The organism is Micromonospora sp. NPDC050397, from assembly GCF_044901685.1.
Classification (GTDB): Bacteria; Actinomycetota; Actinomycetes; order Mycobacteriales; family Micromonosporaceae; genus Micromonospora_G.
Map to the genome: position 1 here is coordinate 461,372 of NZ_JBJDPS010000001.1, position 96,465 is coordinate 557,836.

Annotated in this window: 75 protein-coding genes and 1 riboswitch; of the genes, 37 read left to right on the forward strand and 38 right to left on the reverse strand. The window is 71.4% G+C overall.

The features are described from left to right. Nucleotides 1-4: 4 nt before the first annotated feature. The 4 genes from ACI2K4_RS01805 to ACI2K4_RS01820 all read right to left on the reverse strand — a co-directional run bounded on the left by ACI2K4_RS01805 (nt 5) and on the right by ACI2K4_RS01820 (nt 7,309). Nucleotides 5-547, reverse strand: coding sequence for a hypothetical protein (locus tag ACI2K4_RS01805; protein ID WP_404507969.1), 543 nt, complete (start codon nt 545-547; stop codon nt 5-7). Between the two features lie 43 nt (nt 548-590). Next, nucleotides 591-1,967 carry a LysM peptidoglycan-binding domain-containing protein gene (locus tag ACI2K4_RS01810; RefSeq protein WP_404507970.1) on the reverse strand — a complete coding sequence of 459 codons (1,377 nt, stop codon included), beginning with the start codon at nt 1,965-1,967 and terminating at the stop codon, nt 591-593. A 46-nt stretch (nt 1,968-2,013) separates the two neighbouring features. Next, nucleotides 2,014-2,565, reverse strand: coding sequence for a type VII secretion system-associated protein (locus tag ACI2K4_RS01815; RefSeq protein ID WP_404507971.1), 552 nt, complete (start codon nt 2,563-2,565; stop codon nt 2,014-2,016). A 61-nt stretch (nt 2,566-2,626) separates the two neighbouring features. Further along, complete coding sequence (locus tag ACI2K4_RS01820; protein ID WP_404507973.1) at nt 2,627-7,309, reverse strand: DUF6531 domain-containing protein; 4,683 nt, start codon at nt 7,307-7,309, stop codon at nt 2,627-2,629. A gap of 201 nt (nt 7,310-7,510) precedes the next feature. On the opposite strand from ACI2K4_RS01820, the gene ACI2K4_RS01825 reads away from it, so the two are divergent. Both ACI2K4_RS01825 and ACI2K4_RS01830 read left to right on the forward strand, forming a co-directional pair. Next, a complete protein-coding gene (locus ACI2K4_RS01825) occupies nt 7,511-7,819 on the forward strand; it encodes a hypothetical protein (protein ID WP_404507974.1) in 309 nt (102 codons plus the stop codon). A 16-nt stretch (nt 7,820-7,835) separates the two neighbouring features. Next, the gene (locus ACI2K4_RS01830; protein ID WP_404507975.1) at nt 7,836-8,471 is read left to right on the forward strand and encodes a hypothetical protein; all 636 of its coding nucleotides are present in this window, start codon (nt 7,836-7,838) and stop codon (nt 8,469-8,471) included. A gap of 68 nt (nt 8,472-8,539) precedes the next feature. Here the strand turns inward: ACI2K4_RS01830 and ACI2K4_RS01835 are convergent, their stop codons facing one another. Continuing rightward, nucleotides 8,540-12,946 carry an FtsK/SpoIIIE domain-containing protein gene (locus ACI2K4_RS01835; RefSeq protein ID WP_404509149.1) on the reverse strand — a complete coding sequence of 1,469 codons (4,407 nt, stop codon included), beginning with the start codon at nt 12,944-12,946 and terminating at the stop codon, nt 8,540-8,542. Nucleotides 12,947-13,062: 116 nt separating this feature from the next. Next, nucleotides 13,063-13,356, reverse strand: coding sequence for a WXG100 family type VII secretion target (locus ACI2K4_RS01840; protein ID WP_170208458.1), 294 nt, complete (start codon nt 13,354-13,356; stop codon nt 13,063-13,065). 252 nt (nt 13,357-13,608) lie between these two features. Here ACI2K4_RS01840 and ACI2K4_RS01845 point away from each other — a divergent pair, with 252 nt between their 5' ends. Both ACI2K4_RS01845 and ACI2K4_RS01850 read left to right on the forward strand, forming a co-directional pair. Next, complete coding sequence (locus tag ACI2K4_RS01845) at nt 13,609-14,307, forward strand: hypothetical protein (protein WP_404507977.1); 699 nt, start codon at nt 13,609-13,611, stop codon at nt 14,305-14,307. Between the two features lie 27 nt (nt 14,308-14,334). After that, nucleotides 14,335-14,883, forward strand: a complete 549-nt coding sequence (locus tag ACI2K4_RS01850; protein ID WP_404507978.1) for a DUF4333 domain-containing protein — start codon at nt 14,335-14,337, stop codon at nt 14,881-14,883. Nucleotides 14,884-14,971: 88 nt separating this feature from the next. Here ACI2K4_RS01850 and ACI2K4_RS01855 read toward each other — a convergent pair whose 3' ends face one another. Further along, nucleotides 14,972-16,012 carry a DUF1996 domain-containing protein gene (locus tag ACI2K4_RS01855; RefSeq protein WP_404507980.1) on the reverse strand — a complete coding sequence of 347 codons (1,041 nt, stop codon included), beginning with the start codon at nt 16,010-16,012 and terminating at the stop codon, nt 14,972-14,974. Nucleotides 16,013-16,282: 270 nt separating this feature from the next. Here ACI2K4_RS01855 and ACI2K4_RS01860 point away from each other — a divergent pair, with 270 nt between their 5' ends. Continuing rightward, nucleotides 16,283-17,389, forward strand: a complete 1,107-nt coding sequence (locus ACI2K4_RS01860) for an alpha/beta hydrolase (protein WP_404507981.1) — start codon at nt 16,283-16,285, stop codon at nt 17,387-17,389. 55 nt (nt 17,390-17,444) lie between these two features. After that, a complete protein-coding gene (locus ACI2K4_RS01865; protein WP_404507982.1) occupies nt 17,445-19,457 on the forward strand; it encodes an FAD-dependent oxidoreductase in 2,013 nt (670 codons plus the stop codon). Between the two features lie 34 nt (nt 19,458-19,491). On the opposite strand, the gene ACI2K4_RS01870 is transcribed toward ACI2K4_RS01865, so the two are convergent. Together ACI2K4_RS01870 and ACI2K4_RS01875 are read right to left on the reverse strand one after the other, a co-directional pair. Further along, entirely contained in the window at nt 19,492-20,109 is a 618-nt protein-coding gene (locus ACI2K4_RS01870) for a TetR/AcrR family transcriptional regulator (protein ID WP_404507983.1), read from the reverse strand. A 71-nt stretch (nt 20,110-20,180) separates the two neighbouring features. Beyond that, the gene (locus ACI2K4_RS01875) at nt 20,181-20,768 is read right to left on the reverse strand and encodes a TetR/AcrR family transcriptional regulator (RefSeq protein ID WP_404507984.1); all 588 of its coding nucleotides are present in this window, start codon (nt 20,766-20,768) and stop codon (nt 20,181-20,183) included. Between the two features lie 271 nt (nt 20,769-21,039). On the opposite strand from ACI2K4_RS01875, the gene ACI2K4_RS01880 reads away from it, so the two are divergent. Further along, nucleotides 21,040-22,677: an MDR family MFS transporter gene (locus ACI2K4_RS01880; RefSeq protein ID WP_404507985.1), complete on the forward strand. Its 1,638-nt coding sequence runs from the start codon at nt 21,040-21,042 to the stop codon at nt 22,675-22,677. 73 nt (nt 22,678-22,750) lie between these two features. Here the strand turns inward: ACI2K4_RS01880 and ACI2K4_RS01885 are convergent, their stop codons facing one another. Both ACI2K4_RS01885 and ACI2K4_RS01890 read right to left on the reverse strand, forming a co-directional pair. Further along, nucleotides 22,751-23,593: an alpha/beta fold hydrolase gene (locus ACI2K4_RS01885; RefSeq protein WP_404507987.1), complete on the reverse strand. Its 843-nt coding sequence runs from the start codon at nt 23,591-23,593 to the stop codon at nt 22,751-22,753. A gap of 129 nt (nt 23,594-23,722) precedes the next feature. Further along, nucleotides 23,723-24,442, reverse strand: a complete 720-nt coding sequence (locus ACI2K4_RS01890; RefSeq protein WP_404507988.1) for an SDR family oxidoreductase — start codon at nt 24,440-24,442, stop codon at nt 23,723-23,725. A 197-nt stretch (nt 24,443-24,639) separates the two neighbouring features. Here ACI2K4_RS01890 and ACI2K4_RS01895 point away from each other — a divergent pair, with 197 nt between their 5' ends. Further along, nucleotides 24,640-25,569, forward strand: a complete 930-nt coding sequence (locus tag ACI2K4_RS01895) for a LysR family transcriptional regulator (RefSeq protein WP_404507989.1) — start codon at nt 24,640-24,642, stop codon at nt 25,567-25,569. A gap of 31 nt (nt 25,570-25,600) precedes the next feature. Here the strand turns inward: ACI2K4_RS01895 and ACI2K4_RS01900 are convergent, their stop codons facing one another. The 8 genes from ACI2K4_RS01900 to ACI2K4_RS01935 all read right to left on the reverse strand — a co-directional run bounded on the left by ACI2K4_RS01900 (nt 25,601) and on the right by ACI2K4_RS01935 (nt 36,314). Continuing rightward, nucleotides 25,601-26,854: a DUF1501 domain-containing protein gene (locus ACI2K4_RS01900; RefSeq protein WP_404507990.1), complete on the reverse strand. Its 1,254-nt coding sequence runs from the start codon at nt 26,852-26,854 to the stop codon at nt 25,601-25,603. Nucleotides 26,855-26,869: 15 nt separating this feature from the next. Continuing rightward, the gene (locus ACI2K4_RS01905; RefSeq protein ID WP_404507991.1) at nt 26,870-28,234 is read right to left on the reverse strand and encodes a DUF1800 family protein; all 1,365 of its coding nucleotides are present in this window, start codon (nt 28,232-28,234) and stop codon (nt 26,870-26,872) included. Between the two features lie 52 nt (nt 28,235-28,286). Next, entirely contained in the window at nt 28,287-30,425 is a 2,139-nt protein-coding gene (locus ACI2K4_RS01910; protein ID WP_404507992.1) for an MMPL family transporter, read from the reverse strand. Nucleotides 30,426-30,632: 207 nt separating this feature from the next. Beyond that, complete coding sequence (locus ACI2K4_RS01915) at nt 30,633-31,721, reverse strand: Gfo/Idh/MocA family protein (RefSeq protein ID WP_404507993.1); 1,089 nt, start codon at nt 31,719-31,721, stop codon at nt 30,633-30,635. A gap of 62 nt (nt 31,722-31,783) precedes the next feature. Continuing rightward, nucleotides 31,784-32,224 (reverse strand): carboxypeptidase-like regulatory domain-containing protein, encoded by a 441-nt coding sequence (locus tag ACI2K4_RS01920; RefSeq protein ID WP_404507994.1) that lies wholly within the window; start codon nt 32,222-32,224, stop codon nt 31,784-31,786. Nucleotides 32,225-32,443: 219 nt separating this feature from the next. Further along, nucleotides 32,444-34,435 (reverse strand): hypothetical protein, encoded by a 1,992-nt coding sequence (locus ACI2K4_RS01925; protein ID WP_404507996.1) that lies wholly within the window; start codon nt 34,433-34,435, stop codon nt 32,444-32,446. Continuing rightward, nucleotides 34,432-35,589, reverse strand: a complete 1,158-nt coding sequence (locus ACI2K4_RS01930) for a purine phosphorylase (RefSeq protein ID WP_404507997.1) — start codon at nt 35,587-35,589, stop codon at nt 34,432-34,434. Before ACI2K4_RS01930 ends, ACI2K4_RS01925 begins: the two co-directional genes overlap by 4 nt. Then, nucleotides 35,586-36,314, reverse strand: coding sequence for an NrtR DNA-binding winged helix domain-containing protein (locus tag ACI2K4_RS01935; RefSeq protein ID WP_404507998.1), 729 nt, complete (start codon nt 36,312-36,314; stop codon nt 35,586-35,588). The genes ACI2K4_RS01930 and ACI2K4_RS01935 overlap by 4 nt, the downstream gene beginning before the upstream one ends. Nucleotides 36,315-36,487: 173 nt before the next feature. Between ACI2K4_RS01935 and ACI2K4_RS01940 the strand changes: the two genes are divergently transcribed. Continuing rightward, complete coding sequence (locus ACI2K4_RS01940; protein WP_404507999.1) at nt 36,488-37,834, forward strand: hypothetical protein; 1,347 nt, start codon at nt 36,488-36,490, stop codon at nt 37,832-37,834. Between the two features lie 111 nt (nt 37,835-37,945). On the opposite strand, the gene ACI2K4_RS01945 is transcribed toward ACI2K4_RS01940, so the two are convergent. Beyond that, nucleotides 37,946-38,923, reverse strand: coding sequence for a GlxA family transcriptional regulator (locus ACI2K4_RS01945; protein ID WP_404508000.1), 978 nt, complete (start codon nt 38,921-38,923; stop codon nt 37,946-37,948). Nucleotides 38,924-39,060: 137 nt separating this feature from the next. Here ACI2K4_RS01945 and ACI2K4_RS01950 point away from each other — a divergent pair, with 137 nt between their 5' ends. Next, complete coding sequence (locus ACI2K4_RS01950) at nt 39,061-39,699, forward strand: HD domain-containing protein (protein WP_404508001.1); 639 nt, start codon at nt 39,061-39,063, stop codon at nt 39,697-39,699. 35 nt (nt 39,700-39,734) lie between these two features. Here ACI2K4_RS01950 and ACI2K4_RS01955 read toward each other — a convergent pair whose 3' ends face one another. Continuing rightward, nucleotides 39,735-40,940: a low temperature requirement protein A gene (locus ACI2K4_RS01955; protein ID WP_404508002.1), complete on the reverse strand. Its 1,206-nt coding sequence runs from the start codon at nt 40,938-40,940 to the stop codon at nt 39,735-39,737. A gap of 293 nt (nt 40,941-41,233) precedes the next feature. Here ACI2K4_RS01955 and ACI2K4_RS01960 point away from each other — a divergent pair, with 293 nt between their 5' ends. The 6 genes from ACI2K4_RS01960 (at nt 41,234) to ACI2K4_RS01985 (ending at nt 48,120) form a co-directional block, all read left to right on the forward strand. Beyond that, nucleotides 41,234-42,517, forward strand: coding sequence for an ABC transporter substrate-binding protein (locus tag ACI2K4_RS01960; protein WP_404508003.1), 1,284 nt, complete (start codon nt 41,234-41,236; stop codon nt 42,515-42,517). Between the two features lie 80 nt (nt 42,518-42,597). Continuing rightward, a complete protein-coding gene (locus tag ACI2K4_RS01965; protein WP_404509150.1) occupies nt 42,598-43,575 on the forward strand; it encodes a carbohydrate ABC transporter permease in 978 nt (325 codons plus the stop codon). Then, a complete protein-coding gene (locus ACI2K4_RS01970) occupies nt 43,575-44,414 on the forward strand; it encodes a carbohydrate ABC transporter permease (RefSeq protein ID WP_404508004.1) in 840 nt (279 codons plus the stop codon). Before ACI2K4_RS01965 ends, ACI2K4_RS01970 begins: the two co-directional genes overlap by 1 nt. A 6-nt stretch (nt 44,415-44,420) precedes the next feature. Continuing rightward, nucleotides 44,421-45,629 carry an ABC transporter ATP-binding protein gene (locus tag ACI2K4_RS01975; protein ID WP_404508005.1) on the forward strand — a complete coding sequence of 403 codons (1,209 nt, stop codon included), beginning with the start codon at nt 44,421-44,423 and terminating at the stop codon, nt 45,627-45,629. A 163-nt stretch (nt 45,630-45,792) separates the two neighbouring features. Then, nucleotides 45,793-46,677 carry a DMT family transporter gene (locus tag ACI2K4_RS01980; RefSeq protein ID WP_404508006.1) on the forward strand — a complete coding sequence of 295 codons (885 nt, stop codon included), beginning with the start codon at nt 45,793-45,795 and terminating at the stop codon, nt 46,675-46,677. 147 nt (nt 46,678-46,824) lie between these two features. Further along, nucleotides 46,825-48,120, forward strand: coding sequence for a cellulose-binding protein (locus ACI2K4_RS01985; RefSeq protein ID WP_404508007.1), 1,296 nt, complete (start codon nt 46,825-46,827; stop codon nt 48,118-48,120). Between the two features lie 113 nt (nt 48,121-48,233). On the opposite strand, the gene ACI2K4_RS01990 is transcribed toward ACI2K4_RS01985, so the two are convergent. From ACI2K4_RS01990 to ACI2K4_RS02010, 5 genes are all read right to left on the reverse strand, one after another. Next, a complete protein-coding gene (locus tag ACI2K4_RS01990; RefSeq protein WP_404508008.1) occupies nt 48,234-48,695 on the reverse strand; it encodes an Hsp20/alpha crystallin family protein in 462 nt (153 codons plus the stop codon). Between the two features lie 225 nt (nt 48,696-48,920). Next, a complete protein-coding gene (locus ACI2K4_RS01995; RefSeq protein ID WP_404508009.1) occupies nt 48,921-49,184 on the reverse strand; it encodes a hypothetical protein in 264 nt (87 codons plus the stop codon). Nucleotides 49,185-49,245: 61 nt separating this feature from the next. Further along, nucleotides 49,246-50,547, reverse strand: coding sequence for an NAD(P)/FAD-dependent oxidoreductase (locus ACI2K4_RS02000; RefSeq protein ID WP_404508011.1), 1,302 nt, complete (start codon nt 50,545-50,547; stop codon nt 49,246-49,248). Nucleotides 50,548-50,643: 96 nt separating this feature from the next. Further along, nucleotides 50,644-50,940 carry a hypothetical protein gene (locus ACI2K4_RS02005; RefSeq protein ID WP_404508012.1) on the reverse strand — a complete coding sequence of 99 codons (297 nt, stop codon included), beginning with the start codon at nt 50,938-50,940 and terminating at the stop codon, nt 50,644-50,646. Further along, nucleotides 50,925-51,224 (reverse strand): hypothetical protein, encoded by a 300-nt coding sequence (locus ACI2K4_RS02010; RefSeq protein WP_404508013.1) that lies wholly within the window; start codon nt 51,222-51,224, stop codon nt 50,925-50,927. The genes ACI2K4_RS02005 and ACI2K4_RS02010 overlap by 16 nt, the downstream gene beginning before the upstream one ends. A 268-nt stretch (nt 51,225-51,492) precedes the next feature. Between ACI2K4_RS02010 and ACI2K4_RS02015 the strand changes: the two genes are divergently transcribed. The 6 genes from ACI2K4_RS02015 (at nt 51,493) to ACI2K4_RS02040 (ending at nt 60,018) form a co-directional block, all read left to right on the forward strand. Continuing rightward, nucleotides 51,493-52,263, forward strand: a complete 771-nt coding sequence (locus tag ACI2K4_RS02015) for a DUF5753 domain-containing protein (RefSeq protein WP_404508015.1) — start codon at nt 51,493-51,495, stop codon at nt 52,261-52,263. After that, on the forward strand, nt 52,254-52,442 hold the full coding sequence (locus ACI2K4_RS02020; protein ID WP_404508016.1) for a DUF397 domain-containing protein: 189 nt from the start codon (nt 52,254-52,256) through the stop codon (nt 52,440-52,442). Before ACI2K4_RS02015 ends, ACI2K4_RS02020 begins: the two co-directional genes overlap by 10 nt. Nucleotides 52,443-52,796: 354 nt before the next feature. After that, nucleotides 52,797-54,380 (forward strand): glycosyltransferase family 39 protein, encoded by a 1,584-nt coding sequence (locus tag ACI2K4_RS02025; protein ID WP_404508017.1) that lies wholly within the window; start codon nt 52,797-52,799, stop codon nt 54,378-54,380. 137 nt (nt 54,381-54,517) lie between these two features. Further along, nucleotides 54,518-56,488 carry a glycosyltransferase family 2 protein gene (locus ACI2K4_RS02030; protein WP_404508018.1) on the forward strand — a complete coding sequence of 657 codons (1,971 nt, stop codon included), beginning with the start codon at nt 54,518-54,520 and terminating at the stop codon, nt 56,486-56,488. A gap of 13 nt (nt 56,489-56,501) precedes the next feature. Continuing rightward, on the forward strand, nt 56,502-57,644 hold the full coding sequence (locus tag ACI2K4_RS02035; protein WP_404508019.1) for a glycoside hydrolase family 26 protein: 1,143 nt from the start codon (nt 56,502-56,504) through the stop codon (nt 57,642-57,644). A 94-nt stretch (nt 57,645-57,738) separates the two neighbouring features. Continuing rightward, on the forward strand, nt 57,739-60,018 hold the full coding sequence (locus ACI2K4_RS02040) for a hypothetical protein (protein WP_404508021.1): 2,280 nt from the start codon (nt 57,739-57,741) through the stop codon (nt 60,016-60,018). Between the two features lie 15 nt (nt 60,019-60,033). Here the strand turns inward: ACI2K4_RS02040 and ACI2K4_RS02045 are convergent, their stop codons facing one another. Beyond that, nucleotides 60,034-61,137, reverse strand: a complete 1,104-nt coding sequence (locus tag ACI2K4_RS02045) for a cobalamin biosynthesis protein CobQ (protein WP_404508022.1) — start codon at nt 61,135-61,137, stop codon at nt 60,034-60,036. Nucleotides 61,138-61,396: 259 nt separating this feature from the next. Here ACI2K4_RS02045 and ACI2K4_RS02050 point away from each other — a divergent pair, with 259 nt between their 5' ends. From ACI2K4_RS02050 to ACI2K4_RS02070, 5 genes are all read left to right on the forward strand, one after another. Next, nucleotides 61,397-62,548 (forward strand): hypothetical protein, encoded by a 1,152-nt coding sequence (locus ACI2K4_RS02050; RefSeq protein ID WP_404508023.1) that lies wholly within the window; start codon nt 61,397-61,399, stop codon nt 62,546-62,548. Nucleotides 62,549-62,632: 84 nt separating this feature from the next. Continuing rightward, nucleotides 62,633-63,238 carry an alpha-ketoglutarate-dependent dioxygenase AlkB gene (locus tag ACI2K4_RS02055; protein ID WP_404509152.1) on the forward strand — a complete coding sequence of 202 codons (606 nt, stop codon included), beginning with the start codon at nt 62,633-62,635 and terminating at the stop codon, nt 63,236-63,238. A 150-nt stretch (nt 63,239-63,388) separates the two neighbouring features. Then, nucleotides 63,389-65,530: a M14 family zinc carboxypeptidase gene (locus tag ACI2K4_RS02060; protein WP_404508024.1), complete on the forward strand. Its 2,142-nt coding sequence runs from the start codon at nt 63,389-63,391 to the stop codon at nt 65,528-65,530. A gap of 286 nt (nt 65,531-65,816) precedes the next feature. After that, nucleotides 65,817-66,494 (forward strand): fasciclin domain-containing protein, encoded by a 678-nt coding sequence (locus tag ACI2K4_RS02065; protein WP_404508025.1) that lies wholly within the window; start codon nt 65,817-65,819, stop codon nt 66,492-66,494. An 84-nt stretch (nt 66,495-66,578) separates the two neighbouring features. Beyond that, complete coding sequence (locus ACI2K4_RS02070) at nt 66,579-66,884, forward strand: DUF6582 domain-containing protein (protein ID WP_404508026.1); 306 nt, start codon at nt 66,579-66,581, stop codon at nt 66,882-66,884. Between the two features lie 171 nt (nt 66,885-67,055). Here the strand turns inward: ACI2K4_RS02070 and ACI2K4_RS02075 are convergent, their stop codons facing one another. Further along, entirely contained in the window at nt 67,056-67,844 is a 789-nt protein-coding gene (locus tag ACI2K4_RS02075) for a CbtA family protein (protein ID WP_404508027.1), read from the reverse strand. A 19-nt stretch (nt 67,845-67,863) separates the two neighbouring features. Further along, a complete protein-coding gene (locus ACI2K4_RS02080; protein ID WP_404508028.1) occupies nt 67,864-68,091 on the reverse strand; it encodes a CbtB domain-containing protein in 228 nt (75 codons plus the stop codon). A 53-nt stretch (nt 68,092-68,144) separates the two neighbouring features. Continuing rightward, a riboswitch (cobalamin riboswitch) is annotated at nt 68,145-68,220 on the reverse strand. A 165-nt stretch (nt 68,221-68,385) separates the two neighbouring features. Between ACI2K4_RS02080 and ACI2K4_RS02085 the strand changes: the two genes are divergently transcribed. Then, nucleotides 68,386-68,955, forward strand: a complete 570-nt coding sequence (locus tag ACI2K4_RS02085; RefSeq protein ID WP_404508029.1) for a histidine phosphatase family protein — start codon at nt 68,386-68,388, stop codon at nt 68,953-68,955. 3 nt (nt 68,956-68,958) lie between these two features. On the opposite strand, the gene recQ is transcribed toward ACI2K4_RS02085, so the two are convergent. Both recQ and ACI2K4_RS02095 read right to left on the reverse strand, forming a co-directional pair. After that, entirely contained in the window at nt 68,959-70,830 is a 1,872-nt protein-coding gene (recQ, locus tag ACI2K4_RS02090; protein ID WP_404508030.1) for a DNA helicase RecQ, read from the reverse strand. 9 nt (nt 70,831-70,839) lie between these two features. Further along, nucleotides 70,840-72,492 (reverse strand): RecQ family ATP-dependent DNA helicase, encoded by a 1,653-nt coding sequence (locus ACI2K4_RS02095; RefSeq protein WP_404508032.1) that lies wholly within the window; start codon nt 72,490-72,492, stop codon nt 70,840-70,842. A 256-nt stretch (nt 72,493-72,748) separates the two neighbouring features. On the opposite strand from ACI2K4_RS02095, the gene ACI2K4_RS02100 reads away from it, so the two are divergent. Next, a complete protein-coding gene (locus ACI2K4_RS02100) occupies nt 72,749-73,843 on the forward strand; it encodes a DUF2207 family protein (protein WP_404509153.1) in 1,095 nt (364 codons plus the stop codon). Nucleotides 73,844-73,854: 11 nt separating this feature from the next. Here the strand turns inward: ACI2K4_RS02100 and ACI2K4_RS02105 are convergent, their stop codons facing one another. The 3 genes from ACI2K4_RS02105 to ACI2K4_RS02115 all read right to left on the reverse strand — a co-directional run bounded on the left by ACI2K4_RS02105 (nt 73,855) and on the right by ACI2K4_RS02115 (nt 77,258). Beyond that, complete coding sequence (locus ACI2K4_RS02105; RefSeq protein WP_404508034.1) at nt 73,855-74,277, reverse strand: hypothetical protein; 423 nt, start codon at nt 74,275-74,277, stop codon at nt 73,855-73,857. 188 nt (nt 74,278-74,465) lie between these two features. Then, the gene (locus ACI2K4_RS02110; protein WP_404508035.1) at nt 74,466-75,716 is read right to left on the reverse strand and encodes a hypothetical protein; all 1,251 of its coding nucleotides are present in this window, start codon (nt 75,714-75,716) and stop codon (nt 74,466-74,468) included. 15 nt (nt 75,717-75,731) lie between these two features. After that, nucleotides 75,732-77,258, reverse strand: a complete 1,527-nt coding sequence (locus ACI2K4_RS02115) for an alkaline phosphatase D family protein (protein WP_404508036.1) — start codon at nt 77,256-77,258, stop codon at nt 75,732-75,734. Between the two features lie 412 nt (nt 77,259-77,670). Here ACI2K4_RS02115 and helR point away from each other — a divergent pair, with 412 nt between their 5' ends. Beyond that, nucleotides 77,671-79,839, forward strand: coding sequence for an RNA polymerase recycling motor ATPase HelR (gene helR, locus ACI2K4_RS02120; protein WP_404508038.1), 2,169 nt, complete (start codon nt 77,671-77,673; stop codon nt 79,837-79,839). Between the two features lie 85 nt (nt 79,840-79,924). Beyond that, entirely contained in the window at nt 79,925-81,067 is a 1,143-nt protein-coding gene (locus ACI2K4_RS02125) for a hypothetical protein (protein ID WP_404508040.1), read from the forward strand. A gap of 35 nt (nt 81,068-81,102) precedes the next feature. On the opposite strand, the gene ACI2K4_RS02130 is transcribed toward ACI2K4_RS02125, so the two are convergent. Then, complete coding sequence (locus ACI2K4_RS02130) at nt 81,103-82,422, reverse strand: hemolysin family protein (protein ID WP_404508041.1); 1,320 nt, start codon at nt 82,420-82,422, stop codon at nt 81,103-81,105. A gap of 214 nt (nt 82,423-82,636) precedes the next feature. On the opposite strand from ACI2K4_RS02130, the gene ACI2K4_RS02135 reads away from it, so the two are divergent. Further along, a complete protein-coding gene (locus tag ACI2K4_RS02135) occupies nt 82,637-82,906 on the forward strand; it encodes a GlsB/YeaQ/YmgE family stress response membrane protein (RefSeq protein WP_404508042.1) in 270 nt (89 codons plus the stop codon). 34 nt (nt 82,907-82,940) lie between these two features. Here ACI2K4_RS02135 and ACI2K4_RS02140 read toward each other — a convergent pair whose 3' ends face one another. After that, nucleotides 82,941-84,344, reverse strand: a complete 1,404-nt coding sequence (locus ACI2K4_RS02140) for an FAD-dependent oxidoreductase (RefSeq protein ID WP_404508043.1) — start codon at nt 84,342-84,344, stop codon at nt 82,941-82,943. Between the two features lie 371 nt (nt 84,345-84,715). Here ACI2K4_RS02140 and ACI2K4_RS02145 point away from each other — a divergent pair, with 371 nt between their 5' ends. The 3 genes from ACI2K4_RS02145 to ACI2K4_RS02155 all read left to right on the forward strand — a co-directional run bounded on the left by ACI2K4_RS02145 (nt 84,716) and on the right by ACI2K4_RS02155 (nt 87,760). Further along, nucleotides 84,716-86,035, forward strand: a complete 1,320-nt coding sequence (locus ACI2K4_RS02145; RefSeq protein ID WP_404509155.1) for a D-alanyl-D-alanine carboxypeptidase family protein — start codon at nt 84,716-84,718, stop codon at nt 86,033-86,035. Between the two features lie 66 nt (nt 86,036-86,101). Next, nucleotides 86,102-86,587: a GNAT family N-acetyltransferase gene (locus ACI2K4_RS02150; protein ID WP_404509156.1), complete on the forward strand. Its 486-nt coding sequence runs from the start codon at nt 86,102-86,104 to the stop codon at nt 86,585-86,587. A 264-nt stretch (nt 86,588-86,851) separates the two neighbouring features. After that, nucleotides 86,852-87,760 (forward strand): pentapeptide repeat-containing protein, encoded by a 909-nt coding sequence (locus ACI2K4_RS02155; protein ID WP_404508044.1) that lies wholly within the window; start codon nt 86,852-86,854, stop codon nt 87,758-87,760. Between the two features lie 48 nt (nt 87,761-87,808). Here ACI2K4_RS02155 and fmdA read toward each other — a convergent pair whose 3' ends face one another. Both fmdA and ACI2K4_RS02165 read right to left on the reverse strand, forming a co-directional pair. Continuing rightward, nucleotides 87,809-89,062, reverse strand: a complete 1,254-nt coding sequence (gene fmdA, locus ACI2K4_RS02160) for a formamidase (protein WP_404508045.1) — start codon at nt 89,060-89,062, stop codon at nt 87,809-87,811. Nucleotides 89,063-89,149: 87 nt separating this feature from the next. Further along, nucleotides 89,150-89,449 (reverse strand): zinc ribbon domain-containing protein, encoded by a 300-nt coding sequence (locus ACI2K4_RS02165; RefSeq protein ID WP_404508046.1) that lies wholly within the window; start codon nt 89,447-89,449, stop codon nt 89,150-89,152. Nucleotides 89,450-89,676: 227 nt separating this feature from the next. Here ACI2K4_RS02165 and ACI2K4_RS02170 point away from each other — a divergent pair, with 227 nt between their 5' ends. Together ACI2K4_RS02170 and ACI2K4_RS02175 are read left to right on the forward strand one after the other, a co-directional pair. Further along, complete coding sequence (locus ACI2K4_RS02170; protein ID WP_404508047.1) at nt 89,677-90,006, forward strand: hypothetical protein; 330 nt, start codon at nt 89,677-89,679, stop codon at nt 90,004-90,006. A 382-nt stretch (nt 90,007-90,388) separates the two neighbouring features. Then, nucleotides 90,389-96,328: a ThuA domain-containing protein gene (locus tag ACI2K4_RS02175; RefSeq protein WP_404508048.1), complete on the forward strand. Its 5,940-nt coding sequence runs from the start codon at nt 90,389-90,391 to the stop codon at nt 96,326-96,328. Nucleotides 96,329-96,465 lie beyond the last annotated feature (137 nt).

Consider the following 96,465-nt stretch of genomic DNA (forward strand, 5'->3'; position numbering starts at 1 on the left):
CTCCTCACCCTCCTGTCGGAGCGCCCGCCGGCGCTGCCTTGCCACCGTCGGGAGCGACCGCGAACCAGCTCCCCTGCCTCCCCTGACCGAGAATCTGTCCGGGCACCTGGTCGTCGGCGAACCGGTACACCGGCCAGCCACCGACGGTGACCTGCTGGGTACCGTCCTGTCGGGCGATCGCCCCGAGGGTCGACGCGTCCAGGTTCTGAAATGTGATCTTTTCGCTGACCAGCACCGGCGGCCACCGGCTGGAGCAGGCGTCGACGCAGGTGGAGGTCGGCGGTTCCGGGCTGTCGTCGTCGAAGCGGTACAGGGTGAAGCCCTGACCGTCGAGCACCACCGCGCCCAGCTCCGGGTTCTGACCAAGCTGTACCGACTTGGGCCAGTATCCACCTTCGGGACTGCGTTTGCCCAGATCGTTCTGGGCGGCGCCGACCTCCTGCGCGGGGACCGCGACCGGGTCGGTGACCGTGGTCGTACACCCGGTGGCCGACAACGCCACCGCCAGCGCCAGCGGGCCGAGCAGCGTACGCGGGCTGACTGCCATCTTCACCAAGTCCTTTCTCAACCGAATACCGAACAGGGCGGGATCAGCCCCGGCTGCCGTACGTGAGCGCACCCCGGAACCGGGGCACCTGGGGCGGGTCGAGTCGCAGGCCGAGCACCCCGACGTCGAGCGAGCCGTCCGCGCCGGCCTCGAACCGCCAGGCCGCGTTCGGTACGTCGCCCAGCACCAGCACCGCCGCCGTGTCGTCGGAGAGCGTCGCCAGCGCGCCGAGCCGCTCGACCACCGAGGACGCGACCGGCGCGGTGACCACGACCAGGTGTCCGCGCAGCGGACCCGGCACGACCGCTCCGGTGTCGTCCGGCCGGGTGCCGACCGGTCCCGTCGCGAGCAGGTCGACCACTCCCGTCGCGTCCGCCGTGGCACGCACCCGCCCCACCGGCAGCCGGGTGCCCGGCGCCGGGCCGACGACGGTGATCGCCACCGACGCGGCGGCGGGGTCGGCACCGATCTCGTCCAGGAAGGCGCCCACCACCGCCGTCGAGACCGCCCGGTCACCGGTGAGCGCGACCACACCGGGCGCACGTCCGAGGTTCACCACGGTCAACTCGCCACCGATGGTGCCGACCGTGGCGAGCAGTGGCAGCGCGGACGACCCGGACCCGGTCGCGCCGTCGTCGAGTTGCCAGTTCGGCGCCTCCCACACCGCACCCTGCTCGCGCGGCTGCCACGGCGACGGGGCGTCGGGTACCGCCGGTGCCAGCCGCAGCGACACCCGGTCGGGGCCGACGACGGCCGCGTACACCTGGGGTTGGGGGGTCCGGGCGGCGAGTTGCCGCAGGGCGCGGTCCAGCACGGCCCGGGAGCCGGTCGGGACCGGTGACGGCGCGACCGGCCGGCTGCCCCGCCGCCGCACAACCGCCGCCGCGACGACCAGCCCACCGGCGAGCAGCAACACGCCCAGCACGGTCACCGCCGCCACGGCGGGGGAGAGACCGAGGATCCGGGTCTGCCCGGTGCCCGGCCCGGCCGGCAGCGGTGCCGGCGGCGGGCCGCTCGGAGGGTTGGCGCGGGGCGCCGCCGGCTGTTCCACGGCGGGTGGTGGGCCGATCCGGATCTCGCCGGAACTCGCGTTGGCCGGCAGCACCAGCACCCAGCCGGCGCGCAACCGCGCCGGATCGGTCAGGGTCAGCCCGTCCGGCTGCGCCCGCCCCCGGTTCAGCTCGTAGATCTCCGGCCAGCGCTCGCTGTCGCCGAGTAGGCGATCGGCCACCCCGGGCAGGGTCAGGTCGCTGGCCGTACCCGGGTCGCCCGGCACCACCCAGTAGGGCACCGACGGTTCGGCCGCCGCCCGGGCCGGCGTCAGCGGGAGCAGCGCCGACAGCACGGCGGCGAGCGCGAGCAACCAACCGACGAACGTACGGGTCGACCTCCGGTCGACGGCGGGGACCAGGCTGGGCATGACTACCTCACTAGGGTGTTTCGCGAACTCGTCGGGCGGGTGTGTCTCAGGTCAACTCGGGCGTGCCCAGGCGGTGTTCGAGATCGCTGCCCGGATTGAGGAGCAGGTCGGCCCCGCCCACCGCGCCGGCCAGCTCACGCAACGGCATCCGTTCCCAGTGCCGCCACCGGTCGCTGTCGGGCAGGTACCGCTCCGAGGTGTACGCCCGTACCGTCGGCCCGTCCGGTCCCGCCTCCGGCCCGGCCACCCCCGGCCCACCGTTGCGGTGCGGGACGAAGACGGTCGCGCCCGGTACGGCGGCGCGGACGTCGTTCCGCCCACCGTGACCCGTGACGGCCCGTTGCAGCGCCGCCTCCAACTCGTTGGCCGGCGGAGGGAAGCCCAGCGCCAGCGGGGTCGGGCGGTAGTTCGGGTTCCCGGTGAACTCCTCCCCGATCTCGCCGTGCTCGTCCACCCGGTACGCGCCGACCACCGCCCAGGCGGGTACGTCGGCGGCGTCCTCGAACGCCGGATCCACCGCGTAGATCCAGCTTCCCGGTGCCTGTCTGGCCTGCTCCCGCAGTCTCGGTGTGACCGTCGGGGCCGGTACCTCCGCCATCGCTGTCTCCTCTGCTCGTCCTGGTCACGCTGCCGTTGATCTGGGTGTCACCCGGTTGCCGCTACGACGACCGGACGAATTTGTCGTTCTCCACGCCGGTCATCTTGAGCCCGTACCTCGGGTCCGACGGGGTCTCGATGCGCAGCCCGCCCCTGCCGTCCGGGAGCACGTTGTAGTGCCCCTGCACGTGGATTCCCTGCTTGATCAGTCCGGGCGGGACGTTGTCGATGGCCGCCCACTCGTCCTGGTACTTCAGGTGGTCGAGGTTCGGCACGTTCTGGGTCGGCAGGTGGACCATCGGGTTGCGGGGCTCGACCACGTAGATGTAGCCGTCGCGCTGGTCGAAGGTCTTGCCGCCGGACGAGATCTTCGTGCCGTCGGAGCGCACGAACTGCAGGGCCACGTCGAGGTTGCCGGTGGTCGAGACAAAGCCGCTGCCCTTGCCGTTGTGCATGTGCTTGGCGATGTCGTAGTGCGGGACCGTGCCGGCCTGTTCGGCCCGGGACTTGAGGCCGGTGTTGAAGATCACCTCTGGTGGCTCGCTCGACCCGTGGAAGACGATGTCGGGCTTGGTCGGGTTCGGGATCAGGGACTGCTTGATCCCGACCGGGTGCGCGTACAACTCGTAGTCGGCGAGGTTCTGCCGGCCGAGGTCGCCGAGATCGGCGTTCGGTCCGTCCAGGTCGTCCGGGCGGGATCCGGAGCTGCCGGGGCGGTTGAGCCGGGAGGCGTCGAACCCCCCGTCCGGTCGGAGCGGCACGATGCTGTCGGCCCTGATGTTGCAGGGTGCCAGCCCGAGCGGGTCCGCCGAGACAACCGGGTTGTCGACGTACCCGGCCGGGTCGGGCGCCGGTGCCAGCCCGAGCGGGTCCTGGCTGACGTACCGGCCGCTGACCGGGTCGTAGTAGCGGTAGACGTTGTAGTGCAGGCCGGTCTCCGGGTCCAGGTACTGGCCGGGGAAACGCAGCGGGATCGTGGCCGGCTCGTCCCGGGTGACGGTCCCGCCCGCCGTCGCCAGCGGCACCCCCCAGAGGCTGTCGCCGTTGTGCCAGACCAACTCCCCGGACGCGTCGACCAGCTCGGTCGGCGTGCCGACCAGGTCGGTGACAACCGAGTAGAAGCGTTCGTCCACCGGATCGCCGTCGGCCGGGTCGGGCCCGGCGTTCATCCGTACGGACTGGGCGACCGGGTGCCCGTGGTCGGGGTGGTGCTCCCAGGTGATCACCCGGCGGTCTCCCCGCGCGTCGGTGTGCACCTCCTCCACCAGCAGTGGGCCGTCCCAGACGAAGTCGACCCACTCCACCGGCGTGCGTGGATCCGACGCGGTGTAGCGGCGCTTGCCGATCCGCCGTCCGAGCGGGTCGTAGACGTAGTCCCAGCGGTCGTCGTCCGGTGTCGACACCCCGATCAGCCGGTCGTGGCCGTCCCAGACGAAGTACCAGACGAGGTCCCCGGCGTCGGGGTCGGTCACCGTGCGCGAGATCATCCGACCCTCGCGGTCGTACGTGTACCGCACCCCGCCGGCCTCGGTGACCAGGTTCCCTTCGTACCGCAGCTCGCCGACCCGCCCGGCCCCGGCGACCGAGGCGGAGGTGAGGTTGCCCGCCGGGTCGTACCGGTAACGCTCGGCCCGGTTCGGCCCCCACACGCCGGTCACCCGTCCGGCCGGGTCCAGCTCGAAGTCGACCCGCCCGGCGAGCGTGTCGTCGACACCGTGCAGCCGCCCGTCGGCCCGGTACTCGAACCGGCGCTGCCGCCGGCCGGGCAGGCTCTGGGCGGTCAACCGGCGGTCGTCGCCGAAGGTCTGCTCCAGCACCACCCGGCCGTCGACGCTGCGGCGCAGCTCCCGCCCACCCGGGTCGTGGCGGAACCCGACGGTGTGGCCCCGGGTGGAGAGCGACTCCAGGTTGCCGAACGGGTCGTACGCCCAGACGCTCTCCGTACCCGACGGGGTCCGGCGGGCGCGCGTGCCGTCCCGGCCGTAACCGAACGCGAGGGTCCGGCCGTTTGTCGTCTGGCTGAGCACGCGCCCCTGCTCGTCCCGCTCGATCACCAGCGCGGCGTCGGCGTTGGTCGCCGCCACCAGCCGTCCGATCGGGTCGTAGGCGTACGTCGTGGTGCCCGACGCCGTACGCCGTTCCACCACGTTGCCGAGCAGGTCGTGGTCGTACTCGGTGATCTCGCCGAGACCGTTGGTCGACTGGACGAGCTGACCGGCGGCGTCGTACTCGTACCGCCGCACCCGGCCGTTGAAGTCGGACTCCTCGGTCAGGCGCCCGGCGGCGTCGTAGCCGTACCGCCAGACCAGGCCACGGGGATCGGTGACCGTGGTCAGCCGCAGTTCGGTGTCGTACTCGTAGCCGGTCCGCGCGCCGGTGGCGTCGACGGTCGCGACCACCAGGTCGAACGGGCCGTACTCGGTGCGCGTCACCTGACCGGCGGCGTCGATCCGCTCGACCGGGTTGCCCTCGTCGTCGTAGCGCACCCGCTCGGCCCGACCGCCCTCGCCGATCCGGCTGACCTGCCGTCCGGCGAGCGCGGTGTCCCGCCGGGGATCGTCCGCGCGCAGCCGGTCGTAGGCGAACGACTCGGCCACCCCGACCGAGGTCAGGTCCGGTGCACGGTCGTAGCCACGGGCGAAGATCCGGTCTCCGGCCCGGACCGCGATCGTCATCGCCGTACCGCTCGCCGAGACCAGCGCCTCGCTGCCGTCGGGCCGGGTGACCGCCACCAGCCGGCCGGCGTTGTCGTACCGGTAGCGGGTGGTCCGACCCAGCGGATCCACCTGGGACAGGAGCTGGTTGTACCGGCCCCACTCGAACCGCGTCACCGCGCCCAGCGGGTCGGTACGCCGTACCGTGTGGTGCGCCTCGTCCAGCTCGTACAGCGTGGTGTTGCCGAGCGAGTCGGTGTACGCGGTGACCCGTCGCGCCCGGTCGTAGGCGAGCGTCGCGTCGAGGAAACCCCCGTCGCCCTCGGTCCGTACGCACCGACCGTCGGCGTCGTACGCGTACCGGTAGCCGACACCGTTGCGGTCGGTCCAGTCGACGATCCGCCCCGCGTCGTCGTACCCGAAGCGCAGCGGTCGGCCGGAGGCGTTGACGACCTCGACCAGCCGGCGTCGTTCGTCGTAGCCGTAACCGGCCACGGCGGCGGTCCGACCGTCCGGGGTGACCAGGGCGAGCCCGGTGATCCGGCCGTCGTCGGTGGTGACGGTGACGTGCCGGCCGTCGGAGTGGCGCAGGCCGGTCGGCGCCCGGTCGTCGTCCCGCTCGATCTCCAGCCGGTTGCCGTCGCCGTCGGAGACCGACGCGACGAGCCCCACCTCGCCGGACACCTCGAACCGGGTGGTACGGCCGAGCACCGGGTCGGCCAGTTCGGCGTGGCCGTCCGGGAGCAGGGTCAGCGGCCAGCGCGGTCCCTCCACCGGCAGGGCCGAGCCGTCCACCGGCACCGGCGGGTAGACCAGGATCATTCCGTCGGGCGAGAGGTAGCAGACCCCGTCGGGGTCGAACTCGAGTCGCTGGTCGACGGTCGAGGCCCAGGACGGCCCGAACCAGCCCCCGGCCCGGTACGACGACAGGTGGGTCCGCTCGACCAGCAGCGGCAGTGCCCCGGGCAGGTCGAGGTCGATCTGGGCGAGCACCATGTCGCCGGTGGCGATGTCGACCGGGTCGGTGACGCACTCCCGTACGTCCAGCGAGATCGAGGTGTCCTTCGGCACCGGCGGCCGGTTCGGCCCGATCGCGGGAGCGCCCTTACCGAGCGGGCCGCCGATCTGCCGCCCCCCGCCGTCCAGGCTCCTCGTCCCGGCCTTGATGCCGCCGGAGACCGAGCCCGGCAGCAGGTTGCCGCCCTTGGCCGCGAACTTCATCACCCGGCCGACGAGCCGGCCACCGGGCACCAGCCCGAGTGCCAGACCACCGGCCGCCATCGCGATCTCGGCCGCGTTCCCGCCGGCCAACGCGCTGGCGAGGTCGATCGCACCGGAGAGCAGGCCGATCGCCTGGCCCAGCGGCGGGAAGATGAACCCCGCGATCGCGGAGAGTACGTCCAGCACCGTCGTGAGCCACTCGACCACGGTGCTGCGCAGGAAGTCGACAAACGCCTGGAACGCCTCGGCGATCTTCTCCCAGAGCGACCGCTGCGGCGCGTCCTTGGCCAACTGCCGGATCACCTGCGCGGCCGTACGCCCCGCCTGGTCGTGCAGCGCGGTGGCCTGGCCCAACAGCGCCTTCGCCTGGTCCAGCGCCTGGTCGGCCTGGGCCTGGCGGTTGCGGGCGGCGGTGAGGTCGTCGGTGGCGGCGTCCTTCGCGGCCGGGTCGGTCTCCGTGGCACCGCCCAGCGCGATCATCACCGCCTGTGCCGCCGCGAGTGCGACCTGCGACGATCCCTGGTCCTGGCTCGCCTGCCGGGCCTCCTCCAGTGCCCGCAGCGACATCGACTGCGCCTCCTGCAACGACGGCAGGTAGCGCAGGTAGGCGTCGGCGGCCTGGCCGTACGACTGGGCCATCGTGTCGAGCCGACCCGGCAGCTTGCCGATCAGGTCCCGGAACGCCTCCATCGCCCTGCCCTGGCCGACGTCGATCTGGCCGCCCGAGGCGAGCAGGTCGTGCGCCTCCTGCGTGGTCCGGGCCAACTCCTGGTAGGCCCGGGTGATCTCCTCGAAGGACTCGGGATCGCCGGGCACCGGATCGGAGTCGAGCTGTAACACCGACCACTCGGCCGCCCCTGGACGCGTCATGACCGAACTCCCTCGTCACACCGGTTGCTTCTCCCCGTCCCGGGCCGTCTCCCCGGGAAGTGACTCGAACACGTAGCGGACGCCGGATCGGTTCAGTTCCCGCTGGCAGCGGGCGTCGGACCGGTCCGACGCCCGCTGAACCGGTCGCCCCGGAGAACCGTGTACCGCGCAGAGTCACTGCGACGGCCCGAAGGAATTCGCATGAGCGTGATCGATGTTCCCGGTGCGGAGCTGGAGCGGGTGCACGACCTGCTGCAACGTACAAAAGACCTGATGGACAGCTCACCGATCAAGGCGATGGGGCAGCTCGTGGACTCGCTCGGCCAACACGATCTGGAGTCCGCCGCGCATGAGTTCGAGAAACGGTGGGGCGACGGCCGGCATGTCCTGGCCAAGGACCTCGAAGGCGTACGCGACGCGGCGAAGGCGGTCGCGGACGCGTTCCGGGAGACCGACGAGCAGACGGCCGCCGCGCTCACCGAGCCGCCGGCCGATGGATCAGCACAGTAGGCGAAGGAGTAACTCAGTGACCGACTCGACATCCACGGCCGCGCCCACCCCGACCGGTTTCCGACTGCGTACGCCCGAGGACTGGGTCGACTTCTCCCTCGCCGACGAGGCCAGCGAGAACCGGATCGCGCACGACGTGTGGAGCAGGGCCCGGGAGGCCGGGCTCACCGAGAGCCAGGCCGGGGCCTTCACCGAATCCGTACGCCGGTCGGTGCGGCACGCCCGGCGCTCCGGCGCGGCGCACGCCGCCGGCACCTTCCAGCTCTACGAGGACGGTCCGCTCACCGCCACCGTGCTGGTCTCGGTGGTCACCCCGCCGGCCACCGGCGACGTGCTCGGCGCCCTGACCTCGGTGCGGCAGCCGGCGCGGCCGGACGGGACCTGGCGCCGGGTCGGCACGGCCCAGATCAACGGCATCGGTACGGTCGGCCGGGTGCACGGCATCCAGGACGTCACCCTGGACGAGGCGACCATCCGGTCGGCCGTGATGCACACCGTCGTACCCCTGCCGGGCAGCGCCGACGTGCTCGTGGTGACCGGCTCCAGTCCGAACGTCGCCGAAGCCGACGAGTTGTTCGAACTGTTCGACACGATCACCGCGACGCTCGAACTCACCGCGACGCCGGATCGCGCTGCCACAGGGCAGTCGTAGACCACAGGCGGGGTCGACGACAGCGATCGGGGGGACACCACACGGTGTCCCCCCGATCGCTGTCCGGCTCAGGCGGCGTTGGTGGTCGGTTCCGACACCGCCGTCCGGACCGCCTCCGGTGTGGCCCGGGGCACCTGCACCACGCGTACCCGCCCGTCGCCGAAGTGGGCCAGTGCGCGGCCGGGTCGTCCGCCGCCGAGCTGACCCCGGGAGAGCTTCGCGCCCAGCACCTCGCCGTCGCCGAGCCCCTGCGGGCTGAGCAGAGCGCCCTGACGGTTGCGGCGGGCGTCGACGTGCCAGCCGCCGAAGCCGCCGGAGAGCCCGTCGATGGTTCCCGCCATGATCAGCGCGCGGCCGGTCTCCGTACCGGTCCGGGCGATCTCGCCCAGGTCGCTGCCGGCGTCGCACTTGAGCAGCAGCTCGGCGTCGTCCAGCACGACCGCCGCCGGACCGGTGTGGTCGCCGAGCGTGGCGGCCAGCCGGGCCGAGGTGAGATCGTCACCGGCGACCAGGTCGAGCACCCCCGGCAGACCGGCCAACTCCCGCAGCGGTGACCGGCGCGGTGCGGCGATCACCACCGGGGTGCCCCGCTCCAACAGCGACGAGACCATCGTCATCAGCACCGTGCTCCGACCCGACCGGGGCGGACCGGCCACCACGAAGCTGGAGATCGCGGCCAGGTCGGGCCCCACCCCGGCGAGCTGGTCACCACCGACGCCGAGCAGCGCCCAGAGTGGACCGGCCGGCCGGACCAGCGCCCGCGCACGGGCGAGGCCGACCTCGTCGGGCAGGACGTCGATCCGGAACGGGCGGGCCGCCTCGGGCAGGTCGGCGTCGCGGTTCCGTACGGTCTCGGCGATCGCGGCGAGCAACCGGGCCTGGCCCTGCCCCGAACTGTCGGCCACCGCCTCCCGCTCGCCCGTACCGCCGATCGGGGCGAGCAGCGCGATCTGCGCCTCGGCGCCGTCGACCGCCCGTAACGCCCGCCCCGCCTCGATTTCGTCCGGTAGCTGCCGGTAGTTGATGCCGACCATCCCGTAGTCGCCGCGTTCGCTCAACCGGAGCACCAACTTGTCCTCCGTGGTCGCGGAGACGCGGGTGGAGAACATGCTCCGGTCACCGGCCAGGATCAGATGGATGCCCACCCCGGCGCCCTCCCGCAGCAGGGTGAGCACCCCGGACATCAGGGTGCCGTTGTCGAAGTCGGCGAAGGTCTTGTCGAACACTTCCCAGCGGTCCAGCAGCACCAGGATGTGCGGCGGGCGCTCGGACCCGGCCGCGCCGGAGCGGAACTCCACCAGGCTCGCCGAGCCGGTCGAGGCGAGCAACTGCTGTCGGCGTCCCATCTCGGCGGTCAGCCGGGCGAGCAGCCGGCCCAGCCGTTCGGCCTCCGTACGCTGCACCACCGCGCCGCAGTGCGGCAACTCGGCGAGCGCGATCAGCGCCCCGTTGCCGCAGTCGATGCCGTACAGGTGCACGTCGGCCGACGAGTGGGCGTGGGCCACCGTGCCGGCGATCGTACGCAGCGTCTGCGAACGACCGCTGCGTGACGACCCGATCACGTGCAGGTGTCCCAGTGTGGCCAGGTCCAGTTCGAGCGGCACCTGGTCCTGCTGCGCCGGCAGGTCGACCAGGCCGTACGCCACCGGGGGCAGGTGGTAGGCGCTCGCCCGGGGGGCCGGCAGGGTGTCCACGGTCAGCGTCGTCGGCAGTGCGGGCAGCCAGGGGCTGTGCTGGGGCGCGATGGCGAGCTGCTCGCTGGCCGCGCGTACCGCCCGGACCAGCACCGCGAGGTCGGTCAGCTCGGCCGACGGCGCCGCACCGCCGCCGGGCCGGGTCGGCACCGGTCGACCCAGGTCGGTCCAGTCCAGCGGCACCAACCAGGGCGCCGGGCGCTCGGTGCTGACGCTTCCGGGACGGAACCCACCGACCCGACCCGCCTGGAACGGCACCAGCGACGACTGTGCCAGCCGGACGTACGCCCGGCCCGGGGTGGACTTGGAGATCGACGCGGCGTCCGGGGCGTTGAGGACGTCCTGGCTCTCGCTGCTGTCGGTGACCCGCAGCGCGATCCTCAGGTTCGTGTTCGCCCGGATCTCCGGCGAGACGACACCACCGGGACGCTGGGTGGCGAGCACCAGGTGGATTCCGAGTGAGCGGCCCCGCTGGGCGATGTTGACCAGCCCGGTGACAAAGTCCGGCAGGTCCCGGACCATCGAGGCGAACTCGTCGATCACGATCAGCAGGCGCGGCATCGGCACCCGGGTCGGTTCACGGCGCAGCAGGTCGACGTAGTCGTCGATGTCCTTCGCGCCGGCCTCGGCCAGGATGTGCTCCCGGCGGCGCAGTTCGGCGGAGAGCGAGGTCAGGGCCCGCCCGACCAGGTGGGTGTCCAGGTCGGTCACCATGCCCACGGTGTGCGGCAGCAGCACGCAGTCCTTGAACGCGCTGCCGCCCTTGTAGTCGACCAGCACGAACGTCATCGCGTCCGGCCGGTTGGCCACGGCGAGCGACGCGACCAGGGTCTGCAACAGCTCCGACTTGCCCGAGCCGGTGGTGCCGGCCACCAGGGCGTGCGGACCGTCCCGCTTCAGGTCGAGGGCGAACGGACCGTCCAGGGAGACACCGAGCACCGCCTCGGTGGTACGCCCACCGGTGGTCCAGCGCGCCGCGACCGCGTCCGGCTCCGGCGGCTCCATCCCCAGTACGTCCAGCAGCCGACTGGCGTCGGGCAGCGCGCCGCCGTCGTCGGTGCCGCCGGTGTCGCGTACCGGCGCCAGCGCCCTGGCCATGGTCCGCAACCAGCGTCGGGTCACCAGGTCGGGATGCACACCCGGGATCGGGCTGGCCAGGGTCCGGGTGACCAGCAGGGTGCCGTCGGGCTGCTGCGCGACGACCGCCTGGCACTCCTCCGGCAGCAGCTTCTCCTCGGCGTCGAGGCAGATCGCGAACACACCGACCGACGGCCCCTCCCGCAGGATCTGCGTCACCCCGGGCAGGGTGCGCAGCTTGCGTGCCCCGTCGAGCACGACCAGCACGTCCCGGAACGCGCCGTCGGAGCGCGACTCGGCGCTCCGGGCCGAGATCAGCGCGACCAGTTCCGCCACCCGGCGGGCCAGGGTCTGGGTGTCCGCACCGACCGTGGCCAGGGTGTCCTGACCGTCGCGCGGCGAGAGGTGCGGCAGCCAGCGGGTCCAGGCCCAGCCGTCCGGGTCGCCGGCCCCGGCGAGCAGGTAGATCTGTAGCTCCTCGGGGCTGTGCAGCGCCGCGGCCTGGGCCAGCATCCACCACGCGGTGGTCCGGGCCAGCTCACCGCCGGCGACACCGACGACACCGTGCTTGCGTACGGAGACCGTCGCCGGCACGTCCAGCGCGCTCCACCGGATCTCGCGCCGGTGTTCGTCCTGCGCCGGGTCGGTGAGCACCACCTCGGACGGCAGGTCGGCGCTGCCGGCCCGCAGGTCCAGGAAGTCCGGGTCGGAACGGCGCCGCTCCCAGAGCCGCCGCTGCGGTCCTACCGCGATCAGCAGCACCGCAGCCGGGTCGGGACAGCTCTGCCGCCGGGCCATCCGTTCGGCCGCCAGGGCCTCCTGGGCCTCGGCGGTGACCCGGGCCTTCTTCTCCTCGTACTCGGCGAGCCGACCCCGGTAGGAGGCGCGTCCCTGACGCCGGCTGCTCACCTGGTTGGCGATCAGCGCCAGCGGTGAGAGCAGGGCGAAGAGCAGGGTGGCCGGGTTGTGCGTGATGAAGTACGCCGCCCCGGAGACCACCAGCGGGGCGAGGACGGCGATCAGGGCCAGCGGACGCCGCTCCGGTGGGATCGGCGGGCCGGGCAGGGTGAACCGGGTGGTCTTCGCGGCCGGCAGCAGCCGGGGTGGCCGGTTGTAGTCGTACCCGGTCCGGTCCTCGGAGACCTGGAGCGCGGCGTCCGCCCGCTCCGGTCTGCGCAGTTCGAGCAGGGACGAACCGACGGCGAGCTGTGCGCCCGGTGCCCACACCTGCTCGCTCTCCAGCGGCACCCGGTCGAGCAGCAGCCCGGCACCGACCGGCAGCAGGTGGCAGCGGCCGTCGGGGGCGATCCGTACCCGGGCCATGACCGAGGCCAGGGCGGGGTCGGCCAGCCGTACCCGACAGGTGCTGGCCGCGCCGATGGTGTGCTCGCCCAGGTCGAGCTGGTAGACGCCGCCCGCGTCGCTGCCGCCGACCACCCGTACCTCGACCAGGCCCCGGGGTGGCCGGACGGCCTCCTCGACCGGGTGGCCCAGCCCGAGCACCGACCCCTGCCGCAGTGGCGCCTCGGCCAGCGCGAGCCGGTGGTCGAGCGGGGCCCCGGCGACAAAGACCGGGGGCGGGCCGCCGGCCGGCTCCGGCCGGCGGGCGGCCAGGGCCTCGGCGAGTTCGCCGACGGTGGTCTCGGGCGTGACGTCCACCTGGTAGTCGGTCGCCACCGAGGGCGGGTCCACGACGGTGAGCATGAGGCGCACGGCATTCTCCTGATTGGTTGTGCCGGTTCGGAACGGGTCGGTCGGACCGGTGGGAAATGGTCAAGGCCGCGCGGTGACGGAGCACCGCGCGGCCTGGGGACGACATTTCAGCCGAGGCTGTTGCCGGTCTGGGTGTCGGTGTCCTCGAATGCCGTACCGACCTGCTGGAGATACTGACTGATGCCCTCCATGCCCTGCAGTGTCTGGTCCACACTTGACTTGTACTCGTCGAAGTACGGGCCGAACTTCGCCTGCGCCGCCGGGGTGTTGTAACCGCCCTGGATCAGCGTGTCGATCTTGCTCTTGGCCTGGTTCATGCCGTCCAGCAGGGTCTGCATGTTCTGCTGGAGCCAGCTCGCCGACTCCTGCATGTCCTCGGTCTGGATGTGGTAGGTCGCCATGACGATTCTCGCTTTCCTTTGTGCTGTGAGGTGTGCGCGATCGGGGGCTCGGTCGGTCCCGAGCTGACATCCCGCCGCGGTAACACCACCCACACGGATCCCCCTCGGAATCGGTTCAGCGGATTTCTGTGCGACCGGCGGATTCGACGAATTCCGCGCACCGGTGAACCGGATCGTGCCCCGCCCCGTGTGGATGCCGAACCGGGCCGCGACAGGACGGACCCGGACCCGAGAGGTACGAGTGGACCAGTCATGAAGCTGCACAGCAGGATCGCGTACGGCGCGATCGCCCTTGCCAGCCTGGCGGCCCTGGCCGCCTGCGGTGACTCGGAGGCGGCCGCCCCCGTGGCCGCCCCGCCGCCGGCCGCCGTGGCAACGACGGTTTCCGCCGCCCCGACCACCGAGGCGACCCCGGAGGTGATCGGAGACACGCTGCCCACCCCGACGAGCAGGCCGGTGGTGGCCAAGACCCAGCGGCGGGTGCAGATCTACAGCGGCCCCTCCGACGTGCCGCTCTCGCCGGCACCGGACACCGGTCAGGGCAGCAACATCGTCGTGCTCAACAGCACCGCCTCGGCCGAGATCGGCGCGTACGTCGCCGACGGCGAGGGCCGCACGCTCTACCGTTTCGACAAGGACACGGCCAAGCCGTCGAAGTCCAACTGCAACGGCGACTGCGCGAAGACCTGGCCGCCGCTGCTCGTCAAGTCGCCCGGTGCGATCTACCCGAGCGGGATCGACCCGCAGATCATCGGGTACGTCGAGCGCGCCGACGGCACCTGTCAGGTGACCATCAACGGCTGGCCGGTCTACTACTTCGGTAAGGACACCAAGCCCGGAGACATCCTCGGTCAGGGTGTCGGCGGCACCTGGTTCGCGATCAGCCCCTCCGGCGGCAAGACGAAGCCCGCCCCGGACGTCGTCTCGGCGCCCACCCCGGCCGGTTACTGAGCCGGCCGGCGATCCCGGGAGACGACGATGACCAGCCCGTACGGACCGTTCCACGACAACGACCCACAGCGGTGGGGCCAGCCACTCGGCAGCCCGCCGGCAGGTCCCGAAGACGGCCCACGCCCCGCACCACGATGGAGTGCGGCCTCCCCGCTGCACTGGGGTCCCGCCCCGGCACCCCAGTGGGGGCCCGCCTCGACCGAACAGTCCGGGCCGGGACAGCAGGACGGAGAACCGGGCCGACGACGACCGGCGACGGGTAGGCGGGCGAGGCTCGCGCTCACCGTCGGCGGGCCGGTCCTGGCGCTGGCCGCCCTGGTGGTCGTACTCGGCCTCACCTGGCCGGGCTTCCTGAACCAGAAGGTCTTCGACGGTCCCGCGTTACAGGTCGGGGTGGCCGACGTGTTGCGCAACAGCTACCAGGTCGACGTCACCGGGGTCAGTTGTCCAGCCGGCCAGCCGGTGCGGGCCGAGGCGAGATTCCCGTGCGCGGTGCTGGTGGGCGGCGAGCAGAAGACGGTCACCATCGTCGTCAGCTCCGACGACGGCCGGTTCGAGGTCGGTCGGCCACAGTGATCGGCGGGTCGCCGGTCACGTCCCCGGGCCGCTGCCGCCGACTTCTCGACCCGCTCGACGGTCCGGTCGTCGTACGGTCACCGGACCGTCACCCGACCGGAGTGGTCTTGTCGTCGCACGCCTCGCCGCTGTTGAGGCAACGCACCACCCGCGCCATCAGCGGCTCGGGCATCAGATTGACGAAGAAGGCGTGATCGGTGAGCGGGCTGTTGCGCTGCCCGTCGAACGCGTCGATCTGGTAGCGGGTGCCCGGGGCGATGTCGTACGCCGCGACCAGGCGCAGTCGCGGCACCGCGAACGTCGCCGCCGGGCAGCCGCCGCCCGCGCTCGGGAAGACCACGTGCTGCCGGTGGTCGGTGCTGTCCACCCGCCGTCCGTCCCAGCAGCTCGGGAAGTCGAACACCCGCAGCACCCGCTGGCCCGGCGCGCAGACCGGATACCGGGTGGTCCGCCGGTCCGGGGTGTCGGAACAGGTCCAGGTCGCCTGGGCCCGCGCCCCGCCGTTGGTGATCGCCACCGCGTCGCCCATGGTGGCGCGCAGCAGCGACGGCATCGCGACGACCGGGGTCCGGGGGTTGCCGTAGAAGGTGAGCATCAACGACACCGGCACCTGGATCTCACCGAAGTGTTCGGCTCCCGGGCTCGCGCTCGCGCCGTCCGGCCGCGTCCCGGCGCCGTCGTGCCCCGGGTGGGCCGTGGACAGCGTACGCAGCACCGGCCAGTAGTAGGTTGACTCGTCACCGTTGGCGCAGGTGGTCCCGCCGCCGGCCAGGGTGTCGACGGTGGAGCTGACGTCGGTGGAGAGGTTGCCGACGTAGTCGTGCACGTGGTGCGCCGGACCGGGCATGCCCGGCACCACGACCACGTTCGCGGTGTTCCGGTGGCCGTTCGAGTTCCGCCCGCAGTCCCAGGTGTAGGTGCCGGTCGCGGAGCCCGGGTCCGGTTCGGGATCGGCACTGCCGCTCGGCACCGTACGGATGTCGACGTAGTCGGGTCCGAGCAGCTCGGCGGTCGACGGGGCCGGCGAACCGGCGTCCGCCGCCACCCGGACACCGAAGGCCACCCCGGTCACGACCAGCGCCAGTGTCAGGGCGAGTGCGCCCCGGCGAACTGCCCCAGCTTTCCTCATGCCCCCTACCCTAGGTAGCGACGGCCGTCTTCTCCATTCGGCCGATCGCCGGCATTCCCCATCTGAGCTGGGGAGATAGGTCACGGTTCGAGAAGTCGGTGATCCGACTCTGCGTGAGAATGTGACGCTTTTCAACCGCCGTACGGCCCGGTGGCGGTCCGGACATGATCCCGACCACAGCCACGGGCGGGCACGAGACCTCCGAAACTACCGTTCCCGGTACGTACGGTCACGCGGGCGTACGTCAGCTCCGGTGACGGCAGGTGAACCATGGACCACCCCTCGAACGGCCTGGCGGCGATGCGCGACCTCGCGGCGTCGCCGGCCGGCGGTCTCCCACCCTGGCTCCTGGTCACGCTCGGGGTGCTCGTCGTGCTGGCCCTGCCGGTGCTCGTGGTCTACGCCTGGCCGCTGCGGCACGGGCGACTGCGGCACGCGCCGGTCGAGTCGCTCGACTACCACGCGGCCGTGGCCCGGGCCGAGCAGACCGTCGCCGCCGACCGGCACGATCCGCAGGTGCTGCCGGAGGCCGGCACGATGCTGCTCTCCCACGGCACCCGTACCGCCCGTGCCGTGCTGATGTTGCACGGTTACACCGTCTCACCGGCCCAGTTCGCCGGCCTGGCCCGGTTCTACTTCGACCACGGGTACAACGTCTACGTCCCCCGGGCACCCGGCCACGGACTGCGCGACCGGCGGGCCGAGGGGCGGCTCAACGCCGTCGAACTGGTCGGGTACGCGAACGAGTCGGTCACCGTCGCGGCGGGGCTGGGGGAGGAGGTCGGAGTTGTCGGCATCTCCGGCGGTGCCGTACTCGGCACCTGGCTGGCCCGGCACCGCTCCGACGTCGTACGCCGGCTGCTGGTGCTCGCCCCGTTCTACGGCGTGAACCCGGCCAAGGCACCGGCGTACCTGGTCAAGCCGCTGACCGTACTGTTCGGCTTCCGGGTCCTGCCGGACCGCCAGGTGAGCGGGACGGGCTTCTGGCTCTCCGCGCTCTCCCAGTACCTGCGCATCATGATCAACCTGCGGGCCCTGGCCGGCGGCGGCGACCTGCGCAACGTGGCGGTGGTCTTCGCGGCCGGCGACGACTCGATCGACCAGCGGGCGGCCGTGGAGATCCCGCGCCGGCTGGCCGAGGCGAACGACCTGCCGCTGCTCCTGCACCGGCTCGCCCCGGAACTCGGGCTGGGGCACGACATCGTCCGGCCGGACCGGGTCAACGAGCTGGCCGACGATCTGCACCGGCTCTACCTGGATCTCTACGAGGGCCGCGCCGCCTCGATGCCGCCCCGATCGACGACATCGACCGGCGGGGGCACCCAACGGATAGACGACCTTGACATCGTGCGGCGGGCGACGGAGAGTCGTGGGTGATTCGAGGGATGCGGCGGCGCGCTCCTGAGTCCACCGACCGGAGGAGCCGCCCGCCATGCCGTACCCGATCTCCCGCCGCACCCTGCTGCGTGTCGGCGGTGCGACCGTCGTGCTCGCCGGGGTCCCGGCCCTCGCCGCCCCCGCTCTTGCCGCCGCCGTGGTCCAGGCCGACCTGGTGGTCTATGGCGCCACCTCGGCCGGCATCGTCGCCGCGGTGCAGGCCCGGAGGATGGGACGGACCACCGTCGTGCTGGAGCCGGGTGCGCACCTCGGCGGGCTGACCACCGGCGGACTCGGCATGACCGACAGCGGCACCCAGGCCGCGATCAGGGGGATCGCCGGTGAGTTCTACCGCCGGGTGCACGCCAGGTACGCCGGCACGCCGGTGACGCCGACCTCGCCGGCCCGGTTCACCTTCGAGCCGCACGTGGCCCGCGCGGTCTTCGACGACATGTTGGACGAGGCGGGGGTGCCGGTCTACCACGGCGTACGGCTCACCGGCGTGACCATGGCCGGCAACCGGATCACCGAGGTCGTCGCCGACAACGGTCAGGTGTTCCGGGGCCCGATGTTCGTCGACGCGAGCTACGAGGGCGACCTGATGCACCGGGCCGGGGTCACCTGGACGGTCGGCCGGGAGAGCAACGCGACGTACGGCGAGACGATCAACGGGGTGCAGTCGCGCAACGGGCACCAGTTCAACTTCCCGGTCGACCCGTACGTCGTGCCGGGCAACCCGGCCTCTGGCCTGCTGCCCGGCATCAGCGCCGCCCCGGTCGCGCCGAACGGCACCGGGGACGGCCTGATCCAGGCGTACAACTACCGGATGTGCCTGACCCAGGCGGCCAACCGGATCCCGTTCCCCCGCCCGGCCGGCTACGACGCGGCCGACTACGAACTGCTGCTGCGGTACGTCCAGGCGGGCTGGTCCGGGCCGTTCTTCACCACCCACGGCGTCGGCAACGGCAAGACCGACTCCAACAACAACGGCGCGACCTCCACCGACTTCATCGGCGCGAACTACGCCTACCCCACCGCGAGCCACGCCACCCGGGACAGCATCGCCGCCGAGCACACCCGCTACCAGCAGGGGCTGATGTGGTTCCTGGCCAACGACCCCCGGCTGCCGGCGTCGATCCGGTCCCAGAACGCGTCCTGGGGCCTGGCCGCCGACGAGTTCACCGGCACCGGCGGCTGGCCACCGCAGCTCTACGTGCGCGAGGCCCGGCGGATGGTCTCCGCGTACGTGATGACCGAGCGGAACTGCCGTGGCCAGGAGACGGTGACCGACCCGGTCGGCCTGGCCAGTTACACCATGGACTCGCACAACTGTCAACGGGTCGTGGTGGCCGGGCGGGTCCGCAACGAGGGTGACGTGCAGATCGGGGTGCCGGCGCCGTACTCGATCAGCTACCGGTCGATCGTGCCGACCCGTACCGAGTGCGCCAACCTGGCCGTACCGGTCTGCCTGGCGGCGAGCCACATCGCGTACGGGTCGATCCGGATGGAACCGGTCTTCATGATCCTCGGCCAGTCGGCGGCGACGGCGGCGGTGCTGGCCCTCGGCACCGGTACGGCACTCCAGGACGTCGACTACCCGCAACTGCGGACCCGGCTGCTCGCCGACGGTCAACTGCTGGTGTGGCCGCCGCCCGCCAGCGGTGAGGTGATCCTCGACAGCCGGGCCGGCAGCGGCGTTACCCGGGCCGGCACCTGGCTGGGCAGCACCGCGATCGGCGGCTACCACGGAGCCGACTACGAGCACGACGACAACACCGCCAAGGGCGTGAACCGGATGCGCTTCACCCCGGTCCTGCCGACCACCGGCAGCTACACCGTCTACCTGCGCTGGACCGCGCACGAGAACCGGGCCAGCAACGTACCGGTGGAGATCGTGCACAGCGGCGGCATCGCCACCCGTACCGTCGACCAGCGGACCTCCGGTGGCCAGTGGGTCCCGCTCGGCACCTACCCGTTCACCGCCGGTACGGCCGGCAGCGTGCTGATCCGTACCGAGAACACCAACGGCTACGTGGTCGCCGACGCCGCCCGCTTCCTCCCCACCTGACGCGCAAGGAAGGGCCCCTTGTTAACGCATAGCGTTAACAAGGGGCCCTTCCTTGCGCGCAACCGCCGCCGGAGTCGTCGTCGGAGATGAGCTGAAGGGCGACCTCCAGGGTGGCCTCGCGGCGTTCCTGCTCGCTGGCGTCGCACCCGCGCGGCAGCAACCAGCCCGCGTGCACCGCGAAGAGGGCCATCGCCCGCCGGAACTGCCGGGTGAGCGGTTCGCCCGGCTCGGCCAGCAGGTCGAAGACCCGGGTTAGCTGCTCCCGCATCCGCTGGCCCGCCGGCAGGGTGTCGACGATCGTCTGGTTGCGCTGGAAGAACCGCATGATGTCCGCGTGCCGGTCGGCGTCGAGCAGTCCGGTCGCGTACCGCCGGACGAACTCGCGACGCATCAGCTCCCGGTCGGGCTGCCGCCGCGCCCAGCCGATCAGCTCCTCGACCACGGCGATCCGCTCCTCGACCAGGCTGCTGACGATGTCCTCCTTGGTCGGGAAGTGGTAGTAGAGCGCGGCCTTGGTCACCCCGAGTTCCTCGGCGACCTCCCGCAGCGAGGTCTTGTCGTAACCCTTCTCGATGAACAGGGCGAGCGCGGTCCGCTGGATCTGGGCCCGTGCCTGCCCGGCCGCCCCGGCGCCCAGCGAACCGGTACGCACCCACCTGCGCCCACCTGCACCCTGGCCGCCCGGCGTCGTGTCACGCCCACCCGTGGCCTGGCCGCCCGGGTTCACAGATCGCCCCTGGCGTAGCCGAGCCCCTCGTGGACCAGCTCCACCAGCGGCCGGTCCGGATGGTCGATCCAGTGTTGGATGGCCGCGCGCAGCGCGTTGAGGAACGCGGCGGCGAGCACCCGCGACCGCAGCGGGGTGTCCGGTGCGGCGGGCAGCCGCCGGCTGATCTCGGCGGTCAGCTCGCGCTCGGCGGCGCCGTACGTCCCGACGAGCTGGGCGGCGAGGCTCGGGTGCCCACGGATCAGGCGACGCTGGGCCAGCCAGAGCGGGTCCAGATCGTCGCCGTCGCCGACCAGCTCCTCGGCCGCCGCCCGCAGGGCGGTCCACGGGGCTTCGTCGTTCGGCCGGGCCCGCACCAGCTCGAGCAGGCGACGGATCCGGACCAGGTCGGCGTGGAAGAAGACCTCCTCCTTGCTGGAGAAGTAGTTGGAGAACGTACGTCGGGACACGTCGGCGGCGTCCGCGATCGCCTCGACGGTGACCCGTTCCAGCCCCTGTTCGACGGCGAGCCGGAGCGCGGCCTCGTGCAGCGCCTGGCGCGTCGCGGCCTTCTTGCGTTCCCGGCGTCCCGCCGTCGTGTCCATCAGAGGGAGGTTACGCCCCGGTGACTTGTTTCTCAACGAGCAAACTTGCACATCGGGCAAGTATCCACCAAGCTTGTCCTGGCGGCGCTGTCGGCGCCGGGCCGCACAGCTCGACACGTAGGTGCCGGCTGCACAGCTCGGCCGGTGCCCGCCGGATGGACAGCTCGGCGCGTGCACGCCGGCTGCACAGCTCGGCGAGTACCCGCCGGGTGGGCAGTTCGACGCGCAGACGCCGCCCGACCCGCTCCGAACAACCGCTGGAGACGCCCGGATGAGCGCACCCGTTACCACCGCCCCCACCGTGGCCGGCGCCGAGCCGATGAACCACCGCCAGACGCTGGAGGCACTCAGCGGTCTGCTGCTGGTGCTCTTCGTCGCGATGCTCAGCAGCACCGTCGTGTCGACCGCCCTGCCGCAGATCATCGGCGCGCTCGACGGTTCCCAGAACCAGTACACCTGGGTGGTCACCGCGACCCTGCTCACCGCGACCGCGACCACCCCGATCTGGGGCAAGCTCGCCGACCTGTTCAACAAGAAGACGCTCGTCCAGGTCGCCATCGTGATCTTCGTGCTGGGCTCGATCATCAGCGGCCTGGCCCAGAGCGCCGGCCAGCTCATCGCCGCCCGGGCCTTCCAGGGCATCGGGGTCGGCGGCCTCCAGGCCCTGGTCCAGGTCGTGATCGCCGCCATGATCCCGCCCCGTGAGCGGGGCCGCTACAACGGTTACCTCGGCGGCGTCATGGCGCTCGCCACGGTCGGCGGGCCACTGCTCGGCGGCGTCATCGTCGACACGTCCTGGCTGGGCTGGCGGTGGTGCTTCTTCGTCGGCGTACCGGTCGCGGTGATCGCGCTGCTGGTGCTCCAGGCCACCCTGCACCTGACCACGGTGCGGCGGGAGGACGTGAAGATCGACTATCTGGGTGCGGCCCTGATCGCCGCCGGGGTCAGCCTGCTGCTGATCTGGATCTCGTTCGTGGACGGATCGTTCGCCTGGATCTCCTGGCAGAGCGCCGCCATGGTCGGCGGCTCGCTGCTCCTGCTCGCGCTCGCCGTCCTGGTCGAGACCCGCGCCGCCGAACCGGTCGTGCCACTGCGGATCGTACGGGAACACACCACCGCGCTGGCCATCGTCGCCAGCCTCGCGGTCGGCATGGCGATGTTCGGCGGGGCCGTCTTCCTCGGCCAGTACTTCCAGATCGGTCGCGGCTACAGCCCGACCGAGGCCGGACTGCTCACCATCCCGATGATGGTCGGCGTGCTCGGCGCCTCGATCGTCGCCGGCCGCCTCATCACCAGGAGTGGGCGGGTCAAGCCGTACATCATCGTCGGTTCGGTCGTGCTGGTGGTCGGCTTCCTGATGCTCGGCACCATCGACCACCGAACCTCGCTGATCTTTGTCGGCGCCGCGATGCTGCTCGTCGGTGTGGGTGTCGGCATGACCATGCAGAACCTCGTGCTGGCGGTCCAGAACACGGTGGCCCTGCGTGACATCGGCGCGGCGAGCTCGTCGGTCGCGTTCTTCCGCTCCCTCGGCGGCACGATCGGGGTCAGCGTGCTCGGCGCGGTGCTGGCCCGGCGGGTGACCGAGCAGATCACCCACGACCTGGCCGCCGCCGGGGTGCCGGCGTCCGCCTCGGGCAGCGCCGGTGGCAGCCTCAACCTCAACGGTCTGCCCGAGGCCGTCGAGCACATCGTGCGCAACGCGTACGGCGACGCCACCGGGCACATCTTCCTCATCTCCGCCGCCATCGGGGTGGTCGGCGTGATCGCCGCCGTGCTGCTGCGGCCGATCACGCTCCGGACCAGTCTCGACCTGCCGGCCACGACCCCGGCGACCGCCGCGACGGCGCCGGCCACCGCCGACGGCCCGGCCGGCGGGCGCGGCGGGCGCCCGAATCCCCGAACCTGACCCGGGTACGCCGGGAGCGCGGTACCACCCGTTCGGTGGGTGGTGCCGGCGCGCTCGGGTGACCGTCGGCGGCTCAGGCCCGGGTCAGGAAACGGTTGACCTCGCCGGCGAACTCCTGCGGGTACTGGAACAGGAACCCGTGGTTCGCGTCCGGGTAGATGACCAGTTCGGCGTCGGGCAGGTGGCCGGCGAGCAGGTACGAGTTCGGCGTCGGCACCATGACGTCGTGGTCGCCGTTCGCCACCAGGGTCGGTTGCCCGATCGCCGACAGGCGGGAGAACCTGCCGCTGTCCGGGATGCCCCAGTCGGCGATCGCCGCGAGCTGGGCGTCCCGTACGGCGAGCGTGGCGGGCGTGTCGCGGTCCTGCTGCCGGCTGAAGATCCGGCCGATGTACTCCATCCCCTTGGCCCGGCTCTGCTCCGACGGGGAGAAGAAGAGGTAGAGCAGGTCCTCCGCGTCCTGCTGCTCCTTGTGGGCGTGCACGCGGGTCTCGCCGGACCAGGCGTGGAAGCCACGCCCTCCCTGCGGACCGGTGCCGGCCAGGACGAGCCGGCGGACCAGGTACGGGCGCTGGAGCGTCACCTCCTGCGCCACGAAGCCGCCGAGCGAGAAACCGAGCAGGTCGACCATGGTCAGCCCGAGCGCGTCGACGAAGGCGAGGGTGTCGCGGGCGTACTCGCGTACCGTCTCGGGGGTTTGCCCGGTCGAACCGCCCACCCCGCTGGCGTCGAAGAGGATCACCTCACGCTCGGCCGCGATGGCGTCGACCAGTGCCGGGTCCCAGATGTCGATGTTGCCCCGGAAGCACTGGAGGAAGAGCACCGGCGTGCCACCGACCTTGCCGAAGTTGCGGTACGTGTACGTGCTGCCGTTCGGCGCGTCGACGGTCTGGTTCGGGGCGGTGAGCAGCGACATGATCCTCTGTTCCTTGTCCTCGTGCCCGCTGCCGACGGGCGGGACGCACGCCGGGAGGCGGCCCTGCTGACCGGCTCAGATTATCGGCTGAATCGGTTGGTAACTCACAAAACTCACCACGGCGGCGGCTCAGGCGATCAGGGTGCCGCCGTCGACGGTCACCACGGTTCCGGTGACGTAGCTCGCCCGGAGCAGGAAGACAAACGCCTCGGCGACCTCCTCGGGTGTGCCCACCCGGCCGAGCGGCAGCGTGGTCTCGAGGTGGCCGTACATCTGCTCGCGCGCCTCGTCGGGCAGTGAGTCCCAGAGCGGCGAGCGGATCACACCGGCGGAGACGGCGTTGACCCGTACCGGGGCCAGCTCGACCGCGAGGGCGCGGACCAGGGCGTCGATGGCGCCGGTGATGCTCGACGCCACCGACCAGCCCGGACTCGGCCGGTCCTTGGCGGTGCCGGTGATCAGGGTGATCGAGCCGCCCGGCCGCAGGAAGGGGATGGCGGCGTTGATCGTCGACAGGGCGGCGAAGTAACGCAGCTCGAACGCGGTGCGGGCGGCGTCGAGGTCGAGCGTGTCGAGTGACATCAGCGCGAGCGGCTCGCCAGCGGTGTAGACCAGGTGGTCGAACGGGCCGAGATCCGCGAACAGCCGGGCCACGTCGGCGGGTTCGGTGAGGTTCGCGGCGTAGCCGGCGCTGCCGTCGGGCAGGGTCGCCAGGGCCCGGTCCACGCTGCTCTGGCTGCTGGAGGCGACCGCGACCCGGGCACCCTCGCGGGCGACCATGGTGGCGGTGGCCAGCCCGATTCCCGACGTTCCCCCGAGTACGACAACGCGCTGGTCGGTGAGGGTCATGATCTTGTTCCTTCCGGTCGTGCGGTACGTGTCGCGGTGACGGTCTCCACCCTGCGCCGACCGCCCGTCGACCGTCCAAGACCTGTTCGGGCCGCTGTAATGCCCACTGGGTATCAGCTCACTCATACCTGTCGGGTATCACCCGCCGGGTACCATCCGAACGGGAAGCGGACCGACCAGCGGAGCGGAGCCGACCAGTGGACCTCGATCTTCGTAAGCTCCGCTACTTCGTCGCGGTGGCCGAGGAGCTGCACTTCGGCCGTGCCGCGCAACGGCTGCACATCGCCCAGCCGGTCCTCTCCCGGCAGATCCGGGCGTTCGAGCACGAGCTCCGGGTCCAGCTCTTCGCCCGCGACCGGAGGACCACCACACTGACCGAGGCCGGCAGGCAACTGCTGGTCGACGCCCGCCCACTGCTCGCCGCCGCCGAGGCGGCGGGTCGGCGGGCGCGCCGCGCCGCCCACGGCCGCCCGACCTTCACCATCGGCTTCATGCCGGGCCTCATCGTCACCGCCGAGGCCAGGGCGATCGCCCAGCGCCATCCCGACCTGGCCGTCGAGGTCCTGCGCACCTCGTGGCAGGACCAGGTCGAGGTGGTGCACGAGGGGCGGGCCGACGTCAGTTACGTACGGCTCCCGGTCGACCGGCGTGGCCTGCGCCTGCGCCCGCTGCACAGCGAGCCCCGCGTGGTGGTCCTCCCCGTCGACCACCGACTCGCCGGCAAGGAGTCGGTCGCCCTCGCCGAGCTGGTCGAGGAGCGTCTGCTCCAGCACCCCGACGCGGTCCCGGAGTGGCGTGACCTGCTCGCCGTGCGGCCAGCCACCGGCGACGGCGTGCCCGACCGGCCGGTCGACCCGGACCCGTGGCCCCGACCCGGCCTCGGCTCGGTGGAGGAGAAGCTGGAGCACGTCGCGGCCTACCGGGGGGTGGCCGTCCTGCCGCTGTCGACCGCCACCTTCTACACCCGACCCGACGTCACCCACGTCCCGGTCGACGGCCTCCCACCCAACCAGGTCTGCCTGGCCTGGGCCGACGGCAACACCTCGCCGCTGGTGGAGGAGTTCGCCGAGATCGCCGCCGCACGGCACACCTGGACGCCCGAGCCACCACCGACCGGCTCCGCCTGACCGGACCGGCGGCTCGACTCAGTGGCTCGACTCAGACCGGGGCGAACAGTTCGTCGCGTCGACCGGACCAGCCGCCGAGCACCCGCCCCGGGTCGCCGTCGAGCACCCGTTCGAGCAGCGTCGCGTAGACGTCCCGGAAGTCCACGGTGAACCGCAGGTCACCGTCGTCCAGGTCGGTCAGGCTGGGCTGTTCCCCGTACAGGCCACCGTGCACGCCCGCGCCGAGCAGGAAGACGTTCGAGGCGGTGCCGTGGTCGGTGCCGTCGGAGGCGTTGGCGCGTACCCGCCGGCCGAACTCCGAGTAGACCGCGACCACCACCTTGCGGCCCGCCTCGGTACGCGACATCCGCTCGGCAAACCCGGTCAGCGCCCGGTCCACCTGTTCGAGCAGGACCGCCTGCAACTGCTTCTCGTCCGCGTGGCTGTCGAACCCGCCCAGCGAGACGGAGAAGACCCGCGTCGACACGCCTGCCTCCACACACTGCGCCACCAGGTCGAGCTGGGCCTGCAACGACGTACGCGCACCGCCGGTCGCGGTCGCCGCCGGCCGCTCCGGATCCGGGTCGGCGTCGTCGGGCTCCTCGGCCGCGTCCCGTACCTCCGTGATCATCTGGTTGACCGAGCGGAGGTCGGCGAAGCAGGCCGCCGCCCGTGCCCGTGCCGGGGAGTCGTCCGGGCTGCCGGCGGCCAGTGCCGCCAGCGTCTGGTCCGGCAACCCGCCACGCATCGCCCGCCCGGCGACCGGCACCGAGGCACCGGCGCTGCGCTCACCGGCGAGCAGCGGCGGCACGGCCGACTCGAAGGAGACCGCCAGCCGTGGGTCGCCGCCGACGCCGTCCAGCCACCGGCCGATCCACCCGGTCACCCCGGGGCGCTCCGGGTCGGCGGTCTGCCAGATGTCCATCGAACGGAAGTGGCTCCGGTCCGGCTTCGGGTAGCCGACACCGCGTACGACCGCCAGCTTGCCCTGTCCGAAGAGCCGGTGCAGACCCCCCATCGCCGGGTTGAGCCCGAAGGCGTCGTCGAGCCGCTTCACCTCCTCGGCGGTGTACGCGATCCCGGGCCGCGCGTCGTGGTACGCCGGGTCGGCGTACGGCACAACGGTGTTCAGACCGTCGTTGCCCCCGTAGAGCGTGACCAGGACCAGCGTCCGGCTCGCCGGATCCCGCTCGCCCGCCGTCTCGAACAGGTCGGACAGCGCGTACGTGGTGGCGCCGGCGGCCAGTGCTCCGGCACCGACAACTCCGCTGGCGATCAGGAACCTACGTCGGGTCAGGGTGTCCACGTGTGTCGCCTCCGGTCAGCAGACGGTGTATTCGGGGCTCACCAGCGCGGCCGCGACGAGCCGTTCCGGTTTCGCGGCCAGCGGTGTGAGCGCGGCCCGGGTACGTTCGCTCCAGCCGTCGACCACGAGCAGTCGGGCCAGCGCGTCGAGTCGACCCGCCTCCGGCGCGGCGGCGAGCCGCTGGCCCACCGTCGGCCCGGCCGCCGTCGCGAGCAGGTCGGCCAGCCGCATCCGCGCCTGTAGCGCGGAGGTGGTCAGCCAGGCACTGCCGGCGGGCCAGCCGCCGACGCTCGGCGGGCGCAGCGGCACCTGGTCCATGCCGGACAGCCCCGACTGCACCTGCCTACGCTCCTGCTCGGAGAGGGCCGACGGCCGGACGCCGAGCTGGCGCATCGCGCCGACCACCCATTCCACCGGCTGTTTGACCAGGTGACCACGGGTCCCGGCGAAGGCGGGGTCGGTGAAGACCTCCCGCAGCGTCGCGGTGATGTCGGCCGGTCCGGCGCCCGGTCCGGCGCCCGGTCCGGCGCCCGGCCCGGGGCTGGCCGCCGACGCGGTGCCGTCACCGGGCGCGGTCCCGTCACCGGGCGCGGTGCCGGCGAACCGGAACCAGAGCCGGCTTCGGACGAACTGGGTGGCGCGTGGTTGGGCGGCGAGCAGCCGGGCGTACGACTGGGCGTCGAAGTTCTCGGTCCGACCGAGGATCGTCTTCGGGTCGGGGTCGTGCCGCTTGGCGGCGAAACCGGCCGCACCGGTGGCCCGGTCGACCGTCCAGCCGGTCAACGCCCTCGCACCGGCCTTGACGTCGGGCTCGGAGTAGTGCCCGATGCCGAGGGTGAACAGTTCCATCAGCTCGCGGGCCAGGTTCTCGTTCGGCGCCTTGCGGGTGTTCTTCTCGCCGTCCAGCCAGAGGATCATCGCGGGGTCGCGCACCATCGCGGTCACCAGGGCGTCGAACCCGCCGCGACCGTACCGGCGCAGGGTGTCCAACTGGGTGAGCATGAGCTGGGCGGACTTGACCTTCTGCACGCTGGTGGCCCAGTGACCGTGCCAGAAGAAGATCAGCTTCTCGGTGAGCTGGTGCTCGGCGGCGACCATCCGGTCCAGCCACCACTGCTGGACCTGCCGGACCTGCTCCGTACGCTGCTTGTTCGCCTGCTGGCGCTGTTGCCGGTCGACCGGCTTGGCGAGCGCCGCGTAGGGGTCGGGGCCGAGCTTCGGCACCGGTGTGCCGGCGGCACCGGGGTCGGAGCCGACCGGGGCGAGCAGGCGGTCCAGGGTGGCGTCGAGACCGGCGCGTACGGCGGCGTCGACCTCGTCGGCGGTCGGGCCGAACGTCGCACGGCGTAGCAGGTGGGCGATCACGTCCGCGGAGGCCATCTCCGGACCATACGCCGATCAGGTATGGATCGCACAAATGCTACGTACCGGCTCAGGCCCGGTGCCGCCCCTGTGGTTGGTCGCGAATCTGTCCACTCTCGACATCGGTGTGACCGGGCCACCAGGCGGTATGTCCGAGCAACGCGGTGATGGCCGGGGTGAGAAAAAGCGACATGACGAAGGCGACGATCGCGATCCCGGCCGAGATGGCGAAGCCCATCTGGGTGAGCGTGCTGTTACCGGCCAGCATCAGCGAGGCGAACGTACCGGCGAGAATCAGACCGGCGGCGGCGATGGTGGGTCCGGCGTGGCGGATGGCCATGGCGGCGGCGTCGCGGGGGTCGCGTCCCTCGCGGGCCTCCTCCCGGAGCCGGGCCACCATGAGGATGTTGTAGTCGGTGCCGAGCGCCACCACGAAGAGATACATGATCACCGGCAGGATGAAGATCAGACCGGGCTCGCCGAGCCCGTGCTGGAAGATCAGCACGGTGGCGCCGAGGGTGGCGGCGAAGCCGAGCCCGACCGAGAGCATCAGGTACCAGGGCGCCACCACACTTCGTAGCAGCAGTCCGAGAATGATCATGATGAGCACGGCCGCGACCGGGAACACCACCGCGTAGTCCCGGTTCACCGCTGCCTGGATGTCGACGAAGACCGCGGTGATGCCGCCGACGAACGCGGTGGTGCCGTCCGGCGCGGCCGAGTGCGCGGTGTCGCGCAGCGGACCCTTGACCGTACGCAGCGCGGCGGCGGACTGCGGCGCGTTCGCCAGGGTCACCTGGAAGTCCGCGACGGTCCGGTCCGGGGAGAGGGTCGGTTGTCCCACCTGCCCGACGCCGCGCACCCCGACCAGCCGCTCCCGGTACGCGCTGAGCTGGTCGGCCGGCAGCGGTTGGCCGCGATCGGAGCGCAGGAAGACGTTGGACGGCTCGGTCGCACCCGCCGGCAGCCCCTTGAGCAACTCCTTGCTCCAGACGTTCGACTCCGACTCGGTCGACGTCGACCCGCTGCTCAGGTCGAAGTTGGGATGGAAACCGAAGGAGAAGACGGCGAGTACGACCAGCGCCACGCCCGACACGGTGGCGTACACCGCCGGGCGGCGACCCAACGACCTGCCGATCGCGGCGAAGCGGGCGCCGCGCGGCTCGTGCCGCCAGGCGTTCGACGGCCAGAAGACCTTCGTCCCGAGCAGGGACACGATCGCCGGGATCAGGGTGAGTCCGGCGACCAGCGTGGTGGCGACCGCGATGGCCAGCGCCGGTCCGAGCGAGCGGAACAGCCCGAGCGAGGAGAGGGTCAGGGCGAGGAAGGCGATGATGACCGCGCCGGCCGCCGAGGCGATCGCCTCCCCGGCCCGGGCGACCGCGCTCACCATCGAGGTCTTCGGGTCCTCGCCGAGCCGCAGCCGTTCCCGGAAGCGGAACATCAGGAACAGGATGTAGTCGGTACCGACCCCGAAGAGCACCACGATCAGCATCGCGCTCACCGAGCTGTCGGTCTTCAGGTCGAACGCCTGGTTGGCCCAGGCGATCAGCCCGGTGGCGATCTGGGACACCAGACCGATGGCGATCACCGGCATGATCGCGATGATCGGGCTGCGGAAAATGATCAGGAGCAGGATCAGGATCAGGGCGATCGTGGTGATCCCGATGATCGCGTTCGCCCGGTTGCCGGAATCCTGGGCGTCGAGGTTCTGTGCCGCCGTACCGGTCACACCGGCCTTGAGGTCGGAGCCGGCGAGCTGGTCCGGCAGCGCGCCGCGCAGTCGCTTGACCGCGTCCGGCTGCGCCTGGTCCGCCGGGCCACGCTGGGGTGTCATCTCGACCGCGATGATCTGGATCAGCCGGTTCGGCGACGGTGGCGTCGGCGTCAGGGTGATGACGGCGGGAATCCGCTGCCCGGCCAACGCCTGGGCGATCGAGGTCACCTTCGCCGCGTCGGCGTCGGTCAGCGCCCCGCCGTCCTTCCGCTCGAAGACGATGATCGCCGCCGGGGTGGCGGCCCGGGGAAACGCCTGCTGCTGGATCTGCGCGGCGCGGATCGACTCGTAGTGTGAGGGCAGGAAGGACGCCTCGTCGGTGGTGGCGGTCAGGGTCGGGGCGAAGCCGATCACACCCACCGCCGCGGCCACCCAGGCCAGGATCACCCAGACGGGGTGGCGGACCACGAACCGTCCCACAGCAGCGAACACCGGCGGCACCTCTTCGTGATCGACGGATCGCACTCCGTGATCAACCTAAAGGCTCGCCCCACCCCACGTAGAACAAATCCCCCACATCTCCCCAAAACGAGTTCCCCGCGTAAGGAAGGGCCCCTTCCTATCGTTTTTTGTATAGGAAGGGGCCCTTCCTAACCTCCGAGGGCGGGGCGGGGCGGGGCGGGCGCGGGGCGGGCGGGGTCAGGCGGCGGCCCAGGGTTCGCGGGTGGTAGCCACGGGCTGGCCGGTACGGGCCGACTCCTCGATCGCGACGCTGATCAGATGGTCCTGGCACGCCTCCGCCAGCGGGTACGGCGCCGGACCCTCCCCGCGCGCCCACGCGCCGGTACGCGCCACGATGTCGGCCACCGCGATATCGTCGTCGGAGAGCCCGGTGCCGGCGAACGGGTTGCGGTAGACCACCCGGCCGTCGAAGCTGATGTGCTTCAGGTCCAGCCCCTCCAGGTTCAGGTCGATCCCGGTCTGCCGCCGGACCAGCGACGACTCGACCGGGGTGGTCGGGTCGACCAGCCGGACCACCGAGTCGTCGACCAACTCGCCGAGCGAACCGCGTACGGTCAGCCGGCGGGCCCGCAACGGGTTCCACCACTGGTTGTCGGTGAAGTCGTACAGTCCCATCCGGCCGCCGAAGTCGATCGTGGCGAGCGTGGTGGCGAGTTGCTGCGGCGTACCGTCACCGCTCCAACCGGCGGGGGAGAGCGGGTTGGCCAACGGGGCGACAAATGCCTGTGCGCGTACCTCGGCGGGGTCGAAACCGACACCGAGCAGCCCACGGATCAGCGAGACCGCGTGGTAGAGATGGGTCGAGGAGATCTGCACCGAGGTCGGCTCGCCGATCAAGCCGGCGCGGACCAGGTCGAGCCGGGCGGCGTGCCCCGGCATCAGCAGATACTGCTCGGCGACCTGCACCAGGCCGCTGGCGCCCACCTCGGACCAGAGCGACCGCAGCCCGTCCACGTCCGGCGCCGGCGGCGTCTCGGCCAGCACCCGTACCCCCTGGCCGACCAGCTCACGGGTCGCCTCGGGGGTCACCGCCCAGGGCACCGAGACGATGACAAAATCGGGACGTCCGTGGGCCAACAGCTCTTCCGTCGTACGGAAGGTCGGCACGCCCCACTCGGCCCGCACCTCCTCGCCCCGGCTCGCCGTCCGGGTGACCACCCCGGTCACCTCGAACCACTGCGGCAGCAGTCGGGCCAGCCGCAGGAAGAACAGCGATCGCCAGCCGCTGCCGACGATGCCGAAACGGGTTACCGCCGCCGATGCCATCCGGACTCCTCACGTTCGGGGACGCGCGAGGAGACTATCCAGCCGACGCTGGCCTTGGGCGGTCAGGCGAGGGTGAAGTTGACCGTCGCGGTCTGCCCGGCCGTCACCGTGGCCGGTTGAGGTGCGGCCCGACCGGTGATCGAGGTGCCCCCGGTACGGATGTGGAACTCGTACCGCCCCGGCTCAAGCTGCCACTGGAAGACGCCCTTGGCATCGGTGGTGACGGTCAGTTGCGGGACGGGTTTGGCCGGATCGTCCGTCGACTTCACCTCGATCCCCACCCCCGGCACCGGCGCGCCGTCGGGGTGGGTCACCTTACCCGTGACCAGGCCCCGGTTGGGTGCCTGGCTGGGGTCGGCCGGCGGGTGGGTCGCGGAGACCGGCGCGTCGCCACCCGGCCCGCCGGGCAGGCCGGGCGAGGTGGACGAGGGCTGGCTGCAAGCCGAGAAGACGGCAAGGACAAAGAGCGCCGAAACAAGTACGCGAGCACGAAATGTCCGCATTACCGGCCTCCCGTGGCGATCCAGGTGATCCTTCGAACGTGTCCGGTTCCGTCTTCAGTACCGACAGTAAGGCAATGGGCGCGGCCCGATGCGGGAACGGGAGGGTCGAGGACCGCTCGTGCGGAAGGTCTGCCGCCGCTGCCCGCGCAGTTCCTCGACGTACGTTCGTCTCGGTGTCAGCGAGCGACGCTTGTAATCGTTGAGTCGACGTACCGCTGACTAGTCGAGTAGGTCGCGAATGGTGCTCGTCAGATTCGCGAGCTTCTCGTCGGCGCGGTGGCGTCGATGTTTGACCCACTCCTTGCCTTCGGCGGCAACGCCCTCAAGGACGTGCAGCGTGTGATTGAGCCCGGAGGCGTCCAGGGACAGTTCGGCAATCCTGATCGGGTTCTCGTCGTGCTGGAGCGTCTCGTTGTCGGGTTCGCTTACCCGGATGGAGATGGGTTCCCCGTTGAAAAGAGTGAGCTCGAAGGTCTGCTGTTGGGTGGCGATGCCGTCGACCCGAACGGCGGCGACGGCGTCGAAGCGATAGTTGAGTCGTTGGGTGGTGCGGCTCCCGGCGGTTTCGAAGTCGAGATCGATGTTGACCTGCCGAACCCCGTCGTCGCTGAGTAGGAACAGCAGCAGGCGGTAGCGGGAGTACCGCCACGGTCCCTGTGGGTACCGGGCCTTCTTGCACGAGGGTGCGGGCGCCTCGATGAAGGCGTGGGCGATCACGTGGCTGGGCCGGAGTCGGCACTGTCGCATGGCCTGGTCGACCAGGACTTTGCGGTCGCCTTCCAGCCAGGCGGCCATCTGTGTGTCCGATGGCTTGTCGGCCAGCCTGCGGCACCACCGGTGGTACGCCGCCCATCGGGCACTCTCCTTGTCAGCTCGTTCCGTCAGGTCGTCCACCACCCTGCGTCGTTCGGCGACGATCCGGAATGACGAGCGCACTGTCGGCACCGCGCATATCGCCGCGAGCAAGACCCAGAGCGTGCCGGGCAGGGGATCGCTCGCCACGACAGCGGGAACGGCCCAGAGGCTTCCGGTGGCGAGGAGAGCCAGTCCCCCGATGTATAGGGCGGTGGTCCTGATGGGGGTGCGCAGTTGCTGGCGGTACGCCGTCAGCGTGTTTCGTTCCCACTGCGTTCGGACATCGCCCACCAGATGACGGACGAGCCAGGCGATTCGGTCAGCGGGCATCCGCTCTTCCCGGTAGAGCTCGACCACCTCGTCGCGCAGGTGCCGCTGGATTCCCGCTGTCTGGGCGCGCCAGTAGGTCCTGTCGGTTCCCCTGGGGACGTACCGGCTGAAGTAGCGGTCGAAGAGCCGGTCCACCTTTCGGGCGAAGCCCCCCGGCGGCGCCTCTCGTCTCCGTTGCTCGGGTGGGCGGATCTGTGCTTCCTTCGCGCGTAGCCGTGAAACCCGGTAGTGCCGGTCCGCCCCGCCGACGCAGAACGCGGCCAGTCCGGCCAGCCCGGCGGTCAGGGCAAGGAACGAATCAAGCGTGCCCCGTGCTGCCACCAGCACGGTTATCTGCACCACCGCGAGGGTGAAGACAGCCGCGCCGGCGCCGACGGAGAGTCGGTCGCGGAGCGAGACAGCGGCGGGCCGTACCTCTCGAGTCCGGGGCTGTGCGGGTGTGGGATGGAAGAACTTCCAGACCCGGTTGAACCGATCCTCCGCTGTGCGCTGCGAAACCGCCAGGGAGACAGACTTCCGCCACATCTCCTCTTGCATCGCGCCATCGAGCAGCGCCTCGAGATGGCCGTAGATCCCGTCGCGCTGACGGCGGCCCAGCGCGTCGATCTCCTTGACCACAAGATCCGTCTCAGCGGTGCTGACGGGGGCCAGGAGACGAAGAATGACCCTCAGGCCCGCGGTCCACTCGTCATCGTTCTCGAGGTCGGGCACGCTGGCGCAGATGGCGGTGAGCCGGTCCAGCTCCTCGGGAGCGAGTTGGCGCAGGGTGCGCTCGCTCAACAGCGCGATGAGCCGGTAGAACTGGACCTCGGTGGTGATGTACCCCTCGGCGATTGCCTGCTCGATCAGCTTGCGCGCCTGATCACGGACCCGACCGTCAAGGTACTTCAGCGCGAAGGCGAACACCTCCCTCGGACTGGAGCCCGGCGGCAGACGGTAGAAGTTGACATCGCCGTGGACCACGCCCGCCTGTATGTCGACGTGCGCATCTCGTTGAGCGACGTTGGTCGCGGTTGGGATCGTCATGGCATGCTCCGCACCACGGCGATGATCGCCGCAAGCTGCGCCCCGAGCCCAGCCACGTCTGCTACCAGGCCCCGCAACCGTTTGAGCGCCATCATCAGGCCGCTCTTCTTTTCAAGTGTGCTTGCCGAAACGCATTCCGTCGCCACCTCCAGTTCCGACTCGGCCGCGGCGTAGGTCTCCTCGTCCAGTTCTCCGTCGAGGTGGGCCTGCTTGATGTGAGTTCGCAGATCCGCGATGCTCGCCGCCAGGTCGGTCGGTTGTTCGGCACCGGCGCCGACGGTGATGTTGCCGTAGATGTGCCCGGCCTGTACCCCGACGCGGGCGTTTCCGGTGGCGATGTTGCGGTTGGTCATCGGCATTGTTGAGCTCCCGTCCCGGGCCGCGCCGCCTTGGCTGGTCGGTCCGTCGATGATGAGTTCTCGCGCGAGGGCGGTGGCGAACGCGGCGGCGTGAAGTGCGGCCTTCGGTTGCCAGTTCTGTCCGTCGGTGGTGGTCTTGCTGCCGTCGGCGTGGTCGCTGATGCCGCGTACGACCACCACGGGCAGGGCACGGTTGAGGTGGCCGGCTTGGGCCACACCGGCCGCTTCCATCTCGATCGCCACGGCGTCGTTGTAGTGCTGGCGGATCCAGCGGGCCTGTTCGGATAACCCCGAGTCCTGTACGATCTCGCCTGCGGCGATCGGCCCGAAATGGACGGCAGGAGTTGAGCCTGCGGGAAGACCCCGGCGCCACGCGGTGGACCTGGCGACGTGCTGGGCGACCTGGTCGGCCTCGTGAGGGATCTCCCAAGCCTTTGGCCGGGCCTTGAGGCCGTCGTCCTCGCTGGTGCCGCCGTGGTAGGCATAGATCTTGCTCGCGACGACGACGTCGCCGAGCCGGATGTTGGGCCACAGACCACCGGCAACCCCCACGAACAGCACGGCGACCGGGGAGAATTCGGCCATTGCCCGTTCGGCGAGCACCGCGGCAGGATGATTGCCCTTGCCAACCAGCCCCAGCGCGATCCGGCAGTCGCTCTGGTCGAGCCGGCCGACCTCGAAGCGGGTGCCGGCCGGGTGTCGGCGCGTCCGAAGGCCGGTCAACTGGTCGCGGACCGCTTCGTATTCGAGGTTCAGCGCCGTGAGGATCACGACGAGACCGCTGTTTGTGCTCATGCTGTCTCCTTGTCTGCCTGGCCATCGGGTCGAACCATTGGAGGGTGGAGAGTCGCGCGGGGTCCGGGGCGAAACAGTCGAGCGGGACGCCCTCCCTCGGTCCTGCGACTCTGGCCGGCGGGAACGATGAAGCCGTCCACGCTCTGCACTTTTCGGTAGAAGTTCCGTGCGTCGAGCGGCACGCCCCATACCGCTTCGTAGACGTCCTGGAGCTCCGCGATCGTGAAAGTCGGACCGCAGAATGCGGTGGCAAGCGCCGAGCGCTCCAATTTCTCCCGCGCCCGGTCAACGCCGTCGGTCAAGATCTGCTCATGGTCGAAGGCGAGCCGTATGTCACCGGACAGGGCTCGCGCCACCGGAGTCCAGGACGCCTGTGACGCGTCGGTCCCGGCGACCGGCTCGGGCAGCCGGGGGGCGATGGCGAGGTAAGCCGCGGAGATCACCCGCCCCCGCGGGTCACGGTCGGGCGCACCGTAGAGCCCAATCTGTTCGAGGTGCAACTCATCCGGTCCCAAGCCAGCCTCCTCGGCGAGTTCCCGGTGGGCGGCCGCTGGGAGGTCCTCCTGGTCGTGGTTGAGAAATCCGCCGGGCAGGGCCAGAGCGCCGCGGTACGGCTCGATCCCACGCTCGATCAACAACACCTGAAGGCGGGACTCCCGCAGGGTGAGGATGACGAGGTCCACCGCAAGGAGGACGCTCGGCGGCACCCAAGGATCGTCAGACATGGATCGACCATAGACTTACTGTCACTTTGACAGGAAGCCCACTGAGTGTCGGATTTCAGCACCGCGTACGCGGATTGGCTTCGCCCCGAAGCTTGACTACGGTCAAGAGCCCAAACTCGTACGCCATCACCGCCTTGCACCGGTTGATGCCCGATCACCCGCAGGAGCCCCTGATGAGCGAAGAGCGTGTGGCCGAACTGATCCGGCGGACTGATCCGGGCGACGGTCCGGCCCTGCCAGACGGGTACGCCGAGCGGCTGGCCACGGCCGGACGACGGAACGTACGGCGCCGTCGCGCGGTCGGCGCCTCGATCGCGGTCGTGCTGCTGCTCGCCGTCGGCGTGCTCGGGTTCCGGCCGCTGCCGCCCGACCCGCCCCGACCGTCCGGAGCCGGTGACTCGGCCAGCCTGCCCGATCGGCTGGCGCCGTATTCGTTCCGTACCGGCACGATCGGCGACGACCCGTTGGACCGGGCGATCATGATTTTCAAGTACGGCAGCGGCGAGACGGTGAACCTCTGGCAGTCGCTGGCGATCGGCGCGAACGGCAACAGCTACCGGCAGCTCGACGAGGTGGACCCGGGTACGCCCTGGCTGCTCACCGCCGACGGCCGCAACGTCGTCATGGTCGACCCGAGCGGCGTCACCGACACCTTCACGGTGCTGGAACTCGCCACCGGGGTACGGCGGCAGCTCCGGCTGCCGAGAATGGCCGTCGCGCTGCTCGCCACCTCCCCGGACGGCCGCTACGTCGCCTACTCGGCGGTGCCGTTCCAGGGGCGTCCCTCGGTCATAGGCGAGGCCGAACAGACCGCCCGCGAACAGGGCACGCTCACCATCCTCGACCTGGTCGACGGGCGTACCACCGCCCTGGCCGGGGTGGCTCCGGCCTCGGCGGCGTCGTTCTCCCCGGACGGGGCGTCGTTGGCCGTGCAACTGGGCGCGGAGACCTGGATCGTCGGCCGGGACGGGCAGCGGCAGCGACGGGTGGCCGTGCCCCGGGGCCACGTGCTGGTGCCCCGGGTGGCCTGGTCACCGGATGGTCGGCTGCTCGCGATCCGGCGCGACGAGCAGAGCCGCTGGTCCGACACCTCGGGCACCGTCGACCCGTACGAAATCCGCTTCGCCGACGCCACTGCGGGTGCCGATGCCGACGCGGGTGCCTCGACCGGGTCCGTGCTGCCGCCGCCGGTCTCGGCCGAGGAACTGCTCGGCTGGCGTTCGCCCGACCAGCTTGTCGCCCTCGCGCTCGACGGCATAACCGAGCTCTCCCTGACCGGCGCCGCACCGGTCCTGCTGACCCGACGCGACCAGGGACGCAGTTGCGAGTACCGGATGCAGCCGTGCATGACCCTCGAAATCCGGGTCGCCACCGCGCTGCTGCCCGATCTGACCGTACGCCGGGGGGACGATCCCGACCGGGGGCGCTGGCCGGCGCCGGTCCGGCAGGTCGCGGCGGTGGCGACGCTGCTGGGGGTCGGGCTGGTGACCCTGGTGGTCTGGCGGCGACGGTCCAGGTAGCGGAGCCGCCCAGCGTGGACGGTCGATGGTCGGCCAGGACGGTTGCTGGTCTGTGCGGATCGGATGGTGGTCGGCCAGGATGGTTGGTGGTCTGTGCGGATCGGATCGTGGTCAGCGTGGACGGACGGTGGTGCCGAACCGGCGCCGGTAGGTGGCCGGCGGCACGCCCAGGTGGGTGACGAAGGCCCGGCGCAGGTTCTCGTCGCTGCCGAAACCGCTGCGCGCGGCGGCCGAGGTGACGGTGTGGCCGGCGTCCAGCAGGTTCTGCGCGGCTTCGAGGCGGAGACGCTCGATGTGCCGCGCCGGCGTGGTGCCCAGTTCCCGCTGGAACAGCCGGCTCAGGTGGCGCGGGCTGACCCCGGCGACGGCGGCGAGTTCCGGGACCGAGTAGTTGCCGGCCGGGTCGGCGGCGACGGTGTCGAGCAGTTCACGCAGTGGCTCGTGACGTGGCCTGGGGGTCCGTGACGGCGCGGAGAACTGGGACTGTCCGCCGGGCCGTTGCAGGAACACCACCAGGGACCGGGCCACCTCCCGGCTCGGTCCGGGACCGTGGTCGGCCTCGACCAGGGCCAGGGCGAGGTCGATCCCGGCGGTGACGCCGGCCGAGCTGGCGATCGGTCCGTCGGTGACGTAGATGGCGTCCGGCTCGACGGCGACCCGGGGATACCGTCGGGCCAGCGTCGCGGCGTGCCGCCAGTGGGTGGTGGCGCGACGGCCGTCGAGCAACCCGGTCGCGGCGAGCAGGAATGCGCCGGTGCAGACGGAGACGACCCGGGGGGTGGAGCGGGCCAGTTCAGTGGCCGCCGTCACGAGACCGGGATCGAGGCCGGCCACCGCCAGTGCGTCGGCGCCCGGGAGGAGCACGGTGTCGAGACCGGTCGCGTCGGCGACGGCGGCGTCCGCGGTGAGTCGCAGGCCGGTCGACGAGCGTACGGGGCCGCCGTCGGGGGAGTAGAGGGTCACCTCGTACCGGGCGCCGTACCGGTTCGCCTCGACGAAGACCTCGGCCGGACCGGCGACGTCGAGCAGGGTGACGCCGGGGAAGACGAGCACGCCGACTCGGTGGGTCGAAGTTGATCTTTCCGTCATCGTACTGTCACCTTCGGTGATGTCCTGATCCGTGGTCAGTATGGCCCGAAGGACATGGTGGCTGGTCGGCGAGGCGGACGAGAGTGGCGCACGACCCAGGGACGTGAGTCCCGTGCTCCGATCACGAGGAGAAACCGATGGCCGAGCGCATCGCCGGGATCGAGATCCCGGACAGCCGCCTGGTCGGCGAGGCGACCGACCTGGTACGGGAAACCGCGCCCGCACTGCTGTTCCACCATTCCCGCCGGGTCTACCTCTTCGGCATGCTCCAGGGGCGGCGTCGGGGCCTGCACCCGGACCCGGAGCTGCTCTACGTCGGGGCGATGTTCCACGACCTCGGTCTGACCGACCGCTACCGGACCAAGGACCAGCGTTTCGAGGTCGACGGTGCCGACGAGGCCCGCCGTTTCCTTGTCGTGCACGGGGTCGACGCCGACTCCGTACGCAAGGTCTGGACCGGCATCGCCCTGCACACCACCCCGGGCATCCCCGAGTTCATGGAACCCGAGGTCGCCCTGGTCACCGCCGGGGTGGAGACCGACGTGCTAGGCATCGGCCACCAGGATCTCGACCCGGCGGAGATCGCCGCCGTCACCGAGGCCCATCCCCGGCCGGACTTCAAGCGGCAGATCCTGGCCGCGTTCACCGACGGGTTCCGCGACCGCCCGGAGACCACCTTCGGAACCGTCAACGCCGACGTGCTCGCGCACTTCGTACCGGGCTTCACCCGTACCGACTTCGTCGAGGTAATCGAGAACAACGCCTGGCCCGAGTAACCCCCTCCGGTGTAAGGAAGGGCCCCTTATTAACGCTATGCGTTAATAAGGGGCCCTTCCTTACACCGGAACCGTTCGTGGGCGGTGACCACCAGCAGGAGCGCGGTGACGAGGCCGAGGGCGGCCAGCGCGGGCAGATGCCGTCCGGCCGGCAGCAGGAGCAGGGCCGCGACCAACGCGACGGGTTGGGACCACGGGACCGACCGGACGGCGGTCCAGAGGAAGAGCGGACGGCCGGCGAGGTAGAGGATCGCGCCGCCGTACAGCGCGATGGTCGACGGCCAGTCCAGGGTGTCACCGGCGAAGTGGTCGGGCCGGTCGTGGGCCAGGTGCGCGACCACCTGTTCCACGCCGAGCGCCAGGTAGATGATTCCGGTGATCAGCAGCAGGTAGGCCAGGCCGTACCCGTCGGCGGCGATCCGGTCGCGTCGCGGTGCCTCCGCGCCAGCCAGCGCGCGGGCGACGACCACCCCGACGTTCTCGAAGAACAGCCGCCACAGGCAGACCGTCGCGATGAAGGCCAGCAGCGCCGCCACCAGGACCGGCGGCCGGGTGACCGCCGCCCCGGCCCCCGCTCCCACCGAGATCAGCGACTCGCCGAGTGCGATGATCAACGCCAGGTTGTGCCGCTCGCTGAAGTGCCGGGGACTCCGTAACCGCCAACCTCCGACGGTGGCGTACGAGATGCGCTGCCCACCGATGTCGATGACCAGCGAGGTCAGCCAGAGCAGGGTCTGCGCGGTCCCGCCGTGGAGCGCGCCGAGGACGAACGGGATCCAGGCGAGGACGATCGGGATCGCGATCACCCGCAGGCCCGTACGCATCGCCGGGTCGTTCGCGGTGGCCAGGTAGTAGAGGACGAACTGTACGGCCCGGAGCGTGATGTAGGCGACGACCAGGATCAGCGGCGCGGCCATCGAGCCGGCCGAGGTGTGCCAGGCGCTCGGGATCACCAGCGCGGCCACGAACAAAGCGGCCATCGCCAGCAGCGTGCCGCCGCGGATCAGCCCGACGTCCGCCCGTGCCCGATTGCTCAACCAGGTGTACGCGCCCCAGGAGAACCAGAGCAGCAGGAGCAGGACGACACCCCGCCCCATGCTCGTGAAGCTGGGCGGATGGCCCATGAAGGCGATGATCCGGGTGAGGGCGAAGACGAAGACGAGGTCGAAGAAGATCTCGAACGGGGTCGCGCGATGGTCCTCGACGCTGGTCGGCACCACCCGGGGCCGGAAGAACCTCATCGGCCGCCCTCCGTCATGGCCGTGGCCGTTCCCGTCCACCCGGCGGGCAAACCCCGCGCCGGGTACCGGCCCGACCGACCCCGGTGTCCGGAATGTTTCGGGAGCTCGGCCCGGGGGCAGTGGAGTCGCGCGACCGCGTCTCACCGGCCCGTCGCGGTTCACGGCCGGGAACGGTGTCGCTTCGCCGTGCGCCGGGCCCGCGTCGTGGTGCCCCGGCCGTCGTGGAAGGAGGGGGTACGCGATGAGTGGTCACAGTGGTGCGACAGCCGATCGGGCCGGTACGGGGTGCTGGCATGAGTAACCTCGACCGGCCCCGATCCGGGCGGTTCCGATTTGGCGCCGCAGCCGTCGGGCTGGCGCTGCTGGCCCCGTTGGTGGCCTGCGGCTCCGGTGACGGCGGTGACGGCGGGGTCCCCACCGTCAACCTCTACTACCCGCCGGAGCAGAACCTCCAGAAGGTGGTTGACGACTGTAACGCCCAGGCCGGCGGGCGCTACCGGATCGCGTACCGGATTCTGCCCCGGGCCGCCGACGACCAGCGGGTGCAACTGGTCCGCCGGCTCGCCGCCGAGGACAGCGGGATGGACGTACTCGGGCTGGACGTGACCTGGACCCAGGAGTTCGCCAGCGCCGGTTGGCTGCGCGAGTGGACCGGCGAGCGGCGGGCCGAGGCGGAACGCGGCACGCTGGCCGGGCCGCTGGAGACGGCCAGGTACGAGGAGAAGCTCTACGCCGCGCCGAAGAACACCAACGTGCAACTGCTCTGGTACCGCTCCGACCTGGTGCCGAACCCACCCCGTACCTGGGACGAGATGATCGGGGTCGCGCAACAGCTCAGGGCGAGCGGACAGCCGTACCGGGTGATCACCATGGGGGCCCAGTACGAGGGCCTGGTGGTGCTCTACAACACGCTGGTCGCCAGTGCCGGCGGGCAGATCCTCAGCGACGACGGCGGCAGGGCGGTCTTCGACGACGGGGCGGTCCGGGCCCTGGAGGTGCTGCGGCGCTTCGCCACCGCGGGCGTCACCACCCCGTCGTTCTCGAACACGATCGAGGACCAGGCGCGGCTGGAGTTCCAGTCCGGGGCGGGCGCCTTCCAGATCAACTGGCCGTTTGTCTATCCGGCGATGCAGGAGGCCGACCCGGAGCTGGCCAAGAAGGTCAAGTGGGCGCGTTACCCCGGGGTGGACCCGCAGACCCCGAGCAGGGTCACCATCGGCGGGGTCAACCTCGCGGTCAGCCGCTACTCCCGGCACCCGGCCGAGTCGTTCGCGGCGGCGGCCTGCCTGCGCAGTCCGGAGCACCAGAAGTTCTCCGCGATCAACGACGGCGTACCGCCGACGATCGAGAGCGTCTACGCCGAACCGGAGATGGCCGACGCGTACCCGATGCGCGACACCATTCTGGAGGAGCTGAAGGACGCCGCCACCCGGCCCCGCAGCCCGGCCTACCAGAACATCTCCACCGTGCTGTCGGCGACGCTCTCCCCGCCGTCGAACATCCGCCCCGCCGAGACCGCCGACCGGCTGCGCAAGGCGGCGCAGGACGCGCTGGAATCAAAGGGGGTACTGCCGTGAGCACCGAGCCCACCGGCACACCACCGCCCGACCGGGCAACCCCGTCGACCACGCGGACGCCGTCGACCACGTCGACCCCGTTGACCACGCCGGCCCCGCCCACCGCGTCAACCGCGTCAACCGCGTCAACCGCGTCAACCGCGTCGATTCCGAGGCAGCGCGGTGGCAAGGCGCCACTGAGCGAGGGGAAGCGGGCCGAACGTCGGCTGGCCTGGCTGCTCTGCGCCCCGGCCGCGTTCGTGATGCTCGCGGTCACCGCGTACCCGATTCTTTACTCGGTCTGGCTGTCCTTGCAGCGCTTCGACCTCAAGTTTCCCGACCAGCGGGAGTTCGTCGGTCTGGCCAACTATGCCACCGTGCTGAGCAACGAGTACTGGTGGACCGCGTTCGGCGTGACCATGCTGATCACCGTCGTGACGGTCGCGGTCGAGCTGGTGCTCGGCATGGGACTGGCCATCGTGATGCACCGGACCATCGTCGGGCGCGGGCTGGTCCGCACCTCGGCCCTGATCCCGTACGGGATCGTCACGGTTGTCGCCGCCTTCTCCTGGCGGTACGCCTGGACGCCCGGCACCGGCTACCTCGCAACCCTCTTCGGTGAGGGAGCGCCGTTGACCGAGCGGGCCAGCGCGCTCGCGATCATCATGCTGGCCGAGATCTGGAAGACCACCCCGTTCATGGCGTTGCTGCTGATGGCCGGGCTGGCCCTGGTCCCCGAGGATCTGCTGAAGGCGGCCTCGACGGACGGCGCCACCGGGTGGCAGCGGTTCACCAAGGTGATGCTGCCGGTGATGAAGCCGGCGATCCTGGTGGCGCTGCTGTTCCGGACCCTGGACGCGTTCCGGGTGTTCGACAACATCTTCGTGCTGACCGCCGGGTCGAGCGAGACCTCGTCGGTGTCGATGCTGGCGTACAACAACCTGATGCGTGGGCTGAACCTCGGCATCGGCTCGACCATGTCGGTGCTCATCTTCCTGACCGTGGCGGTCATCGCGTTCGTCTTCGTGAAGCTGTTCGGCACCGCTGCCCCGGGCAGCGACGACGAGGGGAGGCGCTGATGGCCGCCGCCGACACCACCGCGCGGGCGAAGTGGCGCTGGGGCGTACTGGACCTGATCGTGGTGGTTTTCGCGCTGGTCCCGGTGCTCTGGATCGCGTCGCTGTCGTTCAAGACCACGGCCACCCTCACCGACGGTAACTTCGTGCCGCGCGAGTGGACCCTGGACAACTACCGGACCATCTTTGCCACCGACCAGTTCGTCCGGGCGCTGGTCAACTCGATCGGCATCGCGCTGATCGCCACCGTGATCGCGGTGGTGCTCGGCACGATGGCCGCGTACGCGGTCGCCCGGCTGGACTTCCCCGGCAAGAAGCTGCTGGTCGGGGTCTCCCTGCTGATCGCGATGTTCCCGCAGGTGTCACTGGTCTCGCCGCTGTTCGAGATCGAGCGGTCGCTCGGGCTCTTCGACACCTGGCCGGGGCTGATCCTGCCGTACATCACCTTCGCCCTGCCGCTGGCGATCTACACGCTCTCGGCGTTCTTCAAGCAGATCCCGTGGGACCTGGAGAAGGCGGCGAAGATGGACGGCGCCACCCAGGGACAGGCGTTCCGGCGGGTGATCGCGCCGTTGGCCGCGCCGGGGGTGTTCACCACCGCGATCCTGGTCTTCATCTTCTGCTGGAACGACTTCCTCTTCGCGATCTCGCTCACCTCCACCGAGCGGTCCCGCACGGTGCCGGTGGCGCTCTCCTTCTTCACCGGCGAGTCGCAGTTCGAGGACCCGACCGGGGCGATCTGCGCCGCCGCCGTCGTGATCACCATTCCGATCATTCTGTTCGTGCTGTTCTTCCAGCGTCGCATCGTGTCCGGGCTGACCTCCGGCGCAGTCAAGGGGTGAGTTGTTGTGGCTGACATCGTGCTGGACAAGGTGAGCAAGCGGTTCCCGGACGGGACCGTGGCGGTCCACGACGTGGACCTGGAGATCGCCGACGGCGAGTTCGTGATCCTGGTCGGCCCGTCGGGCTGCGGCAAGTCGACCACCCTGAACATGATCGCCGGGCTGGAGGACATCAGCGGCGGTGAGCTGCGCATCGGCGGCCAGCGGGTCAACGACAAGGCGCCCCGGGACCGGGACATCGCGATGGTGTTCCAGTCGTACGCCCTCTACCCGAACATGACCGTACGGGAGAACATGGCGTTCCCGTTGAAGCTGGCGAAGCTGGACCGGGCCACCATCGACCAGAAGGTCTCCGAGGCGGCCCGGGTGCTGGAACTGACCGCCCTGCTGGACCGCAAGCCGGCGAACCTCTCCGGTGGCCAGCGGCAACGGGTCGCGATGGGTCGGGCCATCGTGCGCAGCCCGAAGGCGTTCCTGATGGACGAGCCGCTCTCCAACCTGGACGCGAAACTGCGGGTGCAGATGCGTACGGTGGTGTCCCGGTTGCAGAAGCGCCTCGGTACGACCACCGTCTACGTGACCCACGACCAGACCGAGGCGATGACGCTCGGCGACCGGGTGGTGATCATGCGGGCCGGTGCCGTACAGCAGGTCGGCCCGCCGCAGGAGCTCTACGACCACCCGGCGAACCTCTTTGTCGCCGGGTTCGTCGGCTCGCCCTCGATGAACTTCCTGCACGCCGTGGTCGCCGACGGCGGGTTGCGCACCGCGATCGGCGACCTGCCGCTGGGCGACCGGCTCCGCCGGGAGTTGGAGGCGGAGAACGCTCCCCGGGAGCTGATCCTCGGCATCCGTCCGGAGCACTTCGAGGACGCGGCCCTGGTCGACGACGACACCCGGGCGCGGGGTACGGAGTTCGAGGCGCCGGTCGAGATCGTCGAGTCGATGGGCTCGGACAAGTACGTCTACCTGACCGTCGAGGGGGAGCGGGCCAGCGCGGCGGAGTTGGAGGAGTTGGCGGCCGATGTCGGCGCGGAGGATCTGGGCGGGTCGGGGGCGAACCTGGTGACCCGGCTGTCGGCGGAGTCGACGGTGGCCGAGGGGGAGAACCGCCGGATCTGGTGCAACCTGGAGAAGATCCACCTGTTCGACCCGGCCGACGGGCGCAACCTCACCCTGCGCGAGGGCCGCTCCGCCGGAGCCCTCACTTCCTGACCAGCACCCCTCGTGATCGTGAAGAGTTCGGCTCGCCCGGACCGGCCGAACTCTTCGTGATCACGGCGGCCCTCCGGCCAACTGGCCACGCGGGGCATCGCTGATCACGTAGCGTGACTCGTGTGCGTACGGGATCGGGGTGGCCTGTCGTGAGTGACCACCCGTGACCCCGCTGGCGGTCGTGCTCGCCCTCGGTGCCGCCGCCTGCTTCGCCCTGGGTGCCGCGCTGCAACAGCGGGCCGCCCGGCAGGAGAAACCGCACCACACCTTCGACCCCCGCCTGTTCATGCGCCTGCTGCGCCGCCGGAGCTGGCTGTTCGGCAAGATCCCCGACATCACCGGCACCCTGCTCCAGGCCATCGCGCTCCGGTACGGACCGCTGACGCTGGTCCAGCCGCTGCTGATCAGCGGCATGTTCCTGGCCATCCCGCTGGAGGCGGCGCTGGACCGCAGGCGCCCGCACCCCCGGGACGTCATCGCGGTCACCTGCTGCGTGGTCGGACTCGGAGCCTTCCTCGTCGTCGCCCGGCCGAGGCCCGGTGTGGCCGAGCCGTCGATGCCGGCATGGTTGGGGGTGGGGGCCGGCGCCGGGCTGGTGGTGGTGCTCTGTCTCGCGCTCGCCCACCGGGCCACCAGCGCGCTGCGCGGAACCCTGCTCGGGGTGGCGACCGGGATCTTCTACGCCGGGGTGGCGGTGCTGCTCAAGGCGTTCACCGGCCGGCTCTTCGCCGACCCGTGGGCGGCGCTCACCGACTGGCACCTCTGGGCCCTGGTGCTGGTCGGGCTCGGCGGGGTGATGTTGAACCAGAACGCCTTCCAGAACGGGCCGCTCGCCGCGCCGCTGACCGCGATCACCCTGGTCGACCCGGTGACCAGCGTGGTGATCGGGGTGACCGCGTTCCACGAGACGCTCTCGATCGGCGGGTTGCGACTGCTGGTCGAGATCCCCGCCGTACTGGCCATGATCTTCGGGATCTGGTTGGCCAGCACCCGGCCCGGCGGGCGGGGCGGCTGCGGCGAGACGCCCGGACCCCGTCCGGAGGAATGAGGCCGACCGAAAGCCTTTCGGCTGGATGGTCAGGTCGGCAGAGCCTTGCCGAAAAGGTTTTCGTAGTTCATCGTGACCTGGGTACGTCAAGTGGGGGTGAATCTGGGTCCAAGAGATCGATCATCATCTATGTAAGGAGGTTCAGTGATGAACCGATGGCTCACCGCCGTCGTGCCGGTCGCCCTCGGCGGGCTGATCGCCGGGCTGGTCGTCACCGTGGGAGCGGCCCAGGCCGCCCCGGGCGACAACCTCGCCTGGACCGCGACCGCCAGCGCCTCGTACACCTCGCCCTGGGAGAGCGTCGGCGCGATCCGGGACGGGGTCGACCCGCCCAGGTCGAACGACACCGCGAACCCGCGCTGGGGCACCTGGCCCAACCAGGGCACCCAGTGGGTCGAGCTGACCTGGACCAGCGCCCAGACCGTACGGGCGGTCGAGGTCTACTTCTTCGACGACAACGGCGGCGTACGGCTGCCGGCCTCGTGGCGGGTGCAGATCCCCAGCGGCGGCGGCTACGCCGACGTCGCCGGGGCGAGCGGGTACCCGACCGTGGTCGACCGCTACAACCTGGCCACCTTCACCGCCGTCACCGTCACCCGACTGCGGATCACACTCCAGAGCGGCGCCGGATCGGTCGGACTGCTGGAGGTCAAGGCGCACGCCCAGCCGCCCGGCGGCGGACCGACCACGCCGCCACCGACCAGCGGCTGGAACCCACCGGCCAACCTGGTGACCGGCATCAACGAGGTCTGGGCCCACCAGGAAAGCACCTACCCCAACCTGTACGGCTTCCGTAACTACGGCTGGGACCAGGTCTTCGCCAACCGGGGCAGCCTCAACTTCTGCGTCCGGTGGGACTCGCCGGCCAGCGTCACCGCGACCCAGCGCGACCAGATCCACGCCGCGCTCGCCCGACAGTACAAGAAGTGGATCGACGTGATGGTCGGCCACAACAACTGGCCGTACGCCACCGTGCCGATCAAGGTGGTCGGCTGGGCGGTCCGCGACCGGGCCCAGTTGCAGTGGTCGGACACCTCGGTCGACATCTACGTCAACAACATCCGGGAGAACGCCCCGCAGTGCGCCGAGCCGTGCGGGCGCTTCTTCAACCAGAACGGGCAGTATCCCAACTGTCCCGGTGGTGCCGCCCGCCACTACGACCAGTCGCTCTGGCTCACCGCCGGGTTCGGCGGCGGGGCCGGCGGCGACTGGGGTCAGCGGATGGGCAGCGAGTACTTCATGAACAACATCAACGCCGAGAACATGCACATCTTCCTGCACGAGGTCGGCCACACCTTCGGTCTCGACGACTTCTACGACTGGACCCCGACCGGCGTCGGCGGCTTCCTGATGAAGGCCGGCAGCGCCAGCTCGATCACCGAGTTCGACCGGTGGATGTTCCGCGACTGGTGGCGCCACCTCAAGAGCAGGTACGGCTACTGACCGCTGTCTGTCTTCCCGTACCGGTCCGACGGGTCTCGCGGGCGCACCGCCCGCGAGACCCACGGATGCCCCGCGTGCCGGACCCGGTGCATCCGGCCGCTCGGGCGAGCCGGTCAGGACCGGTCGACGGTGACGGTGTCGGTGCTGGAGCCGGTAAGGGCCTTACCGTCGGCCGTGCCGATCGGAATTCGGCGGGGCTTGGCCTGTTCGGCGACCGGGATGGTGAGGGTCAGCACGCCGTCCTGCCAGGTGGCGCTGATCCGGTCGAGGTCGAGGCCGTCGCCCAGGGTAAGTCTGCGCTCGAAGGTGCCGGTGGCCCGCTCGCGCCGTACCCACTGCACCTCGCTGTCGGTACGCGCGCTGCGCTCGGCCCGGATGGTCAGGGCCCTGCCGTCGACGTTGACGTCCACGGAGCCGGGGTCGACACCGGCGAGGTCGCAGTGCAGCACGAAGTGGTCACCGGACCGGTAGAGATCCATCGGCATCGCCATGGTCGCGGCACCGCCACCGGCGGGACCGAAGACCTGACCGGCCAGACGGTCGAACTCGCGGAACGGATCGAAAGTCAGCACCACGCCAACCACCTCCTCAAGACTGCCTGCCGGCGGGTCCGGCAAGCGTGTGGCGCTCGGATTCCGAGGTCGCGGCCTGCCCGGGAGCGTTGGTCTGTCATCGCCCTGGGCAGGTGCGACAGTTATTTTTTTAGCACTCACTGGCCATGAGTGCCAAGTGGTTCGGCGAAGATTCCGGTGCGGATTGTGGCTCGGCCGAGGACCCGGGGCCGTCCCGCCGGACCTCGTTCACGAGGTGACCGAGGTGGGACGCTGGTGGCCGAAGGGGACCGGTTTGTCGTCCTTGTCGAGCACCTCTGCCGCGCTGGCCGAGTTCACCCACACGGTGACGCCCTGGTCGTGCATGACCACGTTGAACGGGGTCTGCTCGGCCGCCGTGTCGGCCACCACCGTCAGCGTCTCTCCGGGGCGCAGCCAGTAGTCGGCACCCCACGGCTCGACCCACAGACCGAGCTTGCGCCCGCTCTCGTTGCTCACGTCCATTTTCGACATCGCAGCACCTTAGCGGGGTACGCCGAGCGCGGGGACGGGCGGTGGTGGCGACAGTGTCTGCTCAACCGGTGGCAGAACGCCGTGTGGGGCGTGGGTGAGCGCGGCGACGTGGCCGGAGCCGACGACGCAGGTCGGCGGCGGCGACTCGGGCGAGGCTACCAGCGCCGATCAGGCGCAGCAGGTTGCCCGGCGATCGGAACTGGGCCATCGGGATCACTCCGGCGAAGACGCCGAGTAGCTGGTCGATGCCGTCCTGGCGCCCCTGGAGCGCGGCGAACAGCAGCCTCTCCGCCGCACCGGCCGGTCGGAACGCGGCAAGGTCGAGAGTGAGGTCGTACATCGGGGTCGCCGCCTCGTCCCGGGCCCTTCGGTAGCCGGCCAGACTGGCATTGATTCGGCCGCCGCTGTCCAATCCGGCCACGATCGCGTCGACCAGGAGTTCGGCGTCCCGGAACGCGTTACCGATGCCCTGCCCGGTGATGGGATCCAGGACCAGGCCCGCGTCACCGACCAGCGCCCATCCCGGGCCGTGCGGCAACCGGAACATGTTCGGCACGTCCGGCGTGGTCCGGAACCGCTCGGCCCGCTCGCCGGCCCGCACCCGCGCGCCGAGATCACCGCAGCCGTCCAGCGTGTGCAGATACCGCCCCTCGATATCCGCCCGAAAGGCGGGAAAGTCGCCGGCCGGACCGGACACGTACACCATGGTCAGATCGTCGTTGGTCGGAAACACCGCCACCGTCCGCCCCGGCCGTTGATACAGCTCACCTGTCGGCAGGTCGACCCCGGACCAGTAGGTGTAACAGGCGAACGTCGAGGGCGGCCGCTGCCGATAGCTGGCCGCCGCCACCGCCTCGGCCACCATCGAATGCTTGCCGTCGGCCCCGACCACCAGCGACGCCAGCTCGGTGACCTGCCCGCCGCCGCGCTGTCGGCCCCGGATCCCGACCACCCGATCCTGATCCCACACCAGCTCGTCAACGTCAAAGCCCTCACGGACCTCAGCGCCCGACCCGCGAGCGGTGTCGACCAGCATCGCGTCGAGTCGGGTACGACGTGGGCTGTACAGGGCGGACGCTCCGTCGTACGTCGGGTAGCGGCCGGTCAGCACCACCTCGCCCGGATCCAGCCGGATCTCCCGGGTCGGCGGCGCCCCGGTCGCGGTCAACCGGTCGAGCAGTCCCCAACGACGCAAACGCGCGACCCCGGGGACCTGCACCTGGTGCGATGACAGGGTGTCGCTCGGAAATCTTGCCCGGTCCACCGCCAGCACCCGCAGGCCACGGCGGGCCAGCAGCAGTGCGGTCGCGGCACCGGCCACCCGGCTGCCCACCACAATGACGTCGTACCGCTGTGCGGACATCAGCGCCACCTCCAAGCCCACCGAAGCACGGCACCACCTCGCCGGGGCCGTGACAAACTGCCCCGGCAGTACACATCCCGGTGGCCGCGATGTCGATCAGTGTCTTCGCACCGGCACCCACCCCATGAAGCGCTGGAAGATCGCCCGAGGGTCCGGCGGGTCGCCCAGCCCCGGGTCGATCGCGGACAGATCGGTCAGGGCTTCGACGAAGAGCGGCGCGAGGTAGAGGTTCAGGGCGAGCGTCCGGCCCTTGAACCCCGCGAGCAGGTCCAGTCGGGCGTCGGCGCACGGCCACGGGTGGGCGTCGATCCGGCAGATCCAGAGTTCCGGTATGGGTGTGTGTTGGGCGACCGGGTCCGGATTCGGCGTCGGCCCGTTCACAGCGGCGGACACGGCACACATCCGAACGCGCACGGGGGCGGGCGGTAGCCGGGGAGAGCGTTGGTCCGGACGACGCCGACCCACTTCGTGTCCGCGTACCCCTCGGGCCCCAGCGCGACGCCGACCAGGGCGACCCAGTTGGCGCGACCGAGGGCGACCGGTACGGGATAGTGCGTGACCCGCAGTGTCAGAGGCTCGGAGCCGTCCGGCCACTCGAACGGGCCGTGGCCCCTCATGTAGCTCGTGTGGTCGACGGTGAACACGTCGCCGACCTGGAGCAGAGGTTTATCCGACATGGCAGCCCCCTTCGTGGAACGCGCGGCAGGCCGCGAGCGGCCGGAACCAGCCCGTCCACGGTCGACGGAACGCAGACAATGCGACACCTCCTCGGCTCTGGAAGGGGTGCTCCCGCCCTCTTCCGGGAGCACCCCCGCTGACGCGGCCGGCGGGCTCGAACCTCCACCGGCCACGCCGCTCGAAATAACCCTGTCCCGGGTAGTGGAGCAAATACACAGCGTTGCTGTAGGTTCTCGCTTTGTTCGGAACGTCCACTCAGGAGGCGCAATGAACCACGTGTTACAGGTCGCCATGGTCGAGGTGGGGGAGACGGCGGAGTCGCTTGCCGCCCAGGTAGGGGTCGACCCGAAGACGGCCGCTCGGTGGATCAACCCGGGGCGCATCCCTCGGCCGAGACGACGGGCGCAGATCGCGGAGATCCTTCGGCGGGACATTGGGGACCTTTGGCCGGACGTCCTGAAACGTAAGGAGCCCGTCTGGTTCCGGCAGTGGGCGGACATCGAGCGGGAGGCCGCCGCGTTACGTACCTTCGAACTGTCCTGGATTCCGGGGCTGTTCCAAACCGAGGCGTACGCGCGGGCCACGCTGGCGGGCGAGGCGTTCACCCCGGGCGAGGTCGAGGACCTTGTCGCCGGCCGGATCGCCCGGCAGGTCATCCTGCACCGGGAGCGCCCGCCGCTGCTGATCGCCGTCATCGACGCGAGCGTGCTGTTCCGGTCCGCCTACGGGAACCGGGGACTGATGCGCGACCAGTGTCTCCGCCTGGCGGAATGTGCCGAGTTGTCCTCCGTCCAGGTGCACGTCGTGCCCCTCGGCGTCGGCATGTATCCGGGCCTGGGTGGCCCCTTCGCCATCGCCGACCTGCCGGACGGCGGCCGGCGGATGGCGCACGTCGACAGCCAGGCGCCCGCGCAGTTTCTGGACCAACCGGAGGACATTGCTACCCTTGACCGACGGTGGGAACGCATCCGGGGGGAGGCACTACCCCGAGCGCAATCCCTAGATCTGATCAGGGAAGCGGCGACATCATGGACGTGACCGGCGCGCGCTGGCGCAAGAGCACCAAGAGCGGCAACAACGGCGGTAACTGCGTCGAGGTCGCGGACAATCTTCCGGGCGTCGTGCTCGTCCGTGACAGCAAGGACCGTGACGGCGCCACCCTGGGCTTCGGTCCGGAGGCGTGGCGCGAGTTCGTCGGGCTGGCAAAGCGGCACTGAACGCTCGTAACGGCGTCCCGGCCGGTGGTCACCCACGACCATCCCGGCCCGGGGCGCCGTTGTCGTCCTCGCTCGCGGGGTAGCGCCCTGCCCTGCCGTACCGGTGCCCGTGTCACCCGAAGGTGCGAAAACGCGGCGCTGCCGGGCCCGTACGGGGCGGATACGCGGGATTTGAGGTTTTTTCCCGAAGGTTCCTCACTACGATCCAGATGACAGCCGGCACCCCACCCGGGACTCCTGGTGCGGGTGCCGTCGTCGTGCTGTACGAGCACCGAGAACCCTGTCCTGGCATCGCTTCGAGGGTGGCCTCGCCGTGGCCTTGGCCGCCCGATCCCTAGGGAAGCGTGAGGCACGATGACGGATGCGGAAACGATGGTGATGCCCCGGGTCGGGGCGTCGGCGGCACCTCCCGAGGACCCCTGGGGGGAGGACCGGGTCGGAGCGGACGGCGGGGGAGAGCAACCCGATCGGGTGACCCGCCGCCGCGATTCGTTCCCGGTGCGTACCGCCGCCTGGATGGTGCCGGGAATGCTGATGGGCACGCTCGGGCTGATGGGCTCGGCCGCACCCGGACTCTGGACCGACGAGCTGACCACCTGGGACCATGCCACGTCCTCCTGGCGGGCGAACCTGGTCCCGGCCTACTGGGCCGATGCCTCGGACGTGCCGTACCACCTGCTCATGCGGGCCTGGGTCGAGCTGCTCGGCAGCTCGGACCTGGCCCTGCGGCTCCCCTCCATCCTGGCGATGACGCTCGCCGCGATGTTGGTCGCGATGCTGGCCACCCGACTGTACGGAGCCCGGGTCGGCCTCTTCGCCGGGGTGATCTTCGCGCTGCTGCCGACCTCGACCCGGTACGCGCAGGAGGCCCGCCCGTACGCGCTCACCCTGCTGGTCGCCGTGCTCGCCACGTACTTCCTGGTCCTGGCGGCGCACCGGCCGAGGCTCTGGCGGTTCGTCGGGTACGGCCTCGCGGTGGTGTTGCTCGGCCTCTCCCACGCTATCGCGCTGGTCCTGCTCGTCGGGCACGGCTGGGTGCTGCTCGCCTTCCGGCGACGGATTCTCACCCGGTGGGTGGTCACCGCGTCCGTGGGTGCGTTCCCGGCGGTCGCGCTGCTCCTGCTCGGTTACCGGACGGTGGGCCCACCGAGCTGGACGACGGACTCCGCCCGGGAGCTGGTCGCCGCCACCCCGGTGGAGCTGTTCGGCGTCACCGCGCTCGGTGCGCTCCTGCTCGGGCTGGCCTTGTTCAGCCTGCCGCTGCGGCGCTCGACGGCGATCTACACCGCGTGGGCGGTCGTACCGCTGCTCGTGCTGCCGTTGGTCGCCCGGGTGACACCGCTCCCGCTGGTGCAGTGTCTGGTCTTCACCCTGCCGGCGTGGGCGACGCTGGCCGCCGTCGCGCTCGGCCGCGCCCGCGCCGTCTGGGGGGTCGGGGTGCTGGCCGCGATCGTGGTGATCGGTTTGCCGGTGCAGGCGGCGCAGCGCGGGTCGGACGGGCACCGGCAGGCTACCCGGCAACTCGCCGGGATCGTGCAGTACGAGATGCGCTCCGGTGACGCGGTGGTCTACGTGGCGAAGGACCCGGGCGGCGGTGCGGCCGGGCGCGACGCGCTGGACCGGTACCTGCCGACCGGGTATGGGCTGGTGGACGTCTTGGGCGGTGGGGCCGGCGGTGGGACCGGCGGATCGGGTGCCGGCACCGGGTCGGACGAGACCGGCGGCGAGGTGCGTGACGCCGAGTGTCTGGACGCGACCGGCTGCCTCGGTGACACCCGACGGGTGTGGGTGATCCGGGTCGGCGAGCGGACCGATCCGCTGCGCGACGTGGGCGGTCGCACGGAGGAGCTGCTGCGTACGCGGTACGAGATGGCGCAGGTGTGGCGGCCGACCGGCTTCACGCTCGCCCTGCTGGTGGACGGTCGGCCGCAGGGCTGAACCACAACCCGGGGCTGAACCACAACCCGGGGGCAGATTGCCGCTTTGGTGTTGGACTAGCGGGGATCGCCATGTTTGTCGGCAAAGCCTGCTTAGGATCGGTCCAGCAGGGTTTGAGGCGAGCAGGGTTCGGGTTCTTGGGGGAAATCGTGAGCGTCGCCGACCAGGCAATCCCTTCCCACGCCAACTCCGCGCCACCACCCGGCGAGCACCGCTCCGGCCCGCCGGGAGGGCCCGGCGACCGCCGTCGGCGCAACATCAGGGCCCGACTGGCGTACGCCGACTGCGGCGCCACCGCCGGTCCGCTGACCGCCCCCGGACGGGCCCGGCAACCGGTCGAGTTCCGGCACGTCGCCTCACCCGCCCAACGGCTGGTCCTCACCCTGCTCGTCGGTCTCAACGCCGCCGCCGGACTGGTCTTCGTCGGCTGGCTGCTGCTTCCCGGCCACGTGCCGGGCGCGGGCCTGGACGGGATCGGTGGCTGGCAGCTCACCCTGGCCCGGCTCGGCTTCTGCGTGGTCGTCGCGATCGAACTCATCCGGATCGCACAGAACGCGGCCGTTTGGGTGTTCGCCTTCAACGCCAAGGACCCGGTCCCGGTCGACCCGCCGATCGGCCTGCGGGTCGCCCTGCTCACCACGATCGTGCCGAGCAAGGAGCCGATCGAGGTGGCCGAGCGGACCCTGCGCCGGATGCGGCAACTCGTCTACTGCGGGCGGGTCGACGTGTGGATCCTCGACGAGGGGGACGACCCTGCCGTCCGGGAGATGGCCGCTCGGCTCGGCGTACGCCACTTCAGCCGCAAGGGGCGCCCCGAGTACAACCAGCCCAGCGGCGAGTTCCGGGCCCGGACCAAGTCGGGCAACCACAACGCCTGGCGGGCCGAGTACGAGAACCACTACGACGTGGTCGCCAACGTCGACCCGGACCACGTACCGCTGCCCGGGTTCCTCGAACGTACCCTGGGCTACTTCCGCGACCCCGACGTCGCCTTCGTGGTGACCCCCCAGGTGTACGGCAACATGCACCAGAACTGGGTGGCGCACGGCGCCTCGGTGCAGCAGTACCTCTACAACGGACTGATCGCGCGCGGCGGCAACGGTCTCGACGCGCCACTGCTCACCGGAACCGGCCACCTCTACCGCCCGGCGGCCTGGCGGACCATCGGCGGCTACCAGGACTCGATCATCGAGGACCACCTGACCAGCATCAGGATCCACGCCGCCACCAACCCGGAGACCGGCAACCGGTGGAAGGGCGTCTACACCCCGGACGTGGTCGCCATCGGGGAGGGGCCGACCTCCTGGGCCGACTACATGAACCAGCAGAAGCGCTGGGCGGCCGGCATCTGGGAGATCCTGGTCCGCCCCGACCTGCGCGCCCCGCGCGAACTCGGCACCCGCCGCCGCTGGCAGTACCGACTGCTTCAGTTCTACTACCCGAGCGTCGCCGTCAGCCTCCTGCTGGGCAACCTCGCCACCGCCCTGTACATGTGCACCGGCGTCACCACCGTGCAACTCGACGTGGGCGTCTGGGCCACGCTCTGGGGGTCGACCGTCGCCACCTGGTTCCTGGTCTGGCTCTGGCTGCGCCGCTACAACATCGCCCGCCACGAGCGCGAGGAAATCGGCGTTGTGGGCATGGCGCTGGCCCTCTTCGTCGGACCGATCTACGTGGCCGCCGGCATCTCCGCGCTGCTGCGGCGCAGGCTCGCGTTTGTGGTCACGGCAAAGGGCAAGCTGCGTACGACCGAGTCGCTCGGCACCTTCCGGCTGCACTTCGTCTGGGCCGGCGTCGCCGCCGTCATGCTGACCCTGAGTGTCCTGCTCGACCACAGCTACCCGCTGCTGCGGGTCTGGCCGGCGCTGACCCTGGTCGCGGCGCTCGCCCCACCCGCCATCGCCACCGTGACCGGGCTGCTGGCCCGCCGCGAACTACGCCTCGAACGGGTGCCGTGGGAGGAGCCGACCGCCGACGGGCGGCCTCTCCCGGCCGGCTGGGGCGTCTACCGGGTCGACGGGGAGAGCGGGGAGTGGACCGCGCCGGTGGCGGTACGGATCGAGGCGGGCGGATCGGGCCGTCCCGCGTCGGCGACACGGAACGGTTGAGGGGACAGACACCATGGTCAGGCTGACCGTACCTCGGGTCGTGATCGCGCTGGTCGGCGCGCTGCTGTTGACGTACGCCTTCGTGCTGGCACCCCGGACGGCGCCGCCATGGGGCGCGGACGCCGACTCCGACGCGGCGGTGGTCACCGGGGCGAACGGGTTGCCCACGCCATCGCCCCGACCGCCAGCCCTCTTCCCGCCCGCCGGCAAGGTTTTCATCGGCGTGATGACGCACGAGGGCGCCTACGACTTCACGGCGGTGGACGAGTTCGCCGAGGCGGCCGGACGCCACCCGCAGGTCATGCTCTTCAGCGCGGACTGGGCGGTGGCCCGGTTCGACCGGGCGATCTTCGACCGGGTCCGGGACCGGGGCATGATGCCGATGCTGGCCTGGGAGCCGTGGGACTACCGGATCGACGAACAGGCCCGGGAGCAGGGGCTCGACCAGTACGAGATCGACGAGATCCGGTCCGACCAGCCCGACTACCGGCTGTCCCGGATCATCCGTGGCGATCTGGACGACTACCTGCGCTCCTGGGCCGAGGGGATCAGGGACCTGGAGTATCCGGTGGCGATCCGGTTCGGGCACGAGATGAACGGCGACTGGTACCCCTGGTCCGAGGCGACCAACGGCAACCGTCGGGGCGACTACGTCAGGGCCTGGCGACACCTGCACGACCTGTTCCGTACGGCCGGCGCCACCAACGTGACCTGGGTCTGGAGCCCCAACGTGCAGTGGGACGAGAGCAACCCGCCGCTGGAGACGCTCTACCCCGGCGACGAGTACGTCGACTGGCTCGGCCTCTCCGGCTACTACGGCACCGGCTACTTCGCCGACTACCGCTCGTTCGACGAGATCTTCGACGAGACCATCGACGAGATGCGGACCTTCAGCGAACGTCCACTGGTCATCACCGAGACCGCCGCCGCCGACGACAACGGGCGCAAGGTCGAGTGGATCGAGGAGACGTTCCAGTTGTTGCCCCGCCACCGGGACATCATCGGCCTGATCTGGTTCGAGGTGGACAAGGAGCTCGACTGGCGGATCGTCAGCTCGCGCGCCTCCGGTGACGCCTTCGCAGAGGCGGTGGCGGCACCCCGCTACGACGTACGGTGGACCCCGGACACGGTGCCACGCACCACGCTCGACGGCTGACCGGCGACCGTCGTCGTCCCGGCCGCCGTCGGTCAGCTCGATCGTGCCGGCCCCACGGTGACGGGGGTCGGACGGGTGGGTCAGGATGACGCCCATGGCCACCCCGATCGAGCAACCTCGGGTTCACGGGTACGACCGGACCATCGTGATCGTGCGCGGCATGGCGCTGCCGCCGGAACTCACCCCGGCGCGGCTGCCCCGCGAGCCGGACCGGCACACGGTGATCGTCGCGGCCGATCCGCCGATCGAACTGCCCACCCTGGTCGAACTCCTCTCCCACCACCTCCCGGTGCGCTGCGAGTCGATCCGGCTCGTCCTCTCCGACGCCGGACAGCCCGGGGTGGCCCAGGTTGTCGCCGACCGGTTGGAGATCGAGGTGCTCGCGCCGACCGGGGCGGTGATGCTGCTGCGTACCGGCATGCTCTTCGTGGCCGGCGGCACCTGGTGGTGCTTCCGGCCCGGCCAGCCGGCCCAGCGGGAAGGCGCCCGACACCCGGCGCCCGACTGGCAACGGCTGCTGCCCTCGACCCTGCGGGGGACGCCACCGGGCCTGGGGGTCACCGCGATCCCCGCCGGGCTCTGGGTGCACGACGCCGACCAGCCCGAGCTGACCGCCGCCACCCTCTCCGTCCACGTCGACCAGGAGCGGCCGACCGTCGTGATCGGCCGACCGGGTGCGCCGGTGCTCGCCCCGGAACCGGTGTACGACCTGCTGGAGTCGCTGCCCCGGCAACTCCGGCGGCAGTTGATCCTGGTGCCGTACGGCGCCGACAGCGCGACCGCGGACACGGTCGGGGAGTGGTTGGCGCTGCGTACCGGCGGCACCGTCGAGGTGATGAGCGGGGTCGCCGACACCGACTCCGACGGCGCGGGCGTCCGGACCACGGTCGACGCGACCGGCGTACGGGGCTGGCGACCCTTCGCCCAGCGGCTCGCCTACCGCGCCGCGGCGGCACCGCAGGTCGTCGAGTGGCGGCGCCCGCTGCCGGACGTCGCCGGGGTCGCGGGTGTGCAGCGGGTCGACGACACCTGGGCGATCGAGGTGGTCCGATGTGGACTGTGGCTGCGGCCGACGGGTGAGGACCCGGAGCAGGACCTGGTCCGGCGCCTCCCGGTCGACGCCAACCACCCGCTGCTGGTGCTCGGCGCGCCGATCGTCGCGGCGCCGACGGAGGCACTGGCCGCCCTGGACAAGGTGGTCTCGGCCCTGCCGGCGAGCGTCACCGGCACGCTCCGGCTCGCCGTGACCCGTCCGCCCGACAGCGACCGGTCCGCCTGGGCGGCGCTGGTCGAGCGTTTCGGGCCACTGCTTTCGGTGGTCGGGCCGGGACACCTGGTCGAACTGCCGACGCCCCCCTCGGTCCCGACCACCGACCCAGCCGGCGCGGGCCCCACCGTCCCCGCCCCGGTCCCCGTTGTCCCCGAGCCGGTTTCTGCTGTGCCCGCCCCGGTTCCCGTCGTCCCCGAGCCCGAACCCGAACCCGAACCGTCGGCTTCGGATCCGGCTCCGGCTCCGGCTCCGGCTTCGGCTGTGGCTTTGGCTTCAGGTCTGGCTGTGGCTCCGGATCCGGCTCCGGCACTGGCTTCGGCTTCGGCTCCGGCACTGGCTTCGGATTTGGCTTCGGGGCCGGGCCGGTGGCCGACGCCGCGCTCGGCGCCCCTGACCCGCTGGGGGGACGGCACCGGACCGTCGCTGCCGGAGCGGCGTCCCGGGGACGTACGGGAGCGGCAGGTGCTGCGGGACCTGCTCGGTGCCCGCTACCAGCGGTACGCGGACACGGTGGCCCGTTCCGCCCACGGACGGACCGGCGGCCCGGACGGGGACGGCGTACCGGACGACCTGGTGTCGGTGGTCGCGTTTGTCGCCGACGACGAGATCTTCCACGACGCCGCGTCGACCGCGCCCGAGGTGCTGACCTGCCTGGCCGGCGGTCTGGCCGGACTGCCCGTGGCACCAGGGCCGGTGTTCGGGCACTGGGCGGTGGACCCGGACAGCGGGTGGGACGAGGGCGACGTGCTGGCCGCGACGGGTGTGCTCGCCGCCCGGGTGTCACCGGACCGCTGGGAGCCCGGGGCGCCGGTCTTCGCCGTCTGGTCCACCGCCGGGCGGCAGACCGCCGGGCTGCCCCCGGCCGGCCGGGAACACGTACTCTTCCCGGCCGGCGCCCGGTTCCGGGTGCTCGGGGTCGACCGGTCCCACGGTGACGAGCCGGTGCTGGTCCTGCTCCGGGAGACCGAGCCGGCGCGGGAGAGCACCGACCGGGAGGTGACGGCGTCGGACCGGCGGGCACGGGAGGGGCTGCACCGCGCGGTCGAGGCGGTACGCCGCTCCGAGGCCGGTCCCGGCTGGCCGACCAGCCTCGTACCGGACTGAGTCGAGATTGGCGGGTCAGTGCTGGTCGCGGATGGCGAGCGAGTCGACGATCGAACTGCACGCCATCAGCCACGCCCGTCGGGTGGGGATGGCGAGCGCGTCGAACTCGATCCGCCCGCCGGAGCGGATCAGCCGGTCGTACGGGATGACCACCACGTCCCGTACCACCTTGCGGTAGCGCTCGACGATCTCCGCGAGCAATTCGGTGTCCGCCTTCGGGTCCGCGCAGGAAACGACGGCGACCGCGTTCTCGGCCAGGTCCGCCCGGCCGGTACGGATCAGGTGATCGAGCATCCACAGGCCGCTGTCGGCGACGTCCCGCTGCACCGTGGTCGGGACGATCAGGCAGTCCGCGACAGCGGTGGCCGACTGCCAGTTCGCCGAACGGATGTTGTTGCCGGTGTCGATCACGATCAGCCGGTAGAACCGGCAGAGCGCCGTCCACAGCTTGGTGAAGGCCGCGTCGTCGATGATCTCCATGCTGCCCGCGGCGTCGTCCGAGGCGAGCACGTCGAACCGGGCGCTCTGCGGGCGCAGGTACGCCGAGAGTCGCCCCACGCTCGCCGAGGTGGCCAGGAACTCGTCGATGTGGTGCAGCAGGTCGATCACCGTCTGCTCGTGGGTGGCGGACTCGGCGCGCATCCCGAGCGTGCCCCGGGTCTCGTTGTTGTCCCAGGCCAGGGTGTAACCGCCCCGGTGGTAGCCGAGGGTCGCGGCGGCGAGCAGCGCGGTGGGGGTCTTCGCCGCCCCGCCCTTCGGGTTCGCCACCACGATCGACATCGTCCGGCTGAACGGACGCAGCAGGCGTCGCCGGGCGGCCCGGTGGACCAGTTCCTCCTTGGTCGCGGCCAGCTTCAGGTTCCCGCCGCTGAACCGGTTGGCTCGCCCCCGCCAGCCCCACTCGGCCCGGGGGTTCGACGGCGCGACGGCCGGTACGCCCTCCAACGGGACCGGCCGGCTCACCACCGCGTCGCCCGGGGCGACGGGTGGCTGCCGGGGCGCCTGCCAGGCGAGGCCGGGAAGCGTCGGGCCGGTGGGTTCGGAGACCGTTCCGGCCGGGCCGCCCGGGGACGGAGCATCGCTCGCCGTGGCGGGTGGGTGCCCTTCGGACGCGCTCATGCGGGATCTCCCTGTCGATACGGCCGACGTTTCGTGCCACCGCCGACACGGCGGGGTCGAATGGCGGCACTGTACGTGAGACCGGGCACCGGAACCTATCGCCCGGAACGTCATCGCCGCACGTCACCGGCGATCTGCCTGGTCGGCGGCGAGGCCGGACCGGTTTGGGAAATCTCACCTGAACCCCAACCCTCCGCCGGCCGTAGTTGCTTCGTACGTTCGCCCGGTTCGGGGCACTACAGCGGTGGTGAGGAGGCTCGTGGCCACGGCACGGCAGGCGGATCCGGAGACCCTGGAGCGACTCGACGCGCTGCACGAACTGCTGCTCCGGCTGGCCGACCGGCTGCCGGACCAACTCGTCGTCCGGGCGCGACAGTGGCTGGCCGAGCAGATGCCGGTCGAGGTGGCCCGCGCGGTGGTCTTCGGCGCGGTCGCCGGGCGGGTGCCGATCGGCGAGACGGACGCCAGCCTGCTGGCCGACCTGCTTGCCGAGGCGGGGGAGGAGACCGACGCGGTCGACGAGATCCCGCGCGGCGCCCCGACGACACCTTCCCACTACCGGCTCGCCCCGGTCAGTCCGGTGGTGTTCGCCGAGCACGGTGACGCGGTGCCGTACCGCCGGGATCTGACCGGGCGGTACGACGGCCCCGGCGGACCCGACGAGGTCGACCTCGTGCTCACCGGTGCCCTGGACGCGGGGCTCCCCGGCGTACGCGCGCTCTGGCGGGTCTGGCGTTTTCCGGACCGGGACATCCGCTGGCCCCCGCCCCGGCGGACGTACCTGGCCCAGGTCTCCGCCGACGGCCACCCCGTCACCGTCGCCGCCGCGTTGCAGGGTGAGCTGCGCGGGTGCGGCGAGTCCGACACCCGGGTCGATGCCTTCCGCGAGCCCGGGGACCTGCCCGACGACCGGCGTGCCGCCCTGGGCAGCGCCGCGCTGTTGTGGAGCGTCGAGCCGGCCGGGCCGATCCGGTTCGCCCACGATGCCGCTCCGGCTCCGGCTCCGGCTCCGGCACCAGCACCGGCACCGGCACCGGCACCGGCTTCGGCTTCGGCTCCGGCTTCGGCTTCGGCAGCGGCGACCGTGCCGGACGATCGGCGGTGCGACGTCGATCGTGACCAGGTTCTCGGTTACCTCGACGCCGGGGTGCCGCTGGTGATCAGTGTCAGGCGGGAGGTGGACCCCCTAGCCCCCGGCCTGCGGCCGGTGGTGCCGACGGACGTGCGTACGGACGGGACCTGGATCTGGACCGACGCGCTCTCCTACCAACTCCGCGAGCACGGCCTGCCGCCCGAGCCGGACCTGCTCGCCCACATCCGGGCCAGGGGCCACCGACCGCCCGAGGTCGACGCGGTCGCCCTGCACCGGGCGTTGGGAGCGTTCGAGGGGCTCGTCGCCGCATCGTCCTGACCAGCACGGGAAGGCCCCCGGTCGTACGCCTGTTCGAGCGCGGCGTAGGGTGGTCGGGTGGCCGAAGGCAGCTACCAGCCATCGATGCTGGACACGGCGCCCGTGGCGAGCCTGGGGCGGCTCGCCGGGGCGGTCCGTCGGCACGAGCTGACCAGGGGAGCGTGGATCGACCACCTACCCGGCTGGGTGCACGGCTCGGACCTGGTGTTGGGCACCCTGCTCGACGAGGTCGACTGGCGGGCCGAGCGCCGCCGGATGTACGACGGCACCGTCGACGTCCCGCGTCTGCTCCGCTGGTACGCCGGCCACGAGACGCTGCCGCACCCGCTGCTCACCGAGGCGCGCGGTCGCCTCAACTCGCACTACGGGCCGGAGCTCGGGGAGCCGTTCGTCACCGCCGGCATGTGCCTGTACCGCACCGGTCGGGACAGTGTGGCCTGGCACGGTGACACCCACGGCCGGTCCTCGACCGTCGACACGATGGTGGCGATCGTCTCCTTCGGCACGCCGCGCCCGCTGCTGCTGCGACCGAGGGGTGGCGGGAGCAGTCTGCGGTTTCCCCTCGGTCACGGCGACCTCGTCGTGATGGGCGGTTCCTGCCAGCGGACCTGGGAGCACGCCATCCCGAAGACGAGCCGCGCGGTCGGACCCCGGGTGAGCGTGCAGTTCCGCCCGGCTGGCGTCGCCTGACCGTCGGGCCTGCACCACGGCCGCGTTGCGGCGCGGTGACGCGTGGGCGAAGCTCAAGAATTGCTCAAGATCTTGCGTCATCCACTTTAGTCGATCATGCTGGCCGCACTGTTGCCCTGGTCAATTGAGCCCTCGTCCCCCGGAGGTCCCATGAGATACAGAAAATCCACCGTGTTCGTCCTGTCCGGTCTGCTCGTCGCCACCCTCGGCGCGGTCACCTCGCCGACGGCCGCGCTCGGTAGCCCGAACACGAACCAGTTGACCGCACTGGCCGCCCCCGAGCCCAACCAGGTCCAGGATCTCAGCGTCAAGCAGGCCGACGGCTTCGCCACCCTGGCCTGGACCCCGGTCGACGGCGCCACCGACTACCAGATCGAACGTACCCTGCTGGACGCCGCCGGCACCGCCGCCGGTCCGGCCACGATCGTCGGTGTCTGGCGGCCCGGCCGCCAGATCAACAACGACGAGCCGACCTTCGCCGACGCCGGGTTCAACCCCGGCGACCGGTTCCAGTGGCGGGTCCGGGCCCGGTTCGGCACCACCGAACAGCCCTACTCGCTGCCGGTCTCCGGCGTCACCACCGCCCCGTGGGGCGACCCCGCCGTGCCGGGCCAGAACCTGCGTACGCAGTGGGAGACCACCAAGGCCGCCCAGTACACCAGCGACGTCGACGAGTACGCCTACACCAAGACGATCGACGAGCTGAGCGCGCGCGTCCGGGTCGTGGAGATCGGGCGCACCGTACTCGGGCGACCGATCAACATGTTCGTCATCGGCTACCCGACCCCGCCGGCCACCCCGGCCGCGGTGGCGGCCACCTCGCCGCTGTCGATCAACTGCAACGTGCACGGCAACGAGCCCGGTGACCGCGAAGCCTGCCTGGTGATGGCCCGCAAGCTGGCGTTCAGCGACGATGCCCGGACGATCGACCTGCTGAAGAACACCACCGTGCTGATCGTTCCCACGATCAACGGCGACGGCCGGGCGGCGAACACCCGGGGCAACTCGACCGGTCAGGACCTCAACCGCGACTACTCGCTGATCCGCCAGCCGGAGACGCTCTCCTTCGTGCAGATGGTGCGCGAGTACCGGCCGGTGGCCGGCTACGACGGCCACGAGTACGGCAACTCCAGCGCCGGTGACCTGCCGATGTTGTCGCCACGGCACCAGAACGTGGCGCGCTCGATCTTCGACGAGTCGCAGCGCATGATCGAGGGCCACATGTACGAGCACGGCGCGAAGGACGGCTGGTGGCCGTGCCCGTACGGTTGCAACGGCGGTGGCAACGTGGGGCTCGGCGAGGAAACCATCCTGCGTAACACGCTGGGCCTGAAGAACGTGGTCAACTCGCTGCTCGAACTGCGCAGCTCCGGTGGGCCGACCCGCCCCGACGAGGGCAACACGGCGAACAACCGGCGGCGCAAGACGTACTCCGCGATGTGGACCTTCAACGAGTTCCTCGACTACCACCGGGCGAACCTCAACGGGATCAAGCAGGCCCGGACCGAGGCGATCACCTTCCAGAGCGGGAACAGCAGCCGGATCGTCTTCCGGGGCTCGCACCTGATCCCGGCCCACCCGGCGCCGCACCCGGGGGAGAGCCCGCCGCCGGCCAACGCGCCGACCGAGGACCAGATCCTGGACAACCCGCCGTGCGCGTACAAGCTCACCGAGGAGCAGTACAACGGCGCCCGTACCGATGGTCCGGGCGGGGTGGGCTTCACGGTCGCCCAGCGCATCCGGGCGCACGGCTGGAAGGTGGTCAAGGTCGCCGACGGGTACGTCGTACCGCTGGCCCAGCCGGAGCGGGGCCTGATCCCGCTGCTGCTCGACGCGCAGGGTGCCGAGGAACTCGTCGGCGGTGAGCGGATCTACCCGACCGGCCCGGTCCGGCACAACGGCCCGCTGGTCGTCTCCGGTGTCACCTGCCTCGCCGACGGCACGGTCAACGGTCCGGTCACGGTCCGTCCGGGTGCCACGCTGATCGCGACCGGCAGCACCATCAGCGGCCCGGTCAGCGCCGCCGGTGCGGCCGGGGTCTTCCTGGCCGACAGCACGGTGCGCGGACCGGTCTCCATCACCGGCACCACCGGTGCGGTGGCCGTGGTCGACGTCCAGGTCTCCGGCCCGCTGAGCCTCGCCGCCAACGGCACCGGTGCCGACCTTCCCCTGGTGGCGGGCAACACCGTCAACGGTCCGTTGAGCTGCGCCGGCAACAGCCCGGCACCGGTCAACCTCAACATCCGCAACACGGTGCAGGGCCCCCGTTCCGGTCAGTGCGCGGGGCTGTGACCCGGCGACCGGAAGAGCACTGAGAACCACCGGCAACCCCGTGCCGGCGGATCGGGCCCAGCGCCCGGTCCGCCGGCACGACCGGATCCGAAGGGCTGTGGAAACCGTGTCCGAGTCATCCGCCCCGCCCGGCGAACCGCCCGCCGCCGTCCCCCTCCCCGTCCGCGCCGCCGTCTCCGAACGTCCCGCCGTCTCCGAACGTCCCGCCGGGTCGGGACGCCCCGTTGCCCTCGGACGTCCGGCCGGGTCGGGACGCCGTGCCGGGTCGGGACGCCCCGGCGCGTCCGTGCCGAGGCGCGCCGCGATCCGCCGTACCCGTAGATCATGGCTTGCCCTCGGGACCGCGCTGCTGCTGGCCTTTGTCGCCGCCGGCTGTACGACGACCGGTGCCGACGGCGCGGACCGGGCCGCCGCGACGGCCGCCTCCGCCGGTCCGGCGGGCGCGGGCGTCTCCGGGCCCCTCTGCGAAGTGTTGCCCGCCGGGACCGATCCGGGCAACCCGGCCTCGCTCACCGACAAGCCGGTCGACGTGGCGTTGCAGTGGATCCCGGTGCTCACCCGTTTCGAGGCGGCCCTGCGGGCATCCGGGCTCGCACCCGAACTGCGGTCCATGAAGGGCCTGACCATCCTCGCGCCGACCGACGACGCCTTCGCCGCCAAGTTCTCCGAGGACACTCTCGACAAGCTGTTCATCGAGCGTAAGGACGACCTGCGCGAACTGCTCAGGGCGCACATCGTCGACGGGTCGCGCCCGCTCGCCGAGCTGTCGGCGGCGGGCACGGTGACCACCCTGGACGGCACCTCGGTCAAGGTCGTCGCCACCGGGACGATGGCCCGGGTCGCCGACCAGGCCGACACCCTCTGCGTCGACTACCGCGCGGTCAACGCCCGGATCCACATCGTCAACGCGGTGCTGGGCAAGCTTCCCACCGACGCCGACGGCGGCGACCACCGCAGCCACTGAGCTGCCCGAATGCCCTTCCCCGGCCCGGGCGAATGCCATTCACCCGGCGGGTGTACTTCCCACTCACCCGGGTAGGGGAAGGGCATGAAGACCACCTGGAAGCCGTACGAGCTGCACGGCACACTCGGCAGCAAGCAGAAGCGGGATCTACCGGACACCGCGTACGCGTTCCCGGAGAAGCGCAAGGAGCCGCTGGTCGACGCCTCCCACGTACGCAACGCGGTGGCCCGGTTCGACCAGGTCCAGGGCGTCACCGACGCCGAGCGGGAGCAGGCCTTCGCCAACATCAAGGTCGCCGCCAAGCACTACGGCGTGGACGTGGCCGAGACCGACTGGCGCCAACTGGGCAAACTCCCACACACCCCGAACCCCGTACACCCCGGACGCTGACCGGCACCCGTCCGCCGGCCGGTCCGCCGGGGCCGGTCCGCCCGCCGGTCCGCCGAAAGGTGTTGATCATGAAGTTATCGCCCCTGTCCGTGTGGCGGGCCTGCGATAACTTCACGATCAACGGGCCCCCTCCCGCCCCGGACGCCGTCCGGAGGGGTCGGGGTGAGGGTGCTAGGCGGTTGCCGGTTCGGTGACCCTGCCTTGGTTCGCGTCGGCTCGGACCCGGCGTTCGGTGAGGGCACCGAACAGCAGGCCGAGGGTGGCCCAGGTGACGAACTGGGTGCCGAGCGAGGAGAGCCGGAACTCCCACAGCACCAGGGCGGGGAAGCCGTCGGGCACCTCGTTGATCGTCGGCAGCGCGAGCTGTACGACGGCGATGAACACCGCGTACGCACCGACCGCCAGCAGGCTGGCGTTCCAGGCGCCGTAGCGCGGGTGGAGCCACCGGCCGAACCGCACCGCGAGCAGCCCGGCGGCCACCCCGATCACGATCATGAGGAAGTACAGGACGGTCCGCTGGCCGAGCGTGTCCGGGTTGCCGGTGGCGGGCGGGTTGGCCGGATATTTCAGGAACGGTACGAGAGCCACCGTCACGAAGCCGCCGAGGGCGACAAGTGCGGCGGTGGCACGTGGTCCGAAACGTCCGATCCGCCCGTACGCGACCGCAAAGGCGAGCGCGAACAGCCCGCCCAACGCGACCCCGTACACCAGTGCGGCGGTGGCCAGCCCGATCGTGCTCTGCACGAGACGGCTGACCAGTTCGGGCTCGGCTTCGTCGGTGTGTGCCCCGGCGTCGGCGGCGTGCGCCGCCGCGTGGGCCGCCGCACCCTGGGCGGACTCGAAGTCGATGGCCTGTCCGACCGGACCCTCACCGAACAGGGTGGCGAAGAGGTAGGCGGCGACACCGGCGGCCAGGCCGACCAGCATCCCACGGATCAGCAGTGTTCGAGCGGAGAGCATGGGGGTGTCCGCTCGCCGGTCAGTGGCAGGGGAAACCGAGCAGGTGCCGCCCGTCGTGGACGAACTCGTGCACCGTCTCCCCGGAGAACACCGAGGTCACACCCTGCTCCGCGCCGACGAAGTAGAGCAGCACGACGGCCAGGACGGCACCGAAGATCGCCCAGGGCAGGATCTGGCGCAGCGGGATCGGCGTCGGCGCCGGTACGGCGGTCGGAGCCGGCAGAGCGGATGCGGATGCGGTTGCCATGGCAAACCTCCTCGGGATCACGCGTCCCATAGTGGTGTCGGTGACGGTGGAGGGTCTGACTTCCGGAAACCGCCTCGCGGCGGCGACCGGTTACAGTGGCGCGACCGTGCCGGGTTCACACCGGCTTCCTCCCACCATCACGCTCGTGGTCGGGACGCTACGGCCGGCGACGCCAGGGTGTCAACCTGCGGCTTCCCGGGCCTGGTGGGCCGGTGCCAGCCAGGTGACGGCGGGTAACGGCAACCGGTGTCGCGCCCGCGTCACCACGTCGCGAAAGGTGGGTCGGCAGCGCCGGTGACAACCCGACTTATCCTGGTCGCGCACGCCTCGACCTCGGCCGTACGCCGGGCCGCGTTCCCGCTGGACGAGCCCTTGGACGGGCACGGCCTGGCCGACGCCACGGCTGCCGCCGACACCCTGCCCCGGCACGACGCGGCGCGCTGCGCCCCGAGCCGTCGCTGCCTGGAGACCGCCGCCGCGCTGGGCCTGACGCCCACCATGGACAACGGGCTGCGTGACGGAGATCTCGGTCGATGGTCGGGTCGCACCCTCGACGACGTCGCCGCCGACGAGCCGGCGGCGGTCGCGGCCTGGCTGACCGATCCGACCGCCGCCCCGCACGGCGGGGAGAGCCTGGGCGACCTGCTCGACCGGACCGGCGCCTGGCTGAGCGAACTTCCCGGCACCGCCGGCACGGTGATCGCGGTCACCCACCCGATGGTGATCCGCGCCCTGGTGGTGAACGCGATCGCGGCGACCCCCGCCTCGTTCTGGCGAATCGACGTCGCCCCGCTCACCCGGACCGTGCTGCGCGGCGGCGCCGGCCGGTGGAACCTGCGTCGGATGGCGGATCGGTTGGGCTGAGCGTCACTCCTGGGCGAGCGTGTCCAGGATGTGCTGGCCGAACTTGGCCAGCTTGTTCTCCCCGACCCCGCTGATCTTGCCGAGTTCAGCCAGGGAGGACGGCAGGTCGGTGGCGATCTGCCGCAGCGTGGCGTCGTGGAAGATCACGTACGCCGGGACGCCCTGTTCCTTCGCGGTGGCGGCCCGCCAGGCGCGCAACCGCTCGAAGACCGGCTCGGCGGCCGGCGGCAGGACCACCTGCGCCGCACCGCCACGCGACTTCGTGGCCCGGCTCGTCGAGGTCCGCTCCGGCTCCCGCCGCATCATCACCGTACGTCGGCGGCCGAGCACCTCCGCGCTGGCGTCGGTCAGCACCAGGGTGCCGTACTCGCCCTGCACCGCGAGCAGACCCTGGGCCAGCAGTTGACGGACCACCCCACGCCACTCGGCCTCGCGCAGTTCGGTCCCGATGCCGAACACGGTCAGCGAGTCGTGGCCGTGCTGGGTGACCTTCTCGGTCGGCTTGCCGAGCAGGATGTCGATCGACTGGCCGGCGCCGAACTTCTGGTTGCGCTCGCGATGCAGCCGCAACACCGTGGAGAGCAGCTTCTGGGCCGGCACGGTGGCGTCCCAGGACTCCGGCGGGGTGAGGCAGGTGTCGCAGTTGCCGCAGGCGCTCGCCTGCTGGCCGAAGTAGGCGAGCAGCCCGACCCGCCGGCACTCGACCGTCTCGCAGAGGGCCAGCATGGCGTCGAGGTGCCCGGCGAGGACCCGCCGGTGTGCCGGGTCGCCCTCGGAGCTGTCGATCATCTTGCGCTGCTGCACCACGTCCTGGAGCCCGTACGCGAGCCAGGCGGTCGACGGCAACCCGTCGCGACCGGCCCGGCCGGTCTCCTGGTAGTAGCCCTCGACCGACTTGGGCAGGTCGAGATGGGCGACGAAGCGTACGTCGGGTTTGTCGATCCCCATGCCGAAGGCGATCGTGGCGACCATGACCAGCCCGTCCTCGCGCAGGAAGCGCTTCTGGTTGGTCGCCCGGGTGGCCGCGTCCAGCCCCGCGTGGTAGGGCAGCGCGTTGATGCCGTGCCCGACCAGGAACTCCGCCGTCTTCTCCACCGAGGCGCGGGAGAGGCAGTAGACGATGCCGGCGTCGCCGGGGTGCTCGGTGCGCAGCAGGTCGAGCAACTGCCGGCGCGGCTCCTGCTTCGCCACGATCCGGTACTGGATGTTGGGCCGGTCGAAGTTCGCCACGAAGTGGCGGGCGCTCTCCAGGTTCAGCCGGGCCGCGATCTCGGCGTGGGTGGCCGGGGTCGCGGTCGCGGTCAGGGCGATCCGGGGTACGTCCGGCCACCGCTCGTGCAGCATCGACAGGGCGAGGTAGTCCGGCCGGAAGTCGTGGCCCCACTGCGCCACGCAGTGCGCCTCGTCGATCGCGAAGAGCGCGATCCGACCCCGGTCCAGCAGCCCGAGGGTGGCACCGGAGCCGAGCGCCTCCGGTGCCAGGTAGAGCAGGTCCAGTTCACCGGCGAGGAAGGCGGCCTCGACCTGGCGACGGGCGGCGAAGTCCTGGGTCGAGTTGAGGAAGCCGGCCCGGACCCCGAGGTTGGTCAGGGCGTCCACCTGGTCCTGCATCAGCGCGATCAGCGGCGAGACGACCACCGCCACCCCGTCGCGGACCAGCGCCGGGATCTGGTAGCAGAGCGACTTGCCGCCGCCGGTCGGCATCAGCACCAGCGCGTCCCCGCCGCCGACCACCTGCTCGATGATCTCCTGCTGGCTGCCCCGGAAGGCGTCGTAGCCGAAGACCCGGCGGAGCACCTGCAACGGTGTGGACGCCTCGGGCGCCGGCCGGGTCACCGGTTCGGTGGCGGACCGCAGCTCGGTCGGGGAAACCATCCGTGGAGTCTACGAGTCCCGGCCGGCAACCCCGGTAAGCAGCCCCTGCTCGCTGACCACGGGTACGGAAAGCGTCTTGTATCCGACATTGTCGAACAGGACGGTCATCCGGTCGTCCTCGTAGCTCAGCACCAGACCCGGCCCCCACTCGGCGTGCCGTACGGTGCTGTGCACCGGGAACGGGCCGCTCGCCCCGTCACCGGCGGTGCTGGTGCCGGCGTGGCAACTGTCGCAGTGTCCGCACGGGGAGTCGAGCTGCTCGCCGAAGTACGCCAGCAGGGACTGGCTCCGGCAGCCGGTGGTCTCGGCGAACGCCCGCATCATGTCCGTACGGGACCGCTGGACCGCCTGTTGCCGCTCCGCCTCGGCCACCGCCGCTCGGGCCGCCGCCACCGGGTCGGGCGCGTACCGGGGGCTGGTCAGGCGCTGGGTCGAACCCGTCGTACCGGCCGCGCCGACCCGTTCCAGCAGGGCGAGGAGCTGGCCGACCTTGCGCGGGCCCCACCCGGTCAGCTTTCGTAGCTCGGCCCGGCTGGTCGGTCCGGAGCGCAGTGCCGCCGCGAGTTCGGCCAACTCGTCGAGGTCGGGCGTACCGCCGGTGAAGAAGCGCCGCAGGGCGACGTCCTCGGCCCGCCAGAGCAGCAGCGCGTGCGCCGGGGCGCCGTCCCGGCCGGCTCGGCCGATCTCCTGTAGGTAGCTGTCCGGCGAGTCGGGCAGCGCCAGGTGCGCCACCCAGCGGATGTTGGGCTTGTCGATGCCCATGCCGAAGGCCGAGGTCGCCACCATGATCGGCACCTGGTCGTCGAGGAACCGCTCGTGCAGTTCGTTGCGTTTACCCGCCGGCATGCCGCCGTGGTAGAACGCGGCGTCGTGACCGGCGGCGACGAGTCGGGCGGCCAGTTCCTCGGCGGCCCGCCGGGTCGGCACGTAGACGATGCCGGGGCGCTGGTCCGTGCCGAGCAGGCTGAGCAGCCGCCGCCACCGGTAGTCCTCGTCCGGGCAGTGCGCCACCTCGAGGAAGAGGTTGGGCCGGTCCAGGCCGGCGACGACCGTACGCGGGTCGTCCAGACCGAGCCGGGCGACGATGTCCTCGCGTACCGGGGGAGAGGCGGTCGCGGTCAGCGCGACCACCGGCGGTCGGCCCAGTCCCCGGATCAGTTGACCGAGTGCCAGGTAGTCGGGGCGGAAGTCGTGGCCCCACGCCGAGATGCAGTGCGCCTCGTCGACCGCGACCAGGGCCGGACCCAGCGCGCGTACCTTGGCCAGGCACTCCGGGTTGGTGAGCTGCTCCGGTGTGATGAACAGGAAACGGGCCTCGCCCGTCTCGATCTCGCGCAGCGCCGCCGCCTGCTGGTTCGGTGTCTCGGCCGAGCTGACCCGGACCGCCCGCAGGCGGCCCTCGCCCCGTTCGTTGAGGTTGCGGATCTGGTCCTGCTGCAACGCCAGCAGCGGGGAGACCACCACGGTCGGGCCGGGTAGCAGCGTCGCCGGCACCTGGTAGATGGCCGACTTGCCGGCCCCGGTGGGGAGCACGACGAGGGCGTCGCGTCGCTTCAACAGCGCCCGCATCGCGGCGAGCTGGCCGGGGCGCAACGCGCGCCAGCCGAAGTGGAGCCGCGCCGCGCGGCGCAGCCGGGTCGAGTGCAGAGTGGGCAGCTTCATCGGAGGCCGGAGGTACCCACGGCGGCCGAACGTGAAACGACTCCCGAATCCGCCGGACCGGCTGGTGGCCGGGCGGGGAGAGCCGCCCGGCCACCACTAGGTGCGGTTGCCGGTCACGCGAACGGGTCGTCGTCCGCCGCGCAGGTGACGCCCGGTGCCGGTAGCGCGCCGGTGAAGAGGTACTCCCGCTTCACCCGCTCCCGGCCCCGACCCACGGCACGCCACCGTCCACCCCGCCGGTCGCGACGCCGCCGACCTGAACGCGTACGAGCGGCAGGTCCTCGACCGGGTCGTCGAACGCGCGGTCGACGGCCTGGTGCCACTGACCGCGCTCGGCTTCTCCGACGCGGACCGGTCGGCCGACTGGGCCGCCCGGCTGGCGACCGCGGTGACCGACGACGCCCGGCGGCTCGGCCTGTCCCGCCCGCGTTACTCCCGCAGCGCCGTGCGGGCGCTCCGGGCCTGGGGTCTGCTCGCCGCGGTGGGGTTCTCCGCCGGTGCCGGGCACTACATCGCCCGCCGGATGGAGACGCCGTTCCTGGCGCTCGCCCTGTTCCTGTTCGCCGCGATCGTGTTCTGGAACCTGGCCAGCGGGGTCCGGGGTGAGCGTGACACCGCCGCCGGCCGGGCCGCCGCCGGTCGCTGGCTCGGCGTACGCGACTGGCTCGCCAACCACGACTCGTTCGCCGACCTGCCGCCCTCGGCGGTCGCGGCCTGGGACCGGTACCTCGCCTACGGTGCGGCGCTCGGCGTCACCCGGACCGCCTCCGCCGTGCTCGACCTCGGCATGGCCGACCGGTCCCGGCTCTGGTCGTCGTACGGCGGCCGGTGGCGGCAGATCAACGTCACCTACCCGAGCGGCAAACCCCGGTACGGCCAGTCGCTCGGCTGGATCGCCTTCCGGGCCGTCCTCGCCGGCATGCTCGGCTGGGCCTTCAGCCTCTCCATGGACCTGGGTCACCTGGTCGGGGCCGACCCGGTCAGCCGGTCGTTGGCCCTGGTCGGTCTGGTCCTCTGCGGCTACGCCGGCTATCTCGGGTTACGGGTGCTGGTCGACCTGTTCGCCCCGCAGACCGCGTCCGGCCGGGTGCTCTGGCACCAGATCTGGCAGAGCCGGGTGGACGAGGACAGCTCGGGTACGAACGCGAACCGACCGATCAACTTCCACCTGGTCCTCGACGACGGCCAATCCGACCACACCCGGGCCTGGATCCTGCCGGCCGAGATCGGCGACCGGTGCCAACTCGGCGACGTGGTGACGATCCGGGTCCGCCCGTGGACCCGCCGGGTGATCCGGGTGACCCTGCGACAGCGGGCCTCCGACGCCCAGCGGTCGGCATCCGCCGGGTAGCCGCCCGGCGGTCAGGGTCGGTTGCCACCGGTGACGGTGAAGAAATCGGCGTACGGCGTGTCCCTGAACCTCTCCGCCATCAGCCGGCCGATCAGCAGCACGGCCGGTAGTGGCCGGTGGTTCATGACCAGGTGCTGGGCCTGACCCCGATCGTTGCGGTAGACCACGGCGATGTTGGCGACCGGCTGGCCCTGGATCCGGGACGAGTAGTCCTCGACGAACCCGTTCTCCCCGTACTCGCCGACGTAGACGAACTCCTGGTACTCGTACAGACTCCGGGCGTAGGCCAGCAGCGTCCGTACCGCCTCGGCGCCGTGCACGATGCCGTTGAGCACCGCGCCCTCCATCGTCACGTCGTCGGCCAGATCCTTGATCCAGGTGGGTTGGTAGTCGGTCCGCCGCCTGGCCGGATCACCACTTCCGAGGTAGGTCATCACAGCAACATAGCGCCCACATCCGGGCGATGAGGACGAACCAGGCGACGGGCGAACCAGGCGACGGGAGCGCGCCCCGACCGAGGCAAGCGTCCCCCGGCCCCGACGAGCGCCGCCTCCCAGGTGAAAGGAAGGGCCCCTTGTTAACCATATGCGTTAACAAGGGGCCCTTCCTTTCGCTGAGGGGGTCACCAGGAGGAGTTGGTCGCTCCCACGCCCAGCAGGATCTGGTCGAACTGGTTGCCGTCGTTGTCGTCGGTGTAGCTGGCGGCCACCTCGCCCCAGGGCGAGCTGGTCACCGCAAGCTGCTCCTGACGGCCGGTGGCGACCTGGCTGAACACCTGGGCGGCCAACCGGCCGGTGCCGGTACCGTCGGCGTTCAGACCACGGATCCGTACGTCCGAATCGGTCCCCTGCACCGTCCAGCCGACCACCACGTTGGCCTGGTCGTCGATACCGACGGTGGGCGCGACGGCCCCGGCGCCGGAGGAGGTCTCGACCTCGTTGTGCCGCGCCACCCCGGCGGAGGTGAACGAACGGGTCCACACCCCACGGGTGCCGGTGTGGTCGGACTCCCAGGCGACGGTGAAGTCACCGGCGAAGTTCGCCGCCACCGCCGGGCGTACCTGCTGTCCGGCGCTGGTGACGTTGGCGGTCCGGCGGGAGAGCGTGACCGCGCCGTTCGCCCGGGCCAACCGGGTCAGGCCGATGTTGTACGAGCCGTTGTTGTCACCGTCCTCGTCCCAGACCACGGTCGCCTCGCCGGAGGCCGAGACCGCCACGTCGGGCCGGTGGTGCTGACCGGTGGTCTGGCTCGCCGTCACCTCGTACGCCTTGGTGGTGAGGTTGGTGTAGCCGGCCGCCTTCACCGTCGCCGGGTTGGTCCCCTGCACGTCCTCCCAGACCACGGTGAAGGCCACCCCGGCCGCGTTGTTCGGTACGCCGTCCGGGTCGACCGCGACCTTCGGTGCGAGTTGCTGGCCGGCGGCGTCGACGTTGGCCCGCCCCGAGGCGAGCACCGCCCCGGTCGGCGACACCACCCGGTACGGCACGTTGTAGACGCCGTTGCCGTCCGGGTCGTCGGACCAGACCACGACCGCGTTGCCCTTGTCGTCCAGGCCCACGTCCGGGTTGATGTGCTTCCAGGCGACGCCGCTGGTGCCACCGGCGGAGAGCTTGGTCTCGAAGACGGCGGCGCCGTTGTTGAACACGCGCAGGTAGATCTCCGAGTGCAGGTTGTCGCCCGGGTTGGTGTCGTCCCGGTCGTCCTCCCACACCACCGCGACCCGCCCGTTGCGGTTGGCCGCGACGGCCGGGCCGTCCTGGTCGCCGGTGGCGACACTGTTCGCGGTCGACCAGGTCACCGGCTCGGCGGCGAGGTCGCTCGGCACGGGCGCCGCGAGCAGCGACGCGACGATCATTGAGGTGATGGCTGACATGTCGTTGGTCTCTTCCTAAGCGGGCCGCAGGCCGGGCTGGCCGTCGACGATGACGAACGAGCCGACCGTGGAGACCGGGGCACCGTGCTCGGTGACCGAGGCCACCGCGCGGAAGTCGGCCCGGACCTGGCTGGGACTGATGGTCGTACGCACGTAGCCCCGCCGGTCGGAGGAGAACTTCAGGTGCGGGTTGTTCGACTGGTTCGGGATGGTCGTGCTGGCGCTGCCGTTGCCGCCGGAGGTGATCGAGGTGCAGACCAGTTCGGTGCCGATGGTGGCCGACGACGAGCTGGCGTAGTCGGCCTTCAGGTCGTTGGCCCAGGCCCGGTGCACGTCGCCGGTGAGCACCAGCGGGTTCCGTACGCCCCGCTGCTGCCAGCCCTGCTGGATCCGGGAGCGCGAGGCGCGGTAGCCGTCCCAGGCGTCCATGTTGGCCGCCCCGGCGGCGTCGAGCTGCCGGGCGAAGAAGACCTGCTGGCCCAGGATGTCCCAGGTGCCGTAGTGCTGGGCCAGGCCGTCGAGCAGCCAGGTCTCCTGGGCGGCGCCGGTCAGGCTGCGCGAGGGCAGGTCGGCGTCGGTGGAGACCTTCCAGCCGTCGCCGCTGGCCTGGTCGTCGCGGAACTGACGGGTGTCGAGCATGTGGAAGGTGGCGAGCTGACCCCAGCGGACCCGGCGGAACAGCGAGATGGCGTTGCCGCTCGGCGCGGAGCTGGGCCGCAGCGGCATGTTCTCGTAGTACGCGCGGTAGGCGGCGGTACGGCGCGCGGTCCACTGCGCGGTGGTCAGCGCCGGGCTGTTGTTGGCCCGGACCATGTTGGCGTAGTTGTTTTCCACCTCGTGGTCGTCCGGCACCACCAGCCACGGCGCGGCGGCGTGCGCGGCCTGTAGGTCCGGGTCGGACTTGTACTGGGCGTAGCGGCGGCGGTAGTCGGCCAGCGAGACGATCTCGGCGCCGACGTGCTCGCGTACCGCCCCGGCGGTCGCGCCGCCCTCGTAGATGTAGTCGCCCAGGTGCAGGACGAGTCCGGGGTTGTCCTCGGCGATCCGCCGGTAGGCGGTGTAGTAGCCCGACTCGTAGTGCGCGCAGGAGGCGAAGGCCATCACCAGGTCACGGCCGAAGGTGCCGACCGCCGGTGCGGTACGGGTACGTCCGACCGGCGAGATGTGGCCCTGGGCGCGGAACCGGTAGTAGTAGTCCGCGTCGGCGGCCAGCCCGCCGGCCACCACGTGTACGGAGTGCGCGTCGGCGTAGCGGGCGACCACCGAGCCGGAGGCGACCAGCGAGGTGAACCGCTCGTTCGGCGACACCTGCCACTCGACGGTCACGTCGGCGTTGGCCATGCCGCCCTGCCCGTCGGCGTTGAGTGGCGACGGGGCCAGACGGGTCCAGAGGACGACGCTGTCGGGTGCGGGTTCGCCCGAGGCCACCCCCAACTTGAACGGGAACGGTACGGCGGCCTGGGCAGCGTGCCAGGGGGCGACCACCGTACCGGCGGTGGCAAGTCCACCCAGGACGATGGTGCGGCGACTGAGCCTTCTCATGGTCGACAACCCTGGGTGTCGTGCGTGAACGCCCAGGGCCGAGGTGGAGAAAGTGAGATGACACGCAGGTAGTTACATCAGGGACAGTAGATGTACAAGATCGTGAGCTGGGCGTTTGCGGCGGGGCGGACCGGTCGGTGTCCTGGGACCGGTTGGTGTCCTTGGAACCGCTCGGTGTGCCGGGAACGGGGCGGCTCGCGCCCCGGAAAGTCGGGAAAAGGAGGAGACCCACTCCTGTCCCTTTCTAATTTATAGCGCACAGGGGGGCTTGCGGCAAGACCGGGGTCATGCCGCAGAATCGTCGGCCGAGGCCAGGACCTGCGGAAATGGGAGTCGCGACCGGTGGCGCGGGCATCTCGTCCCGGGCAATGGGCGCACGCGACCTCCGATCGGAGCTGACGAATTGAATTCCATGACGAACGGCGTTTTCGAGCTTCCCGAGAACCTTTCGCCGAAGGCCGACCCGACGCTGATCGCCGGCGACGAGCGGCACTTCGCGGCCATCGCGGAGAGCCTCGACCGGTTGCTCGCCGACCTCTCCGACCGCCTCGACGCCGAGCGCAGGGCACCCGGCGGCGTCGGCCAGCAGGCGATGAACCGGGACCTGGAGATCCACCGGCTCACCGCCCGCCTGCGTGCCCTGCGTCGCTACGGGGTTGACCTCTGCCTCGGGCACATCGTCCACCCGGACAACCCCGAACCCGTGTACGTCGGACGACTCGGCCTCAGCGACGACACCGGTCGTCAGCTCCTGCTCGACTGGCGCTCCCCGGCGGCCGAGCCGTTCTTCGGGGCGACCCACGCCAACCCGATGGGCCTGACGAGCCGCCGCAGATACCGCTGGACCAGCGGTCGGATCACCGACTACTGGGACGAGGTGTTCACCCCCGACGGATTCGAGGGGCACGCCGCGCTGGACGACCAGTCCGCCTTCATCGTCAGCCTCGGCGGCAACCGGTCGGCCCGGATGCGCGACGTGCTCGGCACGATCCAGGCGGACCAGGACGCAATCATCCGGGCCGGCTCCCGGGGCGCCCTCGTCGTCGACGGCGGTCCCGGTACCGGCAAGACCGTCGTCGCGCTGCACCGCACCGCCTACCTCCTCTACTCCGACCCCCGCCTCGGTCACCGCCGTGGCGGGGTGCTGTTCATCGGTCCGCACGAGCCCTACCTCGCGTACGTCGCCGACGTGCTGCCCAGCCTCGGCGAGGAGGACGTACGGACCTGCACCCTGCGCGACCTCGTCCCCGAGGGAGCCGCCGCGACGGTCGAGAAGGACCCGGAGGTGGCCCGCCTGAAGTCGTCCGCGGAGTTGGTACGGGCGGTCGAGGAGGCCGTCAGGTTCTACGAGGAGCCACCGACCGAGGCGATGACGGTGACGGTCGACTGGGCCGAGATCCGGCTGGACGCCGACGACTGGGCCCAGGCGTTCGAGGCGCCGGCACCCGGCACCCCGCACAACGAGGCGCGCGACCAGATCTGGGAGGAACTGCTCACGATCCTGGTGGAGAAGCACGACGGCGACGAACCGACCGACCTGCTCCGCGCGACGTTGGCGCGGGACCGGGAGCTGCGTACGGCCTTCAACCGGGCGTGGCCGCTGCTCGAACCCGCCGATCTTGTCGGAGACCTCTGGTCGGTCCCCGCCTACCTGCGCAGGTGCGCGCCCTGGCTCGGCCCCGACGAGATCCGCCGGCTCCAGCGCGCCGACGCCCGGGCCTGGACGGTTTCCGACCTGCCGATCCTGGACGCGGCACGGCAACGGGTCGGCGACCCGGAGGCGTCCCGACGTCTCCAGCGGCACAACGCCGCGATCGCCGCCGAGCGGGAGCAGATGTCCCGGGTCGTCGACGACATGCTCGCCGCCGAGCACGACATGGAGGGCGCGACGACGATGCTGCGGGGACAGCGGATCGACCCGGACACCGGCCGGGTCGTGGACATCCGGGACGACCTGGTGGTCGACACCCCACCGCCCGACACCAACCCCGACCGGTACGCCGGCCCGTTCGCCCACGTTGTCGTCGACGAGGCCCAGGAGCTGACCGACGCGCAGTGGCAGATGCTGCTGCTGCGCTGCCCGTCCCGGAGCTTCACCATCGTCGGGGACCGGGCCCAGGCCCGGCACGGGTTCACCGAGTCGTGGCGGGAGCGGCTCGGGCGGGTCGGGCTCGACCAGGTGAACCTCGCCTCCCTGAGCATCAACTACCGGACCCCGTCGGAGATCATGACGGAGGCCGAGCCGGTCATCCGGGCCGTGCTCCCCGACGCCAACGTGCCGACGTCCATCCGGGGTACGGGTGTCCCCGTCGTACACGGATCCGTCTCGGACCTGGGCGCGATCGTCGACGCCTGGCTCGCCGCGAATGCCGAGGGGATCGCCTGCGTCATCGGCGATCCGACCTTCCGAGCCACGCCCCGGGTCCGGTCACTGCCGCCGGAACTGTCGAAGGGCCTCGAGTTCGACCTGGTTGTCCTCGTGGACCCGGAGTCCTTCGGCGAGGGCGTCGAGGGGGCGGTGGACCGCTACGTCGCGATGACCCGGGCGACCCGGCAACTCGTCATCCTGACGAGTGCCTGAGCCGTGCCGCCGGAATGTCGTAGCCCCGTGACATGCTCGCGCGGCCAGAGATCAGGCGATATTCGCGACCAGCACGAGGACGGCCATGCCCACCGCTGACGAGCTCATCAGTACCAGGACGGTGGCGGGACTCGTAGGTGTCCTCACCGCCGCCGCGCCGGACCGCACCTGGGAGACCGTCGCCGCGAGCGGGACCGCCCTGGCCGGTCTCTCGCTGAGCGAACGGGCCCAGGCCATCCGGGACGCCCTCCTGGCCGACCTGCCCGGCGACCACCCGGGCGCCGCCGCGATCGTCGAAGCCGCCCTCGGCGACCCGGCCTTCACCGGCTGGATGATCTGGCCGGTCACCGAGGCGGTCGCGGTGCTCGCGCTCGGCGGGCCCCACCCGCGTGGCGGCCCGGTCGAGCAGAAGCCGCGGGACCGTTCGGAGGCCGGCGACTTCGAGGCCGGGCTCGGCTTGCTCGCCGCGCTCACCGGCCGGCTGACGGGGGAGTTTGCCCTGCGTGCGTTCCTCAACGCCGACCTGGACCGGACCCTGGCAACCGTGGCCGGCTGGACCAGCGACCCGGACGCGCACGTGCGCCGGCTGGCCAGCGAGGGCACCCGACCCCGGCTGCCCTGGGCCAAGCAGGTCGCGGCCCTGAAACGGCGACCGGACGCCACCCAACCGATCCTCGACGCGCTCTACCGCGACAACGAGGAGTACGTGCGGCGGTCGGTGGCGAACCATCTCAACGACGTCAGCCGGCTCGATGCCGATCTCGCCGTCGACACCGCGGCCCGGTGGCTCGCGGACCCCGAGCCGACCACGCCGCGCCTGGTCCGCCACGCGATGCGTACCCTGGTCAAGGCCGCGCACCCGGGCGCCCTGGCGCTGCTCGGCTTCCCGCCGCCGGCCGGGGTGGCGGTCTCCGGACCGCACCTGGCCGAGGCCGCCGTGCGACCCGGCGGTGAACTCGCCTTCGAGGTGGTCGTCGCCAACGAGGGGGAGCGGGACGCCAACCTGGTGATCGACTACGTGGTCCACCACCGCAGGGCCGACGGTCGGCTGGCGCCGAAGGTCTTCAAGCTGGCTACCAGGGTGGTGCCGGCGGGGGAGCGGTTGACGATCACCCGCCGGCACTCCTTCCGGCCGATCAGCACCCGCCGCTACTACCCCGGCGAACACGCGATCGAGGTCCAGGTCAACGGCGTACGGTCGGGCCTGGTGAGCTTCGTGCTCGGCTGACCGGACCGGTCGGCGGTGCGCCGGGGTAGTAGCGGTCAGGGCCTGGTCCTGGCCTCCGCCGGGTCCGGTTCGTCGACCTCGGACGGGTCGGCCGCCCGGGGACGCAGCCGCACCTTCGTGATCGCGTGCCCGGTGATCTCGACGACCTCGGCGCTGAACGCGGGCACCTCGACCGTCTCGCCCGGCGCGGTCGGGATGTGGCCGAGGCGGGCGAGCAGCAGCCCGGCGATGGTGGTGTAGTCGCCGTCGTCGGCCTCGTCCAGGTCGAGCCCGATGTCCGGCAGGTCGTGGATCGGGAAGGTGCCGGAGAGCAACATGGTGCCGCCGGGCTCGCGGACCACCGCCTGGACGTCCCGGTCGGTCTCGTCGTAGATCTCCCCGACGATCTCCTCGATCAGGTCCTCCATGGTGACGATCCCGTCGATCGACCCACGCTCGTCCACCACCAGCGCGAACTGCTGCCGCTGCTGGCGCATCTGCCGGATCGCGTCGGTGACGCCGAGGGTCTCCGGCATGAACAGCGGCTCGGAGACGTGGTCGCCGACCGTGCCGACGCCGTCGAGCAGATCACGCAGGTGCACCACGCCGACCACGTTGTCCAGGCCGGCGCGGGTCACCACCGGCGCACGCGAGTGCCCGGACCGGGCGAGTCGCTGCAACCCCTCGGCGGTGGCCAGGTCCGACCGGAGCGTGACGACCTCGCCCCGGGGGACGAGGATCTCCCGCAGGATCCGGTCGGCCACCTCGAACGCGCCGCTGATGATGGTCCGGTGTTCGGCGGTCAGGCTGGGCTGGGAGGCGACCATGTCGCGCAGTTCCTCGGGGGTGACCTCCTCCCGGCCGCCGTCGGGGTCGGCGCCGGTCAGCCGTACGACGGTGTTCGTGGCCCGGCTGAGCAGCCAGACCGCCGGCCGGGAGAAGGTCGAGAGCATGTCCAGCGGGCGGGCGACCAGCAGGGCCCAGCCCTCGGTACGCTGCATCGCGACCCGCTTCGGGGCCAGCTCGCCGAAGACCAGGGTGAGGAAGGTCAGCAGGATCGTGACCAGCACGATCGCCACCGGCTCGGCCGCCGAGCCGAGAAAGCCGAGCGGCCCGACCAGCGGTGCGGAGAGTGACACGGCCGCCGCGGCGGAGGCGAGGAAACCGGCCAGGGTGATGCCGATCTGGATGGTGGCCAGGAACCGGTTCGGGTCCCGGGCGAGCCGGGCCAGCACCCGCCCCGTACGCGACGCCCGCTCCAGTCGCTGCAACTGGCTCTCGCGCAGCGACACCAGTGCCATCTCGCTGCCCGAGAAGACCGCGTTGACCAGCACCAGCACCGCCACCAGTGCCACCTGGAACCCGTAACCACCCACGCCGCGACGCCTTCCCTCAACCGACCGGTCGGAGCCACAAAGGTAGCCGGTGTCGCCGGGTACGTCCGGTCGCCCGAGGGTCGCCGCACGACTCCGCTCATATTACGCATCGACGGACTCCTACTCTCCCGTCGACGGCGAGGTCACACTGGGGATTGAGACGGCCCGCCGGGTGGGTAGAACCGCGCGGCAGACAATGAAGGGAAGGACCGACATGGAGATCAGTGGCATCTTCACCGCCCTCGTCATCGGCCTCGTCATCGGCGCGCTCGGGCGCCTCGTCGTACCCGGCAAGCAGAGCATCCCGATCTGGCTCACCCTGGTCATCGGCATCCTCGCCGCCCTGCTCGGCACGATCGTCGCCGGTGCCCTCGACGTCGCGGACACCCGTGGACCGGACTGGATCGAACTCGCGCTCCAGGTCGGTCTGGCCGCCGTGGGTGTCGCGCTCGCCGCCGGAGCCTACGGTCGCCGTACGCCCTGAGCGGTGACCGCCGCCGGTCGCCGCTCGTCGGGGGTCAGCGGAGGGCGCCGAGCAGACGCAGTCGCAGGGCGCGGGCCAGGGTGCTCGGCCGGGCGAGGGCGGACGGATGCTCGACCATCCCGGTCACCATGGCCAACCGGTCGTTGGTCACCCCGTCGGTCATCGACACCTGGAAGAGCAGGTTGCTGAACCACCTGATCAGCCTGTACCCGCGTGGGTACGGGCCGACGACGTGCGGCAGTTCGAGGTCGGCGAAGGTGGAGATCCGCCAGGCCGCGTCCACGATGACCCGGACCTGGGCGAAGTAGGCGTGGGCCGGCTCGGTGTGCGGCGCCGGACCGGAGCGCAGGTACGCCGACAGGCAGGAGGCGTGCAGCATGGCCGACGTCATGCCCTGGCCGTAGATGGGGTTGAAGGAGGCGACCGCGTCCCCGGTGACGACCAGCCCGGCGGGGAACCGGTCGAGTTCGTGGAAGTCGCGTCGCCGGCTGTCGGCCTGGTGGTACGTGGCCACGTCGCCGATCATCTGGCCGTGCTCCGCGATCCGGCGGAAGTCGTCGGGGAAGTGGTCACGGCAGCGGGCGGTGAAGTCGTCCGGGTCGCGGCTGGGCCGGTCGTCGTCGTAGCCGGCGACCAGCATGATCCACCGGTCGCCCTCGACCGAGTTGATCCCGCCGATCCGGGCGACCCGGCCGGGGCCCGGTGTGGTCTGGGCGACCGCCACCCAGGCGTCGCTCACCTGCTCGTCGCGTTTGAACAGCGCGGTGGCGTAGTTGAGCTTGATCGCCATCCGACGCGTCGGCGGTCGGGGCCAGCCGGCTCGGGCGAGCCAGTCGCCGAGTCGGCTGGAACGCCCCATGGCGTCGACCACCAGATCCGCGTCGACGGTCAGCGGCTCGGTGGCTCCGACCGGGAGGTAGCGGGCGCCGCTGACCCGGGGACCGTCGAAGACCAGGCCGTCGGACCGGCCGGTGACCAGGGTGATGTTGTCGATCGCCAGGGTCCGGCGACGTACCAGCGCCTCGAGGAAGGGGCGGGTGGTGATGAGTCCCGGCAACTGTGGACCGGACATCGGCGCGGTGCGACGTACGCCGTTGATGAAGACCTTGCCCGTACCGCCGGTCGGTGGCGGCGCGCCCGCTTCGAACGCCTGCTCGGTGAAGCCGGGGAACCAGCGTTCCAACTGTGTCTGCCCCGCCGTCAGCAGCGCGTGCACCTGGCTGCCCTGCGGTACCCCCCGGCGCGGGCCGTGGTCCACTTCAGAGCCGTCCCGCTCGATGATCAGGACCTCTTCGGCATGCTCGCTGAGCACCCGGGCCGCCATCAGCCCGGCGATGCTTCCGCCGAGCACCACCGCCCGGCGCATGATGATCCTGCTGTCGGTGGGCCGCTCCGACGTCGTGATCCGGTGGAAGAGTTGGGACGCTGACGGCGGCATGGGCACTCCTTCTCCGACCAGCGGGCGATCACCCTGGACCCGGTCGAGATGGGCGACGTCACCACCTCCCGGTCACAGTGCGCTGCTGGTCGACTGCGTAGCGGAATCTCCGCGAACTATAACTGGCTGCACGTCCAGGCCAGCCGGTGATTGCCGCGACGCTCTGGTGTGGAGGACTGTCAATCTTGTGACACCCGAAGTGAAAGCTCCCGCCCCTGCCAGCGCGATCGCGGCCACCGGTCGTCTCTCCCGCCCGCCGGGCAGTGCCTCGGTCGCGGGCGCACACGATATGACCGGATCGGCCGGGGGCTCCCGAGCATGGGCGAATGATCCCGGTTATTCTGCTAGCCCATGAGAGGTTGGCGCTCATGATGGTCCGGCGTCTTCTCGGCGCGCTGACCGCTGTCGCGATCAGCATGCCGGCCACGACGGTTCTCCCGGCGGGCGTGGCCGGGGCGGCGACGGCAGGTACGGCCACCGCGTCCCCCACCGCACCGCCGGTCCCCTGTCCGGTGCCCAGTCCGCCGGTGCCGCGCCCGACGTCGCCGGCACGCCCCAAGGCTCCCGCCGACGACCCGGCCGAACGCGCTGTCGGCGGTCCGGCACTCGCCTCGTCGGGACTGGTCGTCGCGCCGGGCACGGCCAAGCCGCCGGGCGTCTCCGCGACCTCGTGGCTGGTCGCGGACCTCGACACCGGTGCCGTCCTCGGCGGCTGCGGTCCGCACGAGTACGCCACCCCGGCGAGCGTGCAGAAGCTCCTGCTCACCGCGACCGTGCTGCCGAAGCTCGACCCGAAACAGGTTGTCACGATCACCCGTGCCGACCTCGACTTCGAACCCGGCAGTTCCGCCGTGGGCCTGCTGCTCAACGGCCGGTACCCGATCGAGACCATCTGGCTGGGACTGTTGCTCAACTCGGGCAACGACGCGGCGAACGTACTCGCCCGGCTGGCCGGTGGGTCCGAGGGCGTGGACGGCACCATCGCCGCCATGAACGAGCAGGCGCGGCAACTCGGCGCGCTCCAGACGCACGCGGTGACGCCCTCCGGCCTGGACGCACCCGGGCAGTTCACCAGCGCGTACGACCTGGCACTGATCGCCCGCGCCTGCTTCGCCCAGGAGACGTTCCGGCGTTACGAGCTGACCGAACGGACCCAGATCCCGGCCCAGCCGCCCAAGAAGGGCTTCCAGATCCAGAACGACAACACCCTGATCTTCCGTTACCCCGGCGCCATCGGCGGCAAGACCGGGTTCACCGACCTGGCTCGGCACACCTACGTCGGCGCGGCCGAGCGCGACGGCCGGCGGCTGGTGGTCACCCTGCTCGGGGCCGAGGCCCGGCCGCTCCGGGGGTGGCAACAGGGCGCCGCACTGCTCGACTGGGGTTTCGCCCTGCCCCGCGACACGTCGGTCGGCCGGCTGGTCGAGCCCGGCGAGACGCTCCGGGCCTCCGCCTCCCCGTCGACGGAGCGGGCCGGGGACGGCTCGGCGATCGGCGCCAGCGCGCGGGGCGGTGCCCGTACGATCCCGTGGCTCGACGGGATCTCGCCGACCGTCGGCGTCGGCCTGCTCGCGGCCTTTGTCGTCGCGGCGCTGGTGACCGTGGTCGCCCTGGTGGTGGGCAGCCGGCGCGGCCAGCGTCGCCCAACCGGCCGCCGTCGACGTCGCCGGCAGGGCGTGTTCGACGGCTGACCGGGCCGGCCCGGGACAAGGACAAATCGGTTGTCCGTTCTCGGGGAGCGGCGCTACCGTCCGGCGGTGCTGATCCGAGAGTTTGTCGACCGGGACTGGCCCGAGGTGTGGCCGATCGTGCGGGAGATCGTCCGGGCGCAGGAGACGTTCCCGTACGACCCCGGGATGACCGAGGCGCAGTCACGGGGCGTGTGGGTGGAGTCCCCGCCCGGCCTGACCGTGGTCGCGGTGGACGGGGACCGGGTGCTCGGCACCGCGAAGATGGGAACGAACCGCCCCGGACCCGGCGCGCACGTCTCGACCGCCAGCTTCATGGTGGCGGCCGACGCCCGGGGACGCGGCGTCGGCACCGCCCTCTGCCGGTACGCGCTCGACTGGGCGCGCGAGCGCGGCTACGCCGGGATGCAGTTCAACGCGGTCGTCGAATCCAACAGCACCGCCGTCGAGTTGTACCGTCGGCACGGCTTCGAGGTGGTCGGTACGGTGCCGGGCGCCTTCGCCCACCCGACCCTGGGCCGCGTCGGCCTGCACGTGATGTACCACGCCCTCTGACCCCGTTCCGCCCGGCGGGCCGACCCCGGCGGGCCGACCCCGGCGGGCCGACCCCGGCGGGCCGACCCCGGCGGGCCGACCCCGGCCGTGCGGCAGCGCGTCCGCGCTGGTCAGGAGCGGGATAGGCTGCACCCGCCCGTCGGCACCGACCTGGAGATGTCTCCTTTGACCGCGCCTGGCTCCGATGACCCGCCTAGCCCCGACCCGGGCGCCCACCCCGTGACCGATCGCTCCGTGACCGCCCACCCCGGCACCGATCGCCCCGTGACCGATCGCTCCGGCCTGCGGGCCGACTGCGCGAGCTGCTTCGGGCTCTGCTGTGTCGCGCCGGCCTTCGCCGCCTCGGCCGACTTCGCGATCGACAAGGCGGCCGGGCACGCCTGCCCGAACCTCGGCTCGGACTTCCGCTGCGGCATCCACCGCGACCTGCGACGGCAGGGCTTCGCCGGGTGCACCGTCTTCGACTGTCTCGGCGCGGGGCAGAAGGTCGCACAGGTCACCTACCGGGGCGTGGACTGGCGGCAGGCGCCGGGCGACGTGGCCCGCATGTTCGACGTCTTCGGCGTCATGCGCCAACTGCACGAACTGCTCTGGTATCTGACCGAGGCGCTGGAGCTGGCACCGGCCCGCCCGATCCGGGGCGAGATCTCCGCCGCGCTGGAGCGGACCGAAGAGCTCACCCGACTGGGCCCGGAGGCCCTGCTCGACCTCGACGTACCGGCGCACCGGCAGGCCGTCGACGTGCTGCTGACCCGGGTCAGCGAGCTGGTCCGGGCCGGGGTCGGCGACCGGCGGGTCGACCGTCGGGGCGCCGACCTCGTCGGGGCGAGGCTGCGCGGTGCCGACCTGCGCGGCGCGAACCTGCGGGGCGCGTACCTGATCGGGGCCGACCTGCGTGGCGCGGACCTGCGGATGGCCGACCTCATCGGGGCCGACCTGCGGGCGGCCGACCTGCGCGGGGCCGACCTGCGCGGCGGCATCTTCCTGACCCAGTTCCAGGTCAACGCCGCCATCGGCGACGACGCCACCCGGCTGCCGGCGGCGCTGGGCCGACCGCCGCACTGGTCGTTCCCGGCGCCGCCACCCGGCCGGGCGGTGCTTCCGGTCAGCCGGAGGGCCGCAGCGGCGGGGACGCCCACACCGCGCTCCCGGCGCGGCCGCAAACCCCGGTAGCCCAGGCCGCGTCGGGGGCGGTCCGAGCCGAACCGGGTACGCCCACCGTCAGAAACTGGCCTTGGGGGCGCCCCTGCCCGGGTCGATCCTGCGCGGGCCGTCCGACGACGGCCGTACGTCGAAGTCGAAGATCGCGGTTGGCAGGTACACCGTGGCGCAGGAGTTCGGGATGTCGACCACGCCGGAGAAGCGTCCCTCGATCGGGGCCGCGCCGAGGATCAGGTACGCCTGCTCCGGGGTGTAGCCGAACCGGGTCAGGTAGTCGATGGCGTGCAGGCAGGCACGCTGGAACGCAAGCTGCGAGTCCAGGTAACGCTGCTCGCCGTCGAGCGTGACCGAGGTGCCGGAGAAGGCGAGCCACTCGCTGTACTGCGGGCTGACGTTGCCGGGCATGAAGATCGCGTTCTCGCCGACGCCGTACGTCTGCATCCCGCCCTTGATCAGGTCGACGTGCAGGTCCAGGATCCCGCCCATCTCGATCGCGCCGCAGAAGGTGATCTCGCCGTCGCCCTGGGAGAAGTGCAGGTCGCCGACGGAGAGGTTGCCGCCCGGGACGAAGACCGGATAGAAGACCCGGGTCCCCTTGGTCAGGTTCTTGATGTCCTGGTTGCCGCCGTTCTCCCGGGGCGGTGCCGTACGCGCCGCCTCGGCCGCCACCCGGTCGAAGTCGGCCCCGGTCAGCGAGCCCAGGATCGCGTCCTGCGGTTCCGGTGGCAGCGCCAGCGGCGGCACCCGGTCCGGGTCGGTCGCCCGCAGCGCCCCCTCCCTCGCGTTCCACCTGGCCAGCAGTTCGGCGGAGGGCGCGGTGCCCATCATCCCCGGGTGGGTGATGCCGGTGAAGGAGACCCCCGGGATGTGCCGCGAGGTCGCCCGCTGCCCGCTGAAGTCCCAGATCGCCTTGTACGCGTCCGGGAACTGGTCGGTGAGGAACCCGCCACCGTTCTGCTTGGCGAAGATGCCGGTGTAGCCCCAGCCCTGGCCGGCGAGCGGTCCGGAGTCCTCCTGCGGCAGCGGGCCGACGTCCAGGATGTCCACGATCAACAGGTCGCCGGGCTCGGCGCCCCGCACCGCGAACGGTCCACTGAGCGCGTGCACCGTGGTCAGTGGCGCATCCCGGACGTCCTCGGCCGAGTCGTCGTTGTGGATCGCGCCGTCGAACCACTCGCGGCAGTAGACCCGGAACGTCTGGCCGGGGCGGACGGTCGCCACCGGCGGGATGTCCGGGTGCCACCTGTTGTGGCCGACCTTCTCCTGGTCGGCGAACCTCTTGGCTGAGTCGAGCGGAAAGATGACTTCGGGCATCGTGGGTCCCCTTCACCCGGAGCGCGTCCGGGCAGGTGTCGCGTGGTCGGTCCGGCCGGTGTCGTACGTCCGGGCCGGCTGGTCGGGTCAGGGTCGGGGCAGGCGGAGCCGGGCCGGGTCGGCGGGCCGGGTGGTGGCTCGGCCCGTACCGGGCTGCGGTGGTCGGCCGGGAATCCGGGTCACCACCTCGGGGGTCTCCGCGCTCCGTCCGGCCCGGTCGACAGCGGCGGCCAGTGGCCGGGGCGTGGCGTTGACCAGCGGTGGCGTGAACACCCGGGGCGAGGCGCTCCGGCAGGTCGCGCACCGGACGGTCCGCTCGGCGGTGCCGATCGGGAACCGCGTCTCGAAGTCGCCGTGGTACGGGCAGCGGTACGCGTACGTCGCCAAACGGCTCTCCCTTCGGGTTCCCGGAGTCCGTCCTGCCCAGCATCGGCCAGCAGGCGGTGGTTCCGCAGGACAACTCGACAAGTGGTGCGGGCCGGGCCGGCGGGTCAGGCAGGAGCGGATCGGAGCGATGGGACAGACATTGATTAGGAAAGCTTCCTAATGAACAATCGAGGCGGCGGCCGCCGGTGCACCGCAGTCCATGTCGAGCCCTCACTCCGGGAGAGCCCATGCGCCGTCGTGTCCGTACCCTCGTCGCCGCCCTCGTGGTGGCGGTCGCCGCCACCATGGCTTCTGCCACGCCCGCCCAGGCTGCCACCGTCGACATCCCCTTCGGTCCGCTGTCGATCGGCGACTACTGTCACTCCAGGTACAGCTCCGCCTGGATCGGCTTCTACGAGAGCGGGGGGCTGCGCTGCTACACCGGCTCCGCCGGCACCACCCTCCAGTACGTCGGCTCGGGTGACCCGTACCTCGCCTGCAAGCACCTCACCACCGACGTGGTAATGAGTGCCTTCCGTGGTGTCTCCGACGCGCTCGTCTGTCGCGTCATCCGCTGACCCGCCGCTCCGTCGCCGTAGCGCCGTAGCGCCGGCTTCGTAGCGCCGGCTACGTAGCGTCGCAGCCCGCCGATCCGGGACCAGCCGCCGCCTGTCGATCTTCGACAACGGGGGTCGTGCCGGGTCGGCGGGCTGCTCGTCGTGCTCCTCGGCGAGAAGCGGGCACGGGTTAGTCGAAATATTTCTAGCTTCCGATGGATTCTTGCAGGCATCGGGGTTAATCTATCGCTCAACACATCGCCGAAACATGACCGCAACACCCGTACAGCGGGGGTGGTCGCGGTCCTCGCCGAAGACCCGATGCGGGCACCGCCATGGCACCACGGTCTCGCCGAGCCGATGGCGCCTGTCCCGGTACCGCAACCGGGAAAGGAGACCCCGAATGTTCCGGTCCCACCGCCGCCCACGCCCACCGATCCCGCGCAGGCTCGCCCGGCTGCTCGTCGGCGTCACCGCCGCCGCGACCGCCGCCGTCACCACCCTCGGTACGGTCGCCCCGCCCGCCGCCGCCGCCCCGCCGCCGGCCGCCCACGTGGACCAGGCCGCCCAGGCCGGACCGGCCGCCCAGGTGGACCGGGCCGCCGAGGTTGCGGCGGCGTACTCGGTGCTGGTGTTCTCGAAGACGGCCGGATTCCGCCACGACTCGATCCCGGCCGGGATCACCGCGATCCAGCAACTCGGCGCGGCCAACGACTTCACCGTCGACGCGACCGAGGACGCCACCGCCTTCACCGACGCCAACCTGGCCCGCTACCGGGCCGTCGTCTGGCTCTCCACCACCGGCGACGTGCTCGACCCGGCCCAGCAGGCGGCCTTCGAGCGCTACATCCGTGCCGGTGGCGGCTACGTCGGCATCCACGCCGCCGCCGACACCGAATACGACTGGTCCTGGTACGGCAACCTGGTCGGCGCGTACTTCGCCTCGCACCCGGCCAACCAGCAGGCGACGGTCAAGGTGGAGGACCCGGCCCACCCGTCCACCGCCACCCTGCCGGCGCGCTGGAGCCGGTTCGACGAGTGGTACAACTTCCGCACCAACCCCCGTGGCTCGGCACACGTGCTGGCCAGCCTCGACGAGAGCACGTACACCCCCGGCTCGGGCGCGATGGGCGCCGACCACCCGACCGCCTGGTGCAAGGCGTACGACGGCGGCCGGTCCTGGTACACCGGCGGCGGCCACACCAACGAGTCGTACGCCGACGCCCAGTTCCGGGCCCACCTGCTCGGCGGCATCCAGACCGCGGCCGGGGTGGTCGCCGCCGACTGCGGCGCGGCACAGACCAGCGGTTTCGAGAAGGTGACCCTGGACAGCAACACCAACAACCCGATGGAGCTGGACATCGCGCCGGACGGTCGGGTCTTCTACCTCGAACGGGACGGCCGGCTGAGGATCATCAAGCCGGACACCCGGACCACGGTCACCGCCGCCACCCTCAACGTCTTCACCGGCAACGAGGACGGCCTGCTCGGCCTCACCCTCGACCCGGGATTCGCCACCAACGGCTGGATCTACCTCTACTACTCGCCGAACGGCGGGGCGGCGCGCAACCTGCTCTCCCGGTTCACCGTCAACGGGGACACCCTCGACCTGGCCAGCGAGCGGGTCCTGTTGCAGGTCGACACCCAGCGCAACACCTGCTGCCACTCCGGCGGCACGATGACCTTCGACAGCGCCGGCAACCTCTACCTCGCCACCGGCGACAACACCAACCCGTTCGAGTCCGGCGGCTACACGCCGATCGACGAGCGCCCCGGGCGCCAGGACTTCGACGCCCAGCGCAGCTCCGGCAACACCAACGACCTGCGCGGCAAGGTGATCCGGATTCGCCCGCAGGCGAACGGCACCTACACCGTCCCGGCCGGCAACCTCTTCGCGCCGGGGACCGCGTTGACCCGTCCCGAGATCTACGCGATGGGCTTCCGCAACCCGTTCCGGATCGGCGTCGACCCGGAGACGAACACGCTCTACGTGGCCGACTACGGGCCGGACGCCGGGCAGGCCAACGCCGACCGGGGGCCGGGCAACACGGTGGAGTGGAACATCGTCGGCCAGGCGGGCAACTACGGCTGGCCGTACTGCGTCGGGCGCAACGCCGCCTACCGCGACTACACCTTCCCGTCCGGGCCGAGTGGTCCGGCGTACAACTGCGCCGCCCCGGTCAACAACTCGCCGAACAACACCGGTCTGACCAACCTTCCCCCGGTGGTGCCGGCGACGGTGGACTACGACTACGACGCCAACCCGCTCTTCCCCGAACTCGGTGGCGGCGGCGCCCCGATGGCCGGACCGGTCTACCGGTACGACCCGGCCCTCGTCTCGGCGCGCAAGTGGCCCGCCTACTACGACGGCAAGGCGATCTTCGGCGAGTGGAACCAGTCGAAGATGTACACCATGCAGGTGGGCGCCGACGGCCGCTCGCTGGTCGACATCAACCCGCTGCTCGCCGGCATGTCGACGGTCCGTCCGATGGACTTCGACTTCGGGCCGGACGGCGCGCTCTACCTGATCGAGTGGGGCAGCGGCTTCGGCGGCAACAACGACGACTCCGGCATCTACCGGATCGACTACCGGAACGTCGACCCGGCACCGATCGCCGCCGCGACCGCGCAACCGGTGAGCGGGCGGGCGCCGCTGACCGTACAGTTCAGCAGCGCCGGGTCGCGCGACCCGGAGGGGCAGCCGATCACGTACGCGTGGCGCTTCGGCGACGGCGGCACCTCGACCCAGGCGAACCCGAGCCACACGTACACGGCGAACGGCAACTTCACCGCCCAACTCACGGTGACCGACCCGGGTGGGCGTAGCGCGGTGGCGAACGTACCGGTCACGGTCGGCAACACGGCTCCGGTGGTGACGCTGAACCTGCCGCCCAACGGCGGGTTCTTCGACTGGGGTGCGCAGGTCAACTACTCGGTCACCGTCACCGACCCGGAGGACGGCACGGTCGACTGCTCCCGGGTGGTGTTGCAGTACCTGCTCGGCCACGACGAGCACGCCCACCCGTTGCAGCAGCGGACCGGCTGCTCGGGCAGCATCCAGACCTCGCTGGACAGCGGGCACGGCGGCGACGCGAACATCTTCGCCGTACTGGAGGCGACCTACACCGACTCGGGTGGGGCCGGCGGCGCCGCCCCGCTGACCGGCCGGTCGCTGATCCAGTTGCAGCCCAAGCGCAAGCAGGCGGAGTACTTCACCGCCACCGGCCGGGTGGCCGGCGCACCGACCGGCGGCACGGCGGGCGTGCAGCGGGAGACCACCACCGACCCGCAGGGCGGCTTCCAGAACATCGCCTTCGTCGAGAACGGCGACTGGTGGTCGTTCGCCCCGACCAACCTCACCGCGATCGGGTCGCTGCGCCTGCGCGCCGCCTCCGGCAGCACCGGTGGCACCGTGGAGGTACGCGCCGGTTCGGCGACCGGCACCCTGCTCGGCTCGGTGACCGTGCCGAACACCGGGGGCTGGCAGAACTACACCGACCTGACCGTACCGCTGGCCGCGAGCACCGCCACCGGTCCGCTCTACTTCGTGGCGCGGGCGGCGGCGGGCACCCCGGCCGGGACCGCCCTGCTCAACGTCAACTGGGTGGACTTCGTCGGGTCGGGGGTCGGCGGCAACACCCCGCCGCAGGTGACCGCCTCGGCGACGCCGACCTCGGGCGGCGCCCCGTTGCAGGTGACCTTCACCGGCAGCGCGACCGACCCCGAGGGCGACAACCCGCTCAGCTACGCCTGGGACTTCGGCGACGGCGGCACCGCGACCACCGCCAACACCACCCACACGTACGCCAGCGCGGGCACCTTCACCGCGACCCTGACCGTGACCGACTCCCGTGGCGCGCGCGGCACCGCGAACGTCGTGGTCACGGTGACCGGCGGGCCAGCACCGGCCGGCTCGTCCAACGTGCACCTGTTCTACTACCCGTGGTACGGCAGCCCGACCGGCCCCAACGGCGGCTGGCGGCACTGGCAGCAGGGCGGAAAGACCCCGCCGAACGACATCGGGGCCGACTTCTACCCGACCCTGGGCGCGTACGACTCGGGTGACCCGACGGTGCTCACCCAGCACATGAACTGGGTCAAGCAGTCCGGCGCGAACGTGCTCGTCTACTCCTGGTGGGGCCAGAACTCGTACGAGGACAACCTGGTCACCACCGTGATGAACGCGGCGGCCCAGCAGGGCATCAAGATCGCCTGGCACCTGGAGCCGTACGCCGGACGCACCGCCGCCTCCACGGTCGCCGACATCAACTACATCAACACCCGGTACGGCAGCCACCCGGCCTTCTACCGCGCCGCCGAACAGGGCAACCGGCCGGCGTTCTACGTCTTCGAGAGCCTGCTCATCCCGGACTGGTCGGCGCTGGCGCAGGTCAACGCGAACAACATCATCCTGGCCCAGACCACCGACACGTCGAAGATCGCCAACTTCTCCGGCATGTACACCTACGATGCGATCGCCGCCGCGACCGCGCCCGGCTGGGCCAACGCCAGCGCGTACGCCAAGGCGAACGGGCTGGTCTGGGCCCCGTCGATCGGCCCCGGCTACATCGACGACCGGGCCGTGCCCGGCAACACCACGCCCACCCTGGCCCGGAACAACGGTGCCACCTACGACCAGGTCTGGAACAACGCCCTGGGTACGGCAACCGGCGGGCTGCCGACCTGGGTGTCGATCACCTCGTTCAACGAGTGGCACGAGGGCTCGACGATCGAGCCGGCCCGGAGCAGCCCGCCGGGCGGGTTCAACTACCAGACCTTCGACGGCGCGTACGGGCGCACCGGGGCGTCGGCCGAGACCGCCTACCTCGACCGGACCGCGTACTGGGCGGCCGAGTTCGAGCGGCGGCGCGGCGGTGGCGGCGGGGGACTGGTGGCCCAGCCGACCAGCCTCACCTTCGCCCCGCAGAACGTCAACACCAGCAGCGCCGCGCAGGCGGTCACGGTACGCAACACCGGCACCACCACGCTCGCCCTGACCGGGGTGCAGACCGGCGGGGACTTCAGCCAGACCAACACCTGCGGCTCGTCCCTGGCGGCCGGCGCCACCTGCACGGTCAACGTGACGTTCCGGCCGACCGCCGCCGGGGCCCGCAGCGGCTCGCTGGTGGTCACCCCGGCGAGCGGCAGCGCGCTCACGGTGCCGTTGACCGGCACCGGGGTCAACCCGAGCGGCAACCTGGCCGCCGGCCGCCCGGTCACCGCGACCAGCACCAACCAGGGGTACGTCCCGGGCAACACGGTCGACGGCAGCGCGTCGAGCTACTGGGAGTCGGCGAACAACGCCTTCCCGCAGTCGCTCACCGTCGACCTGGGTGCCTCGGTGACGGTCAACCGGGCGGTGCTCAAACTGCCCCCGGGCTGGGAGACCCGCAACCAGACGCTGTCCGTACTCGGCTCCACGGACGGTACGGCGTACACGACCGTGCTCGGCTCGGCCAGCTACACCTTCAACCCGGCCAGCGCCAACACGGTCACCCTCAACCTGCCGGCCGGCGCCCGCCGCTACCTGCGGCTGACGTTCACCGGCAACACCGGCTGGGCGGCGGCCCAGCTCTCCGAGTTCGAGGTGTACGCCGGCTCCGGTACGGGTGGACCGGCGCTGAGCGTCTCACCCGGCTCGCTGGCGTTCGGCAGCCGTACGGTCGGGTCGCCCAGCCCGGCCTCGGCGGTCACGGTGACCAACGCCGGCACGGCTGCGGCGAACCTCACCGGGATCTCGGCGACCGGGGACTTCGCGCAGTCGAACAACTGCGGGTCGTCCCTGGCGGCGGGGGCGTCCTGCACGGTCAGCGTGACCTTCACCCCGACCGCGACCGGGGCCCGTACGGGCACCCTCTCGGTGGCCTCGAACGCGCCGAACAGCCCGCACACGGTGGCGCTGGCCGGCACCGGCGTCTCCGCCAACACCAACCTGGCGGCCGGTCGACCGGTCACCGCGACCAGCACCAACCAGAGCTACGTTGCCGGCAACACCGTCGACGGCAGCGCGTCGAGTTACTGGGAGTCGGCGAACAACGCCTTCCCGCAGTCGCTCACCGTCGACCTCGGCGCCGCGACAACCGTGTCCCGGCTGGTGCTCAAGCTGCCACCGGCGGCAGCCTGGCAGACCCGTACCCAGACGCTGTCGGTGCTCGGCTCGACCAACGGCTCGACGTACGCGACCGTGGTGGGGTCGGCCGGCTACACCTTCAACCCGTCCACCGGTAACACCGTGACCATCACCTTCCAGGGCACGTCACAGCGTTACCTGCGGCTGACCTTCACCGGCAACACGGGTTGGCCCGCCGGCCAGCTCTCCGAGTTGGAGGCGTACGCCTCCTGACGTATCACCCGTTCCACCGTGGCGGGGGGGGGGCCCGCCCCCCCGCCGGGGCCCCCCCCCCGGGAGAGGGGGGGGGCCCGGGCCCCCCCCCCCCCGGGGTGGGCGTTTTGGCTGTCAGAGGCCCCCCCCCCCCGGGG

Coding starts and splice junctions, on each gene's coding strand:
- ACI2K4_RS01805 (WP_404507969.1), bottom strand. CDS start 547: ATGGCAGTCAGCCCGCGTACGCTGCTCGGCCCGCTGGCGCTGGCGGTG.
- ACI2K4_RS01810 (WP_404507970.1), bottom strand. CDS start 1,967: ATGCCCAGCCTGGTCCCCGCCGTCGACCGGAGGTCGACCCGTACGTTC.
- ACI2K4_RS01815 (WP_404507971.1), bottom strand. CDS start 2,565: ATGGCGGAGGTACCGGCCCCGACGGTCACACCGAGACTGCGGGAGCAG.
- ACI2K4_RS01820 (WP_404507973.1), bottom strand. CDS start 7,309: ATGACGCGTCCAGGGGCGGCCGAGTGGTCGGTGTTACAGCTCGACTCC.
- ACI2K4_RS01825 (WP_404507974.1), top strand. CDS start 7,511: ATGAGCGTGATCGATGTTCCCGGTGCGGAGCTGGAGCGGGTGCACGAC.
- ACI2K4_RS01835 (WP_404509149.1), bottom strand. CDS start 12,946: ATGCTCACCGTCGTGGACCCGCCCTCGGTGGCGACCGACTACCAGGTG.
- ACI2K4_RS01840 (WP_170208458.1), bottom strand. CDS start 13,356: ATGGCGACCTACCACATCCAGACCGAGGACATGCAGGAGTCGGCGAGC.
- ACI2K4_RS01845 (WP_404507977.1), top strand. CDS start 13,609: ATGAAGCTGCACAGCAGGATCGCGTACGGCGCGATCGCCCTTGCCAGC.
- ACI2K4_RS01850 (WP_404507978.1), top strand. CDS start 14,335: ATGACCAGCCCGTACGGACCGTTCCACGACAACGACCCACAGCGGTGG.
- ACI2K4_RS01855 (WP_404507980.1), bottom strand. CDS start 16,012: ATGAGGAAAGCTGGGGCAGTTCGCCGGGGCGCACTCGCCCTGACACTG.
- ACI2K4_RS01860 (WP_404507981.1), top strand. CDS start 16,283: ATGGACCACCCCTCGAACGGCCTGGCGGCGATGCGCGACCTCGCGGCG.
- ACI2K4_RS01865 (WP_404507982.1), top strand. CDS start 17,445: ATGCCGTACCCGATCTCCCGCCGCACCCTGCTGCGTGTCGGCGGTGCG.
- ACI2K4_RS01875 (WP_404507984.1), bottom strand. CDS start 20,768: ATGGACACGACGGCGGGACGCCGGGAACGCAAGAAGGCCGCGACGCGC.
- ACI2K4_RS01880 (WP_404507985.1), top strand. CDS start 21,040: ATGAGCGCACCCGTTACCACCGCCCCCACCGTGGCCGGCGCCGAGCCG.
- ACI2K4_RS01885 (WP_404507987.1), bottom strand. CDS start 23,593: ATGTCGCTGCTCACCGCCCCGAACCAGACCGTCGACGCGCCGAACGGC.
- ACI2K4_RS01890 (WP_404507988.1), bottom strand. CDS start 24,442: ATGACCCTCACCGACCAGCGCGTTGTCGTACTCGGGGGAACGTCGGGA.
- ACI2K4_RS01905 (WP_404507991.1), bottom strand. CDS start 28,234: ATGGCCTCCGCGGACGTGATCGCCCACCTGCTACGCCGTGCGACGTTC.
- ACI2K4_RS01915 (WP_404507993.1), bottom strand. CDS start 31,721: ATGGCATCGGCGGCGGTAACCCGTTTCGGCATCGTCGGCAGCGGCTGG.
- ACI2K4_RS01920 (WP_404507994.1), bottom strand. CDS start 32,224: ATGCGGACATTTCGTGCTCGCGTACTTGTTTCGGCGCTCTTTGTCCTT.
- ACI2K4_RS01925 (WP_404507996.1), bottom strand. CDS start 34,435: ATGACGATCCCAACCGCGACCAACGTCGCTCAACGAGATGCGCACGTC.
- ACI2K4_RS01930 (WP_404507997.1), bottom strand. CDS start 35,589: ATGAGCACAAACAGCGGTCTCGTCGTGATCCTCACGGCGCTGAACCTC.
- ACI2K4_RS01935 (WP_404507998.1), bottom strand. CDS start 36,314: ATGTCTGACGATCCTTGGGTGCCGCCGAGCGTCCTCCTTGCGGTGGAC.
- ACI2K4_RS01940 (WP_404507999.1), top strand. CDS start 36,488: ATGAGCGAAGAGCGTGTGGCCGAACTGATCCGGCGGACTGATCCGGGC.
- ACI2K4_RS01945 (WP_404508000.1), bottom strand. CDS start 38,923: ATGACGGAAAGATCAACTTCGACCCACCGAGTCGGCGTGCTCGTCTTC.
- ACI2K4_RS01950 (WP_404508001.1), top strand. CDS start 39,061: ATGGCCGAGCGCATCGCCGGGATCGAGATCCCGGACAGCCGCCTGGTC.
- ACI2K4_RS01955 (WP_404508002.1), bottom strand. CDS start 40,940: ATGAGGTTCTTCCGGCCCCGGGTGGTGCCGACCAGCGTCGAGGACCAT.
- ACI2K4_RS01960 (WP_404508003.1), top strand. CDS start 41,234: ATGAGTAACCTCGACCGGCCCCGATCCGGGCGGTTCCGATTTGGCGCC.
- ACI2K4_RS01970 (WP_404508004.1), top strand. CDS start 43,575: ATGGCCGCCGCCGACACCACCGCGCGGGCGAAGTGGCGCTGGGGCGTA.
- ACI2K4_RS01985 (WP_404508007.1), top strand. CDS start 46,825: ATGAACCGATGGCTCACCGCCGTCGTGCCGGTCGCCCTCGGCGGGCTG.
- ACI2K4_RS01995 (WP_404508009.1), bottom strand. CDS start 49,184: ATGTCGAAAATGGACGTGAGCAACGAGAGCGGGCGCAAGCTCGGTCTG.
- ACI2K4_RS02000 (WP_404508011.1), bottom strand. CDS start 50,547: ATGTCCGCACAGCGGTACGACGTCATTGTGGTGGGCAGCCGGGTGGCC.
- ACI2K4_RS02010 (WP_404508013.1), bottom strand. CDS start 51,224: ATGTCGGATAAACCTCTGCTCCAGGTCGGCGACGTGTTCACCGTCGAC.
- ACI2K4_RS02015 (WP_404508015.1), top strand. CDS start 51,493: ATGAACCACGTGTTACAGGTCGCCATGGTCGAGGTGGGGGAGACGGCG.
- ACI2K4_RS02020 (WP_404508016.1), top strand. CDS start 52,254: ATGGACGTGACCGGCGCGCGCTGGCGCAAGAGCACCAAGAGCGGCAAC.
- ACI2K4_RS02025 (WP_404508017.1), top strand. CDS start 52,797: ATGACGGATGCGGAAACGATGGTGATGCCCCGGGTCGGGGCGTCGGCG.
- ACI2K4_RS02035 (WP_404508019.1), top strand. CDS start 56,502: ATGGTCAGGCTGACCGTACCTCGGGTCGTGATCGCGCTGGTCGGCGCG.
- ACI2K4_RS02040 (WP_404508021.1), top strand. CDS start 57,739: ATGGCCACCCCGATCGAGCAACCTCGGGTTCACGGGTACGACCGGACC.
- ACI2K4_RS02045 (WP_404508022.1), bottom strand. CDS start 61,137: ATGAGCGCGTCCGAAGGGCACCCACCCGCCACGGCGAGCGATGCTCCG.
- ACI2K4_RS02055 (WP_404509152.1), top strand. CDS start 62,633: ATGCTGGACACGGCGCCCGTGGCGAGCCTGGGGCGGCTCGCCGGGGCG.
- ACI2K4_RS02060 (WP_404508024.1), top strand. CDS start 63,389: ATGAGATACAGAAAATCCACCGTGTTCGTCCTGTCCGGTCTGCTCGTC.
- ACI2K4_RS02070 (WP_404508026.1), top strand. CDS start 66,579: ATGAAGACCACCTGGAAGCCGTACGAGCTGCACGGCACACTCGGCAGC.
- ACI2K4_RS02075 (WP_404508027.1), bottom strand. CDS start 67,844: ATGCTCTCCGCTCGAACACTGCTGATCCGTGGGATGCTGGTCGGCCTG.
- ACI2K4_RS02080 (WP_404508028.1), bottom strand. CDS start 68,091: ATGGCAACCGCATCCGCATCCGCTCTGCCGGCTCCGACCGCCGTACCG.
- recQ (WP_404508030.1), bottom strand. CDS start 70,830: ATGGTTTCCCCGACCGAGCTGCGGTCCGCCACCGAACCGGTGACCCGG.
- ACI2K4_RS02095 (WP_404508032.1), bottom strand. CDS start 72,492: ATGAAGCTGCCCACTCTGCACTCGACCCGGCTGCGCCGCGCGGCGCGG.
- ACI2K4_RS02105 (WP_404508034.1), bottom strand. CDS start 74,277: ATGACCTACCTCGGAAGTGGTGATCCGGCCAGGCGGCGGACCGACTAC.
- ACI2K4_RS02110 (WP_404508035.1), bottom strand. CDS start 75,716: ATGTCAGCCATCACCTCAATGATCGTCGCGTCGCTGCTCGCGGCGCCC.
- ACI2K4_RS02115 (WP_404508036.1), bottom strand. CDS start 77,258: ATGAGAAGGCTCAGTCGCCGCACCATCGTCCTGGGTGGACTTGCCACC.
- helR (WP_404508038.1), top strand. CDS start 77,671: ATGACGAACGGCGTTTTCGAGCTTCCCGAGAACCTTTCGCCGAAGGCC.
- ACI2K4_RS02125 (WP_404508040.1), top strand. CDS start 79,925: ATGCCCACCGCTGACGAGCTCATCAGTACCAGGACGGTGGCGGGACTC.
- ACI2K4_RS02135 (WP_404508042.1), top strand. CDS start 82,637: ATGGAGATCAGTGGCATCTTCACCGCCCTCGTCATCGGCCTCGTCATC.
- ACI2K4_RS02140 (WP_404508043.1), bottom strand. CDS start 84,344: ATGCCGCCGTCAGCGTCCCAACTCTTCCACCGGATCACGACGTCGGAG.
- ACI2K4_RS02145 (WP_404509155.1), top strand. CDS start 84,716: ATGGTCCGGCGTCTTCTCGGCGCGCTGACCGCTGTCGCGATCAGCATG.
- fmdA (WP_404508045.1), bottom strand. CDS start 89,062: ATGCCCGAAGTCATCTTTCCGCTCGACTCAGCCAAGAGGTTCGCCGAC.
- ACI2K4_RS02170 (WP_404508047.1), top strand. CDS start 89,677: ATGCGCCGTCGTGTCCGTACCCTCGTCGCCGCCCTCGTGGTGGCGGTC.
- ACI2K4_RS02175 (WP_404508048.1), top strand. CDS start 90,389: ATGTTCCGGTCCCACCGCCGCCCACGCCCACCGATCCCGCGCAGGCTC.